The 115,343-nt window shown below is 65.0% G+C and carries 91 protein-coding genes, 2 tRNA genes and 10 pseudogenes (2 of these 103 cut by a window edge); 57 read left to right on the plus strand and 46 right to left on the minus strand.

What is annotated here, in order from left to right:
- Both CJ179_RS49045 and CJ179_RS49055 read left to right on the plus strand, forming a co-directional pair.
- On the plus strand, nt 1-668 hold the 3' portion of the coding sequence (locus CJ179_RS49045) for a glutamate ABC transporter substrate-binding protein (protein ID WP_095866340.1). It extends 364 nt beyond the left edge of the window; the window shows 668 of its 1,032 coding nt (coding positions 365-1,032); its start codon lies beyond the left edge, outside the window; the stop codon is at nt 666-668.
- A 200-nt stretch (nt 669-868) separates the two neighbouring features.
- Nucleotides 869-1,081 (plus strand): WhiB family transcriptional regulator, encoded by a 213-nt coding sequence (locus CJ179_RS49055; protein ID WP_095866341.1) that lies wholly within the window; start codon nt 869-871, stop codon nt 1,079-1,081.
- A 523-nt stretch (nt 1,082-1,604) separates the two neighbouring features.
- Here CJ179_RS49055 and CJ179_RS49065 read toward each other — a convergent pair.
- The 7 genes and pseudogenes from CJ179_RS49065 to CJ179_RS49090 all read right to left on the minus strand — a co-directional run bounded on the left by CJ179_RS49065 (nt 1,605) and on the right by CJ179_RS49090 (nt 7,027).
- Nucleotides 1,605-2,504: a hypothetical protein gene (locus CJ179_RS49065; RefSeq protein ID WP_143549082.1), complete on the minus strand. Its 900-nt coding sequence runs from the start codon at nt 2,502-2,504 to the stop codon at nt 1,605-1,607.
- Nucleotides 2,501-2,662, minus strand: coding sequence for a hypothetical protein (locus CJ179_RS52000; protein ID WP_179377975.1), 162 nt, complete (start codon nt 2,660-2,662; stop codon nt 2,501-2,503). Before CJ179_RS52000 ends, CJ179_RS49065 begins: the two co-directional genes overlap by 4 nt.
- 321 nt (nt 2,663-2,983) lie before the next feature.
- Nucleotides 2,984-3,500: pseudogene (locus CJ179_RS49070) on the minus strand (fatty acid desaturase); the annotation flags it as partial.
- A gap of 243 nt (nt 3,501-3,743) precedes the next feature.
- Nucleotides 3,744-4,067, minus strand: a complete 324-nt coding sequence (locus CJ179_RS49075; protein WP_095866343.1) for a BMC domain-containing protein — start codon at nt 4,065-4,067, stop codon at nt 3,744-3,746.
- A 172-nt stretch (nt 4,068-4,239) separates the two neighbouring features.
- Nucleotides 4,240-5,049, minus strand: coding sequence for a 5'/3'-nucleotidase SurE (gene surE, locus CJ179_RS49080; protein ID WP_179377976.1), 810 nt, complete (start codon nt 5,047-5,049; stop codon nt 4,240-4,242).
- Nucleotides 5,046-6,134, minus strand: a complete 1,089-nt coding sequence (locus tag CJ179_RS49085; protein WP_095866345.1) for an HAD family hydrolase — start codon at nt 6,132-6,134, stop codon at nt 5,046-5,048. Before CJ179_RS49085 ends, surE begins: the two co-directional genes overlap by 4 nt.
- Nucleotides 6,032-7,027, minus strand: coding sequence for a hypothetical protein (locus tag CJ179_RS49090; protein WP_095866346.1), 996 nt, complete (start codon nt 7,025-7,027; stop codon nt 6,032-6,034). Before CJ179_RS49090 ends, CJ179_RS49085 begins: the two co-directional genes overlap by 103 nt.
- Nucleotides 7,028-7,288: 261 nt before the next feature.
- On the opposite strand from CJ179_RS49090, the gene CJ179_RS49095 reads away from it, so the two are divergent.
- From CJ179_RS49095 to CJ179_RS49130, 8 genes are all read left to right on the plus strand, one after another.
- Nucleotides 7,289-7,579, plus strand: a complete 291-nt coding sequence (locus tag CJ179_RS49095) for a EutN/CcmL family microcompartment protein (protein WP_095866347.1) — start codon at nt 7,289-7,291, stop codon at nt 7,577-7,579.
- 71 nt (nt 7,580-7,650) lie between these two features.
- On the plus strand, nt 7,651-7,974 hold the full coding sequence (locus CJ179_RS49100) for a BMC domain-containing protein (protein ID WP_052032891.1): 324 nt from the start codon (nt 7,651-7,653) through the stop codon (nt 7,972-7,974).
- 71 nt (nt 7,975-8,045) lie between these two features.
- Complete coding sequence (locus CJ179_RS49105; RefSeq protein ID WP_095866348.1) at nt 8,046-9,422, plus strand: aldehyde dehydrogenase family protein; 1,377 nt, start codon at nt 8,046-8,048, stop codon at nt 9,420-9,422.
- A complete protein-coding gene (eutJ, locus tag CJ179_RS49110) occupies nt 9,422-10,231 on the plus strand; it encodes an ethanolamine utilization protein EutJ (protein WP_073366702.1) in 810 nt (269 codons plus the stop codon). The genes CJ179_RS49105 and eutJ overlap by 1 nt, the downstream gene beginning before the upstream one ends.
- Nucleotides 10,228-10,863, plus strand: a complete 636-nt coding sequence (locus tag CJ179_RS49115) for a hypothetical protein (protein WP_073366703.1) — start codon at nt 10,228-10,230, stop codon at nt 10,861-10,863. Before eutJ ends, CJ179_RS49115 begins: the two co-directional genes overlap by 4 nt.
- Nucleotides 10,860-12,170, plus strand: coding sequence for a malate dehydrogenase (locus CJ179_RS49120; RefSeq protein WP_095866349.1), 1,311 nt, complete (start codon nt 10,860-10,862; stop codon nt 12,168-12,170). The genes CJ179_RS49115 and CJ179_RS49120 overlap by 4 nt, the downstream gene beginning before the upstream one ends.
- A complete protein-coding gene (locus tag CJ179_RS49125) occupies nt 12,167-13,204 on the plus strand; it encodes an alcohol dehydrogenase catalytic domain-containing protein (RefSeq protein ID WP_095866350.1) in 1,038 nt (345 codons plus the stop codon). Before CJ179_RS49120 ends, CJ179_RS49125 begins: the two co-directional genes overlap by 4 nt.
- Nucleotides 13,205-13,227: 23 nt before the next feature.
- Nucleotides 13,228-15,462: a helix-turn-helix domain-containing protein gene (locus CJ179_RS49130; RefSeq protein ID WP_083400779.1), complete on the plus strand. Its 2,235-nt coding sequence runs from the start codon at nt 13,228-13,230 to the stop codon at nt 15,460-15,462.
- A gap of 197 nt (nt 15,463-15,659) precedes the next feature.
- Here CJ179_RS49130 and CJ179_RS49135 read toward each other — a convergent pair whose 3' ends face one another.
- The 7 genes from CJ179_RS49135 to CJ179_RS49165 form a co-directional block, all read right to left on the minus strand.
- A complete protein-coding gene (locus tag CJ179_RS49135) occupies nt 15,660-18,167 on the minus strand; it encodes a pyruvate, phosphate dikinase (protein WP_205415424.1) in 2,508 nt (835 codons plus the stop codon).
- A 14-nt stretch (nt 18,168-18,181) separates the two neighbouring features.
- The gene (locus tag CJ179_RS49140) at nt 18,182-18,802 is read right to left on the minus strand and encodes a hypothetical protein (RefSeq protein WP_073366707.1); all 621 of its coding nucleotides are present in this window, start codon (nt 18,800-18,802) and stop codon (nt 18,182-18,184) included.
- A 93-nt stretch (nt 18,803-18,895) separates the two neighbouring features.
- Nucleotides 18,896-20,332: a hypothetical protein gene (locus CJ179_RS49145; protein WP_095866351.1), complete on the minus strand. Its 1,437-nt coding sequence runs from the start codon at nt 20,330-20,332 to the stop codon at nt 18,896-18,898.
- A gap of 44 nt (nt 20,333-20,376) precedes the next feature.
- Entirely contained in the window at nt 20,377-20,793 is a 417-nt protein-coding gene (locus CJ179_RS49150) for a PEP-utilizing enzyme (protein WP_037227921.1), read from the minus strand.
- 128 nt (nt 20,794-20,921) lie between these two features.
- On the minus strand, nt 20,922-22,517 hold the full coding sequence (locus tag CJ179_RS49155; RefSeq protein WP_257016392.1) for a class I adenylate-forming enzyme family protein: 1,596 nt from the start codon (nt 22,515-22,517) through the stop codon (nt 20,922-20,924).
- A complete protein-coding gene (locus tag CJ179_RS49160) occupies nt 22,510-23,643 on the minus strand; it encodes an NAD(P)-dependent alcohol dehydrogenase (RefSeq protein ID WP_073366709.1) in 1,134 nt (377 codons plus the stop codon). Before CJ179_RS49160 ends, CJ179_RS49155 begins: the two co-directional genes overlap by 8 nt.
- Before the next feature lie 42 nt (nt 23,644-23,685).
- Nucleotides 23,686-25,146, minus strand: a complete 1,461-nt coding sequence (locus CJ179_RS49165) for an aldehyde dehydrogenase family protein (protein ID WP_073366710.1) — start codon at nt 25,144-25,146, stop codon at nt 23,686-23,688.
- Between the two features lie 454 nt (nt 25,147-25,600).
- Between CJ179_RS49165 and CJ179_RS49170 the strand changes: the two genes are divergently transcribed.
- Nucleotides 25,601-28,864 carry a protein kinase gene (locus tag CJ179_RS49170; RefSeq protein WP_306454282.1) on the plus strand — a complete coding sequence of 1,088 codons (3,264 nt, stop codon included), beginning with the start codon at nt 25,601-25,603 and terminating at the stop codon, nt 28,862-28,864.
- Nucleotides 28,865-29,621: 757 nt separating this feature from the next.
- A pseudogene (locus tag CJ179_RS49180) lies at nt 29,622-30,336 on the plus strand (IS6 family transposase).
- Nucleotides 30,337-30,596: 260 nt separating this feature from the next.
- On the opposite strand, the gene CJ179_RS49185 reads toward CJ179_RS49180, so the two are convergent.
- From CJ179_RS49185 to CJ179_RS49200, 4 genes are all read right to left on the minus strand, one after another.
- Complete coding sequence (locus tag CJ179_RS49185) at nt 30,597-31,019, minus strand: DUF4267 domain-containing protein (protein WP_095866355.1); 423 nt, start codon at nt 31,017-31,019, stop codon at nt 30,597-30,599.
- A 94-nt stretch (nt 31,020-31,113) separates the two neighbouring features.
- Nucleotides 31,114-31,464 (minus strand): antibiotic biosynthesis monooxygenase, encoded by a 351-nt coding sequence (locus CJ179_RS49190; RefSeq protein WP_095866356.1) that lies wholly within the window; start codon nt 31,462-31,464, stop codon nt 31,114-31,116.
- A gap of 58 nt (nt 31,465-31,522) precedes the next feature.
- On the minus strand, nt 31,523-31,795 hold the full coding sequence (locus tag CJ179_RS49195; protein ID WP_174695049.1) for a VOC family virulence protein: 273 nt from the start codon (nt 31,793-31,795) through the stop codon (nt 31,523-31,525).
- 54 nt (nt 31,796-31,849) lie between these two features.
- On the minus strand, nt 31,850-32,296 hold the full coding sequence (locus CJ179_RS49200) for a DUF1772 domain-containing protein (RefSeq protein ID WP_073366713.1): 447 nt from the start codon (nt 32,294-32,296) through the stop codon (nt 31,850-31,852).
- A gap of 90 nt (nt 32,297-32,386) precedes the next feature.
- Here CJ179_RS49200 and CJ179_RS49205 point away from each other — a divergent pair, with 90 nt between their 5' ends.
- Nucleotides 32,387-32,965, plus strand: coding sequence for a TetR/AcrR family transcriptional regulator (locus CJ179_RS49205; RefSeq protein WP_074873316.1), 579 nt, complete (start codon nt 32,387-32,389; stop codon nt 32,963-32,965).
- Nucleotides 32,966-33,602: 637 nt separating this feature from the next.
- A complete protein-coding gene (locus tag CJ179_RS49210; RefSeq protein ID WP_143049012.1) occupies nt 33,603-33,839 on the plus strand; it encodes a PQQ-dependent sugar dehydrogenase in 237 nt (78 codons plus the stop codon).
- Nucleotides 33,840-34,092: 253 nt separating this feature from the next.
- On the opposite strand, the gene CJ179_RS52010 is transcribed toward CJ179_RS49210, so the two are convergent.
- From CJ179_RS52010 to CJ179_RS49220, 3 genes are all read right to left on the minus strand, one after another.
- Nucleotides 34,093-34,263, minus strand: coding sequence for a hypothetical protein (locus tag CJ179_RS52010; protein ID WP_162850403.1), 171 nt, complete (start codon nt 34,261-34,263; stop codon nt 34,093-34,095).
- Nucleotides 34,264-34,655: 392 nt separating this feature from the next.
- A complete protein-coding gene (locus CJ179_RS49215) occupies nt 34,656-35,156 on the minus strand; it encodes a PIN domain-containing protein (protein ID WP_240320054.1) in 501 nt (166 codons plus the stop codon).
- Between the two features lie 30 nt (nt 35,157-35,186).
- A complete protein-coding gene (locus tag CJ179_RS49220; RefSeq protein ID WP_162850402.1) occupies nt 35,187-35,714 on the minus strand; it encodes a helix-turn-helix domain-containing protein in 528 nt (175 codons plus the stop codon).
- Between the two features lie 391 nt (nt 35,715-36,105).
- On the opposite strand from CJ179_RS49220, the gene CJ179_RS49225 reads away from it, so the two are divergent.
- Nucleotides 36,106-36,501: a hypothetical protein gene (locus tag CJ179_RS49225; RefSeq protein ID WP_073369073.1), complete on the plus strand. Its 396-nt coding sequence runs from the start codon at nt 36,106-36,108 to the stop codon at nt 36,499-36,501.
- Between the two features lie 165 nt (nt 36,502-36,666).
- On the opposite strand, the gene CJ179_RS54350 is transcribed toward CJ179_RS49225, so the two are convergent.
- The 3 genes from CJ179_RS54350 to CJ179_RS49240 form a co-directional block, all read right to left on the minus strand.
- On the minus strand, nt 36,667-37,014 hold the full coding sequence (locus CJ179_RS54350) for a hypothetical protein (RefSeq protein WP_373560202.1): 348 nt from the start codon (nt 37,012-37,014) through the stop codon (nt 36,667-36,669).
- A gap of 401 nt (nt 37,015-37,415) precedes the next feature.
- The gene (locus tag CJ179_RS53620) at nt 37,416-37,592 is read right to left on the minus strand and encodes a hypothetical protein (protein WP_240320053.1); all 177 of its coding nucleotides are present in this window, start codon (nt 37,590-37,592) and stop codon (nt 37,416-37,418) included.
- 317 nt (nt 37,593-37,909) lie between these two features.
- Entirely contained in the window at nt 37,910-38,287 is a 378-nt protein-coding gene (locus tag CJ179_RS49240) for a phage holin family protein (RefSeq protein ID WP_073369077.1), read from the minus strand.
- A 358-nt stretch (nt 38,288-38,645) separates the two neighbouring features.
- Between CJ179_RS49240 and CJ179_RS54355 the strand changes: the two are divergent.
- Nucleotides 38,646-38,735, plus strand: a pseudogene (locus tag CJ179_RS54355) (undecaprenyl-diphosphatase); the annotation flags it as partial.
- Here the strand turns inward: CJ179_RS54355 and CJ179_RS53625 are convergent.
- Nucleotides 38,728-38,832, minus strand: a pseudogene (locus CJ179_RS53625) (undecaprenyl-diphosphatase); the annotation flags it as partial. The pseudogenes CJ179_RS54355 and CJ179_RS53625 sit on opposite strands and share 8 nt — an antisense overlap.
- Nucleotides 38,833-39,541: 709 nt before the next feature.
- On the opposite strand from CJ179_RS53625, the gene CJ179_RS52020 reads away from it, so the two are divergent.
- From CJ179_RS52020 to CJ179_RS49275, 6 genes are all read left to right on the plus strand, one after another.
- A complete protein-coding gene (locus CJ179_RS52020; RefSeq protein ID WP_074873309.1) occupies nt 39,542-39,877 on the plus strand; it encodes a hypothetical protein in 336 nt (111 codons plus the stop codon).
- 653 nt (nt 39,878-40,530) lie between these two features.
- Complete coding sequence (locus CJ179_RS49255; RefSeq protein WP_073369081.1) at nt 40,531-43,275, plus strand: LuxR C-terminal-related transcriptional regulator; 2,745 nt, start codon at nt 40,531-40,533, stop codon at nt 43,273-43,275.
- A 521-nt stretch (nt 43,276-43,796) separates the two neighbouring features.
- Complete coding sequence (locus CJ179_RS49260; protein WP_073369083.1) at nt 43,797-45,071, plus strand: NAD(P)/FAD-dependent oxidoreductase; 1,275 nt, start codon at nt 43,797-43,799, stop codon at nt 45,069-45,071.
- Nucleotides 45,068-45,298 carry a ferredoxin gene (locus CJ179_RS54360; RefSeq protein WP_083400776.1) on the plus strand — a complete coding sequence of 77 codons (231 nt, stop codon included), beginning with the start codon at nt 45,068-45,070 and terminating at the stop codon, nt 45,296-45,298. Before CJ179_RS49260 ends, CJ179_RS54360 begins: the two co-directional genes overlap by 4 nt.
- Nucleotides 45,299-45,377: 79 nt before the next feature.
- The gene (locus CJ179_RS49270) at nt 45,378-46,493 is read left to right on the plus strand and encodes a Rieske 2Fe-2S domain-containing protein (protein WP_073369084.1); all 1,116 of its coding nucleotides are present in this window, start codon (nt 45,378-45,380) and stop codon (nt 46,491-46,493) included.
- A 565-nt stretch (nt 46,494-47,058) separates the two neighbouring features.
- Nucleotides 47,059-48,426, plus strand: a complete 1,368-nt coding sequence (locus CJ179_RS49275) for an MFS transporter (RefSeq protein ID WP_083400838.1) — start codon at nt 47,059-47,061, stop codon at nt 48,424-48,426.
- 1,037 nt (nt 48,427-49,463) lie between these two features.
- Here CJ179_RS49275 and CJ179_RS49280 read toward each other — a convergent pair.
- From CJ179_RS49280 to CJ179_RS49305, 7 genes are all read right to left on the minus strand, one after another.
- The gene (locus CJ179_RS49280; RefSeq protein ID WP_143549083.1) at nt 49,464-50,117 is read right to left on the minus strand and encodes a TetR/AcrR family transcriptional regulator; all 654 of its coding nucleotides are present in this window, start codon (nt 50,115-50,117) and stop codon (nt 49,464-49,466) included.
- Nucleotides 50,118-50,852: 735 nt separating this feature from the next.
- A complete protein-coding gene (locus CJ179_RS52025) occupies nt 50,853-50,990 on the minus strand; it encodes a hypothetical protein (RefSeq protein ID WP_179377978.1) in 138 nt (45 codons plus the stop codon).
- Nucleotides 50,991-51,073: 83 nt separating this feature from the next.
- Nucleotides 51,074-52,444 carry an MFS transporter gene (locus CJ179_RS49285; protein ID WP_095866359.1) on the minus strand — a complete coding sequence of 457 codons (1,371 nt, stop codon included), beginning with the start codon at nt 52,442-52,444 and terminating at the stop codon, nt 51,074-51,076.
- Between the two features lie 174 nt (nt 52,445-52,618).
- Nucleotides 52,619-53,791, minus strand: coding sequence for an acyl-CoA dehydrogenase family protein (locus CJ179_RS49290; RefSeq protein ID WP_095866360.1), 1,173 nt, complete (start codon nt 53,789-53,791; stop codon nt 52,619-52,621).
- A gap of 122 nt (nt 53,792-53,913) precedes the next feature.
- The gene (locus CJ179_RS49295; RefSeq protein WP_095866361.1) at nt 53,914-54,672 is read right to left on the minus strand and encodes an enoyl-CoA hydratase-related protein; all 759 of its coding nucleotides are present in this window, start codon (nt 54,670-54,672) and stop codon (nt 53,914-53,916) included.
- A 157-nt stretch (nt 54,673-54,829) separates the two neighbouring features.
- On the minus strand, nt 54,830-56,458 hold the full coding sequence (locus tag CJ179_RS49300; RefSeq protein ID WP_218834956.1) for a long-chain fatty acid--CoA ligase: 1,629 nt from the start codon (nt 56,456-56,458) through the stop codon (nt 54,830-54,832).
- A 29-nt stretch (nt 56,459-56,487) separates the two neighbouring features.
- Nucleotides 56,488-57,678 (minus strand): thiolase family protein, encoded by a 1,191-nt coding sequence (locus tag CJ179_RS49305; RefSeq protein ID WP_095866362.1) that lies wholly within the window; start codon nt 57,676-57,678, stop codon nt 56,488-56,490.
- A gap of 238 nt (nt 57,679-57,916) precedes the next feature.
- Between CJ179_RS49305 and CJ179_RS54365 the strand changes: the two genes are divergently transcribed.
- The 3 genes from CJ179_RS54365 to CJ179_RS49315 all read left to right on the plus strand — a co-directional run bounded on the left by CJ179_RS54365 (nt 57,917) and on the right by CJ179_RS49315 (nt 58,865).
- Nucleotides 57,917-58,348: a LysR substrate-binding domain-containing protein gene (locus tag CJ179_RS54365; protein ID WP_373560204.1), complete on the plus strand. Its 432-nt coding sequence runs from the start codon at nt 57,917-57,919 to the stop codon at nt 58,346-58,348.
- The gene (locus tag CJ179_RS52435; RefSeq protein ID WP_218834958.1) at nt 58,266-58,484 is read left to right on the plus strand and encodes a hypothetical protein; all 219 of its coding nucleotides are present in this window, start codon (nt 58,266-58,268) and stop codon (nt 58,482-58,484) included. Before CJ179_RS54365 ends, CJ179_RS52435 begins: the two co-directional genes overlap by 83 nt.
- 310 nt (nt 58,485-58,794) lie before the next feature.
- Nucleotides 58,795-58,865: transfer RNA gene (locus CJ179_RS49315), tRNA-Gly, on the plus strand.
- A 262-nt stretch (nt 58,866-59,127) separates the two neighbouring features.
- Here the strand turns inward: CJ179_RS49315 and CJ179_RS49320 are convergent.
- The 5 genes from CJ179_RS49320 to CJ179_RS49340 form a co-directional block, all read right to left on the minus strand.
- Nucleotides 59,128-60,156 (minus strand): hypothetical protein, encoded by a 1,029-nt coding sequence (locus CJ179_RS49320; RefSeq protein ID WP_179377980.1) that lies wholly within the window; start codon nt 60,154-60,156, stop codon nt 59,128-59,130.
- Between the two features lie 426 nt (nt 60,157-60,582).
- On the minus strand, nt 60,583-61,377 hold the full coding sequence (locus tag CJ179_RS49325) for an SDR family oxidoreductase (RefSeq protein ID WP_095866364.1): 795 nt from the start codon (nt 61,375-61,377) through the stop codon (nt 60,583-60,585).
- Between the two features lie 73 nt (nt 61,378-61,450).
- A complete protein-coding gene (locus CJ179_RS49330; protein ID WP_095866365.1) occupies nt 61,451-62,812 on the minus strand; it encodes an MFS transporter in 1,362 nt (453 codons plus the stop codon).
- 38 nt (nt 62,813-62,850) lie between these two features.
- A complete protein-coding gene (locus tag CJ179_RS49335; RefSeq protein ID WP_095866366.1) occupies nt 62,851-63,855 on the minus strand; it encodes an alcohol dehydrogenase catalytic domain-containing protein in 1,005 nt (334 codons plus the stop codon).
- Nucleotides 63,856-63,988: 133 nt separating this feature from the next.
- A complete protein-coding gene (locus CJ179_RS49340) occupies nt 63,989-64,525 on the minus strand; it encodes a 2,4'-dihydroxyacetophenone dioxygenase family protein (protein WP_037203928.1) in 537 nt (178 codons plus the stop codon).
- Between the two features lie 242 nt (nt 64,526-64,767).
- On the opposite strand from CJ179_RS49340, the gene CJ179_RS49345 reads away from it, so the two are divergent.
- A complete protein-coding gene (locus CJ179_RS49345) occupies nt 64,768-65,829 on the plus strand; it encodes a LacI family DNA-binding transcriptional regulator (RefSeq protein ID WP_095866367.1) in 1,062 nt (353 codons plus the stop codon).
- A 50-nt stretch (nt 65,830-65,879) separates the two neighbouring features.
- On the opposite strand, the gene CJ179_RS49350 is transcribed toward CJ179_RS49345, so the two are convergent.
- The gene (locus CJ179_RS49350) at nt 65,880-66,770 is read right to left on the minus strand and encodes an IS982 family transposase (RefSeq protein ID WP_095861532.1); all 891 of its coding nucleotides are present in this window, start codon (nt 66,768-66,770) and stop codon (nt 65,880-65,882) included.
- A gap of 499 nt (nt 66,771-67,269) precedes the next feature.
- Here CJ179_RS49350 and CJ179_RS49355 point away from each other — a divergent pair, with 499 nt between their 5' ends.
- From CJ179_RS49355 to CJ179_RS49440, 18 genes and pseudogenes are all read left to right on the plus strand, one after another.
- Complete coding sequence (locus CJ179_RS49355) at nt 67,270-68,337, plus strand: LacI family DNA-binding transcriptional regulator (protein WP_095866368.1); 1,068 nt, start codon at nt 67,270-67,272, stop codon at nt 68,335-68,337.
- A gap of 100 nt (nt 68,338-68,437) precedes the next feature.
- A complete protein-coding gene (locus CJ179_RS49360; RefSeq protein WP_257016408.1) occupies nt 68,438-69,739 on the plus strand; it encodes an MFS transporter in 1,302 nt (433 codons plus the stop codon).
- Nucleotides 69,740-69,808: 69 nt separating this feature from the next.
- Complete coding sequence (locus CJ179_RS49365) at nt 69,809-70,588, plus strand: SDR family oxidoreductase (protein ID WP_095866370.1); 780 nt, start codon at nt 69,809-69,811, stop codon at nt 70,586-70,588.
- Between the two features lie 29 nt (nt 70,589-70,617).
- The gene (locus tag CJ179_RS49370; RefSeq protein WP_005243334.1) at nt 70,618-71,550 is read left to right on the plus strand and encodes a 3-keto-5-aminohexanoate cleavage protein; all 933 of its coding nucleotides are present in this window, start codon (nt 70,618-70,620) and stop codon (nt 71,548-71,550) included.
- Between the two features lie 140 nt (nt 71,551-71,690).
- A complete protein-coding gene (gene larA, locus CJ179_RS49375; RefSeq protein ID WP_257016409.1) occupies nt 71,691-73,004 on the plus strand; it encodes a nickel-dependent lactate racemase in 1,314 nt (437 codons plus the stop codon).
- The gene (gene larE / locus CJ179_RS49380) at nt 72,997-73,812 is read left to right on the plus strand and encodes an ATP-dependent sacrificial sulfur transferase LarE (RefSeq protein WP_061043122.1); all 816 of its coding nucleotides are present in this window, start codon (nt 72,997-72,999) and stop codon (nt 73,810-73,812) included. The genes larA and larE overlap by 8 nt, the downstream gene beginning before the upstream one ends.
- On the plus strand, nt 73,809-74,504 hold the full coding sequence (gene larB / locus CJ179_RS49385) for a nickel pincer cofactor biosynthesis protein LarB (RefSeq protein ID WP_061043123.1): 696 nt from the start codon (nt 73,809-73,811) through the stop codon (nt 74,502-74,504). Before larE ends, larB begins: the two co-directional genes overlap by 4 nt.
- Nucleotides 74,501-75,739: a nickel pincer cofactor biosynthesis protein LarC gene (gene larC / locus CJ179_RS49390; protein WP_257016410.1), complete on the plus strand. Its 1,239-nt coding sequence runs from the start codon at nt 74,501-74,503 to the stop codon at nt 75,737-75,739. The genes larB and larC overlap by 4 nt, the downstream gene beginning before the upstream one ends.
- 13 nt (nt 75,740-75,752) lie before the next feature.
- Complete coding sequence (locus CJ179_RS49395) at nt 75,753-76,748, plus strand: 3-hydroxyacyl-CoA dehydrogenase family protein (RefSeq protein WP_095866372.1); 996 nt, start codon at nt 75,753-75,755, stop codon at nt 76,746-76,748.
- Nucleotides 76,749-76,963: 215 nt separating this feature from the next.
- A complete protein-coding gene (locus CJ179_RS49400; protein ID WP_061043126.1) occupies nt 76,964-78,574 on the plus strand; it encodes an ABC transporter substrate-binding protein in 1,611 nt (536 codons plus the stop codon).
- A gap of 92 nt (nt 78,575-78,666) precedes the next feature.
- Nucleotides 78,667-79,620 (plus strand): ABC transporter permease, encoded by a 954-nt coding sequence (locus CJ179_RS49405; RefSeq protein ID WP_095866396.1) that lies wholly within the window; start codon nt 78,667-78,669, stop codon nt 79,618-79,620.
- On the plus strand, nt 79,613-80,458 hold the full coding sequence (locus CJ179_RS49410) for an ABC transporter permease (RefSeq protein WP_005243360.1): 846 nt from the start codon (nt 79,613-79,615) through the stop codon (nt 80,456-80,458). The genes CJ179_RS49405 and CJ179_RS49410 overlap by 8 nt, the downstream gene beginning before the upstream one ends.
- On the plus strand, nt 80,455-81,387 hold the full coding sequence (locus CJ179_RS49415; RefSeq protein WP_061043127.1) for an ABC transporter ATP-binding protein: 933 nt from the start codon (nt 80,455-80,457) through the stop codon (nt 81,385-81,387). The genes CJ179_RS49410 and CJ179_RS49415 overlap by 4 nt, the downstream gene beginning before the upstream one ends.
- Nucleotides 81,384-82,112, plus strand: a complete 729-nt coding sequence (locus CJ179_RS49420) for an ABC transporter ATP-binding protein (protein ID WP_082764637.1) — start codon at nt 81,384-81,386, stop codon at nt 82,110-82,112. The genes CJ179_RS49415 and CJ179_RS49420 overlap by 4 nt, the downstream gene beginning before the upstream one ends.
- A gap of 696 nt (nt 82,113-82,808) precedes the next feature.
- Nucleotides 82,809-83,981: a glycerate kinase gene (locus tag CJ179_RS49425; RefSeq protein ID WP_231913881.1), complete on the plus strand. Its 1,173-nt coding sequence runs from the start codon at nt 82,809-82,811 to the stop codon at nt 83,979-83,981.
- Nucleotides 83,982-84,024: 43 nt separating this feature from the next.
- Nucleotides 84,025-85,571: pseudogene (gene pyk / locus CJ179_RS49430) on the plus strand (pyruvate kinase).
- On the plus strand, nt 85,568-86,095 hold the full coding sequence (locus CJ179_RS49435) for a gamma carbonic anhydrase family protein (RefSeq protein ID WP_257014949.1): 528 nt from the start codon (nt 85,568-85,570) through the stop codon (nt 86,093-86,095). Before pyk ends, CJ179_RS49435 begins: the two are co-directional and overlap by 4 nt.
- A 1,068-nt stretch (nt 86,096-87,163) precedes the next feature.
- Nucleotides 87,164-88,426, plus strand: a complete 1,263-nt coding sequence (locus CJ179_RS49440; RefSeq protein ID WP_095866373.1) for a hypothetical protein — start codon at nt 87,164-87,166, stop codon at nt 88,424-88,426.
- Between the two features lie 237 nt (nt 88,427-88,663).
- On the opposite strand, the gene CJ179_RS49445 is transcribed toward CJ179_RS49440, so the two are convergent.
- The 5 genes and pseudogenes from CJ179_RS49445 to CJ179_RS49465 all read right to left on the minus strand — a co-directional run bounded on the left by CJ179_RS49445 (nt 88,664) and on the right by CJ179_RS49465 (nt 91,815).
- Entirely contained in the window at nt 88,664-88,903 is a 240-nt protein-coding gene (locus CJ179_RS49445) for a hypothetical protein (RefSeq protein WP_257016412.1), read from the minus strand.
- A gap of 147 nt (nt 88,904-89,050) precedes the next feature.
- Nucleotides 89,051-89,124 (minus strand) — tRNA-Ile (locus tag CJ179_RS49450).
- An 80-nt stretch (nt 89,125-89,204) separates the two neighbouring features.
- On the minus strand, nt 89,205-89,573 hold the full coding sequence (locus CJ179_RS49455; RefSeq protein WP_095866374.1) for a hypothetical protein: 369 nt from the start codon (nt 89,571-89,573) through the stop codon (nt 89,205-89,207).
- A 305-nt stretch (nt 89,574-89,878) separates the two neighbouring features.
- Nucleotides 89,879-90,704: pseudogene (locus tag CJ179_RS49460) on the minus strand (lipase family protein); the annotation flags it as partial.
- A 103-nt stretch (nt 90,705-90,807) separates the two neighbouring features.
- Complete coding sequence (locus tag CJ179_RS49465; protein ID WP_095866375.1) at nt 90,808-91,815, minus strand: triacylglycerol lipase; 1,008 nt, start codon at nt 91,813-91,815, stop codon at nt 90,808-90,810.
- A gap of 88 nt (nt 91,816-91,903) precedes the next feature.
- Here CJ179_RS49465 and CJ179_RS49470 point away from each other — a divergent pair.
- The 6 genes and pseudogenes from CJ179_RS49470 to CJ179_RS49495 all read left to right on the plus strand — a co-directional run bounded on the left by CJ179_RS49470 (nt 91,904) and on the right by CJ179_RS49495 (nt 97,652).
- Nucleotides 91,904-92,262, plus strand: a pseudogene (locus CJ179_RS49470) (hypothetical protein).
- A 97-nt stretch (nt 92,263-92,359) separates the two neighbouring features.
- Nucleotides 92,360-92,578 carry a hypothetical protein gene (locus CJ179_RS49475; protein ID WP_373560203.1) on the plus strand — a complete coding sequence of 73 codons (219 nt, stop codon included), beginning with the start codon at nt 92,360-92,362 and terminating at the stop codon, nt 92,576-92,578.
- 575 nt (nt 92,579-93,153) lie between these two features.
- Complete coding sequence (locus tag CJ179_RS49480; RefSeq protein WP_095866377.1) at nt 93,154-93,795, plus strand: ScbR family autoregulator-binding transcription factor; 642 nt, start codon at nt 93,154-93,156, stop codon at nt 93,793-93,795.
- 277 nt (nt 93,796-94,072) lie between these two features.
- The gene (locus CJ179_RS49485; protein ID WP_095866378.1) at nt 94,073-94,570 is read left to right on the plus strand and encodes a hypothetical protein; all 498 of its coding nucleotides are present in this window, start codon (nt 94,073-94,075) and stop codon (nt 94,568-94,570) included.
- 708 nt (nt 94,571-95,278) lie between these two features.
- The gene (locus tag CJ179_RS49490) at nt 95,279-96,739 is read left to right on the plus strand and encodes a nitrate/nitrite transporter (RefSeq protein WP_373560205.1); all 1,461 of its coding nucleotides are present in this window, start codon (nt 95,279-95,281) and stop codon (nt 96,737-96,739) included.
- Between the two features lie 241 nt (nt 96,740-96,980).
- The gene (locus CJ179_RS49495; protein WP_095866380.1) at nt 96,981-97,652 is read left to right on the plus strand and encodes a hypothetical protein; all 672 of its coding nucleotides are present in this window, start codon (nt 96,981-96,983) and stop codon (nt 97,650-97,652) included.
- A 289-nt stretch (nt 97,653-97,941) separates the two neighbouring features.
- Here the strand turns inward: CJ179_RS49495 and CJ179_RS49500 are convergent.
- Nucleotides 97,942-98,639, minus strand: a pseudogene (locus tag CJ179_RS49500) (IS6 family transposase).
- Here CJ179_RS49500 and CJ179_RS49505 point away from each other — a divergent pair.
- Nucleotides 98,587-98,781, plus strand: a pseudogene (locus CJ179_RS49505) (transposase); the annotation flags it as partial. The pseudogenes CJ179_RS49500 and CJ179_RS49505 sit on opposite strands and share 53 nt — an antisense overlap.
- Nucleotides 98,782-99,116: 335 nt before the next feature.
- Nucleotides 99,117-100,274: an IS30 family transposase gene (locus tag CJ179_RS49510; RefSeq protein ID WP_257016415.1), complete on the plus strand. Its 1,158-nt coding sequence runs from the start codon at nt 99,117-99,119 to the stop codon at nt 100,272-100,274.
- Nucleotides 100,275-101,129: 855 nt separating this feature from the next.
- Here the strand turns inward: CJ179_RS49510 and CJ179_RS49520 are convergent.
- Nucleotides 101,130-101,837, minus strand: a complete 708-nt coding sequence (locus CJ179_RS49520; RefSeq protein ID WP_095866383.1) for a hypothetical protein — start codon at nt 101,835-101,837, stop codon at nt 101,130-101,132.
- Between the two features lie 845 nt (nt 101,838-102,682).
- Here CJ179_RS49520 and CJ179_RS49530 point away from each other — a divergent pair.
- Entirely contained in the window at nt 102,683-103,393 is a 711-nt protein-coding gene (locus CJ179_RS49530) for an LppX_LprAFG lipoprotein (RefSeq protein WP_073366329.1), read from the plus strand.
- Nucleotides 103,390-104,964, plus strand: a complete 1,575-nt coding sequence (locus CJ179_RS49535; protein WP_073366330.1) for an MFS transporter — start codon at nt 103,390-103,392, stop codon at nt 104,962-104,964. Before CJ179_RS49530 ends, CJ179_RS49535 begins: the two co-directional genes overlap by 4 nt.
- A gap of 137 nt (nt 104,965-105,101) precedes the next feature.
- On the opposite strand, the pseudogene CJ179_RS49540 reads toward CJ179_RS49535, so the two are convergent.
- Nucleotides 105,102-105,394, minus strand: a pseudogene (locus tag CJ179_RS49540) (hypothetical protein).
- A 190-nt stretch (nt 105,395-105,584) separates the two neighbouring features.
- Between CJ179_RS49540 and CJ179_RS49545 the strand changes: the two are divergent.
- From CJ179_RS49545 to CJ179_RS49555, 3 genes are all read left to right on the plus strand, one after another.
- Nucleotides 105,585-105,881 (plus strand): hypothetical protein, encoded by a 297-nt coding sequence (locus tag CJ179_RS49545; RefSeq protein WP_073366331.1) that lies wholly within the window; start codon nt 105,585-105,587, stop codon nt 105,879-105,881.
- Nucleotides 105,882-107,123: 1,242 nt separating this feature from the next.
- Nucleotides 107,124-110,009, plus strand: coding sequence for an aminodeoxychorismate synthase component I (gene pabB / locus CJ179_RS49550; RefSeq protein ID WP_095866384.1), 2,886 nt, complete (start codon nt 107,124-107,126; stop codon nt 110,007-110,009).
- Nucleotides 109,975-115,343, plus strand: part of the annotated coding region (locus CJ179_RS49555) for a non-ribosomal peptide synthetase (protein ID WP_143549086.1) (this coding region is incomplete at its 3' end). The annotated region continues 4,141 nt past the right edge of the window; 5,369 of its 9,510 annotated nt are in view. The genes pabB and CJ179_RS49555, both read left to right, overlap by 35 nt.

Here is a 115,343-nt window from a genome sequence, read left to right on the forward strand (position 1 = left end):
ACCCGACCACCGACACCCTGCAGGGCCTCGACATCGACATGGCGAGGGAAATCGCCCGGGACATCTTCGGCGATCCGACCAGGATCGAGTTCCGGCTGCTCACCTCCGCCGGCCGGTTCACCGCACTCGAGCACAACGACGTCGACGTCGTCGCCCATGGCTTCTCGATCAACTGCGAACGCGCTCAACGTGTCGGCTTCTCCACCGAGTACGTCCGCGCCTTCCAACGTATTCTGGTCCCGCTGGGTTCCGACATCACCGGACCGGCGGACCTGGCCGGAAAACGGGTCTGCACCTTCATCGACACCACCTCGCTCGGCACCGTCCAGCGGGTCGCGCCGGAGGCCACGATCATCGCCGTCCCCGAATGGGACGACTGCCTCGTCACCATGCAGAAACGGCAGGCCGACGCGACCAGCACCTCCGACTCACTCCTGGCCGGGCTCGCCACCCAGGACCCGAATTTTCAGATCGTGGGGCCACGACTCGAGGGAGAAGAGCACTGGGCAATCGGTGTCAACAAGTACAAGGACGACCTGGTGCGGTTCGTCAACGGCACCCTCGACCGCATCCGCGCGGACGGCACCTGGATGCGCATCTACGACCGGTGGCTGGCCGGACCGCTCGGACCCGTCGCGGGCCCACCCCCCGCAACCTATCGCGATTGAGCGGCAACGAATCTTCGCCCACCGAGACCGGGTCACCGCATCCCGTGCCCATCCTTCGGTGTCGAGTGGTGCCGAGCGCACCACCGTCAGAGCCGGTGCCGTTCGGCCGTCGATCAGCATGAGCGCGAGTTCGTTTCGTCCGTGTCGGCACTCGTATCGAAGCCCCTGCGCCGGGGCAGTTGCGAGCAGCGTGTCGCGGGATGAATTCCTCGATCTTCTTCCATCCCGATCGAGAACGCGGGCAAGCGAGGGAACGCCGCATCCGGGTGGCGAAGTTCATCTGCCAGCAATGCCCGGTCATCGACGCGTGCCGTGAGCACGCACTGACAGTGGTCGAACCCTACGGGATCTGGCGCGGAATGTCCGAAGCGGACCGCAGCACTCACCAAACAGCGGAACCCCAAACTAGTTGAGTGATACCAACTCCAGTCAACGGTGCTGGCGGCCACCGCAACGCTGACCTCGGTGGAAAACGTTACACGGAGCAGGTGCCGAGGGCGCCGACTCAACAACCTGATATGTACGCGGGTTAGCACGAAACACATAGTTCCCCAACTACTCGTCGAACCGCCCTCGCCGGGTGTCCTCCCAGAAGGCGACGAGGACGAGGTCCGGAACGCCGGCATCGCCGTGGGTCCTCGTCTCCTGCCTGTAGACATCCCCGGGCTCCAACCTCAGCCGCTGCGCGTGTTCGGCTGATATCTCGTGCCGGGGACGATCGCGAGATGCCGCCTGCTGCGTCATAGGCGGACGCCCCTGTCCCGGCCACGAAATCGGCCGGATATTTCAGATCAGGAACGACGCAACCATGGACAGCCAGCGCACGAAATGCCTCCGATAAAGGTGCGAGTCTCGCCGTTGGACCCTTCTATCGCGCACCCAGGTTCTCCTGCCGGCGACAGCGAACCTGGACTCAATGACTCGGACGCGGCGGACCTATGTCCGGTCGCTCTCGCGATGGATCGCGTCCAGATCCGCGTCCGCGGCCCGGATTCGGGCGTCCGCGGTGCGATCGGCGCGGTCCTTGCGCCGCGCCAGCTGCGCGCCGACGCGGTCACCGACACGCATCGTCTCCTCGACCGCCGTGTTCTCGGCCTCCGTCACCGCCGCGTCGGTCGCGTCCCGGACCGCCGCCGTGTGTCGGGCGGCCTCGTCGAGCCGGTCGGGGAGCTGCTCTGCGGCATCGACCCGGATGCGTTTCGCCCTGTCGCCGAGCACCGCCGCACGAGTCAGCATGTCGGCGTGCCGGCGATTCCGATGACCACGATCCATCAGCTCATGGTCACCGAGGAGCGCGCCGACGACACCATCGAGTCCGCCGAGCGCCCATTCGAAGGCGAGCCGCACCGGAGCCTGCGCGCCCCACCGCTGCACCACCCGCCGGTCGATCACCGCGAGCGGCAGCCGGACCACGGCGTACTGCACCCGCAGTACCGTTCGGGGCAGCGAGGACAGGTTCACCGCGCCACGTCCACGGTCGTTCTCGACCTCCGACCGCACCGCCTCGGCGGCATCGTCCAGCATTCGGGCCCTCTGCTGGGCGCGCGCGTCGTCGTCTCGAGCGTCGACGACGTCCCCGGCCGTACGCAGGTCCTCGCTACGGCGTTTCTTTTCGGCGTGGTGCACGCGCACACGCGCACGTTCCTCAGCTTCCAGACGGCCCTTCTCTGCTCCTCGCGTCGCCTCCTGCTCGGCCGCATCGTGTTCGCGCTGCCGATCACCCTGCGCCGCTGTTATTTTGGCGTCGGCTTCGTCCGCGGCTGCCCTCTCATCGCCCCGGACGGGGTCGAGAATGCGCTGTCGCGGCTCCCGCCGTGGTCCCTCTCCCGCAGTCAACGGATTTCTCCTGCGCCGGATTCGCGGGCGACACGGTCGCGCGGCGGGGAGGCGCGGTGCAGCCGCCGCGGCCCGCGACGCGAGGCGGCCCGAGCCGTACCGATGCCGATGCCGATGCCGAGATGGTTCGTGATGGTGCGAAGTTTGCTGTGCGTCATGTGTGACGCTCCCGCCTTGGCCGGGAACCGGCCAGGTACTTTCCAGTCGGCGACGACGCGACCCGACTGCCCGCGTACGAAGTATCTCCGACACTTCGACACTATACGGCGCGGTGGTCCCCGGATCCTCTGACCACCACGGTGCTCGACTTTCCGGCCGCGCCGAACTGTCTCGACGCCCGCGGCGAGCCGGCTCCGCCCAACTACCGACCGGTCGTGCCGCCCTCACGCGCCTATGCCCGGCGTGGTGGGCCTTGCCGCGCCGAGATTCTCGAACGGATCGGCGCGGGCGCCGGTGTTCGAATTACGCCCCTCGCGATGTCAAACTCCCGCACGAGCGCGAAGTGCTGTCAACAGCCCGCGGCGCGTGCCCGTGACCGGGTCGATCTGCGGCCTCGGATCGGTGAACCTACGTTCCGACGCCGTCTCGGGTGCGTCGTCGGCGGTCGCCCTGAGGAACTTGTTCGGCAGCGCCAGCTTGGCGATGGTGCGCCACGACTTCAGGTACTGAGCGGGCAGCGAACCGGTCGTGTAGGGCAGGGTCGTACTTCTCGCACAGCGCACGAACGCGCACGGAAATCTCGCGCAGCCGGTTGCTCGGCAAATCGGGGAACAGGTGATGCTCGATCTGGTAGCAGAGGTTCCCGCTCATGAATTCTATGACCGGCCCCGCCTCGAAATTCGCACTGCCGAGCATCTGGCGCAGGTACCACTGCCCCCGCGTTTCGTCCTCCACGTCGGCTTCGCTGAACTTCTCCGCGCCGTCGGGGAAATGCCCGCAGAAGATGACCATGTTGGTCCAGACATTGCGGATCATGTTCGCCGTCAGGTTCGCGGTGGGCGATTGGGCAGCACACGCATCACCGCAATGCCTGCCCACGGAGCCATCGTGGCCGACGACCTGATCAACCTCGACGATGACTGGTCAGTCGGTCGGGAAACGCTTCGTTTGCGAACCGACGTGCGACGCGCAGGTCGTCGCCGTCACCGGCCGGGTTTCACCACTGCGCCGAACACCACATTTCCGCTCTCACCGCGACGCGGTACACGACCTCATGCGGTGCCCCCGGGCTGACGGTGTTCATCGTCGCGGCGGCGAGGGCCACATCGGGGTTACCAGATTGTGGGGTATTGCTGCGGCAAGCACGTTCTCGGTTTCACCATGGGGACGCGCGATCACGTGTGATATCGCCAACTCACCGGTATTGCGTGCTGCCGCTACCCCCGCGTCGACCGCGGCCTGGACCGCCCCGACGTCGCCGCGAACCATTACCGTTACTTGCCCGTTGCGCAGGGTCCTGTATCCGACGAGGTCGACGTTGGCCGCTTTGACCATGGTGTCGGCGGCCTCGATGGCGCCGACCAAGCCGACCGTTTCGACTAATCCAACTGCACCGGGGCTCATTGTCTAACCTCCATATTCATCAGGTATGCCCTATGGAACGTTCCTGCCGACGGGACGCAGAAGCGACGGCTGCAACGCGATCCCGCAGGGATAGCGGCCGAGGCGGCGTCTGCACCCGAGTGTTCGGTGGCCGCGTCGACCCGCGACACCAGCAGCGCTGTTCGTGCTCGTGTCACGGGCTGACCTGACTGATCCACTCGATGGCCGAGTCCCCGTTCAGTTGCAGCAGCGACAGCGTGGGATGCCCTACGCGCACCCTTTCGATGTCGGACCCTTCGATGATGTCGATCGTGGCTTCGAGCAATTCCGCCACCGGAAGCGCATCGGCGTGCCGATCGAAGTCGGCGATGAACGGCAGCAGGGTCGGCGCGGTGCCAGCGAGCGTCCACGACGCGGCGACCAGAGGTCGTACCTCCTCGACAGGCAGATTTGGCACGTTGAGGTTGAACACAGATCCCGCATCCGCGGTCATGATGTTCGGCAAGATTTCGCCGATCACAGCCGCGGCGGTGTCCCAGTGGCGTGTAGCCCCGTCCGTCCGTGGTTCCTCGATTTCGAAGTCCAGGTGCAGCGATGCCGCCAGCGCGGTCACGCCGTGGGCGCCGGCGACCATCGCCGCGCCGGCGGTGCCCGAATGCAATACCGCGGCACCAAGGTTCGAACCCTCGTTGATGCCGGAGAGTATGAGGTCGGGCACCGGCCCGAAGCGACCGAGTACCGCGGCGAGTGTGATCATGCCCGGATGCGCGGCCACAGAGTACGCCTCGACTCCCGGCAGACCCGGAAGCCGCCGGTGGCTTACTTCGATGCGCTCGTCGACCAGGAACATCGTCAAACCACCGGCGCAGCCGCTGGCCTGCCGGTGAGGAGCGGCGACCGTGACGTCGTATCCCTGCTCACACGCAGTATGAGCGAGGGCAAGCAGCCCTGGCGCGCCGATCCCGTCGTCGTTGGTGACCAGCACGTGTGGCCGTTGCGTCATGGCATCGCCAATCGCACAGCGAGTAGCAACTCGCTGTCGGCCACGGATTCGGCGCCGTTCGCTACTGGCGCTCCTCCAGGTATCGGGACTGGCGCTCCTCCAGGTATCGGGGCCGCGGTGATGGCCTGGGGATTCTGCGGCGTTAGCGGCCGGTGGGGCGTGATCCGTGCCTGCAACGCCTTCGCTCCGGAAGCTCTGCGCTGCACCCGTGCCGATACCTCCGGCGACGGCGGCAATGCTACGGCCGGCGACGCCGGACATGCACATTCTGTCGTCTCGGTCGCGCCGGCGAACAAATGGGCCAAGATCTCCTGCGGCCAGATCGCTACGAACTCCGCGCCTGCGGCGAGCAACTGTTCCTCGGTATGCATACCCCAGGCGACCCCGACCGCGCGGATCCCGGACCTCATTGCAGCTTCGACATCCCCGACCGTGTCGGTGATGATGGCGGTCGACCCGGCCGGGACCGCACCGCCGGCCGCCGACTCGTCATAGAACGCCTGGCAGCGCCGACCGGAACCTTGCGCCGCATCGTCGAGGAACCGCTGGATTCCCTTGGCCTTGTCGGGCTCGACGTCGCCGCCGAACACGTGCCCGAAGCAGTATTCGAGCGTGTTCTTACGCAGAATCCGTCGGATGACTTCAGTGGCGTTCGACGAAAGAACGGCCAGTGTCGCATGCGGCACCAGCGATTTCACGACGTCCACCATGCCGGGAATCATCAGCGGGGCGTAGTCGGCGCCGAGGCTGCGCATGAAGTCCTCCTCGACGACCCGCGCGTGCTCGGCGTCGCGGCAGAGCCCGCGCAGGGAGACGAAGAAGTTGTTGGCGAACATCTCGTAGAACTGTTCAGCCGTTGTGATATCAAGATCATGTGCTGCACTGACCTTTTCGAAGACACGCCAGGATGCCTCTCGGGTCTGCACGAGGGTACCGTCGAGATCGAATATCACCGCCTGCGGCGGCTCGGGTCGGCACATGGTCAGCTGCTTGTCGCGTCGGACGCGCTGTAGATCTTGCACAACTGCTGGGGGCCGATGAAGTCCTGGATCTCGCCCCATCCGCGTTCTGTGCCCGAACGCCATTCGGCGAGCACGTTGTACCCGACCGTGCCCGGACCGGCCTGCCAGGGGAAACTTGTCCGTCCGAGGCCCTGGAGCTCGTATTCCCGCCCCTCGCTGTCGGTGAGCTCGAGTTCGACCGATTTCGCGAAGAACCCTTCCCGGATGGTGCGCCCGCGGCCAGCAGCCAACCCGTACAGCTCACCCTTGTCGACGACGTAGCCGTGTTCGAGGGTGAGTTCGGTGGCGGCGTCGGGTCCGCCGGTAGGATCGAAGTCGAAGATTCCGTGGATGGCGAAGTCCTTGGAAAAGTGGGCGTGCAGCCAGCTCATGGTGTGGCCCTGGTGCTCCGAGCGTAAGCCCCAGCTATGGTCCATCGTCGAAATACAGTCGACGGCGTACTTCTTGCCGCGCAGGTTCACCTCACCCTCGAAATGGCCGGACTGGTCGAAGTGGCCGGCGTAGGCCTCGCCCCACGCAAACACGCCGTCGTCGGCCTGCTTGGCGACGATCGGGTCCTGCTTGGGATCGTGGATGTCGAAGGCGTCGGCGATGGCGGTGTAGCGGAAGGCCAACGAGACGTCGTCGCCGTTGTCGAACTCGACGTCCCACACCCGGTTGGGTTCGCGGCAGACCACGTGTAGTCCGTTGTTCAACCGGTAGTCGCGCAGGTTGCGCGTCTCCGGGATGGGCAGGTGGTGCTGGGCGTCCCAGTACTCGGCCTGCCAGGGTGCCTGCACGAACTTCGAGTTCATGGCGATGGTGGAGATCGCGACGCCCACATTCGGGCGGAACAGCGCATAGACTCCGACGTTCAACGTGGCTTCCGGGATGTAGAAGCCGAAGAAATTCGTCTCCGTCCAGGTCGGATCGTCGCTGGTGGGGGTATGGAAATCGGCGTCGATGTCTTCGATCATCTGACTCTCCTAGGCTCTGGCGGTTGCCGCACGGTCTGACTATCCGGTGCGGTCCTCGTCACCGCACACATTGCCGAACCCGAGATGCGCCCGCCACATCCCTGCGCGATAACTACCCGGGCCAGAGCTGTCCCCGAGGGATAACGACCTGGTGGGGTGCTCCGCCGTAGCGTCCTCCTCGATGCACTCCCGGGTCACTTGGGGTGAGCGGGAGTGCATCGATCCCGTTCGCTCGACACCCGAAGAAGAGGCGGTCACCCGGTGAGACTCGCACGTGTTGTCGGCCAGGTCGTGGCCACCGCCAAAGTTCCCGAACTCGGAGGAACCACGATTCTGGTGGTCGAGGATATCGACACCGATCCCGGCGGCGAGAACGGGCGGTCGTACGCAGCCGTCGATCTCGTCGGCGCCGGCCAGGAAGAAGTCGTTCTCGTCGCGTCCGGGAGCGCAGCCAGGGTGGACCCGGCCACCGCCGGGGTCCCGGTCGACCAGGCGATCATCGCGATCGCCGACACGATCGTCACACACGGTGAGGTTACGTACTCGAAATGACGACACAAACTGGCGCAGTGCGCAATTCATCCGCCGACCTACCCAGCAAGACCACAAATGGAGGAAAGACCATGGCAACCACCCAGAACACCCTGCCCGCCCGGGGCGCCGGAGCACTCGGCCTGATCGAGACCAAGGGCCTCGTCGGCGCGATCGAGGCCGCCGATGCCATGGTCAAGGCGGCCAACGTGCAGCTCCTCGGCCACCGGGAGATCGGTGGCGGTCTGGTCACCGTGATGGTCCGCGGCGATGTCGGCGCGGTCAAGGCCGCCACCGACGCCGGCGCGGTCGCCGCCGGCAAGGCCGGCGAGGTTGTTTCCGTGCACGTCATCCCGCGCCCGCACGACGAGACCGAAGGTGTGCTGTCGAACCTGGCTCGCCCCAAGGGCGCGTGAGAGTCGACCGCGATCGGGGCGCAGCACGGACCTGTCTGCGCCCCAGACCGAGCCATGGAAGGTGAAAGACCGTGACAGCAACGCTCGATGCGGACCTGGCGGCGCTGGTTGACGTCCGCGCGCAGGTTTCCGCCACGAAGAAGGCCTTCGACGCGATCGAAGGTGCCGACCAGCAGTGGCTCGACACCATCGTTCGGGCCATGGCGAAGGCGGGTTACGCCGCCTCCGAGGAACTCGCCCGGATGGCGGTCGACGAGACCGGATACGGCGTATACGAAAACAAGATCATCAAGAACCGCTTCAACACCGGCTTCGTAGCCGACTGGATGCTCGAGCGGCGCGCGGTCGGTGTGCTGTGGGCCGACGAGGAGAACAAGGTCACGGCCGTGGGCTCCCCGATGGGCGTGATCGCTGCGATCATCCCGGTTACCAATCCAACGGCAACCGTACTGTTCAAGAGCTTGGCCGCGGTCAAGGCCGGAAACGCCGTGGTCCACGCCCCGCACCCCCGCGCTGCGCGCTGCTCGGCCCGGGCGGCGGAAATCATGGCGGAGGCGGCGGTGCGGGCCGGCGCCCCCGAGAACCTGGTCTCCTGCCTGCAGCAGCCCACCCTTGAGGCGACCCGGGAGCTGATGCGCCACAACAGCATCCGTCTGGTTCTCGCCACCGGCGGTCCCGCGATGGTCGCGGCCGCGTACTCGAGCGGCAAACCGACGATTGCGGTCGGTGCGGGCAATGTCCCCGCCTACGTCGACTCGACGGTTACCGATCTCGCCGAGACGGCGACGATGATCGTGACCTCGAAGTCCTTCGACAACGGCACCGCCTGCGTCGCCGAGCAATCGGTGGTGGTCGCCGAACCTGTCGCCGACCGATTCGTCGCCGAACTGTCCCGCGCCGGCGCCACCTGGCTGACCTCGGATCAGCAGGCCGCGTTGACGAGGACCCTGTTCGACGAGCGCGGTGGACTGCGCGCGAACGCGGTGGGCCAGTCCGCGATTCGACTGGCCGAGCTGTCCGGGTTCACCGTTCCGGCGTCGACGAAGGTCCTGGCCGCCGAGATGAACGAGGTCGGCGACCACGCACTGCTCTCGCGTGAGATCCTCGGACCGGTGCTGACCGTCTACCGGGAGGCGGACTACCTGGCGGGCTGGCGGCGGTGCCGGGAGATCCTGGCGCTGGGCGGCGAAGGCCACACCGTGGCCGTGCACAGTGCCGACCCGACGGTGGTGGCCAAGTTCGGAGAGCTGCCTGCCGGCCGCATCGTCGTCAACACTCCCGCCCTCTTCGGTGGGATGGGGTACTCGACGAACGTCGATCCCTCCTTTCAGATCGGTACGGGGACGTGGAGCGGGTCGATCTGCTCGGACAACGTCACCCCGCTACACCTGGTGAACATCAAGCGCATCGCTCACGAGGCCCGGCCGTGGCGTGGAGTGTTCGACTGATGTCCTTCGAGATGGTCGCGCAGACACTCGAGCAGGCACATCAGCGCATCCGTTCCGCCCGAACGAATCACGACGGTGATCTGCGCACCGGCATCGATCTCGGCACCGCCACCTGCGTGATCACTGTGGTCGATGCCGCCGGGGATCCGGTGTGGATCGACTTCGACCGCACCGGCGCCATCCGCGATGGGGTCGTCGTGGACTTCGCGGCCGCGGCCGCGGCCGTGCGGAAGCTGAAGGCGACCGCCGAGGACGAACTCGGCGTCGAGTTGGCGAACGCGGCCACCGCCTATCCCCCGTGCATCGGGGAGGCCGACAGTCGGGCCTGCCGGTTCGTCCTCGAAGGCGCGGGCTTCGACGAGGTCATCCTGGTCGACGAGGTCAGCGCCGCCAACAAGACCCTCGAGGTGACCGACGGGGTGGTCATCGACGTCGGTGGCGGGTCGACCGGGGTTGGGGTCTTCGAAGCCGGGAACCTGGCCGCCCTCGACGATCGCCCAGGCGGTGGGCACCACCTGGATCTGATCCTTGCCGGCGCCCTCGGGGTCACCGTAGCCGAGGCGGAGGAAAGCAAACGTGCTGGTAGCGGCGACTACCTCGCGATCCTGCGACCGGGAATCGAGCGGATCGGTGCCTCGATCCGGGATCTGACCCGAGGTGCCGAGCACCTCGAACTCCATCTCGCCGGCGGCGCCCTGATGCTTCCGGGCGCCGATACGACCATCAGCAAATACCTGGGCCGGCGTGTGCGGGCTTATCCGCACGCACTGCTCATCACTCCATTGGGAATCGCGAGGTACGCGTCATGACAGGCACAGCAACACTCCGGACGTACGCATTTATCGATCGAATGCAGCCGCAGTGTGCGGCGCACATCGCCGCCACCAGCCCCGGCGATCCGCCGTTGGCCGGCATGGCGGAACTGTTCGTCGAGATGGCCCCGGGTAACGAGGTGTTCCGTGCGGCGGACATTGCGCTGAAATCTTCAGGGGTACGTCCCGCCCTGCAGATCATCGAACGAGAATTCGGGCTACTCGAAATCCACTCCGAGCACCAGGCGGAAGTTCTCGCGGCCGGGGAGGCCCTGCTCGACGCGCTCGGGATGAAGGAAACCGACCGCATCAAGCCGGTCGTCGCATCGACCCAGTTCATCACCAACGTGCACGGATATCAGGCGCAGCTGCTCAACAAGTGGCGCAAGGGCACCCTGCTGATGCCCGGATCGAGCCTGTTCGTCATGGAAGTCGCCCCGGCGGCGTATGTGTCGCTAGCCGCGAACGAAGCGGAAAAGGCCGCCGACATCGACGTCATCGAGATCCGCGCCGTGGGACGGTTCGGTCGCCTGTTCCTAGCGGGCAGCGAAAGCGAGGTCGCCACCGCCCGCGATGCCGCGGTGGCCGCGCTCGAATCCCTCGAAGGGACCGAGGAGGCCCGGCGATGACCGTCTTCGGTGTCGACGCGGTCCAGTCCGCCGGGACCGGCGAGCTGGTTGTCGGCGCGAAGGACATCGTCACCCCGCTCGCACGGGAATTGGCTCGTGAACGCGGAGTGACGATCGTCGTTGCCAGCGCACATCCGCCCAGCAGTCCCGTCACCGCGAACCAGTCGCTGCCCCCGGCACCCGTTGCGGTGGCCCCGGTGTTTGCCCGCCCGTCCTCGAACGGGTCACAATCGCCTCCGGCTCCGCTCAAGCCGCCGGCCCCGGCACTGTATCGGCGCGGGGCGCCTCTGCATCCAGCGGTCGCACCTGCCGCCCTGCACGAGCCCCGCACACGGCGACCCGAGTTGCCGAGTGCTGCGAAATCGGTCGGCCGGGTGCTCGTCGTCGGCGCCGGGCACGTCGGGATGATCACCGCGATGAAGCTCGCCGAGGCGAACATCATCGAGGAAGTTGTCCTCGTCGATATCGCCGAGGGGCTCGCGGCGGGGATCGCGCTGGATCTGACACATTCGACGGCGCTGCTCGGATTCGACACCAAGGTCCGCGGTGTGACCAGCCTCGCCGAGGCCGGGGCCGCCGAGTTCGTGGTCATCACCGCGGGCCGTGCCCGCCAGCCCGGGATGAGCCGGACCGATCTCGTGGAGGTGAACGCTGGCATCGTCGGTGCCCTCGCCCGCGACGCGGCCGGGATCTCACCTCACACGGTGCTGCTGGTGGTCACCAATCCGCTCGATGAGATGACCCACCATGCCTGGCGCGCCTCCGGGCTGCCGGCCAACCGGGTCATCGGGATGGCCGGTGTACTCGACAGCTCCCGGTTCCAGGCGTTGACCGGGTTGGCCGTCGATTCCTCCCCGTCGAGTGTGCGTGCCTTGGCGCTGGGTAGTCACGGCGACGAGATGGTCATCCCGCTCTCCCAAGCGCGGGTGGGGGGCACGACGATCACCGACGCGATACCGCAGGCGGAGGTCACTGCACTGGTCGACCGGGCCCGCAACTCCGGCGCCGAGGTCGTCGGACTCCTCAAGTCTGGAAGCGCGTTCTTCGCTCCCGGTGCCTCCGCCGCGCGGATGGTCTTGGCCATGGCAACCAACTCCGACGAGATCATCGCCGCCACCGTGTGTGCCAACGGGCAGTACGGCATCGCCGACGGGTATGTCGGTCTGCCGGCCAGATTGGGCCGCACCGGGTTGCGTGAGATCGTCGAGCTGCCGTTGTCCGCGGACGAGCTGGCCTCAGTACGCACGGCCGCCGCCCGGATCGCCGAACGGGTGGCCGACCTCGAGCAAATGGCGGCCCCGGCATGAGAGCGGTGGTGTTCGCCGGCCTGGGCGCCGTCGAGGTCTCGAGCGTGTCCGATCCCGGCCTCGTCGAGCCGACGGACGCTCTCCTCAACGTGCATCGGGCGGCGATCTGCGGGACCGACCTGCACACGATCAGCCATCCCGACGGCCTGCACCGTGGTGCCGTTCTGGGGCACGAGTTCACCGGCACCGTCGTCTCGGTCGGGTCCGCGGTGCGCACCTTCACATCCGGAGACCGCGTCAGCGGCGCCGACTTCACCGCGTGCGGACACTGCTGGTGGTGCCGCCACGGCAATCACTGGGAGTGCGGCCAGCGCCAGTTCTTCGGCACCGGTGACGCTTTCGGTCCCGCACTGGCCGGCGCCCAAGCCGAGATCGTCCGGGTACCGCACGCCGACGTCGTCCTGCATCCCATCGCCGACGGAGTCTCGGACGATGCCGCACTGTTCTTCGGGGATGTGCTGGCAACCGGGTACGCGGCGGTACAGCGGTGCGACATCTCTCCGGGCGATACCGTCGCGGTCATCGGCGGTGGTCCGGTCGGTCAGCTGACCAGCCTCGCCGCGCAGGCCTGCGCGGCCGGGCCGGTCGTGTTGGTCGAGCCGGTCCCGGAGCGGCGAGCCACCGCCCACGCGCATGGCGCCCTGGTTGCGTCGCCGGAGGACGCTCGCCCCCTCATCGATGCCCTGACCGACGGGCGCGGTGCGGACGCCGTCATCGAGGCCGTGGGCGGCCCCCGCGGACTCGACGCCGCCTTCGGGCTGGTCCGCCGCCGCGGCACCGTCGTCTCGGTCGGGGTGCACCAGCAATCAACCTGGCCGCTGCCGGTGGCACGGGCGTTCGCCGACGAGCTGACTCTGCGCTTCGCAATCGGAAACGCGATCCGCGATCGCGACCAGCTGACGGGTTTGGTGGCCTCCGGGGCGATCGACCCGACCGTCATCATCGACCTACGAGTCGGCCTCGAAGACGCGCCCGCTGCGTACGACGCGATGACCGAGCGCCGTACGCTGAAGGCAGTCATCGAAGTGTCCTAGGCACACGTACCGACGAGGCGGAAATGGACGACCCGAAGAGCTCACACCGGTCACGAGAGGCCACCCCATTCAGCCCGATTCTGAACGGGGAGTTTCCCGTCGAGCAGCTTCGGGACCTACTGGCCACCCTCCCCGATACCGCCACCGATGCCGCTGAAGCCGTCGTGACCGCGTTCGGCAGCAGCATCCCGGTCACCGTCTTCCACCGACACGACCTCGACTGGTCCGCCCTCGCCGGTACCGAATCCCACGCCGACCAGACACAGTTGACCGCACTCGAATGCGCCGCCGGACCGCTCGTGCCACGCGCGGCCACGGTGGGCAACGTCGCCGTCGTCGTCGACCCGGCGGTACCGGACGACATGGTCGCGACTCACCGCACCCTTCTGGCCCAACTGTGCGTCTGGATCGACCTGACCGCCCAGGCGCACGCCTCCACCGAAGAGTTTGCAGCCCTCGACGACGAGGCCGAGGTCATGCGCACTGTGGCCCATCAGATCCTTAGCGCCCAGGACCTCGACCAGGTGCTTCTCAACCTCACCAACCAGACCTTGCGAATGTCCGAATCAGACATCTGTGGCGTGTTTCTCCGGGAGGGCGAGGAGCTGCGCATGCGCAGCTGCGCCGGGCATCGGGTGATCGACACCGCGCGGCTGCGGATGAAGAAAGGCCAAGGCGTGGCCGGCCTCGTCTTCGAAACCGGGAAGGTTGCCAGAATCGACAGCTACCTTCAGGACGCCACAATCAGCAAGGACTTCATGTCCCTCGCCGAACAGGAAGCCACTCGTTCGGCGCTGGCCGCGCCACTGGTTGTGCACGGCGACCTGATCGGTGTCCTCGAGGTATGGCGGCGCCGCTACTCGTCGTTCACCGACCGAGACGTCCGACGCCTGGTGGCCCTGGCCGACCTCGCCACCATCGCCATCGAGAACGGTCGGCTCTACGACGCCCAGCGCGCCACCGTCGAAGAACTCGACAACACCCGTATTTCCCTCGAACGACAACTGCGACTGCTCAACCGTTCCTCCACCCTGCAGCATTCGCTGATCGAGATCGTGCTCGCCAACTCCGCCGTCACCAGCTCCGTCGCCCGCACCGTCGGAACCGAACTGGGCTGCGAAGTCGCCATCATCTCCGCCACCGGCGAAGTCGAGGCCACATTTCCTCGCACCTTCGACACCGCCGATCTGCTCGACGACGTCGCCGGCCGCAACGGTGTCCTCCCGCAACGTGCGACCAAGCTCGTTGCACGCGACGGCCGCACAATCTGGGCTCACCCGGTCATCGCCGCCGAAAATCAGTACGGTGCAGTCTGTTTGGTTGGCGGCAACGAGGACACCGAAATCATGGAGGTCGCGTGCGGGCAGGCCGCGATGGTCTGTTCACTCACCCAACTCCAGCAGCGCGCGGCCAGCGCCGCCCGCGCCGAGGCGCTCGACCAGTTGCTCTGGGATCTGATGGAAGGAACAGCGGAACAACGGTCGGCCGCACGCAGCCGCACCCATCAGATGGGGATCCGGCTCCGGGGTTTTCACCGAGTCGTCTACGGGGTACTCGAGAACACCGACAACATTGCGGCCCAAGAGGGATGGACTACCTCCGCCGCGGACACCTTGCGGCGCAACGTTCTCAACGGTGCCCGCGGCTGCACCACCCCCGCACAGCTGACGTTGACCAGTGTGCGAGGAAACTGGATCGTGGCTCTCGCCCCGATCAAGGACCGCGAACGTGCCCGGACCCTGCTGGACGAATTGAACAAGATCGCAGCCCAGTGCCACCCGGACCTGCGCATCACCTGGGGGGTCAGTTCAGCACGCAGCGATCCGGCCGAGTATCCGGCGGCATTCGGCGAGGCGAAGACCGCGCACGCCGCCTCCCGTCGCCTGGGAACAGTGTCGTTGTACGACGAACTCGGGATCGTGCGGCTCCTGTTGGGGAGCAGCGACAATCCCGACCTACAGGGTTTCATCAAAGAGGTGACCGAGCCGCTGCTCCAATACGACCAGCAGTCCGACGGGTCCCTCCTCAAGACCCTCCGCACCTTCTTCGACGCCAACTGCTCACAGAAGGATGCCGCCGAACGGCTCTTCGTCCACCCCAAGACCCTCGCCTACCGGCTCGAACTGATCCGCAAACTCACCAATCTGGACCTGTCGCAACACTCAGATCGGATGCGCGCCGACCTGGCACTACGACTGTTGCAGGTGACCGAGGCGGTCAGCGATATCGATGGCCAATCGCACCCGCCATCCGGTTGAGAGTGGTGTGTGGTCCCCCGATCCGGGTTATCCCACACACCCCACCCGCCGCCAGTTCGATCTGTGGCCCGCCGCTTGTTCTCGACCCCGCGCAACTCCCCCACCGTCCCTGGGTGGTCCCAGGCGTGCAATCGTCCGAGGTGGCACACAATGACCTGCAATCGGTCACCGTGTACCACCCTCGGACGCCGGTCAGGCTAGTTTCGGCGGTCTCGCTTTCCCAGAGCCAGGATCGACGGCCGGACCTCGTCGCCGTCGACGCCGAAGCGGGTGAACCCGCGCTCCTGCAGTGATTGCACCAGTTCCGCCGAGACCGGTCCGCTCAACCGGATCCCCACCCGGCGTCCGGGATCCTGGGCAAGGACCGCAGCTACGGTGTCCACCAGCGCGCCGACCTGATCATCGATCTCGACGCGTGGATCAACCGTGATCAGACCCCGCCGCAGGTACGAGTCGAGCGGCTCATTGGTCAGCAGATGCCGCGCCGAGATACCGGCCACGGCCGCTTGCAGCACCCGCAGTTCGATCCACACGACATCACTGTGTTCGGTGATGTCGTCGATGGAGGCAATACCGCGTGGGCTGGTGAGGTAACCACCGATCTCGACCCGCTCGGCGTCGGGCAGACTATCCCGCAGCGCGACCAGCGCAGCGATCTCACCGCCGTCGGCGATCTTGCGAACAGTAAAGTGCACACGCAACTCTGTGCCCGCGCTCCGCACGGCCGTGGCGATGCCACGCAACTGTGCGGACAGGATCTCCTCGGACCCGATCGGCAACGCCAACTCCGGATGCGCGATGAACAACTCGGCCGTGCGCAGCAGTTCGCTGGATTCGTCGGCGTGGAAGTCGATCGCCCGCACCCCGAACTCTGACACCCTCGCATGGGCGAACAACGCCGAGAACTCGGTGGCCACAGCCGCCTCGAGGGCCGCGCTGGCATCGCTGATCTCGCCCTCGCGCAACGCGGAGATGATCCCGTCGAGGTGCCCGGTGGTGGCCAGGACATCGTCGATTCCCGCCACCAGCCCAGTCGCCCCACGTGCTAGCGCCCGATCCGCCTGATCGGGAGTCGTCGCCCGGGCGAACACCTGCGCGCCTGCGCGTTCGCGTGCGAGATCGAGCAACCCTGAGAGACGGTCGTCCTCGGCCGCCGGCTCACTAAGCTCGATGGCACCGGCAATCACCTCGCCCGACGAACCGTCGAGGGAGACGATTTCGCCGACGGCCAAGGTCTTGCCGGCCACCCGCATGGTGCCCGCGGCAGGATCGATATCCAACGCCCCACATCCCACGACGCACGTTGTCCCCAGTGCGCGCGCCACCACGGCGGCGTGGCTCGTCGAACCACCGGTCGCAGTGAGGATGCCGTCGGCGGCGATCATGCCGTGGAGGTCCGTCGGGCTGGTCACCGGTCGTGCGAGGATCACCGTCTTGCCTTCCTTGACCGCCTGCTGCGCGGAATCGGAATCGAAGTACAGCTCACCAACCACATGCCCCGGGGCGGCACCGACACCGGTGGCCAGCAGCCGCCCGTCCTCGCGGGCACGGGCGTGGGCATCCGGGTCGAATCCGGGACGCTGGACCTGGCGGATCTGCTCGAGCGTCAGCGTCGCGAGCGCACCGGACGTGGTCACGACCTGCTCGGCGAGCAGGTCCGCAGCAATGCGGATCGCCGCCTGCGCGGTGCGTTTGGCGCTGCGGACCTGGAGCATGTACAAGATGCCGCGCTCGACAGTGAACTCGATGTCGAGAACGTCACCGCGGCGGCGTTCGAGTTCGGCGCAGGTATTTTCCAGTTCGGTGTACACGTGTGGAAGCCTGTCGCGCAGCGCGGTCACCGGGTCCGGGGTGCGGATACCGGCGACGACGTCCTCGCCCTGGCTCGCGGCCAGGAACTCGCCGAACAGGCCCGGTTCACCGGTGACGGGGTTGCGGGTGAACACCACACCGGAGCCGGAGTCCTGGTCGAGGTTGCCGAAGACCATCGACTGCACGACGACCGCGGTTCCGAGGTCGTTCGGGATCTTGTGCACCTCACGATATTTCACGGCCCGCCGAGTGTTCCAGGATCGGAAGACGGCCTCCACGGCGCCGATGAGTTGGGCGCGGGGGTCGCTGGGGACTTCCTCGTCGAGTTCGTCGCGCAGCAATGCCTGGCAGTGCTCCCATACCCGGTCATAAACGGGTCCGGGCTGGCTGTCGGCCTGGACGCCGTCGATCAGCGCGGCGAGGTCGTCGCGGTCGGGGGTTTCGAGGGCTCCCATCACGGTTTCTGCGTACATCCCGTGGAACCGGAAGAGTACGTCCGCCATGAATCGGGTGTCGCCGGTGACGTCGGCCAGCGCGATTGCCGCGTCACGGCCGAGCCCGAGGTTGAGCACGGTGTCCATCATCCCCGGCATGGACACCGGGGCTCCCGAACGCACCGACAGCAGCAACGGGAAGGGACCGCCACCGAAGGTCTTGCCTGACGCCTGTTCGAGCTCGCTCAGGCGGCCGTGGATTTCCTCGATCAGGTCCGTCGTCATGGAACCGTGCTCGAGGTAGTCGTGACAGGCCGACGTGGAAATGACGTACCCGCCGGGCACGTTCAGGCCTTCCTGGGTCATTTCGACCAGACCGTAGCCCTTGCCGCCGAGCACATTCCGATCAATTTCGCCTGGTTCACAGAACGCGCGCGTCAGTCCAGTCGTAACAGTCACAGAGCTCACCTTGTTCACTCCTTACGCGCGCGACCGAGGGTGCGCAGCAAGTCTTCGTGGAATTCGAACCACACGTTGTGCACCGAGTCCTTGGTCGGGTCGGAGACGAACGCGATGTCGCCGGCGTCGACCTTCCCGAGGGAGCGTTCGAAGCGACCGATGTAGCTGCGGAAGCGCTCGTCCTTTTCGCCGAGGGCTTCGAGCAGCCCCTCGAGCCGGGACACCAGGCGCTCGATGGTGGAGATCACCTTTGCGTCGTAGGCGGAATCGCTGTGATCGTTGGCGAGTTTGCGACCGCCCACCTCAATCTGCTGCCAGGAGGACATGGTGCGCAGGAAGCGCGAATTGACGTCCTCGAATTTGTCGGCCACTTGCAGTACCGAGGGATCGTCGCGAAGGGGTCCGTAGATCGCGGCCGCGGAATCGACCAGCACCGGACCCGACGCGTCGGTGGGCAGAGCCGTCTCACCCATGAGTGCGACCAGGTCGCCCTCGGCGAGCTCGGCGAAGATCCCTCGCACCTCATCGGTACCGAGGTTGACGATCTCCGCAACAGCGGCCGCGGTCGCCATTTTCTTGAGGGCCACGGCATTGAGAACGTCGTAGAGACGTTTGTCGAGCAGGGTTTGAGTCATGTTGTTTCCCAACGATCGAACGGGGGCGGCGGGTCGCAGGTGCCTGCGCCGGCAGTGTTCGGTACCGCCGCCCCCGGGTCTGGTGAACGGGTTCTACAGCCAGCGATACTTCGACCGGCGCAGATCCGCGCCTTCCCCGAAGGGCAGGTAGCCCTGTCCGGAGAAGATCTTCTGCGGAACGACTTCCTGCGCGAATCCGCGCTTGCTGATGTCGTAGTAGTAGTTCGACACGCGCTGGTCAACTTCCCACAGCTGGTATTCGTCGCACGCCTTCTCGTACGTTCCGGCCTTACGCAGGTACGGCAGGATCATGTCGACGTAGTAGACGTATTGGCCGGCCCAGATCAGGTCCCGGCGGCACATCCGCGAGATCTTTCCGTACATCTTGAGCGTGGCGTCCTGGATCTTGGGCAGCTCGGCGCCCAGGTCGGCGATCGCGATGGTGCGCACATCCGACATCGGGGTGTCCCACTGCTCGCGGGCGAAGACGGCGCCTCCGACGATGGCGGGGATGTAGTTCTTCGGCCGGGTGAAGGTGGTGGAAATGTCGTTGACGCGAATTTCCTGCAGTCCCAGTATTTCCGGGTCGATTTCGAGCGCAACGGTGTAGGCGTGTGGGAGCTGCGCGTCGTCGCACACATCACTCCAGTGGAAGATCGGCTCGTTGACGAACAGGTCCCGGAGAATGAGGATGTTGCCGTTGGGCAACTCGTACGGTCCGGTGTCGCCGAGGCCGAGCCGGCAGTCCATGTGGTCGAGGAACGACAGCAGTTCGGCGGCCGCGTTGAAGCGGGTGAAGGATTCGTGCTTCGGGCTTCCCGGCTCGAGCGTTTCGAGCTGGTTGATAATGCCTTCGAGGAAGTCCGGCTCGTGGATCTGGCAGCGGTAGCGGTCCTGCGAGTTGAGGATGTACCCGTCCTGGCGCTTGCCGAACTCGATCCGCTGCATGAACTTGAGGAGCTCGTTGCTCTCCTCGATGTAGTCGTCGGGCCCGATCGCTTCGAGTGCAAGCAGACCGCAGCGGCCCATACCGAAGCCGACAGCCCCGATCGACCAGTCGTGCACCGCGTTGACCTTGGTGCCGATTTCCCGCCGCGCCGAGGCACCGATGTCCAAGATGCCCTGGGCCCCGACCTCGTCGGTGGTCATGCGCAGGATCTCCGGCCACCGGTAGAACTGGTGCATGAACGCGAGGATCTCGTATTCCTGGCGGGGGATCATGCCTGAGACACCTTCGGTGGCACGCATGACCAGCACGTCCCAGATGTTCCAGGCCAGGTAGTTGTTGAGGTCGTTGAGCTCGTCCAGGGTGAACTGGTCGACCAGGACGTCCTCTTTGCTGACCTTCTCGAGGACCTTGCTCTTGGCGCGCTGCTTCTGCACCTTGTCGCCGAGGATGCCGTCGCGCAGTGGCTCCTGGCCGACGAAGTTGCCCTCGAAGACCAGATCCTGGAACCGCAGACCGTCATCGTTCGGTTCATAGCGCTGCTTGTACGTCGAGCGGAGACCGGGTGTCATTTCGATGCTCATTGGGGGTTGTTCCTCTCTGCCCATGGTGTGTGGTCGGAAGGCGGTCAGCTGACGATGCTGATGCGCCCGACCTCCGCGTCGTCGCAGTGCAACTGGACGGTCTTCCCGATCAGGCTTTCGGCTATCTCCTCGAAGTGCGCATCGTCGGTGTTGCCGACGACGTAGCGCGAATCGCTGGAGGTCAGGTACGCGGTCATCACACAGGGAATCTGGAACTCACGAGAGAGTATGCCGAGGTGCGACTCGGGAGCGCCCGACATCGTGATGACGCCGAGAGCACCCATGCTCAATGCCGGAGTGAGGAAGGTCGTCGTGCCACCGCGAACGAGCAGGATGTAGTCCTGCAACTTCCCGGACCGCACGACCTCGATCACGTCCTTGGGCGAGCCCAGGAACTTGACCTCACCCTTCGGGCTCTTCTGCGTCTCGAAGGCGTTGAACCCTTCGGCTACAACCTGCATTGGTACTCCTTTGATCGAATCGAGGAAGGTGGCCTCGACCACATCCGTCTTGCTCTGTTGCGCTTGTCACAATGCCCTTTGATATGTGACCGCCGCATGGGCTCTGCGGATAGCGTTCCGTGTGACCATTATCTCGCGCGGACAACGCCTTGATCACTGTCGGCGCCCTCGAGATCTGCCAATTTGCGGCGCATGAGTTTGCCCGACGAAGTGGTCGGCAGAGCGTCGACAAACACCACCTCACGCGGCCGTTTGTAGGCGGCCAGATGGGCGCGGCAGTGCTCGATGATGTCCTGCGGGAGTAGCTGCGCGGCCGGGGCCGGAACCACGTATGCGACGGCGATCTCCCCTTTGACCGGATCCGGTCGGCCTCCGACGGCGACCAGCGCGACGTCGGGATGCGCGCCGATGACGCGTTCGATTTCGGCGGGGTACACGTTGTATCCGGCGGTGACGATCATGTCCTTGAGCCGGTCCACGATGAAGAAGTGACCGGTCTCGTCGACGTACGCAACATCTCCGGTGCGCAGCCACCCGTCGTCGGTGAGCGCCTCCGCGGTGGCGTCCGGGCGACCGTAGTAGCCAAGCATCACCAGTGGGCCGCGAACGAGCAGCTCACCGTGCTCACCCGCCGGGACGCCCCCGTCTGTGCCATCGATCGCGCCGATCTTGACTTCGAGGCCGGGTAGGGCCACTCCGATCGAGCCGGCTACCGGTGGGGCGTGGACTGCATGGGTTGTTCCCAGTCCGGACAGCTCGGTCATCCCCCACAGCTCAAGCACCGGCCCCGGTGCCCTGGTCTGCCAGCGATCGAGCAGTTCTGGGGAGAACGTCTGACCACCGATGGTGCTTGCGCGAAGGTTGGACAGGTCCGTGGTCTCGAACGTCGGGTGTGCCAGCATCATCGAATACATCGCCGGCACGCCCTCGAACAGGGTGGCGCGGTCTCCTTCGAGCAACGCCAGGGCTTCCCCGGCGTCGAACCGCTCCATCAGCACTACCGTGCCCCCGGCCAGGAAGGTGCTGTTGATAGCGACGTTGCCGTACACGTGCGCCGAGGGCAAAGCGGTGACCACGACGTCGTCGGAGTTGCGACCGTGCATCGTGGCCGTCAGAGCGCAATTGAGCAGCACCGATCGCTGCGACTGCATCGCACCCTTCGGGTGACCGGTCGTCCCGGAGGTGTAACCGATGCTGCACAGCTCCGCGGGCCCGGGCGCCGGGTTTGCGGCCGGAGCTGCGTCGACCGGCGCGGTGAGCAGGTCGGTGAAGGTCACCGCACCGATTCCGTCGCCGACCTCGCCGGCGAGCTGGCACACGAGCTCGAGCGAAGACATCTCGTCGAGGACCCTCGCGACTGTGCCGGTTTGGGAGGCCCCGAAGAAGAGGGCTTCAGCCTCGCAGTCGGAGAGGACGAAGGCCAACTCCGGGCCGGTGAGCATGACATTGACCGGATTGACAATCGCACCCGCTTTGAGGATGCCGTGATACGCGACGATCCATTCCCAGCAGTTCTGCGCGTAGAGCGAGCAGACGTCTCGGGCACCGATCCCGCGCGAGTGAAGTGCGGCCGCGACCGCATCCGACATTCGGTCGAGTTCCTGGTACGTCAAGCACGTATCACCGACGACGAGGGCGATCTTGTCCGGGTGGCGGGCCGCAGAAAAGGGGAGAATCTCTCCCGGCCCCACCGACGGCAGGACGCCACTAGCACGATTATTCACCCGTCACCCCGTTCACAGGGGTGGACTCGTCGAAGGTCAGAACCGCCTTGGTGACCTTCCCCTGGTGAACAGCCTCGATCGCCTCGTTGATCTGGCCGAACGCGAAGGTGTCGACCAGCTCGGTGAAGGGGAATTTGCCGGCCTGGTAGAGGTCGATCATGCGGGGGACGAATTCCTGTGGAATGGCGTCGCCCTCGATGACACCGATCAGACTGCGGCCGAACAGCAGATGACCTTGGTCGAAGGAGATTTCGTTCGGGATGCCCTGGAATCCGACGGTGGCACACACGCCCGGCGACTGCAGACATTCGAGCGCGCTGCGCACGACGTCCGCCAGCCCGATGCAGTCGACCGAATACTGTGCGCCGGCTCCGCCGGTGATCTCGCGGATCCGCTCGACAACGTTCTCCTCGGCGGAGTTGATGGTGTGGGTGGCGCCGAGGTCGGCGGCCTTCGCCAGGCGTGCGGGCTGGATGTCGACGGCGATGATGGTGCCGCAGCCGGCGACCACCGCCCCCAACAGGGCGGCGAGCCCAACCGAGCCCGTCCCGAAGATCGCGATCGACGACCCCGCCTCCGGATTGAGGGTGTTCAGCACCGCACCGGCACCGGTTTGGATGCCGCAACCGAGTGGGGCGAGCAGCGCGAGCGGCAGATTGCGGGCAACACGGACACAGTTCTGTTCGTTGGCCACGGCGTAGGTCGCCCACGAGGATTGCCCGAAGAAGTGTCCGCGTACCTGTTCGCCCCCGGAACGAAGGACACTCGAGCCGTCCAGGCGTGCACCGAGCAAATTGAGCGGGACGAAGTCCCGGCAGTGCATCGGGAGTGAGCGTGCGCAGTTGTCGCACTCGGCGCAGCAGTTGTAGGAGAGCACCACATGGTCGCCGGGCTCGATGCTATCGACATCCTGTCCGACCGTGGCCACGATTCCAGATCCCTCGTGACCGAGCACGATTGGAGCCGCGTCAGGTTCGGCGGTAGCGATCATTCCGAGGTCGGTGTGGCAGATCCCCGAACCGACGATGCGCACCAGGACCTCGTGGGGGCGCAATTCGTCGATGTCAAGTTCCTCGAGCGACAACGGCTCCTGCGCCGAGCGCAGGACGGCTGCTGTGGTCTTCATAGTTGCACTTCCTGTGTGAAAGTTGTTCAAGCTCGGGTGGTCTCACGAGACCGTGTCGGGGACCTTGTTCAGCGTGATGGTCTGGTGGTTGGTGTATTCGGCGAGCCCGTGCAGCGAGTTCTCGGCACCGATTCCGGACTGCTTGTGCCCACCGAAGACCTGATGCGGCGAATACTGATGCACCTCGTTGAGCCAGACAGTTCCGGCCTCGAGCTGGCGGCCGATCCGCTCGATCGCCTCGAGGTCTTCACCCCAGACGGTGGCGCCCAGCCCCCACACGGTGTCGTTTGCCCGTGCGATGACATCGCTTTCCTCCGACCAGCGCAGTAGCGGAAGGATGGGGCCGAACGGCTCCTCGGCGACCAGCCGCGAGTCCTCCGGCGGATTGTCGACGAGCGTGACCGGAACAAACCAGCCGGCGGCGTTCGGGTCGATCTGTCCGCCGAGCGCGAAGGTGTAGCCGTTGGCCGTGCAGTCGTCGAAGTACTCCCGCACCTTCTGCAGTTGAGGCAGGTTCTGGATCGGACCCAATTGGGTCTCGGCGTCGGCGCCGTCGCCGACCACGACTGTCCGTGCGTATGCGACCAACTCGTCCCGCACAGCCTCGTAGACGTCGTCGTGGATGTAGATGCGCTTGGCGGCGTTGCAGAACTGCGCGTTGTTCTGGAAGGCCGCCCAGAAGATCTGCGGGGCGACCTTCACGGGGTCGATGTCCGGGAGGACGATCGCCGGATCGTTTCCGCCGAGTTCGAGGGTGACCCGCTTGAGGGTGCCGGCCGCGGACCGCATCACGTGCTTGCCTGTTTCGGTACTGCCGGTGAACGCGATCTTCGCGATGCCCGGGTGCGCCGTCATCCACTTGCCGAGTTCGTCGTCACCGCTGACCGCGCTCAACACACCTGCCGGAAGCAGGTCCTGTGCAAGCTCGACGAGTTTGAGGTCGCACAGTGGAGTGAAAGGGGACGGTTTGACGATGATGGTGTTACCGGCCACCAGGGCGGGCGCGATCTTCCAGACCGCCAGCAGGATCGGGAAGTTCCATGGCACGATTGCACCGACAACCCCGAGCGGCGTGTGCCGGCTGATCACACGGCGCTCGGCAGTGTCCTCGAGAACCTCTTCGGGCAGGGACTGCTTGGCGATCTCCCGGAACCACGCGATCGAGCCGTAGACCTCCCATTCGGCCATCGCACGCGGCTTGCCCTGCTCGGCGGTCAGCAAAGCCAGGAATTCTTCGGCATGGGCTTCGAGCCGGTCACCGATCGCCGAGACGATCGCCTGACGTTCTGTGAGCGGTGTCGCCGACCACCCGGTAAACGCGGCCTGAGCGGCCTCGACGGCCTCGTCGAGTTGGTCAGAGGTCGCAACGGGAACTTCAGCGATCACTTCGGCGGTCGCCGGGTTGTACACCGGCGCCGTCCCCGGCGCGGTCACCGACCGCCCACCGATCGTCATACGGAACTCTGCGGGGAGGACGAGGGTAGGGGCTTCGGTAGACAACATTCATCTCCTTCAGGTGAGCAGCCCCACCGGTTGTGGGACTGCATCCACGAGGCGCCGCCCGAGCGGACACACACATCCCGCACCGGTCTCGAGCGGAACGAGGGGTTGGTATCTTCGCCAGCGAGGTGGGATGGCGGTTACAAGTTCTACTGTCCGAGCGTGATCGGGGCGTCATCTTCCAGGGAGTAAACCGTGCCAGCCTTCTATCTCTGAGAGAGTAGCCGCTCGCGGGGTACCGGAGCATTGTGGCTGGTGAACGCTCGATTCTTCGACGATCCCGCAGAAGCTGGTCAAGCCCATGACAACCTGCATTCGAGTCACACCAGGTGAACTCTCCCCCGCTACTTCTCATCGCCAGAAAAGCAACCACCACCCGCGCAGAACACCGCGGAACTCGGTCACCGCAACCGCAGCATGGAAATTCGCACCACTATCCGTTCGCGACGAACTGGCGATGGCCGGGTTCGACGACGCCGCAGAGGTCGGGCGTGGCGGCTTCGGAGCCGTCTACCGCTGCACCCAAGCAGCCCTGGAGCGAACTGTCGCCGTCAAAGTCATGACCTCGCATCTCGAATCGTCGAATCTCGGACGATTCTTGCGCGAACAACGAGCGATGGGCCGACTGTCCGGCCACCCGAACATCGTCAGCGTCTTCCAATGCGGAAGCACGACATCCGACTTGCCCTACATTGCAATGCAATTCCATCGCCGCGGGACACTCGAGAATCGGATTCATGATCAGGGCCCGCTCACCTGGAACGACGCGCTTCGCCTCGGGGTGCGCATCGCCGGCGCCCTCTCCGCCGCGCACAGCGCCGGCATCCTTCATCGCGACGTCAAGCCCGCGAACATACTGCTCACCGACTATGACGAACCGCAACTCGCCGACTTCGGTATCGCCCACATCGCTGGTGGTGTCGAGACCACCCGACACTCCATCACCGGCACACTCGCCTACACCGCACCGGAGGTACTGCAAGGTGCTAGTCCGACTCCCTCCGCGGATGTCTATGCGCTCGCATCGACGATGTTCTGCGCTCTGACCGGCCACGCCGCATACGAGCGACAGGCCGACGAACCGATCGTCGCTCAATTCCTCCGAGCGACTACTCAACCAATTCCCAACCTACGAAACCTCGGAGTTCCCGACAATGTCTGCGCCGAGATTGAACGAGCCATGTCAACCAAACCAAATGACCGTCCATCCACAGCCGCAGAGTTCGGAAGCCGACTTCGGCGAATACAACGTCTCAACGGTTGCCCAGTAGACGACATGGCTCTGATCACGAAGTGCGAGACTCCCTCAACCACCAAGCCAGCACGCCCGCCCTTGACGGACACCGCGGGCGAAAGCATCCACCCCAAACCGGCACCGACTCCCCCCGTCGCCCCGTCTATGACGGACCAAAGCCGGGGTACCTCCCCCCGCGTCCGAGGCAATCTGCCGGCAGACCTGACCACCTTCGTCGGACGCCGCCACGACGTCAAGACCACAAAGAAACTACTCACCGAATCGCGTCTCGTGACCCTGATTGGGACCGGAGGAGTCGGAAAGACCCGACTCGCGACAAAGGTGGCCGCCGAATCACATCGCGCATCCGCAGACGGTGTGTGGCTGATCGAACTCAGCAACCTGACTGACGGCGACTTCCTCGTCGACACTGTTGCCTTCACGCTCGGAATCCAAGAACAACCCGACCAACACCGACTTCACGGGCTCATCGAGCACCTCCGGTCGCGCCAATGCATGCTTGTCCTCGACAACTGCGAGCACCTCATCGAAGCCACCGCCGCCGTCGCTGAGACCCTCCTCAAGTCCTGTCCCGAGTTGCGAATCCTTGCTACCAGCCGCGAACCGCTGGGCCTCGGCGGTGAAACACTCCATCGGGTGCAACCGTTGGCCACCCCAGACTCACGACGAACGCGATCGATGCAGGCGATGAGCCAGTACGACGCGGTGACCTTGTTCCTCGCCCGCGCCACCACCGCACTCCCCGACTTTGAACTCACAGCAGAGAACTGGAAGCAGATCGCTCGCATCTGTCAACAGCTCGACGGACTACCACTCGCGATCGAGCTGGCCGCGGTCCGCCTACGCGCGATCTCCATAGATCAGATCTACGACAAACTCACCGACCGCTATAGACTGCTCTCACGAGGGTGCCGGGGCGCACCGGTCCGCCAGCAATCCCTCCGGTTGTGCATAGACTGGAGTCACGACCTCTGCACACCACAGGAGCGCACGCTCTGGTCACGTCTATCGGTTTTCGCCGGCAGTTTTGAATTGGATGCGGCCGAAGCAATCTGCGCCGATGGCCTGGCCCCGCACAATGTCCTGGATCTCGTCGCATCGTTGGTCGACAAGTCGATTCTGGTTCGCGAGGAGGACGGACTCTCGGTCCGCTATCGCATGCTCGAAACCTTGCGCGAGTACGGCCGGGAGAAACTGCATGACGCTGAAGGCATCATGCCGCAGAGGCGCCGCCACAGCGATTGGTACCGGCAGATGGCACGTGAGGCAGAAGCCGAATGGGTCAGTTCGCATCAGTTGACGTGGATCCTTCGATTGGATTCCGAGCAGCCGAACCTTCGGGATGCCCTCCAATTCCGCATTGCACAGCGGGTACCGGATTCGATTGACTTCGCCGCCGCTCTGTATCCCTTCTGGTTTTCTCGCGGGCTTCTCAGCGAGGGGCGGCGATGGCTCGATATCGCTTTGTCGAGCGATGACGGCTCACATCCGGTGGACACTGTGAGGGCACTGTGCGCTCAGAGCGTGCTCGCCGGTCGCCAAGGTGACCTCTCCGCTGGGGCGCAACTACTTTCCGCGGCCGGCACTGCGGCCCACCAGGTCGACGACATAGCGGCACAGGCGCATCTGCACCACGCCGAAGGGATGCACTCGCTGTACTCCGGCAGCCTACAAAAAGCTGCAACGTCTTTCACCACGGCTCTCGCCGTCCTCGATACCCACCCCCTCCCCTTCCTACGGATCTCCACGCTCCAGGGACTCGGACTCGCCAGCGGGCTCCTCGGCGACACCGAACAAGCGATCGCACGAAATGAGGAGGCCCTCGCCCTCAGCGCCGACCTTGGAGAATCGGTCTACCGGTCCCGATCCTTCTGGGTTCTCGGCCTGCAGGTCTGGCAACTCGGCAATCGTGACCGAGCGACAGGGCTTCTCAATCAGGGACTCCGAATGGCGCGGGTCGTCGACGATCCGCTCAGCGCCGCCTGGTGCCTGGAGGCACTGGCTTGGATTGCGGCTAAGAGCGGTCAAGCTGAGCACGCCGCGCAACTGATGGGCGCCGCAGAAGGTCTCTGGGAAAGCGTCGGCAGCGCACCGGTTCACATACCGGGCTTACATGTGTATCACGAAGAATGCGCATGCCAGGCGCGTAACACTCTGAGCAGCAGGTGTTTCGACGACGCCTATCAGGCGGGAAGGCAGATGACGTTGGAGCAGGCGGTGGCCATCGCCCTCGACGAAGGCACGCCGGCACCTCCGGCGCACGCCGGTACGAACCACTATCACCTGACCAAACGCGAGCACCAAGTCGCCGAGCTCGTAGCGGAGGGACTTACCAACAGAGCAATCGCAGACAGGCTGGTCATCGCCTGCCGAACGGCGCAGGGACATGTGGAGCACATCCTCACGAAACTGGGCTTCACCTCACGTGCCCAGATAGCAGCGTGGGTGGTCGCGGAAAAGCAGTGACTCCGCATGTGGCGCAGTCCTCATCCTATGAGGAGGAAAAGGCGCTGCCGGTCTATCCCCCAACGCAATGCGGTCAGATGTCCACGGGCCTATCGTCTGTTCCGGCGTGTCGGCCGGTAGAGACCGCCGTGATGAAACAGCACAGGACGTGGGCACTGCGGGTGTCGGAAGAGGGCAGAAATGACGATCAAGCCAGAAGAACTTCAAGCGAACACTCGTGAAGATGACTTCATGGTGCAATTCTTCCGACGTTGGTCCGCGTTCGGCGGAGGGCCCCCGGAAGACATCATGGTTAACTTCGGAATTTCCAAGCGCGAGTATGAAGATCGCCTCTATGACCTCGCTTGCAGCAGCCGGATTCGCAGGTATCCCCAGGAGGTGAAGGACCTCATCCTCACCTTCTGTTCGTCACGGCAGTTCCGACGGCATCGAGGCACCCAGTCACGATTGCTGGGCGTGTCCGCGTTTTCCGAGGCATCTCACGAAACGCACGCGCCACTACCGACATCGTAAGGAATTCCGACGTGCCAACCGTATTCCTTCATCCCATCATTGCGGCGCTCAGTCCCTTACGCCCGCGCTATGTACGCATCAATTCGTGTGGGGCGTCGAGGGAGCGGACCATCCGCCTTCGTGGCCGCCGTCTCTGCTCGACAGAATCGCGAATCCGGGCCGCGGAAGTGGCCTCCGCGCCTGGGCGGCGAGCTAAATACGGCATCGTCAAACTTGGCTGTGCGGGTAACCGCTGGGAGGATGGGTGACCGTGACCAGCGCAGATTCGTCGTACAAGGGCTTCCGCTACCCGAAGGAGATCATCAGCCACAGCGTGTGGCTGTATTACCGCTTCGCGTTGAGTCTGCGTGACGTTCAGGAACTGATGTTCGAACGCGGCGTCGTGGTCTCGCACGAGACGATCCGGCAGTAGTGCGCGAAGTTCGGCCAGTCCTATGCCAATGAACTGCGCCGCCGCCGGCCCCGCCCTGGCGACAAGTGGCACCTCGATGAAGTGTTCATCCCGATCAACGGCGAGCAGAGGTATTTGTGGCGTGCGGTCGTCCAGGACGGCGTGGTGCTCGACATTCTCGTCCAGTCGCGTCGAAACGCCAAGGCCGCCAAGCGGTTCTTCCGCAAGCTGCTCAAGGGTCTGCGATACGCGCCGAGGGTGCTCGTGACCGACAAGCTGGCCAGCTACCAAGTGGCGCACCGCGAGATGCTGGCCTCGGTCGAGCATCGCCGGTCGAAGTATCTGAATAATCGGGCCGAGAACTCACGTCAGTGCACGCGACAACAAGAGCGCCGGATGAAGCGATTCACCTCACCTGGGCAGGCACAACGGTTCCTATCCGCGTTCTCCGGCATCACAGGCACTTCCAGCTGCGGCGGCACATGTTGTCGGCGTCCGACTGGCGACGGAGATGACCGCCCGCTTCGCCGTGTGGAACGAAATCACCGCGACCGCCACCGCTGCCTGAACAACACAACCAGCCAACAATTTCCGGGTTAAGACGAACCCAAACCGACTGCACCACTGCGACTATCACTCAAGTTTACGGTGCCGTTATGTCAACTAGAACGGCGGTGTTGCATCGGATGGACAATACTGGTGCGCAATCATTTCAATGATCTCAGGCATGCGGTCACGCCTCGCCTTTCCCGGCGGGCGCTGACACGCGAATACCGGCACGCGCCAAGGTGGCTCAGCCGGGGCCTGGGCCACCTTGGACCGATGGGATCAGGCGGGCTGCGGGGCGGGTGTCGCCGGAGCGGCCGCGACATGGCGGTTCTCGCGCATTATCAGCAGGCCGTTGACCACCATCAGCGTCGCCGTCAGGCCGTGGACGCCGAGCGCGGTGGCCACGGAGCCGTGGTGGGCCAGCACGGTGGCCATGTCGCCGTACGCGGCGAGGGCCTCCACCAGCAGCACCCAGCCCAGCGCCCGGCGGTGGCCCGTCACCAGCAGGATGCCCAGGACTAAGGCCAAGACGACGTCGCGGATTCCCTTGACGATCAGGAAGCCGCCGCCGCCGGACGGCCAGCTCGGCAGGCCGAAGCCCGGCGCCGTCGTCTCCGGGCTCAGGATGAACTCCACCCCGAACCAGAGGATGAAGAGGATGAAGGTGGCGGCCAGGACGGTGTTGATCTTCTTCAGCGACATTGGTCTTCTCCTTGCGAGTCTTCGTGAGCTTGGTGAGCTTGGTGCGTCGTATGGGGCCTGGTCAGGCAGCGCGGACGCGGCTGCAGCTGCCGTGTCATACGTCGATCTGCTCGAAGATGTGCGGGTACGACACGATGTCGTCGGGGAACTCGGCCGCCATGCGCTGGAACTCTGGGCTGCCGAACGCCGTGGCGAGCGCCTCGGTCGACTCCCAGACCGCGACGTTCATCAGAAGCTGACTGTCCGCCGTTCCCGTGTGCATCTGCAGGGAGACGAATCCCGGCTGAGCCTTCATGAACTCGGTCTGCCTCCGAAAGAGGGCCAGGAACGCTTCAGTTTTTTCCTTCGGGACGAAGAAAGTGTTGGCCAGGACGATGGGCCCGGTCTTCTCCTTGAACTGCGCGAAAATCGGCGTGTGCGGGTCAAGACTCTGCAGCTTGGCCATTTTCGGTACTTCCTCTCGCCATCGGTCAGTGGGTGTCGCTGGGGCCCGCGTCCTGGGGTTACCAGCGGAGTTCGAGGGTGCTGGTGCCCGGGTCCTGGATGTAGATGGAGGTGGCGATGCCGCGGGCACCGAAGCGCTGGACAGGGCCCTCCAGGACGGTGAAGGTGCCCGACTTGATGACCGCGTCCCAGTCGACCGGATGCACGGTGAGGCAGAGGTGGTCGACGTTGGGCTGGCCGCGCGGGCCGGCGACCAGATCGATGATGGTCTCCGGGGTGATCCGCACCGACGGGAACGGGATCTTGCTGGCCCGCCACTCCGCTACGCGCATCGGCCTCCAGGCCGAGCGGTTGCGGCTGACGACCGGGCGGGTGAGCCCGCGGGCTCAGGTGACGGCGGCGACCAGCAGGGCGAAGGCGGCGATGATGACGGCGACGCGGACGTAGTGGAAGCGGTCCCAGCGGTTCATCTGCTGCTTCCAGTCGGCGGGCCGGTTGTCAGGGGTCCACGTCTTGCTCCGGTTGTTGATCGGAACGAGCAGCAGGATCGACATGATCACGCTGAGGATCAGCAGCGCGGCGGCGGTGACGACGAGGCCGGTGCCGTGGTGGTGCCATCCGGCGATGGCCCAGACCGCGGCGAGGATGAGAGAGCCGATGTACCAGACCGGCATCACGGCGCCGAGCATCCGGCCCCCGTGGGCGCGGCCGAGTTGGCCACTGTCATCGGGGAGTGCATTGAGGATCGGGTTGATGACGAAGGCGACGGAGAACTCCACCCCCACCATCACACCGACGACGACGGTGGTGACGACCTCGAGTGCGTTGAGCATGATGACCCTCCCGATATCTAGCGCCGCTAGCTGATGAGGCAACGCTAGTACTACTGCCGCTCACTTGTCTAGCGGTGCTAGGATCGGGTCATGTCGGTACAGGAACGCAAGGAGCGCGAACGGGCGGGCCGCGAGCGCCTCATCCTGGCCACGGCCCGCGAACTCGCCGAGCAGCAGGGCTGGGACGCGGTCACCACCCGCCGGCTCGCCGAGCGCATCGAATACAGCCAGCCCGTCCTCTACAGCCACTTCCGCGGCAAGCGCGAGATCATCGGCGCCGTCGCCCTCGAGGGTGCCGCCGAGATGGCCGCGGCGCTGCGGGCCGCGGCCCGCGCCGAGGACGGCCCGCGCGAGCGGGTCGCCGCCCTCGCCCGCGCCTACCTCGACTTCGCCGAACGCAACCCGGCGGTCTACGACGCCATGTTCCAGCTCGACGGCGGCCTGGCCTTCGCGAACGAGGACACCCCGGAACCTCTCAAGGACGCCTTCGCCGCCCTGCTGGAGAGCCTCGGCGAGGTCGCCGGGGACGGCGTCCACCCGGGGCTGTTCACCGAGACGTTCTGGGCGTGCCTGCACGGACTGGCCACCCTGACCCGGGCGGGACGGTTGCCGCCGGAGGACACCGAGCCGAGGGTGGAGCTGCTGGTGGACCGGCTCGCCATGGTCTGACACACCATCCCGGCGGGCACGCAGCCGGGCCCTCGGGCCCCGCCGCTGCCCGACGTAGCACACCGTGCATACCTGGAGCGGAACCCGAGCCGACTCTGATCCCCGCGCCGCTTGCCGACCAGCGCACGGTCGACGTCATCCCTGCAGTTCAAGCGCCCGGAAAGCATCCTCACCTGGATGCGCCACCCCACCACCGCCGACCTACTCGCCCGCAACGGCAGTCGCGAACTTCACCTGTCCCACCCCGCAGCGCCGAACACCTACGCGAAATGCTCGTCCACCACCACATCCTCCCCAGCCGCGGCGACCCCGCCTGGCCCGCTTCGAAACCTGGCTCGACCAACGACTCACCACTCTGCAACCAACGCCCGAGATTTACGCGCCCATAGAGCAATTCGCCCGCTGGCATCACCTACGCCGACTGCGCGTTCCCGATACCGGTCGCAACATGGACAACGCCACCCGCACCGCCAAACAATAGATCACCGAGGCCACCAAGTTTCTGACCTGGCTGCGCACCGAACACCACACCACCATCGCCCACCTGAGACAAGCACACCTCGACGCCTGCCTCAGCGAAGGCACCACCACCCGCCGCACCATCCGCAACTTCATTCAGTGGCGCCACCGCACCCGCATGGGCGAATGGGACACCGCCCTCGCCGTCGGCGTCCAAAAAGGACGCATGGTCCTGTTCCTGCGACTCGACCCCGACGGCACGCACGTCCTCACCGACACCAGGCCGCCCGAACTGGCCGACACCTACGGCCGCATCCGCACCGTCGCCGCGCAACCAGACGGATCACTACTCAACACCACCGACAACGGCCACGACGACAAGGTCCTCCGCGTGACCCCCACGACCGAACGATAGCGCCGAGTGCTGGAATAGTGCTTGCCCCAGCCATTCCCGCAGATCCCGGAAACACAGCGCGCTCATCCTGCTCGGCGGAATCGGACCTTTCACACCCCGGGTTGGAAATGCGATGCCCCCACAGCCGCGTCACGGAGCAAGCGCCGATCCGATGTGCGCCGGGCGCCTGGCAAACTACCGGTCGCTCGCGCCGCCCCGCCGGCAAGGCTCGCAGGACGTGCTCAGCACTACCTCGAGCTCTGCACGGGTGAAATCAGTTCGGATCCCACGGCGATCGTTCGAGACTGTTGAGCTCATCGAGAACCTGGTCGAGCGCGGTGGTCGGGATGCGGAAGTCTTTGCCCTCCGAAGCCCGGAGGCGGTCGCGTACGTAGGCGAGCATGGCGAGTTCACGCTCGAGGTCTGCTGCGGTCCGGTCGCTCACGATCCCATCCTGTCTGAGTGTGCGGTGATCGGAACTGTTCCGCTCAGCAGCGTCGAGAAGGAGTCTGGCAGTGCGACATTCACGGCCAAGACTTCCTTCAAGACCTGCCGTCACCATGGGTCAACGGCCCATTCTGCTGGTCCAGTCGGCGGCGGAACGAATCACCGTCGCCTGCCAGCTATGTATGGGCGCTACCGTCTGTGGCCATCGACGACATCTCAGCGGTCCCCACATCATTCTCCGCCCGTCGAAAGATCCTGTTGTGCACCGGCTAACACGATTGTCGGCGCACCCCGACGCATCCCCAAGGGCGCGCGGGCGATCACTGTCGATCACGCAGCAGTGCAACGGCTTCGTCCATCCGGTAACGCACCACCAACTGCTCGAGGACCTCATCGATGGTCGTCGGAGGGCGCACCATGCGCACCGACAGCATCTCCACCGCCCGGGCCGCGGCGGCCGGGGACACTGATACCGTGTCGGCCGCGAACTCTGCCGGCGAGATCACCTGGATGCCCGGGAACTCGGTCTCGTGGAACGTCTTTCCGGCTATCGGTGACGATCACCCCGGCCCCGCCAACCACCGCGGTCGCCACGACGTGCTCGTCATCGGGAACCGGCAGGGAGAACGTACCCTCAAGCGGCTCCCAACCGGTCACCAGCGCATCGTCGAAGTACTCGCGCATCGTCCCGACCAGCCGTGCACTGGCCGCCTGCGCGGCCGCCGGAAAGTGTCCGCGTCGTTCGAGCTTGGCGGCCTCGTGGAACTCGAGTTCGTCGAGAATCACCTCCGACCACAACGGCCGATACAAACCCTCGACCGCCATCGAGAGCAGGAAATCCCGCTGCAGGCTCGGCCAGAGAACACACGTGTCGAGAACTGCCGCGAACATCCGGGCAGTCTATCGACCAATTGGCCGAAGCTAGTGGTCGATGCGGCGGGCGCGTCGCCGCTCCGCGACCGCCTTCCGTGCGTTCTTCAACGGCTCCGCGACCACCGTAGGATCGTCCTCGTCGTCGATCCGCACAGCCGTCTGGGCGAGTGCCTCGTACTGGCGGGCCCGGCGCTGCTGCTGATACTCAAGCACATCCCGCAACAACAGCCGATGCCGAGCGCCGACCTTCTCCGCCGGCAACTCCACCGCATCGATCAACCGGCGCACCGTCGGCCGGCTCACCCCCAGCAAATCCGCGGCCTGCTGCGTCGTCAACATCATCGCCCGCGGTGCCACCGTCACCGCGCGACCGGCCTGCAGTGCGGCCACGACCTGCTTGAGCGCCGCATGCACCTCCGCCGGCAACTCCACCTGATCGTGCTCACCGGCACCGACCAACAGATACCGCGGCTCGTCCCGGTCGCCGCGGCGCCGCTCATGGGTGTCGAGGAAGCCGACCACCGCCGCCAACCCCGCACCCACCGCTGCTTGCGGCAGATACGTGTGCTGATCCAACGCCTGTGCACCCGTGATCGACCCTTTCGTTCGAAATAGTCGAATTACCTACCTTTCGAATCTTTCGAATAAGTCGAAGTGGATGCGAACCTCTGCAGCCGGGTTACACGGGAGCACCAATCCCTACGAGCGTCCCAGGTCGGCGGAGTGCTCACGACCATGCTTTGCGCCCTTCATCTGTGAGCACCACGCTCGACGGCCTGAGCGGCCTCTCCGCCTGACTAGCCGAAAATGGGTCGTGCGGTATCCGCGGGACCGCCACCCAGGGGTGCTTTCCCGCCCCCTACCGGGGCACCGATCACCCCCTCGGGGTGTTACCGAACGCCGGCTCCCGGCGAAAACTAGTGGTCGTCCGAGAACACGAAACCCCCGAAACTTCAGGAGCCACAGAATGTCCTCGATCACAACACGCACCGCAGCCGCAGCAGCCGTCGGCGTCGCCCTCGGCTTCGGTGCCGTGCTGGCCCAGGGTGCCACCGCCGCAGCAGCACCCGCGGACGGGACCGCCCCGCAGGTCCCGTACACCGTCCAGGTGCGGGACCGCATCGGGTGCGCCAACGCGTGGCCCATGGTCGCCTGCGATGCCCCGGACGAGGACGTGCCCGAGCAGGTCGAACTGTACGAGCCGGGCACCACGCTCACCGAGCCGGGCACCACCCTCACCGAGCAGGGAGGCGTCGACCTCTTCGGGTCCTCCAGTGCCCCGTACCACGCCGCGAACTATCCCCTCGAACCCGACGACGGCGTGATCTCCCACCCGCTCGACCCCGACATGCCCTGGATGTGAGCACCGCCGGCTCCGGCTCCGAGTCCCCTCGACGCCCGGAGCACATCGGTGACGCGGCGCCGAGAGTGTCCGCTTCGACGCCGGGCGCCCTCGACGCCATTTCCCGCACAGCGACGACCCGCACGGACATCGCACAGCGGTGCACCTGCGGGTCGCTGGTAGTGGTCAGCGCGTTTCGAGTTCCGCTTCGCGGGCGAGGACGGGTGCGCCGGAGGTGTGCCGATGCGCGAGGTGCAGCGCGAGGCCGGTGAACACCAGTCCGCCGACCATATCGCCGAGCACGGTGGGGATTTCGTTCCAGATCAGGTAATCGAGGAGTGTGAAGTCGCCGCCGAGCAGCAGACCTGAGGGGAACAGGAACATGTTGACCCCGGCCCGGACGATCCGCTTGGGCCAGAACCGGCGGGTGCCGAACATCTCATCCGCCAGATCCCGAACAGCATCGCTGACCGCCGACTCGATTGCCCAGGAGGCGATCAAACCCCGCGCGATCACCTCATCGAGCAACACCACCGCACGATCCCGCGCATCGAGTAACGAAGCGACACGGCCTTGTTCGGACACAGAGGATGCACGGACAACACCCAATCCTAGTCAGCACGGGTCTTTCCACCCGCCGCCGCGCGACATGAGGCGGCCTCCGCAACCGCAACATACGGATCTGCGCACTGTCCCCAGGCTGCCCTCGGCGTCCTCGGCGTCCTCGAACCCGCGAAGGTCGTCGAAGGCGGCCCGCTGCGCATCGCGTATTCGCTCTCGGTAAGCGATGACGTCACTGCTCTCGAGCCGGGTATGCGTGCCGACCTTGTGCGTGGGGATCACACCCGGCGCGGATGAACTTCATCAACGCGGGGCGGGAGAGATGTCGAGCATGTCGGCCGCGGCAGTCGTGGTCACCTCATGTGGCACCAATCCTATGGTGACGGAGCCACCGGCCGCACCACGGACACGACCTGCTCGAGGATCCGCGCCAGCTCCGGCGGTACCGCCGACTCGCGGCCTGCGGCGTCGATCGAACCAGCCTGCGAGACCTGGGGGGTGAGCGTGAGGGTGGTCCTTGCGACACCATGATCGGTCAATGCAGAGCCCATCACGAGCACCTCCTCTACACAGCTAGAACAGCTGTCTTTCACTCATAAAAGCAACCGAGGGTCTGACCGTTCCTGCCGGCGCCACCTCGGACCTGCGAACCGACCTACCGGTGCCGGCCCCTGCCCCGCCGGCCAATCGCGAGTCGCAATGTGTACCGGCCGACGGAGTCGAGGCCGCCCGAGAATGGGAACGAGCGGCGCTAACCACAATACGGCGGCAGGCCATCACCGCCCCAGGCCCGCACCGACGGTACCCGATGCCGCGGGGCACAAAGACCATGACAACCGGAATCTCTCATGCGCGCCCCGCGGCCCCCTTACGCGCCCGACTTCTTGTTACGCAACACCACCAACGGCAGTACCAGAGTGGCAACCGCGGTCACCAGCCACACCACCAGAGTCGCCAGAATCCACGTGCGCCACCCGTCGATACTCAGACCACCGACAAGCGATGCGATCGCCAACGCCACCAATGTCGACACGAGCCCGACACCTCCGAGAAACGCCGAAGCGTTCCTCGCCACCACCTTGCCAATGAACGGAGACAGCACACTTTGTGCCACCGCAAACACCACCACCGCGGTGACAAATCCCGACGCGGCAATTGAGACCCCGGGCAGGAGCCACTGCGCCACCAGCAGGCCGAGCGCTGCCGACCCCAAGAAGACCACGACCCGAAGCAGGAAACGAATCATTCGAGAAGTCCCCTCGCCCATGACAATCGGCACGAATCAGAGATCGCGACAACGTTCACACGGATCGACCACATGCCCATCTCGCCCTCCCCTGGAAGGCCCCGTACAAACCCTCGACATCACCGCAACCTCCAGTTGCGACGTTACGCCAACCGCACCACAATCGCCCTACTGGTACCGCCTGGTGACCGCCGCCTGACGTCACAAATGGTGCGCGCGAATAACCCCGCCTCGCCGGCACCGATCCGCACTCCACACCGCGAGCTGACGCCGCACTGATGAACACTGGCACGCCCACCACAGTGACCCCCTCCGGCGACTTTCCGACCACCAAGAAGAACACGTTCAGTCTCGCTCGGGCGACTCCGGTACCCCGTTCCTCGCCTTCATAGTCGCCCTGCACGTCGCGACCGCCGTCGCACTGCTGATCTTCTACGCCCGGGGATGGTGGCCACGATGATCTGCCAGGCCATCCACTCGGTGGAGGTCTCGATGCTGCGGGTGCGCACGGTGGTGACGAACGTGCCGATGATCGCCACCCAGTCGTTCGGGTGAGAGTCCCTCGAGTCCGGTCCAGGCCGCGTCGGCGGTGAACGGTCCGAATGTGCAACACGTCCCGTCGTGGCGGTCCACCTCGACCACCCAGTACTCGGTCACTTGTAGAGCTGCTGTGGCGTCGACGGCGGTGTTAGTCATCGGTGCTCCTTGAGTAGAGTGAAGCCTCGCGATTGTGTCAAGATCCAGTGTCTGCCGACGCGAGCGTGCAGGGCGAGGGACGTCGCCTTACAGCGATCGACCCCCTTTTCGCCGGGGCGTAGTCCAGCTGCTCCGAGGGTCGATCAGGTGTGTCCCAAGGGTTCATCCAAACGATCACCTCGCCTCCGCAATCGCGACAACTTCACCACCAATTCTATCGCCGGTCGCCCCGTCGAGTAGCAGAGCGAAAGCCGACCCCTGCGTAGGTTGAACGGAAGTGGGTTGTGGGCGAGGGAGTCGACCGCCGCGGTCATACCGTTATCGAAGTGCGCGAATCCCCGCGGGCCGCACGACAGCTCAATAGATATGATGGGAAGGGACTCGCAATCGGGCCGCCTTGGAGCACCACGCTGAGCGGGCATCCGGGGCAACCGAGGCGGTCACGCACAACAGCAGCGCGACACGGCACGATGCTGGCTCACGATCCACGCGCGAACAGCATCAGTCGCAGGGTGCCGTATCCGACGGCTTCAATTTCATGCCGAAGGAGCACCGACAATGAACACAACCACGAAGGCACGCACGAAGAGCCTTCTGGTCAGGCTGGTGGTGGCCGGATCGATCGTCACGTTACCGGCAGGCCTCGCCGCCGCACCAACGGTGGCCTCCATCGCCGTACCCGCGGTGGCGTCCGCCGCGGCACCGACCGCCCCACCGGGGCAGGACCCGTGCGATCCCAACAACAACTGGCTATTACCCCCGGACCAAATTCAGCAGCAGATGAACATGTGCGGCAACAACGGCGGCCAGATGCAACGGGATCGGAACCGCGAGCAAAATAACCCGCCGGCGCCCTTCAGGATGTCTCCGCCACCTGGCTTCGGCTCCTCCTGACGCGGACACCCTCCGCATGGGAATATCGACGGAGGTACTCGCGAATTCGCCGGCACGGATCAGTTCTCGTGTCAGAAGTGTGCGATACCAGCGCGAGCCGGCGACCGCATGACCGGGCTTACGCATGCGCCGCAAATAGAGCCTGAAGTCGTCGTCGAGGTAGAACCCGGCGCCGACCCAACTACCCGTCATCCTGATAAGGCGCCCCTACGGGTCACCGAGAAGAACGAGATCGTCGGTTGGCATGCTGGCCAGCCTTCAGCGTCACCGGTAAATCGTGATCGAGGCGTTCGCCCGGAACAAATACTGGCCGCGGGGCGTCGCCGTCCAAGGACAGCGCGTTCGGGCAGGAGAGCCAATAGAGTGGCATACTGCGATCGATGCAGGCCTCGGTGCGTGGGACTGCAGAGCATTGTCACGGAATGCGATGCCAGGTAACCCCGAAAACACTGCGTACTGTTCTGGTGTGAGGATATCGCCCACAGTGTGACGATTAGGTAGTGGAGCAATGGCAGTGACCCCCCAGCGGACAGAGCGTCGAACCGCCGTCGAACCTGCAGCTGACAGGTTCGACAACGCGTACCAAGTCGTGCACCCGAATGCCGTCTTGACCTCCGGCAACCGACCGGCGGACTAGAAGACGGATACGAACCATGGATGCGGCGGACCACTTCACCCGGCTCGAACACTCCATTCTATTTCCCGGCCGGATAGGCACTCCCTTCCTTCCTGATGACGTACTGACGCGACCTCGGCTGTTCGACCGGCTGACGAACGCAGTCAAGTACCCTGTGACCACTGTCACCTCCCCCGCAGGTTGGGGAAAGACGCAACTTCTCGCGTCGTGGGTGCGCTCGTCGTCCTGCGTGGTCGACGTGTGTTGGCTCACCGTGGATCGGCGCGATTCGGACCCGAACCGGTTCTGGCCAGCTATGTTGGCCGCGATCTCACCGATGTTGTCTCACTCAGTTGGAAATGAGTCCGACGACCCCGTTGTCCCACTGTTCGAAGGGCTCGCCACCCTTCGGTCTCCGATCCTGCTGATCCTCGACGACATCCATTGGCTTGATGACTCGGTCGTCGAAGCAGAACTGTCGTGGCTACTGATGCGGCTCCCGCCCCTAGTCCACGTAATACTTAGCGGCATCTACCTACCGCATCTGCCGATCAGTCGTCTCCGCGTCGAGGGCAAACTGCACACGCTGACAGCAAAAGACCTGTCGTTCAATACTGCCGAGGTTTCGGCAATGCTCGCCGAGTCAGGTGTCAACGTCTCGGCCGCCGCAGCCGAGAAACTACAGGTTCGCACCGAAGGATGGTCAGCGGGCCTCCGCCTGGCGGCGCTCGCACTTGCCGAAGCAGAATCCTCCGAGCAATTCCTACAGAACTTCACGGGCGATGACGCTGACGTTGCTGACTACCTGGTTTCCGAAGTTCTGGCTCGAATACCGGGCGACCTCCAGGACTTTCTCCTGCGAACCTCGGTCTGCGAGGTCGTGACTGCCGACCTAGCGGCGGCGCTGACTGGCCGGGCAGACAGTTACGAAGTGCTACGTTGGATGGCCAAACGCAACCTATTTGTCATCGCCGACACACCGCGCAAGGACTGGTTTCGCTATCACGGAATGTTCGCTGAACTACTTCGAAGCAGGCTGAAACTGCAGGTAGACCCATCAGCAGCCACACTTCATCACACCGCATCTAGGTGGTTCGCCGATCAAAACATGCCTGTCGCAGCCTTCCAGCACGCGTGCAATGCCGAGCGATGGCAGGACGCAGAAACGCTACTAGTCGGCAATTGGTTGCAGTTGTATCTCGACGGCCAGCTGGTGACAGTCCAAGGTCTCCTGAAGCAGCTCCCTGACACAGTGGTGTCTACCAACGGCGAACTCCGACTCGTACAGATAGCTGTCGCCCTCGCTCTTGGGGAGGGAGGGGTTGTGGACACCTCTGACGCAGCATTGGCCGGCGCGCCGCTCGAAACAGTCGGCGGACGGCGTACTCCGACGCAGCCCGAATCCGCGGCGCTGGACTCGGCCGATAGCCATCCCCTTTCCACCGATCTTCCGATCGACCCCGACGCAACAACGGCTAGCTTGGTAGTCGACCTCGAACGCGGCCGCCTTTCAGGCGACCTAAACGTAGTTGCGACCGCGGCGAACGGCATGGCAACACTCTCTCAACGGTACGAGAGCCACGGTACGACAGCCGCAAATGATCTCCGGGCACTGGCACTCCAGCAGCTCGGTACTACCGAATACTGGGTCGGCCGACGGGCTGACGGCGAGGGTCATCTGAGGGAGGCCCTATCCGCGTCGAGAGCGACCGACCGTGCATACCTCGAACTCGGTTGCCTAAGCCAACTCGTTGGTGTCCTCACAGCCCAAAATCGATTGACTGAAGCTCTGACCGTTGCCGACCAGGCCACTGAACTCGCCCGTCAGCGTGGATGGGAACTGACCGGCGCCGCGGCCGAACTATGGCACGCCCGTGGCTGGGCCGCGTACATGCGGGGAAACCTAGATGCCGCCGAACAACACCTCGCGGCCGCCGCAACGGCGGTCCGCCGTCAGGACGCTGCAGTAAGTGCAACCGTAATGCTCGTTCGTGGCCTCGTGATCAGCCTGCGGGGACGCAAACGGGAAGCGTTAACGGATCTCGAAGCGGCTGCACGGATCGTCGACCGGATGGCCGCCCGCTACGTCTTCGATGACTACCTCACCGCCGAGCGATCACGCGTCCGACTAGCGATAGGAGACGCGGCGGGAGCAGCTGCTGTCCTCGAATCCCTTCCACCACAATCGACTGGTCCGATAATGCTCACCGTTGCACACGCAGAACTCCTGGTCGGTGATGGCCAACCCGAGCGTGCTATCGGCCTGCTCGACGAAGCTATCGCCACAGGAAGTGGGCTAGTCGATGAGATGCTGCAGGCGATGATTCTGCTGGCTTTGTTAAACGTACAAAAGACACCGCAGTCGCCGCAGGCGGTTGATCAGATCGCGAAGGCAATCGAACTTGCAGCACCTGAGCAATACGTCCAGCCCTTTCTGCAATTCGGTAGCCCAGTCAACGCCTTGCTTCGTAGGGTGCGGCGCGCCGGCACCCGTCACCCCGAGTTCGTCGAGCTAGTGCAGGCTAAATTGGTTGAGACAGCTCCGACATTGCATGTCGGCTCGCTTGGTGCCACTCGTGGGGCTCTGGTTGAGCCGCTAACTAAACGGGAGATGCAGGTGCTGCGAGCGATCGAGGAGCCCGCTTCTCTGCCCGAGCTGAGCGCCCGACTGTTTGTCTCAGTCAACACTCTCAAGGCTCACTTGCGCAGTATCTATCGGAAGATGAATGTCAACGGCCGACGCGCAGCAGTTGTGAAAGCCCGGGCGCTGGGTCTGTTGTAACTGGTCACGCGTCATCCAGGTGCTGGCCAAAGCCGTCAGGGCGAGCATCCGCGCATTTGGAACCCTCGATCGAGGATGGTCCGACATAGCCGCGACGCTGGCGCGACGTCTCAGGGTTGAAGCACGCCGCAGAGATAGCGCCGCTGGCCCGCCGAAGTCTCCGCGTGTCGCCCGACATTCGAGGAAAGGGTCCGTACCGCACTCGGATCGCCATATCGAGCACCTCTGCGACCCACCAATCGCAAAGTTTTAGAAGCGCTCCGCGGGCCCGCCCCACACCCTGACGCACCTTGATCGAGTGCTTTAACCCTCATCGGGATGGCTTGCGATCTGCTCCTCACCCCATTGGGGTGAGGGGTTGGAGTACCGAGTCGGGACTAAGTCGCCCCGTTGGGGTGGCGATCGGATCGAGTGCTCTACACCACACTGGCCTTCATGACAGAGGCCTTCCACCAGCTGCTAAGCGGTCGATTCGAAGATATACCAGCAAAATGCGGGCTCGGACGCGAAAGGACGCAGGCATGAGTGGGGTGTTGAGCGGTCGCGTCCGTGGTTCCGCCGGACTGGTGGTGGTGGGCGCGGGCGTGGCCGGGTTGCGGACGGTGCAGGGTGTGCGGCGTGAAGGATACGACGGTCCAATCACGCTGATCGGCGCGGAGGCGCATCTGCCCTATGATCGACCGCCGCTGTCGAAGCAGGTTCTCACCGGCGAACTCGGATCCGCGCCCGTGGCCTACCACGACCGGGAATACTTCCAGGATCTGGGTGTGACGGTCTTGACCGGGACGCGGGTGGACTCGGTCGATGTCCAGGCGCGGACGCTGGCCGTGCAGTTCGAGGGATCGGATGTCAGGGAGCACATTCCCTTCGCGGCACTTGTAGTAGCTACCGGTGCCCGGCCACGCAGGTTGCCGTGCACGGTTCCACCGCAAGGCGTCCACGTCGTGCGTACCTGCGACGACGCAGCGGCGTTGTACGAAGAACTGCTCGCGACCCCGACGGTGATTGTGATCGGAGGCGGGTTCATCGGTGCCGAGGTCGCATCGAGTGCTCGCACGCTGGGTCTGGACGTGACTGTTCTGGAGGCAGGTCGGTTTCCGATGCGGCGGGCGCTCGGGCCGGTCATTGCTGAGTTGCTGAGCGGCTTACACGAACTGAATGGTGTGACATTACGTTGCGGTAGCAGCGTCAGCGGATTTCTCGGCGTTGATCGGGTCGAGGGCGTGCTGCTCGACGACGGGACCGCGATTGAAGCTGGCCTCGTCGTAGTCGGTATCGGAGTGGTGCCGGACGTCGATTGGCTTACCGGCAGTGGCCTTTCACTCGGTGACGGCTTGATCTGTGACGAGTTCCTTCGCGCCGGCTCGGAGACGGTGCTGGGTGTGGGAGATGCAGCGTCGTGCCCAAATATGGCGATAGGTGGTCGGCGGGTGCGTTCTCAGCAGTGGACTACCGCCGGGGATCAGGGGACGCACGCGGCACGGGTGCTGACCCACGGGACCGAGATTGCCGGTCCGTTCAGTCACGACATGTACTTCTGGTCGGACCAGTACGGGGTAAAGATCCAGGGGTCGGGCGACCTCTCCGGCGACGTCGAGGTTGTTGAGGCGCGCCCGGATCTGTCGCGTCTGGTCACTGCGTACCGGAACGGCGACCTGGTGCGTGGTGCGGTGACGGTGAATGCACCGAAGCAGTTTCGCCGTCTTCGAAAGATGATCGGCACTGAGGATCCGTGGAGAGGGGTAGTCGAGTTTACCTCTGCTCCAGCAGGTTACAGCGGAGGTGAGGTTCGGTGAGTCAGTTTCCTGAGATCGAGGTCGGTCTCGATCAGACCGATTGCTGTGGTTCGGGGATGTGCGCCAACTTGGCGCCGCACGCGTTCGAGATCGATCCGTCCGGGGTTGCGAAGGTGCTGCCGACGGCGCCGGGTTCGGATCGGAGCCAGCTATTGCGTGCGGCGAAGAGCTGCCCGACGGCTTGCATCACATTGGTGGAGAGAGGAGAAGAGATCGACCTCTTTTAATAGAGAGCCTCTTAGAAGGTTCTGCACGACGCCCGGCGCAAACACCCACGGACTCAGAAGCAACCAAGAAGGAACGGCCATGACAACCCAAACAGGCAACGAACCCGTCTACGACCTGAACACCAGCGCGGCAACATGGCGCCACTTTTGGCACCCAGTCGCTACCCTCGAAGAACTACGTGCGGCAAAGCCTGGTGGTCGCGGTCCCCTCCAGTCGAAGCTGCTGGGCGAGTTGATCGGGATCGCCGAGATCGGCGGCAAGCTGATCGCATTCGAGGACAGATGCTCGCACCGCGGGGTTGCCCTCACCCTCGGGTGGGCGGAAGAAGACGGTCTTCGATGCAAGTACCACGGTTGGTGCTACGGAAACGACGGCCATTGCAAGGAGGTCCCTTCGCTCACAGCCGATCAGCCCATCCCTGCCCGGGCTCGTCTCAATCAATATGACTGCGAGGAACGGTACGGACTAATCTGGGTACGCATGGATTCGTCGGTCGAGACCAAGATCCCGTCCTTCCATGGGTGGGATGAAGACACCCTGCACTGCATCATGGGTGAGTCCTACCAGTGGCCATGCTCCTCCGGCCGCCGCATGGAGAACTTTATGGACGTCACCCACTTCCCCTTCACGCACTGGGGCACGCTTGGCGCTCCCCCGAACACTGTCTTCCCTGTCTATCCGGTCGATCAGCGCAACGGAACGTTGAACTGGAAAACAGACACCTTCCTGGCACACAATCCCGGTCAGGACACCTACGGTCCCCCTGTCGATGAGGACGCAGTCATGCTGCCGCCGGCCGAGTACCTGATCGAGGTGCCGTTCAGTATCACCCTGAGATTCACCTGGTCCGATACCTTCTCCACACAGATCTTCATGCACGCCACACCCGTAGATGAGAACACCAGCCGCAGTTACTGGTTCACCTGTCACACTCATGACGAGTCTTCCGACCAGATCCACCTACAGTTGCAGGATATGGTGCTCGGAGAGGACTACCCCGTAGTTGCCTCGCACACGCCCGCCCGAATCGGCGATCCGCGGGACGAGGTGTCAGTGTTCCCCGACAAGCCGACCATCTTCTGGCGTCGGTGGATTCGCGAACTGGACGCGGGAGCAAAGCGCGGACCCGAGGCGCTGCGGGAAGCACTCGACCAGGTCGCGATCGAAACGGCCAGCTCACAGCCAGTGGGCTGAAGCGCAAGATCGCTTAACCACAGTTCCTGGCCACGGCGCCGACGGCTAGAGCAAGCATATCGCCTCCTGGTTCGCCATAGATGATGGAGTCCTGGCGTGGACAGCCAACGAACTTCGGTCGCGATGCCGGCGGTGGGGTGCGGTTTCGCGGTGTTGCCGAATTCCAGCTATTCGAAGTGGAAATGGCCGTACCATCCCATTCCTCATGCTCTTCTCGGTGCCTGCGCACCTCGGCGGACCGCCCCCACACGCACAGCGAGACCAGCGATGCGGGCAACAGGACCGCAGCCCGCCCCTGAGCCCTTTAATCCCGAAGCACCACCTGTGCGGCAAGAGCACGGCGACCAAGGCAACCTGATCGCCTCGCGATCTGCTGATCCAAATCACGTTCGACACAAGCAACGGCTTTGCCGCGCCTTCACCACACCAAGTACGTCATCGTCCCGGCATCCGTTGCAAGCATCAAGATATCTGAACCCAGACCCGGCTGCTGAATCATTCACCCCGTACGCACCGAAAAATCTGAACCAGTTCGTGTCCAATTGAGATGAAAGAGCGTGCCAAAATGGCAGTTTCCGTCAACAGGATACCTAATCAGGTCCGCGTCACCGAAAGAGATGTACGAAACGCTAAATGGATCTGCTTTCTCGCATGGACATTCGCAGTCTACGATTTCGTATTGTTTGGCAATCTACTTCCCAAACTTGCTGAAGAACATGGTTGGACGGAAGCGCGCTCGACCGGTATCAACACATGGGTCACGATCGGCACCGCGGTAGTCGCATTCGCCGTCGGACCCATGGTGGACAAACTGGGTCGCCGCAAGGGCATCATCGTGGCGGTGATTGGTGCAGCGTTAATGTCCGCTTTGACAGCTGCAGCCGGCTGGGTCGTGGGTGTGACAGCGGGTCTCGGCATCGTCCTGCTCATCGTTATCCGTTCAGTTGCTGGATTGGGGTACGCCGAGCAAGGGATCAACGCTACATACCTGAGCGAGATGTTCGCCACGGTATACACGGATCCGGCGCGCGTTCGACGGCGGGGGTTGAGTTACTCTGTCGTGCAGTCAGGCTTCTCTGTGGGGTCGGTTCTCGCTGCAGCCTCAATTTACGTGTTTTACCCCATTGGCGGCTGGGCACTGTGCTTTATCATCGGCGCATTTCCTGCCCTGTTCATGGTCTGGGCAGCAAGGTATTTGAAAGAAAGTCCCCAATTTTCCCTACGGAAGGAAGCTGAGAGCCTACGGCGCGTCGGCCTTGAGGATGATGCGAATGCACTTCTTGATTCCGCGGGACTTGCTCGGCGGACCGCCTCCACACCATTGATCGCTGCATTTAAGGGAGAATCACTTCGACCGACGCTTGTTCTTAGTGCAGCCTTCTTCTTGATTTGGTTTGGAGCTTTGGCGTTTATGATCCTCGGCACATCTGTCCTCAATTCGGCGGACGGAAAGAACATTGCGTTCGACAACGCTCTCGTCGTACTCATCGTGTCGAACCTCAGTGCCTGCATCGGATACCTCACGTTCGGCTGGGTCGGTGACCGACTCGGGCGCCGTTACAGCATTTCCATCGGATGGATACTCGCAGGTCTGTGTTTTGTTGGAATGATGTTGGTCCCGAACGACAACGCCATTCTCATTATCGTTCTTTACAGCCTGGGATTGCTCCTCCTGTCAGGACCGTTTGCGGCCCTACTTTTCTTCGGCGGTGAAAGCTTCCCCGCCCATACGCGGGCGACTGGGATCGCGATTGTTACCGCTGCTGGTCAGATAGGCGCCGTTGCAGCGGGCGCCGTGTTCACCTTCTGGCTTTCGAGTGGCCATTCTTGGGCTAGCACTGCCTTGCTCTGGGGCGCCCTGCCAATCATCGCGGCCGGGTTTGTCATTTTAGCTGCGCGGCACGTCCCGCCAGGCACCATCCGTATCGATTGATTGCGAATCAGGCATGATCGGTGATGACCGTGAGGTGCCACCGATTCGAGCGAGAGGTGCGTCGACGGCCCCGGGGCAACTGCGGCAGTGGTACCGGTGTCCGAGCCACGGCGAAGGCGGTTTCCCGTTTCCGGGAAACCGCCTTCGCCGATATCTGGTCCGGCTCGCCCGCCGCACGCCAGGGTGGCGGTCGGTCTTTGTGTCGATGCGCTGCCCGCAACACCTCCGGGTGCACGTTCAGCTGCTCGACCAGCCGTCGGATCACCGGTCTGGGCTCCGACTCCCGGTACAACCGCATCGCACGCTCCCGCAGCTCCGGCGGATACTTCCTCGTTTCCACAGTGACATCCCCATCCTTTACCCAGGATCAAGCCTGGCTCGGAAGTCTCCGGGAAAGCGAGGGATGCTCAGACCGGTACCCCCGCCCGTCAGTGCGTTCGGCGCAGTCTCTCAATCTGCAGTCCACGATGCCGTGACAGCCCGCGATGAGTGCGCCGCGAACGGACATGAACCCAGATCTGGAAGCAGACCCGAAATAGGACAGGTACCCCCATACGCCAAACGACCCATGCGCAAGCGCGCAGTTCAAGCCCACAATTGTGACCAATCCGATACGCCGAACCACAGCAAGAGGCCGCCGGACAAAGCTTCCGACGCACAACTTCACTCGCAGTCACGCAAGCAGCACACCCCGCGCAAACAGGCAACATGCGCCCCCTTATGAGGGACCAGTGCTGCACCCCAAGGGCGCACCGCCACTGGTGCGTGTCGGGGATCGCCCGCCCGTACGAAGGCACCGTCGTACGGGCGGGCAACTCCGTGTTAGGCGCATCGGCGAGCCCGAGGCCTTATGCGTAAAGGGCCGCGGAGCGAAAGCAAACACACCTGCGAGGACCTGCACTCGCGAGGAGCGGGTGGCCCACCGGACGCCGCGGGCACGTCATCGGCAGCGCGCTGCAGTGACCTGAGAAGTATTTCGGACTCGTTCTCACCTTGAAGTCAGGCGGCAGTCGCCACGAGTTTCCTTCCTGTGGCAATCAATCGGCAGGGGCATTGATGGCTTCGGTACCTGTGTTCGCGTAGATACTGCGGTACCAAATCAGGCTCACGGTCTCGGTCGCTTCTTCGAGGCTCGGCGCCTGGACACCGTGCTTTTCCGACTCGACATACCAGTGGTACGCAAGTTGCTCGACCATCGTGGCGAGAGCAACCGCGGCGTATTCCGGTTTCAATGGGCTCGACGGCAAATTCCGCTGTAGATAGCGTTCTTTACGTCGGAAGGTTTTCTGCTTGAGGTTCCACCACAGTTCCGCACACTCCGGAACGGCTGCGGACATCTCGATCAGGCCGGCAATGAGGTGACGATTCGAGTAGTACGTTGCGAGGTAGCGTCGCGATGACTCCCGCAGGGATTCGAACTCTTCTCCCTTTGTCCAGCTACCGCTTACTGCGGTGTAAAGCTCCTCGACCAACTCTTCCAGGATTTCCAGGAAGAGGACGTCCTTATTTTCGAAATAGCGATAGATTGCGCCGAGGGACAACGAACTTTTCTCCGCAATTTCGGCGACCGTGGCTCCGAAGTAGCCACGTTCGCTGAGTACATCACGGCCGGCGTCCATGATGCGGGCCCTGGTGAGCTGGCCTTTCTTGGTCGGAGCCGTTCGCGTTCTCGGCTTCGACTCGTCGGCCACGAATGCCACCACTTGTCATGCTCCCTCTTGGGACGACCATTATCCTCTCTAGTCTATCAGCGCCCGTCTGGCCGATGATGTGTCGACGCTTTCCCACCACTATTTTCGCGCTGAGTGAGGTGTGAATAAACAGTCCCGGGAATCGTGCCGTTCTTGGCTTCCTCTGTTTCCCTAACGATTCGATGGATACTGTTGACCGCTACGCATGGAAACCTACTGCGAACTCGTGTCAATTTCTGTGCATCTCTTGCTACGAATCCCCGAGATTGGTTTCACGCTGCGCGCGGTTCACTGGAGTTGCTCGCGATTGTGCGCTCTGCATTGTCGCGGTTCGGCTCGATCGCTATCTCGAAGCTCGGGGGGGTGTATAGGCTGCCCGTAATTTACGGATGATTTCGGGGTCGTAACCACCTTCGCTGATCGTCTGCCAGAGCTGGTTGACGAATCGCGGTAGCGACATTCCGTACTTCACGAGTAGTTCTTCCTCCGGGTGGGCCTCCGTACGGTGCCCAGGTGCACGCGAACCGGATCAGCTCCTCCGACTCGGTGGTACCTGCGCGGATCGCGTTGATCACCTTGTCTCGTCGGCTGCGTTGCTGTCGCCGGCTTCGGTAGGTGCATAGCTGAAGGTCGAGGACCGTCTCGAGCTCCGGACCGGGACGACGCCGGGCTTGTGGGGGTAGGTGCCGCTCGCCGGCCCGTGTTTCGTTGTCGATGCTGTGGTCCCTGTGTGAGTCAGACACCGGGAGGCCTTCCGGGAGGTAGTGGCGATCGCGTCGTGGCGATGGTGTGGGATACCTCGTCGAGCATGATGTAGCCTCCGAATGCGACGCCGGTGAGGGCGAGAAGAGCGGCGTACAGCTTGTCGAGCAAGCGATTCCTTCGGTCGACCGGGGGGGTAAGTACCAGTGCGTCAGACGCATTCGGCGACACGATTTTTCACGTCCGGTGAAAGGTTAGGGGGTTGCAGGCACAGAGTGTTGATCTGGGTCCGACGTTGCGGTGGGGCCGGTTGCCGGGGGCTGCTGACCGATGCGGAGAGTGAGCGCTGCGGCTACGGCGACGAGCATGAGTGTCCCGGCTGCGATGTACAGCTCGGTGGAGGTCCACCCCGCGTCGATCAAGCGTCCGACGATCAAGGGCGACAGGATGGCGCCGGCGCGTCCGATGCCGATGGCGCTGCCCACTCCGGTCGCTCGGGTGGCGGTCGGGTACACCAGTGCGGCAGTAGCGAGCAGGCCAGCGATGCAGCCGCTGATGCACAGACCCATCAGCAGCCCGGCGAGGAGGGCGACCCACATGGTCGACAGTGTTGCCGGGAAGACTGCGAGGAGGATCGCGGCGAAGAGTGTCGCGGCTGCGAGTACACGAGCGACCGAGAATCTAGCGGAGAGGAACCCGAATAGCAGGGTGCCGATGACACCGCCGATGTTGAGCAGCACGCCGCCGGTCAAGCCACTGTTCTGGGACATGCCGGCCTGGACGAGCAGCTTGGGGCTCCAGCTGGTGACGAAGTAGTAGGTGAAGAGCATGATCAGGAACAGGATCCAGAGGGTGAGGGTTGCGCGTCGGTAGGGCTGGGACAGCAAGGCCAGGAATCGGCCTCGCGTCGGCGCGTCGCTGACGGACTGGCGGGCAGGCAACGTGGCCAGGGGTTGCTGGCCCATCCGCCGGGCCAAGGCATTGATCCGGTCGAGTGCGCCGGCGCCGCCCTTGGTGATGAGAAATTCGATCGACTCGGGCAGACGCCAGATCACCAGGATCAAGGACAGCAGTGAGAGCGCGGCCCCGACGAAGAACACCGATCGCCACCCCCAGTTGTCGATCATGACAACGGCCGCCAGTCCGCCGATGGTGGCGCCGATCGTGAAGCCGGTTGTCTGCAGACTCACGGCCAGGCCACGCCAGCGGGGCGAAGCGTATTCGCTCGCGAGAACGTTGGTGCACGAGAGGAGTCCGCCGACTCCGAATCCGGTCAGAACGCGCACGAGGCCCAACTGGACCTCGTCTTGTGCGAACCCGGCGAGGATCATCCCGACGGTGGCGATGACGAGGCAGGAGATGACCAGTTTGCGCCGCCCGATCCGGTCACCCCAGGGCGCCAGGAGCAAGGCTCCGAGTGCCATGCCGAGCAGACCGGCGCTGAGCAGGAGGCCGAGCTGCGAGGCCGAGAGTTGCCACTCCGCGCTGACGGAGTTGGCGGTGAAGGCCATCACGAGAATGTCGAATCCATCGAGCATGTTCAGCACGACACAGATGCCGATGGCCGTCCAGTGGAACGACGACATGCGGTCGTCGGTGACTTCGAATTGGGGATTTTCGGACATGGCTGTCTCCAAGGAGGGAGGGTGTCTCGCCGGGTTCGCGGCGGTCTGTGAGAGGGGTGATGTGCGGTGTCGGAGAGAAGGTGGGTGTTGGCTAGTGGGCGCCCAGGGATATCGGGGGCTGACATGCCGGGGATGCGGTCAGTTCGCCGATCCCTGACCCGACGGTGTGGCGGGTCAGCGGAACGCCTGCTGTCCGGTCAGCGCCCTTCCGATCGTCAACTGGTGGATCTCGGCGGTTCCTTCGTACGTCAGCACCGATTCCAGGTTGTTCGCGTGCCGCAGCACGGGATAGTCGAGCGTGATTCCGTTCGCTCCGAGTATCGGTCGGCAATCACGGGCGATGTTCAACGCTTCGCGCACACTGTTGAGTTTGCCGAGGCTGATCTGTTCCGGCCGCAGTTGGCCTGCATCTTTGAGCCGACCCAGTTGGAGGGCCAGCATCATGGCGGTTCCCAGCTTCACGGTCATGTCGCTGAGCTTCAGTTGTGTTGCTTGGTATCCCGCGAGCGGTTTTCCGAAGATCTCGCGCTCGAGGGTGTAGGAGATTGTTGCTTCCAGGCTGTCCCGGGCAGCGCCGAGGGCACCGAAGACGATCCCGAACCGTGCCTCGTTCAGGCAGGCGAGAGGGCCGGCCAACCCCGCGGCTTCCGGTAGCATGGCGGATTCGGGTAGTCGGACGTCGTCGAGTACCAGTTCGCTGGTCACCGAGGCGCGTAACGACAGTTTGTTCGGGATCTGCCGCGCTGAGAATCCGGGGGTGTCGGTCGGTACCAGGAAGCCGCGGATCTTGTCGTCGGTGTGCGCCCATACGACGGCGACGTCCGCGACCGAACCGTTGGTGATCCACTTCTTTGTGCCAGTGAGGATCCAGACGCTCTGGTCGCGGCGTGCGTAGGTGCGCATTCCGGCAGGGTCCGAGCCGAAGTCCGGTTCGGTCAGGGCGAAACAGCCGATCGCTTCTCCTCGCGCCATTGCCGGCAGCCAGTGGTGTTTCTGTTCCTCTGAGCCCCAGCGGTGAATCGCGTACATTGCCAGCGATCCCTGGACCGACACGAGAGTGCGCAGGCCCGAATCCGCGGCTTCGAGTTCGAGGCATGCCAGACCGTAGGCGGTGGCACTGGTGCCTTCGCATCCGTAGCCGGTCAGGTGCATACCGAGGACGCCGAGCTTGCCGAATTCTCGGGCGAGCTCCCGTACGGGAACGTCGCCGCTCTCGTACCAGTCCGTCAGGTGCGGCCTCAGGTGGTCATCGGTGAAATCGCGGATGGTGTTTTGTATTTTCGCGTCGGTCGCATCGATCAGCCCGTCGATTCCGAAGAGTTCGAAGGGCGTCTGGGGGGTTGTCATGGTTTTTCCTTCTCGGGAACTCGCCGATTGATCGATCCGTGCTTCGGGCGGAGATGATCGGTGGACTGTCCTGCAATTTGCGGTGCGGAGTGCCCATCCGTGTCCGAGTGGGCTGTCGACGATCAGCGGCACCGCCATTGGGGTGTCCGCTTTTCGAGGAAGGCCCGGGCACCTTCCGCGAAGTCTTCGGTCTTCCGGATCTGGGTCATGCTGTCCTCGGCAACGGCCATCGCCTGGGTAGCATCCTGGGTCATCCCGTCGAGGAGGACTCGTCGGGTTTCGCGGACAGCGAGCGGTGCATTTGCGCCGACGCGATCGGCGAGGGCGAGTGCAGCGTTCATCAGGTCGCTCGGCTCGACTAGCTCGTTGACCAGGCCCAGCTCGTAGGCTCGCTGGGCCGTGATGCGGTCACCGGTCACCGCAAGCTCCATCGCGATGTTCCTCGGCAGAACCTGCGGCAGGTGGTAGAGGCCGCCGCCGGCCGCGACCATGGAGCGCTTGACCTCGGAGAGCCCGAAGGATGCTGCAGACGACGCGACCACGAGGTCGCAGGCGAGGACGATTTCGCAGCCGCCGGCGACTGCGGGACCGTTCACGGCAGCGATCATCGGTTTCGTGCGGCTCCGGGTGACCAGTCCGGCGAACCCACCCCGGGCGGTCTTGGCGGGGCTGCCACCAGCGGCGATCGCGGCGAGGTTGGCTCCGGAGCAGAAGACCGTGCCGGTGCCGGTGATGATCGACATCCAGACCGAGTCGTCCATCTCGATCGAGTCGATCAGTGCCTCGATACGCTCGGCGTCCGCGAGGTCGATCGCGTTGCGCACTTCGGGGCGATCAAGGGTGATGACAGCAATATGTTCGTGTTGTTCGAAGTGAACCATGTGTGTTGCCTTTGTCCAGAGGAATCAGATGTGAAATGTAGCGAAAGAGACTGCAAGGAACTCCATTTGGCGCGCGCTGGGCGCACACACCCGCGATCACTTCTTGTCGACTTTCCCCACACCGGTCGGATGAAGCGAAAGAGACTGCGAGGACGTCTTATTGGGGCGTGTCTGTCACAAACCGAACCCGCAGTTGCTTCTTGTCGATTTTCCCGACGCTGGTCAGCGGAAGCTCGGTGAGCACGTGGACCTGATCCGGGACCCAGAACTTCGCAACCTGCGGACGTAGCCAGTCCAACAGTTCACAGGGTTCGACCGTGCGGCCTTCGTAGACGGTGACACACGCGACGGGCCGTTCGTCCCATTGCTCGTCTGGTATGCCGATCACCGCGGCCGCTTCCACCGAGGGGTGTTTCTGAATCGTCGATTCGAGTTCGAGCGACGAAATCCACTCTCCGCCGGACTTGATGAGGTCTTTCAAGCGGTCCCGCAGCTGGATGTACCCGTCGGGGTCGATCGCGGCGGCGTCCCCTGTTCGGAACCACCCGTCCTCGGTGATGGTGTGATCGACATCGACGCCGTAGTACCCGGCCGTTACCCAGGGACCGCGGCACTGAAGTTCGCCGACCGCTTCACCATCCCACGGGAGTTCTCCGATCCCATCGTCACCGACGATGCGCACCTCGACGCCCGCAATGGCGATCCCTTGAGAGGACGCGATATGACGAGTCATTTCCGCGCCGCCGTGGCCGAGATGGGGGCGGATACGGGTCAGCGCGGCGAATGCGTTCGTTTCGGTCATGCCCCATACCTGAACTAGGGGATTCCCCGTCAGTTCGAGGCAGAGATCGGTCAGTCTGGACGGCACTGCGGACCCGCCGGAACAGAGCATGCGCACGGCCGACACATCGCGGTCACGGAGTTCGGGAAGTACGCGCGACCACAGGGTGGGCACGGCGGTGGAAAAGGTAACCCGCCGCTCTTCCATCAACTCGGCCACCGCGGGCCCGCTGAGGTCGGCTCCCGGAAGCACCAGGTCCGCACCCGCCATTGCTGCCGCGTAGCAGAGTCCCCACGCGCTCGCGTGAAATATCGGCACCAAGGGCAGGACCGTGTCCCGCTCGCAGATGCCGATGGTGTCGGCCTGCAGGAGAGACATCGTGTGCAGCCAGATCGTGCGATGGGAGTTGATGATGCCCTTCGGGTTTCCGGTGGTGCCGCTGGTATAGCAAATGGTCGCCGGTAGCGACTCGTCGTCCACCGTCAGCTCGACCGGGTCTGCCGACCTGATCAGTTGCTCGTAGTCGACGACGGGCAGTGGGGAGGTTATCGCGATGTCGCGGTCGCCGGGACCGGTGCCATCGTCGATGACGACGAGTTGGCGGACGCTGCTGAGGGTGTGAAGGATGGGTAGCAGGCGACCGAGCAGTGATCGATCGGCGAAGATGACCTCGTCTTCGGCGTGATTGATGATGTAGGCGAGTTGGTCACCGGGCAGTCGCACGTTGAGTGGGTGCAGGACCAGCCCGGAGCCGGGTACGGCGAAGGTCAGCTCCAGGTGACGGGTGGTGTTGGCGGCGAAGGTCGCCACCCGTGCACCGGCCGGCAACCCCATGGCTTCGAGTGCGCCGGCCAGCTTGCGGGTGCGCTGTGCCCACTGACCGTACGAGGTCACCTCGACGGTGCCGCGCTCTGCTGTGCTGATCGTCTTGTGTGCGAAGTACCGCTCGGCGCGTCGGAAGATCTGACCCACCGTGAGCGGTACGTCCTGCATGGTGTGCTTCATCGGATGTCCTACTGCTTTTAGTGATTGTGTCACTCTGTGGCCTCGATCAGTACCGCGTCGGTCTGCCCGAAGCCGCCGCAAATCGCTGCGACGGCCCAGCGGCCGCCGGCGCGCCGAAGTTGGCGGGCGGCGGTGAGGACCAACCGCGCGCCACTGGCACCGGTCGGGTGTCCGAGCGCGACCGCTCCGCCGTTGATGTTGGTGCGTGCGTGGAGTTCACGCTCCAGTCCGGAATCGCCGCCGGCCAGTACCTTGGTGCTGACCACCGCGGTTGCGGCGAATGCCTCGTTGATCTCGATGACGTCGATGTCGCTGGCGGTGAGGCCGGCTTCTTCGATCAGTCGGCCGATCGCGACACCGGGCAGGTACACCGACGATGTGGGCGTCGAGGCGGTCTGGAGGTACGAATGCACCTTGGCCAGCGGGGTGCCACCGTGTTGGGACAGCGCATCGGTTCCCGACAGGATCACCGCGACTGCGCCGTCATTGAGGCCGGGGGCGTTTCCGGCGGTGACTGTCGGTCCGCCGTAGACGGGTTTGAGTCGAGCCAACTTCTCCAAGCTGGTGTCCGGACGGGGCTGTTCGTCCACCTCGACGGGCCCGTTCGGTGTCGTCATCGCGCAAATCTCACCGTCGAAGAATCCGTCCGATAATGCCTTGAAGTACCGCTCGTGGCTTTGTACCGCCCACATGTCCTGCTGTTCGCGGTCCACCCCGCGTGCTTCCGCCTCCTGGCCAACCGATCGCGCAATGGACACTCCGCCCTCGAGTGGGTTGCGCAGCATCAAGAGATCTTCGACGGTCAGGTCCCCGCGCTTGGCACCCCAGCGTGTCTCGTGCAACAAGCGGGGCGTCTGGCTCATCGATTCCAGTCCCATGGTGAGAGCCGATCGTGCACCGCCACGAATTGCCCGAATGCCAAGTCCCACGGCCGCCATGCCCGAGCAGCACGCTCTGTCGATGGTGAGGGTGGGCAGCGTCTCCGGCAGGCTGGCAGCGAAGGCCAATTGCCGTGCGGGAACCATCAATCCGCCTTCGATCATGGCCATCCCGACGACAAGTTCGCTGATATCGTCGACCGGCCATCCCGTGCGATCGAGCAGGGACGTCACGGTTTGCTGTGCCAGGTCGATTACCGACAGGTCGCGAAGACCTCCACCGAACTTGCCGAACGGTGAACGAGCCCCATCGACAATCCATACCGGCGGGTTCTGGGTCATGCTCACTCCTAATAGTGAAAGTAACTTCACTTTTACAATATGGCTGGCTTAGGCCATAGTCAACCCCAACTTTTGCCGCGGGCCGGGCTCTCGAACCCGATGCTGCGTCCATGCGCAGATGCGCGACTCGACGACCGGGTGTCGATCCCCCATGCGCGACGACTCCGACCTGATTTCGCGCACTATTCCTCATGTCTGCAACAGCTTTGGAAGCCGGGACGCACCCGCGGACTACTCCATGCCCCTACGATCCTGGGCCAGTGGATGCGGCGCTGGTCGATCCTGCCCGGAAACTGCTCCAGGATGTGGCCACGCGGCATCCGTTGGCGAGCTCTCAGGTCTCCACGGCGGACACGACGATGTCGGCACCACAGCGGGCCAGTGCGAATCGCCGCTACCTGAACTGATCGGCGACCTGAGGCGGGCTTACGGCAAGGTGACCGTCCGGATCAGGGAGTATCGGTCCGAGCCCGACGTAGCGAGGGCGGTACGGGATGGAACCGTCGAGCTGGGATTCGGCTTCCTCGAAACGACCGACTCCAGAGAGCCCACCAACCGCGATCTCGACACCCATAACCTGGGCACCGATGAACTGTGCATCGCCCCTGGGGATCGCCGACGGTCTCCCCGACCCCCTGCCCTTCGAGCAGATCCCCCGATCTACCGGTAATCGCGGTACCGGCGGCGCACAAGGGCGGGTCGCGGTGGAGTCCGCGTTACGCCGGCAGCACGGCGGACAACGCTCGGTGTGGTCACAGCGCATCGCCAGGCGCGCGTACCGCTCGTTGCCGCCGGCGCCGGAATGACATGGGCCACTATGGTAGTCGTCGACTAATACCGGCAGGGCGGGCGTCGTTGCCCGCGCCATGGAACCGCCGCTGATCCTCCCAGGAGCGGTCATGCATCGGCTAGGGGCGCTCTCCCCCGCCGCCCGCACACTGCTCGCGGCGGCGGAACAACTAGCATCGGGAACCCCTAACACGGCTGCGGGCGAGTCGAGCGCCCCCGGCTGAACCGTTGATCTGCTGGATCATCTCCGTGATCCCTGCAAATCAGTGGGCATAATGTTTCGCCGCAGGGTGTTGGGACCGCCTACAGGCACCCAATATCGTGCGTGCCGATGTAGTTCAATGGCAGAACATCAGCTTCCCAAGCTGAATACGCGGGTTCGATTCCCGTCATCGGCTCCTCCTCCTCCCTCGACATCCGCCGGGGGGGGTGTTCACCCAATAGAGCCTGTTGGGTTCACCTATTAGGCCCGGGATCCGATTCGGACCATTATTTCTGCGCATTCGACGCTGCGCCGCCCGCTTCTTCGATCGGTGTGCAAGACGTTCGAGCTGTGAGAGCAGCAAATCTGGCGAACCCGTGCCTGACAATGGGTCATTTTCGGCGGGTGGTCGAGGTCGGCCACCGGGATCCGTGGATTCCGGTGCCGGGGCAGGGTAGCTATCTGCCGGGACGGGTGGCAGACAACGATTCCGTGTGGCCCTTGTTAGCTCGATTGCCGCGGCGCCCTCGAACCGGTGTGCGCTCGGATGCCGCTTCTCCGAGGTACCGAGCCCACGGATCGTGAATCCCGCGCCTGGCGAACCAGTCGTGCAGGCTGAGAATGTTGAATGCGGCGAGGGTGAACCCGGCGAGCAGTGTGTAACGGCGGATTCCGAAGCCACGGAAGAAGCCGCGATGCACACCGAGCCGGTTCTTCTTCAGGTCGGCGAACACACTCTCGATCCCGACCCTACGGTGATATGAGGCCTCCCAGGCGAGGGTGCCGTGCTGGAAAGGCATCCGCATGTCCGGGTAATCCGAGTCGTTCAATGTAATGGTGCGCCCGCAACCGCATGCCGTGCCCGTTGTGCAGGAGGTCGTCGGCACGCTCTGCGGTGCGCGCATCGAGACGGGATTGTTCGGGCAGCGAACCCGGGCAGGATGGACGGCAGGCCCACGGTAACGCCGGGGTCCGTCGGGGCGCCGGGCCCCGTGCGGGACGAAAGCGTAGGCCTGCCGTGCCTGGTGGCGTCGTTCGGTTCGGGCACGGACCTCGTCCTTCATGTCGACGTCGATCGGGTCGATCTCCTCGAGGCCCGCCGGCAGACTCGCCGAGTACAGGGTGCCGTCGATCCATATCGCGTGTGAGCCCACGGGTCCCGGGTGCGTACCGCGTTGTTTCGAGTGCAGGTCGTAGACGGTGGTGTAGCCGAGCCTCCAGACGGGCAGCGCGAACTTGTCGTCGGTGACGAAGTTGTAGGCGCGGTCGGTGATGAGATGGCGCGGCTTGCCGATGGCGTCGCCGAGTGCCTGGACTGCGGGCAGGCCGCTGATTCCCTTGTTCGACCCCGCCTGCGCGAGGTTCATCGCCCGCGCGACATGCACCACCGGGCCGCAGCCGGGACCGGACGGCACATCGGTGACGACGTGCAGGTCGAAGCCGCAGAAGTACATCGTTTCCTCGAACTCCGGGCTGCGCCACCCCATCCGGGCGTCAATGTCGATCGTGTAGATGCAGCGGCCGTCCGCCCCGACCGGGGCATCCGGGAGGTGATGACCGCGCCGGCGGGCATGCGGATGGTTCGGATCCGGGGGCGCGAGCGGATGATCCGGGGGCGGGAGCCCGTCCGGGTCGGCATCAACGAGCGGTTTGCGGTTGAAATCCAGCCGTAGCCGAGAGGCGCGGCGCGGAGTGAAAAATGTTCACATGTAATAGTTTGTGGATTGTCGAAAATGTCCGGTGTGTAAACGACTGCCCTGGAAACGCGTTACCCCAACGGTTTACGTGCATTGGGCAATGGGTAGTGGAGCTGGGAAACGACGACCACGCCGTTTCCAATCCACGGCCGGCCGAGCGGTGGAGCAACTGCCCCTAAGCGGTCCGTCGGAAGCCGCGAGTGGGTCGGCGTTGCTCTATCGGGACAGCCATCCACCGTCGACGGACAGGGCGGTGCCGGTGACGTAAGAGGATGCGGCCGAGGCGAGGAAGACGGCTGCGCCGGCGAGATCTTCCGGTCGGCCCCAGGTGCCGGCGGGAATGCGGCGCAGCATGTTTTCGGCCCGCGCGGGGTCGTGCCGGTGTGCGGCGGTGAATTCGGTTTCCATGTAGCCCGGCGCGATCGCGTTGACGCGGATGCGGTGGGCGGCCCATTCATTTGCCAGCGCCTTTGTCAGTCCGAGGATTCCGTGCTTGGAGGCGGCGTAGGACGGAACCTCCATCCCGCCTTGGAAGGAGTTGATCGAGGCGATGTTGATGATGCTGGCGGCGGCGTCGTCGTCGTCGTCGAGGACGGAATGTGCGAAGGCTTGGCTGAGCAGGAACGGGGTGGTGAGATTGAGGTCGAGCACTGCCGACCAGTCCGAGGGCGTGGTTTCGGTCGCGGGGCCGCGGCGGATGATGCCGGCGTTGTTGACCAAAATTGTCGGATGCGGGAACTCGTTTTTGGCCCAGGAGATCAGCTCGGCCGCGGTGTCGGGTGTCAGGTTGCTGAGGTCGGCGGTGCGGGTGGCGCATCGGACTCCGCGGGCGCGTACCTCCTTGGCGACCTGGTCGAGTTCGCCGATGTCGACGGCGAGGATGTCGGCTCCCGCCTCGGCGAGTGCGATGGCCAGTGCGCGGCCGAGGCCGCGGGAGGCACCGGTGACGAGGGCGGCGTTGCCGTCCAGGCGGAACAGGTCCATAACCGTGGTGTGGGCGGGTGTGTTCATGGGGGAGGCTCCTTCGAATGGTGGTGCCGGGCCGGTGTGCGGGGTGAGCACCGCACACCGGCCCGGCGGCTCATCAGTTGCGGGTGGCCTCGTCGAGGACCCGGTCGTGGACGAGGGAGGTGCGGGCAGTTTCCTTGGCGGCGATCACGGCGATGATGGTGATCACGGCGAGGACGGCGAGGTAGATGCTCACCGCGATGGTGTTCTTCTCCTCGACGGTGCCGAGCAGTGCGACCGCGATGACCGGCGCCAGACCGCCGGCAAACACCGAGGCGAGCTGGTAGCCGAGGGAGGCGCCGCTGTAGCGGACGCTGGTGCCGAACAGTTCGGAGAACATCGCCGCCTGCGGCGCGTACATCAGGGTGGTGAAGATCAGCCCGATGAAGATCGCCGCCGCGATGACGGTCTGGTTGCCGGTGTCGATGAGGGGGAAGAACACGAAGCCCCAGATGCCGGCACCGAGTGCGCCGGTGAAGTACAGCGGCCGCCTGCCGACCCGGTCGGACAGGGCACCGATGACCGGGGTGAGGAAGAACTGCGCGACGGAGGCGATCAGCACACCGGCGATGGCGGCGCTCTTGGGCATATCCAGGTAGGTGACCATGTAGGTCATCACCACGACCGTGAAGATGTAGTACGAGGTGTTCTCCACCAGCCGCAGGCCCATCGCGATGAGGACCTCGCGGGGGTATTTGCGCAGGACCTCGATGATCGGTGCGTGCTCGGCCTTGTGATTCTCGAGGGCTTTCTTGTTGGCGGCGAAGACCGGGGATTCTTCGATGCTCAGCCGGATCCACAACCCGATGAGGACGAGAACGGCGCTGAGCAGGAAGGGAATTCGCCAGCCCCAGGAATCGAAGGCTTCGTCGCTCTGGAACAGGGCCAGCACCCAGAGCACCACCGCGGAGAGCAGGTTTCCGAGGGGCACCCCGGCCTGGGTCCACGACGTCCAGAATCCGCGGCGGTCGTTGTCACCGTGTTCGGCGGCCATCAGGACCGCTCCGCCCCATTCGCCGCCGACGGCGAAGCCCTGCAGCAGTCGGCAGCCGATCAACAGCAGTGGTGCGGCCATGCCGATGCTCGCGAAGGTCGGCAGCAGGCCGATGGCGAAGGTCGCGGCGCCCATCATGAGCAGGCTGACGACCAGCATTTTCTTGCGACCGAGTTTGTCGCCGTAGTGGCCGAAGACGATGCCGCCGAGCGGGCGGGCGAAGAATCCGACCGCGAAGGTGGCGAAGGCGAGCAGGGTGGCGGTGGAAGGCTCGCTGTCGGGGAAGAACAGCGGCCCGAAGACGAGCGCGGCGGCCGAGCCGTAGAGGAAGAAGTCATACCATTCGACGGCTGTGCCGATCATGCTGGCGAAGGCGACCTTGACGATCGAGGTGCGCCCGGCCGCGTGGGTAGCGGGTTCGGCCGCGATGTCGGGTGTGGACATGGCGTGTCCTTTCGGGACAGGGGTGGGGTCCGGTGTGGTCATGGGACGAGCACGACCTTCATGTCGTGACCGGCCGCGGCGCGTTCGAGCGCCGAAGCCGCATCGGTGAGGGAAATTTCGGTCACCAGCTGCGGCCACGGTGCCGGGTCGGCGGCCATCGCGTCGGCAGCGGCCCGGTAGTCGACCTTCGTTGATCCGTAACTGCCCTGCAGACGAATCTCCTTGCGGGTGACGGCGTTGAAGTCGACCGGTCCGGTGCGGGCGAACAGTCCGACGACGGAGATGGGGCTGCCGGGCAGGACCGCGGCGATGGCGGCATCGAGGGCGGCGGTCGAACCGGAGGCGTCGACCCAGGCGGTGGGAGTGAAAGGCAGCTCGTCCCGGCCGGCGATCACGGTGCGCAGACCGAGCGCGCGGGCCAGCGGCAATCGCACGTTCTCGTCGTTGCCGACCCCGGAGAGCACGACGTCGTGGCCGCGTTGGGCGAGGACGAGGGCGGCCATCGTGCCGATCGGTCCGGGACCGGACACCACCACCCGGGTGGGGCCGACGGCGGCGTTCTCGATGTGCGCGACCGCGCGGCACGCGACCGACAGCGGTTCGGTCAGCGCCAGGGTCGACGCCGGCAGATGCCGGTCGACCTCGACCAGGCGGACCTCGAGGACGACGAACGATTCGGCGGCGGCGCCGTCGAAGGACAATCCGAGGACGGTGCGCCGGGGGCAGATCTGCCGGAAACCGCGCTCGCACAGATCGCACACGCCGCAGCCGTCGATCGCAACGGGGACAACGCGTTTGCCGAGCCAGGCCGGGTTGACGCCCTCGCCGATGGCTTCGACGTATCCGACCGCCTCGTGTCCGAGCACGACCGGGGGGCGGATCCATTCGTAGCCGGTGTCGTGATTCCAGGCGTGCACGTCGCTGCCGCACAACCCGCAGGCCTCGGTGCGTACCCGCACCTGCCCCGGGCCCGGTTCGGGCTTGGGCAGATCCTGCACCAGGACGTCGTGTGGAGTGGCACTTCTCTTGGTGAGAGCTCGCATGTGGGGAACCTGCTACTTTCGCCCGCGATCGGGCTCGTGGAAATAGAGGGTGAGACGCCGGCGGACACCGCCCCCGAGCGCGAAGGGAACTCGGTGTTATTACGCCATGTCGGGAGGTGTCCGCCGGGGCGTCTCAGCGGATGAAGCGGTCGACGTAGTCGGCGCCGAGCCCGATCTTCTCGTAGTGCGCGCGGGCCTTGTCGATCTTGCTGAAGACGTCTTCGATGCCGACGGTGTTGCCGTCGACGTCGACGTAGATGTACGCGCCGCTCACGTGGAAGAGGGTCGCCATCTCGGTCACGTCTTCAGGGACCTCGAGGGTGTGGATGTCTCCGGGCGGCTCGAACGCGTAGGTACCTTCTTCAGCCCACCAGTCGTACTCGAGGTAGTGCCAGCGGCCTCGCAGAGTGAACGCGTGCACCGCACCGGCGTGCCGGTGTCGGGACAGGATCCCCGAACGGCGCACCCGCAGGATGTTCACGAAGTAGCCCTGGCTCGCCGACAACACCAGCGGGCGGAACTCGACATCCTGCGATTGCGGAACCCACAGCCGCTCGTCACAGTCCAGATCCAGCGCACCCGGAACGATCAGATCGTCACTCATCCCGTACGGCTTCGGACCCGTGTAGGGCACAGCCTCTTCGTTCTTCATCTCAACAGTGGAACTCACGATGCTCTCCTTTCGCTTAATCGCATAAGCGACGGTACATCGTTGTGTTGCAGAGCACAAGAGCGGGACATTGCCGAGGTAAATCACGCCTTTAACTGGGTATATATGTCACGATGCAAGTCACTATCGGACGACCAGGTCCATATTTGCAGGGAATCTAGCCTGCTTAACCGAATCACCAGATCGTGCCGCCCATGGCACCTTGGCGCCGCCCCGGCACTTAACCGACTAAGCTTTCGGATATGACCGATGCCACTCAGCCCCCGAGCGGGGACCGTCGTGTCGGTGGCCGTCCTCGCCGCGTGACGATGAGCGATGTCGCTCGCAAAGCTGGGGTGTCGTCGGCGGCGGTCTCCTACGCGCTGAGCGGGGCTCCGGGGGTGAGCGAAGAGCGTCGCCAGCGAATCCTCGTCATCGCCGAAGAGATGGGATTTCGACCTAGTCGAATCGCCCGTGAGCTTCGCGCCGGCACGACGAAAGCGATCGGGCTTCTCCTCGCTGACATCGCGAACCCCTTCTACACCGAGGTCGCCGGGGGTGTGGTCGCTGCCGCCGCCGAAGAGGGCTACGAGGTGTTCGTCTCGCACGTCGGCGTGGATGGCTCGCGTCAGGCCGATGTCGCGCTGGCCCAGGTCGATCGGAACTGCAGCGGCCTGATCTTCACCTCGCTCGTCGCCGACGACAAGCCGCTGCTCGACAAGCTCCGTCACGAGAACATCCCGATTGTGCAGCTCTACCGCAAGATCGAAGACGAACCCTCCGACTGGGTCGGTATCGACGACTATTCCGCCTCGTTCGAGATGGCCTCGCATGTCGTCGCCACCGGCCGGCGCAACGTCGCCATCCTCGGCGGTCCCGGCACGTCCAGCGTGTCCGCCAACCGCATGAGCGGATACCGCGACGCCCTCGCCAAAGCGGGCGTGCAGGCGATCAACGAACCCGATCTGTGGGGCGAACTGACCCGCGCCTCCGGAGCACAGCGTGCACGAGCACTGTTCGCTGAACACCCCGAAACCGACGCGATCGTCTGCGGCAATGATCTGATCGCCCTCGGCGTTCTCGACGTCTGTCGAGAAATCGGCAAACGAGTGCCCGAAGATGTGGCGTTGACCGGATTCGACGACATGAGCTTCTCGAGCGCAGGTCCCTTGCAGTTGAGCACCGTGACCGTGCCACGGAACCTGATGGGACAACGAGCCGCCCGCATGATCCTCCAACGGATCGCCGGCGACGAGAATCCCCCACGCAACGAACTACTGCCCTACGGCATCCAGGTGCGGGACACGACCGCCCGACGCGGATAGCTGCGGGCCTGCGGTAGCCCCTTACCTAGATGATTGATTCCTTGAACGGATCAGTGGTCGTAGGCGATCAATGATCGCTTGGCAGTGGCGCCGATGTTCCAGTTGTGCCAGATGCCGGCGGCCATCGCCAGCACACGCTGGGCGACGCGGGCGAACACCCCGTGCGTGGTACGGCCACCGTGTTCCTCCAGGCCAAGCTGCCCTTTCAACGTGTGGTTGACCGATTCGATCCACTGCCGTACCCCGCCGAGATTGCCGTTCTTGTACGTTTCGTCCTTACGGTCCGGGCGTAGCAGCTGCAGGCCCATCGCGGCGGTGGTGGCGGCGAACTGTGCGCCGGAAAAGCCTTTGTCGGCGAGCAAGATCTGCCCCGACCGAATCAGGTGATGATCGCGTTCGAGCAGCGCGGTCACCACCTCACGCTCACCGAGCTTCGGATTCGCCAGGCACCACATGATCGGCATCCCGTCGCCCGCACAGACCAGATACAGCTTCAGCCCCCAGTAGAAGCGCGAATGGGAAGCGCAATAGCCGTAGCCGGCGTGTCCGGCCAGGTCCGACCGTTTCACCGTTTCACGAGACATCCCGCAGGGCACCGGGGTGGCGTCGGTGATCCACAAATCGTCGAACCAGGATGGTGAGATCCGCGCCAGCGTCTGAATTGCCTTGCACAGCAACCCTCGTGCCGCCCTGACACGTTTGTTGTAGTCCGACTGTCCGGGAATGTAGGGAAACAGGGCACGCAACTCGACGCTGTGGTGGGCGTGCCGGATCCACCGGCGTTCACAATCGAACCCGAGCAGCATCTGTGCCACGGCCAGGGTGAGCAGTTCGGCATCGCTGAGCACGGGCCGCCGACCCCGACCGGAGCGAGGTTCGACGACATGATCGTCGATGAGCACATACAGTTCGGTCAGGAGGGTTTCCAGTTCTTTGGTCACGCTTTGATCTTGGAAACCCTCCGCCTACTCCTCCTCCGCGACACGCTTCAAGGAATCAACCATCTAGAGGACCTCGGCCAGGCAGCCTGAGCCGCGAGATGGGACCGCCCCCCTTTTCTTCCCACGGCGTGGGTGCATCGTCTCGGGTCCCCGGCTCGCTTCGTTCGAACCAGCACAGCGAACCCCATCGCCAGCCTCCGCCGCATCGCGCACTCGACCTGGGAGAGACCGGGCGAGCGCACGGTGGCTGGCACTACATCTGACCGGTGTGGCGTCCGAGCGCGTGCCTCAGGGATGACAGGTTTCGCACTCTACCTGGGTCGATACAGCCAGAGATGTAAGCAGAACCAGCCCTCCATGACGCCTTGGCGAGCACATTCGACTCGCATCGAAAAACCCACTCGAACTTAACGTTGCTTAATGTTTGCGGTTGCGACTGTAATGGAGGTCACTTACGAAATGACTTAATCGTCCAATCACCCCGGCGGAGGGAGGCACAGTGAAGATCGAGACTGCCGATTCGGCAACGACCCCCCGGAAGGTCTCGGCGGCTGCCGTCGCGCGGGCCTGTGGCGTCTCGGCCGCCACTGTCAGCTACGTGATGAACGGGCGTGGCGGTGTTTCCGTCGAGACCCGCCGACGGATCATCAAGACGGCCGCCGAACTGGGATACCGCCCGGTCGGCGGGCCGCGCAGAGATCCGCTACTGACTCGCGTGGTGGGTCTGATTCTTCCCAACATCGTCAATCAGATGTACACGGGATGGGCTCAGCACATCATCTCCGCCACGCGGGAAGAGGGCATCGACGTCTTCGTCGCCACCACACAGGACGATCCCGACACCCTCGCTCAAGTGGCCGCCACTCTTGCTGCACGCAACGTCGACGGCGTCATCATCGCCGCCTCGCTCCGTGAGGATCTTCGCGCTCTGCGGGTGTTTCGCCAGAAGCGCATACCGTATGTCTGCCTGTCGCGCAGGGCCCATCATCATCAGAGCGATTTCGTTGGAATCAACTTCGATGCGTCGGCCAGTGATTTGATGAAACATGTTCTTGAGCATGGATATACCGAGATCGCGACCGTGATCGGACCCCGTTTCTCGACCGCCTCTCTCGAACGGGAGGTAGCGTTCGTACGGACGGCCGCGGAAGCCGGAGTCGACGTTTCGGGAATGCGCAAGATCAGCACCCGACTCGACAACGATGGCGGACGGATTGCCGCGGCGTCGCTGCTCGGTTCGTCGAACCCACCACGCGCGGTCGTGTGCGGCTCCGACGAGATCGCGATCGGATTCATGGAGCATGCGCTGTCGCTGGGCGTGCGGATACCCGAGGATGTGGCCGTAGTCGGCGGCGACGGACTTCCGCACAGCAGATCCGCGCTGATCTCCTTGACCACCGTGGTCCAGCCGATGAAAGAGATGGCCGAGCGGGCTTTCGAGCTTCTGCTCGATCAGATCACCCATCCTCGATCCACATACCGGGAAGTGATCTGCGAGCACCGCATGCATGTGGGCCGAACCTGTGGCTGCCAGCCGGCCAATCAGAGCATTACAGACGCGCACTAGAACGACAGGACTCATTCTCCCCCAGCGCCGACCTCACTCGCGCGCATTCACCCAAGCATCACACTGCAGAGGAAAACCTATGCCCGACATCCTGACGTCAATGACCAAGAGACCCCCCGAGGTCATCAGCAAGGTGATCTCCAGGCGACTGATGCCGTTGTTGATCGGCGCGTACGTTCTGGCGTTCATCGACCGATCCAATATCGGAATGGCCAAGGACCGAATGGAGATCGATCTCGGTATCTCAGCCACCGCATACGGGATCGGTGCGGGACTCTTCTTTCTTACCTATGCATGTTCGGAGATACCGTCGAACCTGATCATGCACAAGGTCGGGGCCCGGTTCTGGATCACGCGCATCATGGTCACCTGGGGCCTGTTGTCCGCCTCCATGGCGCTCGTCCAAGGTGAATGGTCCTTCTACATCTTGCGTATGCTGCTCGGCATCGCCGAGGCCGGCCTCTTCCCCGGCGTCATGTACTTTCTGACGCAGTGGTTCGTGGTGAAGGATCGAGCCAAGGCCATCGGCGTCTTCCTGTTGGGATGCGTAATCGCCAATGTCATCGGTGCACCGCTCGGCGGATTGCTTTTGACGCTGGACGGCCTCGGCGGCCTGCACGGCTGGCAGTGGATGTTCATCCTCGAAGGTCTGCCCGCATGCCTGCTTGCCATTGTCGTCTGGAAGAAGCTGCCCAACAAGCCGACTCAGGCAACGTTTCTCACTCGCGAGGAGGCCGAAGATCTGGAGGCACGTATCGCGGCCGAGGAGCAGGCGGGAGCTGAGGCGGCAGGTAACTCCCGGCTTCGCGACATCATCAAGGACCGCCAGATCCTCCTCGTGGTCGCGATCTACTTTACGCACCAGATCGCGGTGTACTCACTGAGCTTCTTCCTACCCTCCATCATCGGCACGTACGGAACTCTCACCAGCATCCAGATCGGGTTGCTGACCGCAGTTCCGTGGATCTTCTGCGGCATCGGCGCATTGACCGTGCCCAAACTGGCGACGACCGGCAGCCGGTCCCGCAAAATCGCCACGTGCACCATGGTGGGAATCGCAGCAGGGTTCACACTCGGCGCGGTGGGGGGCCCGATACTCGGACTCATCGGATTCTGCCTCGCAGCTTTCAATTTCTTTGCACTGCAGCCTATTCTGTTCACATACCCTGCTACCCGACTCAGCGGGAAGGCACTGGCGGCCGGACTGGCATTCGTCAACACCGTCGGCCTCACCGGAGGTTTCGTCGGTCCGTACGTCATGGGCTTCGTGGAAGAGGCGACCGGGAGCAAACTCAACGGCCTGTGGTTCGTCGCCGGAATGTGCACCGTCGGAGCGTTGCTGACACTGGGTCTCAAGATGGGAACCCAGGACCCAGGCAAGGTCGCAGTCGCTGCGCACTGAAGGCGCAAATCCATTCTTCACCAACCCAATCCCTCCGTCCTGGCGGGCAATCACAAAGGAGCTTTACCCATGACTTCATCAGCCCTGGACTTCTCCGGTCGACGAGTACTCGTTACCGCCGGCGCGGCAGGCATCGGACTCGCCATTGCCACGAGCTTCAAGAGTCTGGGAGCAGACGTCTTCGTCACCGACATCGACCCGGTGGCGGTCGACAACGCCAAGGCCGCCGGGTTCATCGCTGCGGTCAGTAACGTGTCGGACGAGGACCAGGTCCGTACCCTGATGACGTCCGTGGTCGACAACCTCGGCGGTCTGGATGTGCTGGTGAACAACGCCGGTGTCGCGGGACCGACGGGTCCTGTCGACTCACTCGACTCGGACGCGTGGAAGGCCACGTTCGATGTCAACGTCCATGGTCAGTTCTTCTGCGTCAAGCATGCCCTCCCCCTCCTGCGGAAATCATCCGAGGCATCGATCATCAACATGTCCTCGGCCGCGGGCCGACTCGGCATGGCCGGTCGCAGTCCGTATTCGGCATCGAAGTGGGCGGTCATCGGTTTCACCAAGTCTTTGGCGATCGAACTCGGCGCCGAGGGCTTGCGCGTCAATGCGATCTGCCCGGGCGCAGTCGACGGGCCACGTATTGACGCAGTGATCGCGGCGAAAGCCGACATGGTCGGCCGACCGGTGGACGAGGTAGCGGCCCTGTACCGCGGACAGTCCTCACTCGGACGCCTGATTGACGCTACCGACATCGCGAACATGGCCGTCTTCCTGTCGAGCGGCCTGGCCCGCAATGTCAACGGCCAGGCGATGGCTGTTGACGGAAACACCGACAAGCTCTTCTGACCACCTCAGAGATCAGAGAAGGAAACACCATGTCCAGCAAACGCAAAGTGATCATCACCAGCGCTGTCACCGGCGCGATCCACACCCCCAGCATGTCCCCGCACCTTCCCGTCACGGCCAACGAAATTGCCGAGGCGGCAATCGGAGCAGCGGAAGCCGGCGCGGCCATCGTTCACATGCACGCCCGTGATCCCGAAGACGGCAGGCCCTCACAGGACCCGACGCATTTCGAACCGATCCTGGCGAAGCTGAAGGCAAACACCGACGCCGTTATCAACATCACGACTGGCGGCTCGCCGCACATGAGCGTCGAGGAGCGGATGAAACCGGTGGCCACATTCTCGCCGGAGCTCGCCTCGTTGAACATGGGCTCGATGAACTTCGGCCTGTACCCCATGCTGGACCGGTTCTCGGACTTCAAGAACGATTGGGAACGCGACGCGCTGGAGAAGTCACGCGATCTCGTCTTCAAGAACACCTTCGCGGATATCGAGCGCATCCTCGAGATCGGTAACTCCAACGGCACTCGGTTCGAGTTCGAGTGCTACGACATCTCGCACCTCAACAACCTCGCCCACTTCCACGGCCGCGGCTTGGCGCGGGGACCGCTCTTCGTCCAGTCCGTGTTCGGGCTTCTCGGCGGAATCGGAGCACACCCCGAAGATCTCATGCACATGCGGCGAACCGCAGACCGGCTCCTAGGAGACAGCTACGAATGGTCGATCCTCGGTGCAGGTCGGAACCAGATGCCACTGGCGACCATCGGTGCCGCCATCGGATCCCATGTGCGTGTGGGATTGGAAGACTCACTGTGGATCGGACCCGGGCAGTTGGCCGCCTCCAATGCCGAGCAGGTCACCCGCATCCGAACGATTCTCGAGGCCCTGAACTTCGAGGTGGCAACACCGGACGAAGCCCGCGAAATGCTCGACCTCAAGGGCGCCGACAAAGTCGCATTCTGATCAGACGATGACACCCAACCCCTCGTTCACGACGAATTAATCACGGGCAGTGCCGCTCTCGTTTGGAGTCTCGAGAATCCAAACAGTCGAATGACATGCCGTTGTGCATCTGATCGTGGATCGCAACAAAGGAGAAACTGTTGACTACGACCCAACCGGGTGCGGTTCTGCCGGTGACCCTCGCGTACGGTTCCACGGGACTGACGGTAGATTTTCCGTCCGACCGCACCACCGTCGTCGCTCCCAAATTCCTGGAGGCGGCTCCCGACCCCGCCTCGACCCTGCGTGACGCGCTGGCAAAACCGGTCTCCGGCCGCCCGCTGCGGGACATCGTCACACCCGGGCAGCGTATCGCGGTCTCGCTCTGCGACCTCACCAGACCGCAACCGCGCGAACTCATGGTGAGAGCACTCCTCGCCGAACTCGACGGCATTGCATCCCGTGATGACTTCACATTGCTGGTAGCAACGGGGACCCACCGCGGCAACACCGACAGCGAACTGCGGCAGATGTTGGGCGACGAACTCGTCGACACCATGCGCATCGTCAATCACGATGCACGCGACACCGAGTCCCTGGCCTGGATGGGTACCTACGGCGACGGTGTTCCGGTGTGGCTCAACCGCCAATGGGTCGACGCAGACATCAGGATCACGACAGGGTTCGTCGAGCCGCACTTCTTCGCCGGGTTCAGCGGTGGCCCCAAGCTGGTCGCTCCGGGATTGGCCGGTCTCGAGACTGTACTGACACTGCACAACGCCGCGCGGATCGGCAGTGACCGTGCCACATGGGCGGTGTGCGAGGGCAACCCGGTACACGACGACATTCGCGCCATCGCCCACGGCACCGGCGTCGACTTCGCGTTCGATGTGGTACTCAACCGTGAGCAGAAGGTGATCGCCGCATTCGGCGGCGAACTGCTCGCCATGCATGCCGCTGCACGCGAGGTGGTCCACGAACTGTCCATGTGCCCCGTCCCCCAGCTCTACGACGTCGTGGTGACGACGAACGCGGGTTTCCCCCTAGACCAGAGCGTCTACCAGGCGGTCAAGGGGATGACCGCCGCCGCTACGGTGGTCAAACCAGGCGGACTGATCATCTGCGCGGCCGAATGCAGTGACGGGTTTCCCGATCACGGTTCTTTCCGAGAGGTCCTCGCGTCCGAGCCGACCCCGGCCGAGCTCTTGGCTGCGATCTCCGCTCGCACCGAAACGGTCCCCGATCAGTGGCAAGTGCAAGTACTTGCGCGCCTGCTCGCCACCGCCCGCGTCGGCATGCACACCACACATCTGTCGGACGAGGAATTGCGTACCGCACACCTGTTCCTGGTCGAGGACATCGCCGCGGCAGTCGAAGCGGAACTCGCCGCCGTCGGGCCCGATGCCCGGGTCTGCGTTCTCCCCGAGGGCCCGCAGACGATCCCCTACCTGATCGAGGCACAAACTCATGAGTGAACTACTCGCCCGACTCATGGCTCGCCTGAGTCAAGAAGACAAGCTACTGATCGCCTTCTCCGGAGGCGCCGACTCCGCATTGCTTGCCTCTGCGGCCCATCGCGCGCTCGGTGATCGGGCAGTGGCCGTCACGGCCGTCTCTGCGAGTCTTCCGGCATCGGAGAGGGTGGCCGCGAGGACCTTCGCGCGGGAGCAGAACATCCCACACGTCGAGGTCTGCACCGACGAGCTGGACAACCCCGATTACGTTGCGAACACCGGCAACCGTTGCTTCCACTGCAAGACCGCCCTGTTCGACGCGTTGATTCCACTCGCCTCGATGATGGGTGCGCGGATGGCATTGGGAACCAACCTCGATGACCTCGGCGATCATCGGCCAGGACAGTCTGCCGCGGTCGCACGGGGTGCGATCTTCCCGATGGTCGACGCGGAACTCACCAAATACGATGTGCGCTCGATCAGCCGAGAACTTGGGTTGGCAACCGCCGACAAGCCCGCCGCGGCATGCCTTTCTTCGCGCATCGCGTACGGCGACAACGTCACGCCGGAACTTCTTGGGCGCATCGAACGGGCAGAAGAGTCATTGCGCCAATTCGGCTTTAGCGAATTCCGGGTGCGCGCACACGCGGATGGCACACTGGCCCGCGTCGAGATCGCGGACACCGAATTGACCAGTGCATTCGAACGTCGCGGCGACATCCTGACGGCACTGCGCAGTGCCGGCTTCGTGTTCGGTTCCCTCGACCTCGGCGGTCTGCGCAGTGGCGGAATGAACGCATTGCTGTCCTTGACGCCGGTGTCGCGATGAGTGTCCCCGTAGCTGAGAACTTCACGGTCGACTTCGATCGCGAACGGCGACAAGGTTTGCCCGAAGTGGTCTACGGACCTGGCAAGACGGTCGTCGAAATCGTGAGAATCGTCCGGCTCCTGCTCGAGACCAATTCGGGTCCGGTACTGGTCACCCGGGTGCCGCCCGATGTCGCCGCCGAGGTGATGGCGGGTGTCGAGGACGGCGTCTACGACCACCTTGCACGGCTATTGGTGTGGCGCCCCGCCGGGCGGCGCAAAAGCTTCACCCTTGGTGTCGTGACCGCCGGGACGGCCGATGGGCCCGTCGCCGCGGAAGCGATCGCGGTCGCGGCAGCGATCGGACTGGCGGTCACCGATGTGCGGGACGTCGGAGTCGCAGGCCTGCATCGACTCATGGCGCGCATCGACGAAATCCGGCGTTTCGACGCCGTGGTCGTCGTGGCCGGCATGGAAGGAGCCCTCGCGAGTGTCCTCGGTGGGCTCGTTGCGGCACCGGTGATCTGCGTCCCCACCTCCACCGGATACGGCGCGGCGCTGGAGGGAATCACCGCGTTGATGGCGATGATGACCTCCTGCGCCGCCGGTATGACCGTGGTCAACATCGATTCCGGGTTCGGTGCCGCCATGGCGGCACACCGCCTGTCGATGCTGTGCTGTCGGCCCCGCGCCCACGAAAACGGACGATCATGATCCTGTGGCTCAACCCCATAGCCGGCATCTCCGGCGATATGTTGCTCGGTGCGCTACTCGATCTCGGCGCACCCATCGACAAGGTTCGTTTGGCGATCGACTCGACGGGAATCACCGGCTGGAATCTGACGACCGACTCCGTCGAGCGACAGGGTGTACGTGCCCTGCACGCCGTTGTCGACGTCGACGAGATCGTGACCGAACGACACGCTGCCGAGCTCCTGGCCATGGCCCGCAGAGCGCAACCCTCCGCGGCGGCGGACCTCGCTGTCACGGCAATTCACTCGGTGGCCCAGATCGAATCCACGATCCATGGTGCACCCGTCGAATCCATCCACCTTCACGAACTCGGCGGTGTCGACACCATCGTCGATACGGTCGGCGTCGCGGCGGCCCTGCACGCGCTCGGCATCGACGAAGTGTGGTCCGGTGCCGTGGGGCTCGGCATCGGTCAAACCAGGGCTGCGCACGGAATGCTTCCGGTGCCTGCACCCGCAACCCTCGGCCTGCTGCGGGGCGCCACCGTCATCGGCATCGATACACCCACCGAAACGGTGACACCCACCGGCGCCGCACTGCTCTCCGCAATGGGAGCACGCTACGGACCGGTTCCGGAAATGACCATCGACGCCGTCGGCTACGGTGCGGGTTCGCGCGATACCCCTGGTCGGCCGAATGTGCTCACCGCGGTGCTGGGTTCGAAGGTGGCACGCAATGCAGCCGTCGATTCGATGGTGATGCTGGAGACCACCGTCGACGACGTCACCGGCGAGGTCCTCGGACAACTCGTCGGTGAACTACTCGACTCGGGTGCGGCCGATGCCTGGATCGCACCGGTGGTAGGGAAGAAGAATCGGCCGGCACACGTGATTTCGGCCCTCTGCCGTCCGCCCTCCGTTGCCTCCGTCGAGGAATGTCTGCTCAGCAGGACTGGAACGCTGGGAGTTCGGCGCACGACAATTGATCGCCGAACGCTGCCCCGCACGTGGATCCATGTCGACGTCGACGGGATTCCGGTACGGGTGAAAGTCGGCCCGCACCGGGCCAAGCCCGAGCACGACGACCTGCACAAGGTAGCCGCCGCGACCGGCGTTCCGGTCCGCGTCGCGGCCGACCGAGTGCAGGTGCTCGTCGCCGAGCACCTGCACTCGCACCAACACCAGCTCGACGCCGACGCGGGGTCATCCGATCCCATGACAAATCAAATGGATGGTTCTTCCATCCGCACTCAGTGAGAGGTGACGGTCGATGACGACCACAGAATCAATTCGACACATTGCTGTCGTCGGAGCCGGGTACATGGGCGGCGGCATCGCCCAGATCTGCGCCGCCCACGGCTACCGTGTCAGCATCGCAGACGTCGATGCCGCCTCCGCTTCGGCGGCGCGGGACCGACTCCATGCCGAGGCGCTCGAATTCGAGTCCAAGGACCTGCTGCCACAGGGTTCGGCCGCAGCAATCCAGGCCAACCTGGGCGCGGCCGAATCCATGGAATCCGCAGTCACGGACGCCGACTTCGTCATCGAGGCGGTTCCCGAGATCCCGGCCGTCAAGCTCGATGTGCTGCGAAGGATCTCCGGCGCCAATGAGACCGCGGTGATCGGCACCAACACCTCCGCCATCTCGATCACGTCACTGGCAGAAGGAGTGACCAACCCCGAACGCTTCCTGGGAGTGCACTTCATGAACCCGGTGCCGTTCATCCCCTGCGTCGAGATCATTCCCCACCAGGCGACACGGCCCGAACTCGTCGCCCTGTCCTCCGATCTGATCCGAGCAGTGGGCAAGCACCCGTCCACCGTGTCCGACAGCCCCGGGTTCGTCGCCAACCGGCTTCAGTACGCCTTGTACAAGGAAGCGGCGAGGATGCTCGAGGAGAACGTGGCCACCGCGTCGGAGATCGATGCGATCGTGTCGAATTCGTTCGGCTTCAGGCTCTCGCTCTTCGGTCCATTCGCCATCGCAGACATGGCAGGCCTCGACGTCTACAAAGACACGTTCCGTACGCTCGAGAATGCCTACGGCGAGCGATTCGCCACACCGGAGGTGCTGACACAGTCCGTCGCCGAGGGCAACCTCGGCATCAAGTCCGGCCGTGGAATTCTCGACCTGGACTCCACGGCGCAGGAGGATCTGGTCGCCTACCGGAACACCGCGTATGTGCAGTTGGAACGAATGCGGGCCCGACTCGGGGACTCACCCGCCCTTCGCCGGTCCGTACCCGCTGCCGGCGGCCGTTCGTAGAAGCGCGCGAGTGCGGCACCGTCGCGGATCTCGAGATCCGCGACGGTGCCCTCCCTTGCAGGGCAGTACACCCCTGTGGGGACTCGAACACCCGCGGATGGGGTGGCCCGGGCCGCCGCCCTTCCGCCGAACCCGGCGCAAACACCTGAATATCTGAACAAATGTGCACATGTTGGGTGGCGGTGCCGCGCTCATGCGAAAAGGAGAGACTGACTGTGATCGGTCACCGACGTCGACCGCTGATCATCACCACGACGGTGGCCGCCGCCTTGGCTATCGGCGGCTGCTCAGTTCCCGGGGAATGGGTCCCGTCCGACTCGGATGCCCTGGTGTTGGCCGATGGTTACGAACTCGGGGGCTACAACCCCGCCAATGGGCACGGGGAGGCGGGAGAGTCGAAGATCTACGACGGCTTGCTTCGCCTCGTCGGAGGCGAGGGCATGCCGACTTTCGAACCGGCGCTTGCCGCGGACATGCCCACTGTCGGCGAGGACGGACTGCTCGTGACCGTCAAGATTCGTGAGGGCGTCCGTTTCACCGACGGCACCGGGCTCGACGCGTACGACGTCGCGGCGACGTACGACGCCATCTTGGATCCACGGTCCGCGTCACCGCTGCTGAGCAGCCTCGACATGATCGATGCGGTGACCGCCGTGGATCCGTCGACGGTACAGTTCCGCCTCGAGTACCCGTACGCGGCGTGGCCGACGAAGATGCTCCTGGGAATCGCTCCGGCCGAGCGACTGTCCGGCGGGCGGGCCGAAGAGTCCACCCTCAATACCGCCCCCGTCGGAACCGGCCCGTACAAGCTCATTTCCTCGAGGCCGGACCAGGCGGTGTACGAGGCCAACGCGGACTACTGGGACGGCGCACCGCAGGTGAAGAAGCTGACGGTGATCTACGCGCCGGACGACAACGCCCGGGCGCAGCGGATGGCGGCCGGGGAGCTCGACGGCACAAACGTCCCACCGTTGCTGGCCAACACCTTTCGGAACAATCCGGGATACCAGGTAAGGGTGAACGCGTCCGCTGACTGGCGCGGGGTCACACTACCTGCCGACAACCCTGTCACCGCAGACCCCGCCGTGCGAATGGCTCTGAACCTGGCGGTGGACCGGCAGGGCATGGTCGACCACATCCTCGGTGGGTATGGCCGGCCCGCCTCGACACCGATCCCCGAGGTGTACGGCGCCGCCTACGAACCGACCGCAACCTTCCCGTACGACCCGGCCCGCGCTGCCGCACTACTCGACGAGGCCGGCTGGGTGCGTGGCAGCGACGGTATCCGCGCGAAGAGCGGTGTGTGTGCGGAGTTCACGATCATGTACTTCCCCGAGGACACCCTGCGCCGGGACCTCGCTCAGGCGTTCGTCTCCGACGCGGAAAGGCTCGGTGTCCGGGTCGACGTCGAAGCCGTCGACCGTTCCGCCTTCCCGGATCAGCTGCCGAGCAAGGCTGGATTGCTCGGTGGTGGTGACCTGCCGTTCGACCCGGATCCGCAGGTGTACTCGACGCTGCACTCACGGTTCGCGGTGCCTGGTGCCGGATCCCCCTACGACAACGCCTCCGACTATGCGAACCCTGCTGTCGACCGTGCACTCGACGATGCCCGCCGGGCCCTGGACCCGCAGGCACGTGCCGCCGACTACCGGACTGCACAGACCGCATACGTCGCCGATCCGGGCTACGTGATGCTGGTGTTCCTCGACCACACCTACATCGAACGCGGAAACGTCTGGACCGGATCGACCCCCGTTCTGGAACCGCACAGTCATGGCGTGAACTGGGGGCCGTGGTGGAATCTGCGCGTCTGGACACGCCGGTGAGTGTCACCGTGAACGCCCGCACCGCGGCACCGCCCACCGGCAGCGGTGCGCCAGTTCCTGCGCCGATCAATCGGCGGGCGAAGGTCAGGCGAATGGTGCTGCGACGACTAGCCTTCGCTGTCCCGCTGCTCGGCATTGTGTCTGCCGTGCTGTTCGCGGTCGCGTCCCGGTCCCCGTTCGATCCATTGGCGAGCTACCTCGGCGACCGCTATCTGACGACCTCGAGCGCCGACCAGGCCCGGATCGCGGCCGAGCTGGGCATGAACGAACCGTGGTGGAAGGTGTACGGGCAGTGGCTGTCCGACCTGGTTACCGGTGATCTCGGTGTGTCGCGGAGCTTTTCCCAGCCGGTCGCTGGGGTGATCGGTGAACGACTGCCGTGGACACTGCTGCTTACCGGTGTCGGCCTGACCTCCGCGATCGGCGCGGCACTACTGCTCGGAGTGTGTGCTGGTGCCCGCCCTGGCGGGCTGGTCGACCGGTTGATCACGGGATCGGCGACCATGGTGCAGGCGGTGCCCCCGTTCGTGCTGTCCCTCACCGCTGTTGCCGTGTTCGCACTGACTCTGGGGTGGTTACCGGTGGCGGGGCTGACCGACGCCGGTGTCGCACCGACGGTGGGACAGGTTGTTCGTCATCTCGTTCTGCCCTCAGCGGTGTTGGCGCTCTCACAGATGCCGTGGCTGCTGTTGTCGGTGCGTGAGTCCGTGCGCGCTGCCGCCGCCTCCGATGCGGTGCTCGGCGCCCGGGCCCGTGGTCTGCCGAGTGCGGTGATTTTGTGGCGGCACATCGTTCCGGTGGCGCTCGCCCCGTTCGCCACCGTGATCGGCTTGCGCTTGCCGGAACTGATCGTCGGCGCCGTGATCATCGAGGAGGGTTTCTCCTGGCCTGGGCTGGCCGGAGCCGTCGTCACGTCCGCCCGTGAGCTGGATTTCCCGCTTCTGGCGGCACTGACGCTGGGAACGACACTGGTCGTACTGGTCGGGTCACTGCTCGCCGACATCGCGTACACCCTTTTGGATCCGAAGGTGAACCCTGATGCCTGATCGACCCTTCCTCCGATCAGGGGGACTGACACTGTGGCTGGGGGTGGCGTTCCTGGCGGTGATCGGCGGGTATGCGCTGCTGGTCCCATGGCTCGCCGGGGTGGACGACCGGCTCACCGACTTCTCCGCGGCCAGGCAGGCTCCGTCCTGGTCGCACCCGTTCGGCACCGACATCGCGGGCCGGGACCTCTTCGTCCGCGTCGCCGCCGGCCTGCGGATCTCGCTCCTGATCGCCGCTGTCTGCGCCCTTGCCTCCGCGGCACTCGGGGCTACGGTCGGGGTCGTGGCCGCCGCTGTGGGAGGGTGGGCGGATCGCCTCGCCATGCGTACGGTCGACGGGATCAACGCCATGCCGCACCTGCTCCTCGGAATCGTCATCGTCGCCCTATACCCCGGCAACCTGGCCGCGATCATCGCGTCGATCGCGCTCACCCACTGGACCCAGGTCGCCCGCATCGCTCGCGCCGAGGTCCTCACCGTTCGCGGCAGCGCCTTCGTCGACGCCGCGTACCTCGCCGGCGCCACCCGCGCGCAGGTCATGCGAGCCCACCTCATGCCGGCCGCCGCAGGTCAAACCGTGATCGCGGTGGTATTACTCCTGCCGCACGCGATCTGGCACGAGAGCACACTGTCGTTCCTCGGCCTCGGACTGTCAGCGGACCGCCCCTCACTCGGCACGCTGCTGCAGGAGGCCCGGTCCTCACTGCTCCTCGGCGGCTGGTGGACCCTCACCTTCCCGGCTCTGCTTCTCATCCTCACCACCCTCGCCGTAGCCGGGATCGGGGCCGCGGTGCGCGACCGTGTCAACCCACCCATCATGGAAAGGAGTCCACGATGACGACCGCGCTTGTCGAGGCACGCGGGCTGACCGTACGGATCCCCACCCGCGCCGGAACTGTTCACGCTGTCAGCGATATCGACCTCCGCCTCGATGCCGGACAGGTACACGCCCTGGTGGGCGAATCCGGATGCGGCAAGTCGATCATCGCTGCGACGCTGTGCGGCTTGCTCCCGGCCACCGCAACGACCACCGGAACCGTCACCCTCTCCAGCGGCGACGCGGCACCCACCGAACTCGTCGGTACCCGGGAGAAGCAGTGGCGTCGCCTACGCGGCCGCCGCATCGCGCTGGTCCCGCAATCGGCCGCAACATTTCTCACTCCGGTGCGCACAGTCGGCGATCAACTCACCGAAACCCTCCATCACCTCCACTCCCGACACACCGTGACATCGCTGCTGATCCGGGTGGGCCTACCCGACGCCGTGGCGGCGTTGTACCCGCACCAGCTGTCCGGGGGGATGGCCCAACGCGCCGCGATCGCCTTCGCGCTCGCCGGTGACCCAGCGGTCATCGTCGCCGACGAGCCCACCTCGAACCTCGACCCCCAACTGACCTCACACGTCCTCGACCTACTCGACGACTGCGCACACACCGGAGCCGCTGTCCTGCTCATCACCCACGACCTAGCGGCGCTGCCCACGCACGCCGACCGCCTGTCGGTGATGCACTCCGGCCGGATCGTCGAAACCGGCTCCACCACAGCAGTGCTCGACGATCCCGGGCACCCCTACACCCGCGCCCTGCTCGCCGCGTTGCCCGAGCACGGACTCACACCGCCACCCGAGATGCCGCCACAACTCACGAATCTCCCGCACTACCGTGTCACTCACCCGCACTACCCGGTTCCGGGATTGCCCGGTAGACCGACCTCCCTCGATTACCGCGGCCCCCATGCGATCCGCCGCCTGATCGGAGCCCCCCGGTGAGCCTGCGCGCCCACAACATCACCGTCGGCCACACCCCGGGATATTCCCTGCTGACCGACATCGACCTGACGATCCCGGCCGGCAGCGTTGTCGGCCTGACTGGACCATCCGGGTCCGGCAAAACGACACTCGCCCGTGTCCTCGCAGGCCTTCATCTGCCCTCTGCAGGGGCAGTCACCGTCGACGGAGAGCCCCTTACCCCACCCAGTCGACTGCGGGGCAGGCGCCAGAGGAGCATCGCGATGCTGTTCCCATCACCTCGGCAGGCAACCTCACCGCGGTGGACACTCGAACGCATCATCGCAGAACCGCTTGCTGTCACCGGCACCCCGGCAGATCAGCGGGCACGCACGGTTCATACCACGGCGCTGCGGGTTGGTCTCACGGCCGATCTACTGCAACGCCAACCCCATCAGGTCTCCGACGGACAACTGCAGCGAGCCTGCCTCGCCCGTGCCCTCATCCAACGACCCCGATACCTGATCTGCGACGAGATGACCGCCATGCTCGACCCCGCTACCACCGCCGCGCTAGTGCACGTCCTGATAGAGGAAGCTGATGCGGCTCTCGGGATCCTCGCCGTCAGCCACGACCACCAACTCCTTCACGCCTGGGCCGACACCGTCATAGACCTCCCTGAACTGGTACCGCGGGCAGACAGCCGTAGTCGTTGCGAACATCCCGCGTCCCCGGCTCTACCGGCCCAGTCGACGCATTGGCGGTAACGGCATAACTCCCAGACGGGAGGATGATCTCGCGATCGTAAGCGTCGACGACCGGCACGAATGGTGAACTTAACGTTGCTTAATGATCTGGCTCACACCTACCGTCGATGTATCAGATCGACGCTCGAGGAGGTGCACGGTGAGGACGGCCATCGCGCGGCGGTGGCAGTGGGTACGAGCGGGCAACGCCGCGCGGACGGGTCGGTGCCTGGTCGGCTTCGCCTCCCACGTAGCGCCGGGGGGCTGCGATGCGCGTCGCCGGCAGATCTCGAATCCTCGAGGATTGACTAGCTGTTCGGGTGCCCCTTCCACGCAGCCGCAAGCGGCATCCATCCGGATCGCCGCGGTCAATAGTCGTTGGGCCGCTGGGGAACTTCTCGTCGTCAGATCTGCTCCGCGAACCTGATGCCATCACCGAGGTGGAGGCCGCAACGGTGGATAGTTCTCGACCCCGCAGCCGCCCGCATTCCGAGCCCGACGAAGCCCGCACCACCGCACACGTGGGATGACCGTGATCACGACGCCGCATACCCGGGCCGCGATGGCGCCATCCAGGTCCTGCCTGCCAGCACACCCACCAGACCGAGTCCCATCAAGGAGTAAAGACCATGAACGACAAAGCCATCATCGCCGTGCAGTCAGTGGCGTTCTGAGGCAACGATGACCCAGGCACAATCGAACACCGAAGGTCGACTCGTGATTAGTCCGCCAGTACACAACAGCACCGGCCACATGGTGATCGCCCCGGACAAGTTCAAGGGGTCGGCATCTGCGTCGGATGCTGCGGCCGCCCTCGCACGCGGTGTGCGTTCCGCTGCACCGAATCTGAAGGTGATCGAGTTCCCGGTCGCCGACGGTGGGGAGGGGACGGTCGAGATGATGATTCGACAAGGCTATGCACCGGTCACCTGCTCGGTCACCGGCCCACTGCAGCAGACGGTGACCGCTACCTACGCGCTGCGTGGCAACACCGCAGTCATCGAGATGGCCTCTGCCGCAGGGCTGGCCAACCTCGGCTCCGGCGGCCCGACGCGCACCACAGCGCGCACAGCATCCACCCGGGGGGTCGGGCAGTTGATGGTGGACGCCCTCGACCGCGGCGCACATCGGATTGTGCTCGGAGTCGGAGGCAGTGCCACCACCGATGGTGGTGCCGGTGCGTTGGCCGCGCTCGGGGCGCGCATCTTCAACGCCGACGGGGACCCCATCTACCCCTGCGCCCAGGACCTGTCCGAGGCGCACGTCCTGTGCGTCGACGCACTCGATCCTCGTCTACGCGATGTCGAGTTGATCGTTGCGTGCGATGTCGACAATCCGCTCACCGGGCGGCACGGCGCGGCGTTTGTGTATGCTCCGCAGAAGGGTGCCAGTCCCCACACGGTGGCCCACCTCGATCACGCCCTCAGTCGCTGGGCGGACGTGGTCGCTACGGCAGTCGGGCGGGACATACGAGACTCACCCGGTGTCGGTGCGGCGGGCGGTTTGGCCTTCGGAATGGCCGCGGTACTCGGGGCGCGGCTGACCTCGGGCATCGAACTACTCCTCGAACTCACCTCCTTCTCGGACGTCGTGCAAGCCGCGGCACTGGTCGTCGTCGGTGAGGGCTCCCTCGACGAGCAGAGTCTGCGGGGTAAGGGGCCAGTCGGCGTCGCTCGGGCCGCTCGGCGGGTCGGGGTACCCACCGTTGCCGTGGCAGGTCGCTCCCTCGTGACCGCCGACGACGCGCACGCGGTAGGCCTCGGCGCCGTCTACACCCTCACCGATCTCGAACCCGATGAACGCAACAGCATGGCCAACGCGGAAAGCCTCCTCGAACAGATCGGTTCAGGCATTGCCCGTGACTACCTCTCGGTCCACGCACACCGCTGACTCGACAACGTGGCTGGATGCAGTGCGATTTACAAGGAGCCCAATGGACACCACCCTCGACCCGACCATCGCGAAAGAGAACTCCGCGACCGACCTTGATGCGCCGGCCTCGACAGCCCTTCGCCGCGCGAAGATTGTCTGCACACTCGGGCCCGCGACCGCAACCGATGACCGCATCCGAGAGCTCGTCGACAGCGGGATGGATGTCGCCCGCCTCAATTTCAGTCACGGGGACCACTCCGATCACGAGGCGAACTACCGTCGAGTGCGGTCGGCATCCGGGGACTCCGGCAAGGCAGTAGGGATTCTCGCGGACCTGCAGGGCCCGAAGATTCGGCTCGGCCGCTTCGCCGACGGCGCGACAATATGGGCGCCGGGCGAAGAGGTCCGTATCACCGTCGAAGAGTGCGTGGGCTCCCGTGACCGGGTATCGACGACCTACACGCAACTCGCCCAAGACGCACGCCCCGGAGATCGACTCCTCGTCGATGACGGCAAAGTGTCGCTGACCGTCACCGCCGTCGACCGCAATGACGTGGTGTGCCGAGTCGTCGAGGGCGGCCCGGTCTCGAACAACAAGGGCGTGTCCTTGCCCGGGATGAACGTGTCAGTCCCCGCCCTGTCGGACAAGGACATCGACGACCTCGAGTTCGCACTTCGATTGGGGGTGGACATGATCGCACTCTCGTTCGTGCGATCGCCCGCCGACATCGACCGGGTCCACGAGGTGATGGACCGCGTCGGACGCCGGGTTCCGGTCATCGCGAAGATCGAAAAGCCGGAAGCCGTAGACGCTCTCGAAGAGATTGTGATCGCATTCGACGCGATTATGGTCGCCCGAGGAGATCTCGGGGTCGAACTTCCCCTCGAACAAGTACCGCTCGTACAAAAGCGTGCCGTGCAGATCGCTCGGGAGAATGCCCGACCGGTCATCGTCGCCACGCAGATGCTCGAATCGATGATCGACAATGCCCGACCGACCCGAGCGGAAGCCTCGGATGTCGCGAACGCCGTGCTCGACGGTGCTGACGCGGTGATGCTCTCCGGAGAAACCTCAGTGGGCAGACATGCGATCGAGACGGTCCGCACGATGGCCCGGATACTCGATGCCGTCGAACGGCAGTCCACCCACGTCCCACCCTGACCCACGTCCCCCGAACCCACGGCGGAGTGATCTCCTTCGCCGCCCGAGACATCGGCGAACGATTGCACGCGAAAGCGCTCGTCGCATTCACACAGTCCGGCGACACCGTTCGGCGGCTGGCCCGCCTCCACACACACCTACCGTTGCTGGCGTTTACTCCTACGCCGCGGGTCCGCAATCAGTTGGCGCTGACATGGGGCACCGAAACCTTCGTCGTCGACCCAGTCGACTCCACCGACGAAATGGTCCGCCAAGTCGACCGCGCACTCCTCGCCTTGGATCGGTACCAACCAGGCGACCTCGTCGTCATCGTCGCCGGATCACCGCCCCATACCGTCGGTTCCACCAATCTCGTCCACGTTCACCGGATCGGTGAGGACGACTTCACCACAGCCCGCCGGCCCACCGACAGACACCGGCTCGAGCCAGTAAGGACAACACCGTGAGAATTTCTCTGACCGCAGGCGATCAAAACATCGCGAAAGATGTGTGGATCGCACCGAATGCCACCGTCGTCGGGACTGTGCGCATCAGACCACAAGTGAGCATCTGGTATGGCGCAGTGGTCCGCGGCGATGCGGAAAGCATCGAGATCGGGGAGCGGACAAACATCCAAGACGGTTGCGTTCTTCACGCCGATCCTGGATTTCCGCTTGTCATCGGTACAGGGGTATCCGTGGGCCACAACGCGATCCTGCACGGCTGCACAGTCGGAAATGACGTTCTGGTCGGAATGGGCGCCACCGTTATGAACGGGGCACGCGTGGGGGCCGGAAGCTTGATCGCAGCCAATGCCCTGATCCCCGAAGGTGCGGACATCCCACCCGGATCGCTTGTCGCCGGCATACCCGGAAAAGTCCGCCGCACTCTTACCGCCCACGAGGAGACCGCAATCCGCACGAACGCGGACATCTACGACCACGCTCGTGTGCGGCACGCGGCAGCCACAGAAGTTACAGACCTGGTTTGATCGGGACACCGCGAGACCACGGTCAGGTCGGTGCGGGGCAGTCGGGTCAGCAGCACGATCCGGTAGACGGTGCCGTCGTCGCCAAGCTTGCCAGTGCGCCGAGGGCATCGGTGACCGGCGCCCAGGCCGCGTCGACGGTCTGGGAGTGTGCCTGCGCCGACTGCTGCCCACTCCAGGACACGGCGGTAGCCCGGGAAGGAGCTGTAGGTTCCAACGTCCGGTGTCAGTCGTTCATGTCGGCGACCTGCTTTCCACCCATTTAGTCGGAACGGGCATCCCGGAATTTCGTCGGATTCCTCGGCGCCTGGGCAATAGCAGATCGGTCAGCCATCTCGTGACCTGTGGAAACGTGTCTTGTTAGGGCTTCCTACCGACACGAAACTTGGACAACCGACACGCCACCGACACGAAATCTGGAAACCGACACCGAAACGTGTGGAACCAACAGCAGGCTCTCCTTACCGCTGTTTCTGCGCCGCCCCGTGTCACTCATGGTTTGCGCGCACTGGGCCGCGATAATTTCAGTTATACGCAGTTATCCCCCGAAACTGCGTCGTCAGCGCGTTTTTGCTCTGCAACGTGTCGGTACGGCCAGTTACCCTGCGCCGACGACCCTCGAACAGGTGATCGTCCTCCGGCGTAACAGCCGATCTCGACAACCTGGCCGGCGCGCCCTCGCAGCTCGGAGAACGTGGCATCTCAGATCGCCGCGACGGTGCAGCGGTCCCGCGGACTAACGTCGCGCCTATTCCATCCCCAAAGTCCGCGCCTGGACCCGCGACCGCAGCGTCGACGCCCACACCCGCGGATGCTGCGCTTCTGAATCTGCGCGGAGTTGTCAGCGAGTCGCACCGACCTACTCCCGGCACGTACTGCCCGCGCACGTACTTGCCCTCGCGGGTCGGTGACGCTGCCCCTACGCTCCCCTGTCGCTTCACCCCCGGAGGGTGCTTCAGTGGTGCCTTTTCAAGGTGGTTCGGCCCTGCGTCGTCGCTGTCACCGGATCAGGTGATGCCGGTACCATCACGGCCGTGATGCGGATGATGATACGAACCAGGACCGGCGTTCATGGCTGACCTGCATGAGGCGCAGCCGGGTGCTGAGGCCCCGCCGGAGACGACGCTTGCCGAGTTGATCGCCCGCAGCGGAGCTTTGAAGAGTGAGTTGGTGGACTTCGTCCAGCACGCCCGTTTCGACCGGCAGTTGACTGCTCTGCTCCGGGACGCGGCCGGCACCGGCCCGCTCGACGAGGCCGTCCTCGTCCGCACCATCGATCACTTCGCCCTCGAGTACCGCCTTCGAGACGGCGGCACCGTGGTGGAACAGTTCGTAGCACTCCGCCGCCCACCCCTGACCGACGACGAGCGCGCGATGCTGCTGGGGTGGCGTGAGGTCGTCGAGGGCTACTTCGAGGTGCACCCGGCAGCCGACGACGACCTCGGCACCGTCGTCCTCCACAACCTCGTCGACGACCTGTACTACCCGGTGCACTCCAACACCGGCCCGGACGTGATCGCCGCACTGCAGCCCGGGATGTTCGTCTACTGCCGCATCGTGCCCGTCCACCCCGCCACCGGACACTGGCTGATCAGCGGCCACCTGCTCCCCTTCCCCTCTTCCTCCGGCCCGGTCCTCGCGCAGGCCGCGCAGGAAGTGCTCACCGCCGATCCGAGTCTGCTGCGCCGCAACCGCGACCTGTACCAGCGGGCCTGGCAGCTGCAGGCCGACGCCCGTGCCTCATTCCTCGACTTCTTCGGAACCGATCTGGTGATCCTGCCGCCCGCCGCGGCCCAGGCGCGGCTGATCGAGTACTACCGGCACCACCTCGCCCGGGCCGATGCCGCCACAACAGCCCACGACCCACCCAGCAGCCCGGCGGCGCCGCACGCGCTGACCGCCGAGCAGATGGGCCGACTGCCCGAGGACTACCTCGCCGCGGACAGCGTCGGTTTGATCTACGACGAGACCGAGGGCCTCAACTATTACCAGGATTTCGGCCGTCTGGACGCGATGTTCGCTGATCCCGCGCTGGCCGGCGACCACACCCACATCGCCCTTCTGCGCGCCTACCTCGACGACGACACGGTCTCCGCCCTGCCGCTCCGCAGACTGGCGCAACGCCATCCCGACGGCGTCGACCTCGTTTTCCGGACCCTGCTGCGAAGGCCCCGCTTCTGTTGGCACCGCGACGGTGAAGACCTCCTGCGCACCCGCAAGAAGGAATTCTTCCAACGAGAGACAGCGCCCAGCTTCACCGTCACCGGTCGACGCCTCGCCGAACTTCTCTACCCCCACGGCAATGAGGACGGCATCGTCATCCCTGGGTGTTGACGGCGAAGGCCCGCCGGATCTCGTGCCCGGCTTGCGGAGCGCTCACGCTTCACCGCCTGTTCGCCACTGACGGGAAGTAACCCATCCGCGACTACCGGATCCGGACGAATCCAGGACCGCCGGAGCGACCCTGGGCGAGACGTTCCGGCGCAATCTTTGAGTGCGCCAAATCTCGACGAGCCGCGCGTAGTGAAAACGGTGAACCACCAACTTAAAACACGTGCCGCCCGTGGCTGATCAGGTGCCCAGCCAGAGTCGTCGAAGAGCGACCGTGGTCATTCGCTGCGCCGGCGCCGGCCGCAGCGGTGCCGGCGCAGCGACGTCGAGATACGCGACCAGTGTCCGGAAGAACGCCGCGGTGTCCATCCCGAAATCCGCCCTGATGACCGCGGCCGGGCCGCCGCCGTGGGCGCACCACCGCAATGCGAAGGCCACCATCCGGCTCAGCTCGGTCACCTCCGTGGTGTCCGCGGTCACCGCCGTCCCTCGTGGTTCTGTGCACAGGCTGCCGCACAACAGGTCCGGACCCCGGGCTGGCGCGAACTCGGTTGCCCGGTGCCATCGTCACCATCGGCATCATCGGCACCGTCGGTGACGGCCACCGGGTCGAGGTGGGCCCTCCGGTGGGGCGGGCGGGGCTCGAACCCGCGACCAATGGATTATGAGTCCACGGCTCTAACCGACTGAGCTACCGCCCCTCACCGCACCACCGCCATCGCGGACGTGGCGATGTTACCGCCCACTCCGCTGACCGCCCCGCTCACGCCTCGGACAGTCGTCATACGCGGCCGAAGAGCTGCCGCACCCCACCGTCCTCATCGACCGCATACAGTGCCATCCCCAACAGATCGAGAATCCGTTGCGGTGCCCGCACCGCAGCGTCCACCGATCGCGGCTCGTCCCGCACGACCAGCGCGAACGACACCGACTGATCCGGTTCGCTCGGCATCCGCCGCACGAGCTGCCCGATGGCGGTATCGACGTCCAAACCCGGCGCGGCGGTCGCAGCCTTGACCTCGGCGTAGAGCCGGCGTCCGTCCTTCTCGGCAACAATGTCGACGACATCCTCATCGGTACGCACCGTCCAGCCCTGAGACGACAACCACCCCGCGAAGTCCCGGGCAACGCGCGCCTCCTCACCTCTCATACCGCCACGGTAAGCCCGAAAAACGTCAGTTCAAACCCCTTTTGTCGAGCGACACGGACCCCACGGTGCGCGATACGGCCGACGCGGGACACGTCACGACTCGAACCCGCCCCGAAGGGCGCCGTGCGGTGAGACCGACGTTCACGAGGCTCCCTCCCGGACCCAATCCGTGTCGATCACGTAATCACCTGGCTGCTAAAGCAATCCGTGTGCCGAACGCTTGACACTTCCCGCGGAGCCGACTGTGCAGGCGGAAGGCCGGGGACCGGGCCGTCCTGCACCTTTTCGGTTCGCTGGGTCGGCGGTCAGCACCGTGTCGGGGCGGGCTCACCCCGGAACCGTGCCGCGATGAACTCGTACGCATCCGGAAAACCCACCACCGCAGTGGTCATGTGCTCGGAGATCTCATAGGGCACGAACGTCAGCTTCGCACCGCCCGAGCAGTACCGGCGCGCCACCTCCGCCACCGAATCGAACGGAGTGAGCCCATCGAGCGTGCCGTGCCACATGTACACCGGCGCCCGTGGGCACCCTCTCGAAATATCGGATCTCCCGCAGCACCTGCAGCGCCGCCGAACTCGCCATCAGACTGGTCGATGCCGCCAGCTGCCCGGCGTTGCGGAACGCACCGTGGAACAGCAGGAACCGCCGGCACTCGTTGCTCATCCCTTCCCGCAACCACAGACCGGTCTCATTGAGCTGCGAGGACACCGGCAACCGATCCGGGTACTCCCGCTCGAGACCGATCGCCGCCGCGAAGGCGAGTCCGAAACCCGGATGCGGGTTGAAGCCCAGCCCCTCGGCCATCTGTTCGAGATCCGCCGGCACGCCGCCCCGCACCGCCGCCAGCTTCAGCTCCGGGGCATAGGTCGGCGCGAGCGCCGCTGCCCACGCGCTGGCCATTCCCCCACCCGAGTAGCCCGCCAAAGCGACGGGACTGTTCGCCAGGCCCAGTTCGGCTACCCGCTGCACCGCGCGGACACTGCCCAAGGTGATCATGCCGCCGAGCTTGGCCTCACCGTATGCACCGGTCGGGCCGAGGTGATCGGACACCGAGACCGCCCACCCCCGCTGCAGACCCAAGTACATCCCGGGTGATTCCTGCATCTCCAGGTTGAACATCGCCCGCGACGTGCAGGTTCCGAATCCCTCCCTACCGGCGCTCACCAGCCACGCCGCCGCGCCCGCCCTGGTGCCGTGGTGCCGCGACCCGCAGCCCCCGACACCGCAGCCATCAGAACTTCTCGGTGAGGATCATCTCCAGTACCCCTGTGCCCGCCGGGACCACGGTGCAGGGCGGCGGTGTCGCCGCCGGTGCGGGATCGAGCACACCCATCAACAGTTGCAGGGTGTACTCGTCGTATGGCATCCGGAAATGCCCGGACTGATTGGACGGGCAAAGGTCCCCGATCATCAGGTTCGTCGCCGACCCGTCGCGCAACGCGATATTGGTCGCCGGCTGAATGACCTCGTCGAGCCACGAACCGATCGTCGTGTACCGGGTTCCCCCGGCGGTGTCTCCCCCGCTGTTGAGGTCGTCGAGGAACGGCGAGCCCTGGGCCTGCTGCTCCAATGCGGGCGACACCAATTCCGGGGGGATTGCCCTGCGCGCCCACTGCATGCCGCCGGGCGTCTGCTCGAGGACCGGAACGAGACCGAACAGGGTGCCCCCGTAGGTTGGTGAGGCGAGACCGACCCACTGATCGACCATGGCTGCACCACCGAGCCGGTTGACGTAATAGCGGGCCACCGTCGCCCCTTGCGAGTAGCCGACGATATCGACCTCGGCAGCCGCGGTCGCGGCGCGGACCTCGGCCACGAACTGCGCCAGCTGACCGGCGCTGACCGTCATGTCCTCGGTCCCGTAGTTGTCGCCCCCGGGCGCACCCCCGTAATTCAGCGCGAACACGCAATACCCCGCCCCGGCCAGTCGCGGACCGAGCGCCGCCCAGTCCGAGTACGCATTCGAGTCCGTGCCATGCACCAACACCACCGGCCTCGGATGCACGGCGGTCGGGGTGCAGGTGAAATCGTTGACTCCAGGCGGAACCGATCCCGGGTGCTGCCGCGCATACCGTGCGGCATCGGGATGCGCGCTCTGGGCGGGACCGACCCGGTCCGGGACCTGCCACACCGAGCTCGCCCCGGGTAGATCCGGAACCTCCTCCTCCGCCGCCGCGACCGGTGCCCAAAGAATCCCTGCGGCCAGCCCGACGCCCACTGCCGCGGCCGCCCACCTCATCTGTCGATGTGCCCGCTAAGGCTTCCCCCACAAATCGACACACAGAGTGAGTCGGGAACCCTCGCCCACTCGAGGAGGTGCGGTCGCCATGACCACAGAACAGCTGGTCCGCAACCCCGTCGTCGCGGGCCGGGTCGCCGCCGATATCGCCAGCCAGTCGCCCCGAGACGTTGTCGCGGCAATGTTCTCGTTCGACCTCGACGACGGGAAGGTCGACCTCGACGCAGTCGAACGGATCCGAGAGCGCGATTTCGACGACTGGATTTCCGCCGCCGCCCGGTCCGGCCTCTTCTCCCGCGCGAGATCGAGGCCCTCGCCAGGTCATGGCACGCCGACCCCCGGTCGCTGTTCGAGGCGCTCATCACCGACGCCGACGACATGACCCGCAAGCGCTACGAGATCGCCTGGGACTCGCTCGACGAGGCCGACGCAATCGAATACGCCTGACGGTGCCCACCAACGGCGAAGCCACGACAGCCAACACACCCACCCACAATGAGCAACGAAAAACGTTGAGGTGAACAGCAAGGGAGGACGGCACCCGATGACGAACTCGACCGTTCCGGAGAAGTTGCTGCACGCCGTGCAGGACCGCACCACCGAGATGCGCCGATGGCTGGACTCCGGCAACAGCGAAACGCTGATGGCGCACCTCCACGACGAACCGGTCGACGCAGTGTGGCTGCGCACCTATCAGCGCCTGGGACGCGACCTCATGTCGGCCGTCGGAAACGCACAGGAGCAGTTGCCGCGACGACGATGAACGCCGAACAGGACAGTGCGCTCGAACGAGTACGGGCCACGCGCGCGGTCCTTCGAACCGTCACGCCCGCCGAGCACACAGCGGTTTTCGGCCTTGGGTCGACCTGACACCTGCCCCTTGGCAACGGCCAAGACCGGAAGTCCCGTTCGTCGATCCTTCGGGTGCGGCGACCACTGCTCGATCTCCGCCAGGGCGAGGGTGCCATGATCGTCGTAGTCGGCGAGCAGTGTGACGAAGTCCCGCTCCCGGCCCTCGCGGGGCGGGTCATCGGTGGGACCTCCGATGTCGGGGCGCCGACACCTTGCGCCTGATTTCCCACGTTCCTGAGGTGCCGGCCGCCGCCCTGAACGTCGTCGCCCGTCCGGCTCACCCCTGGGGCAGTCCTTGTCGACGAAGACCAGAAGCGGGCGGCAGGTCATCTTCTGCGAGACCGAAGGCCTCACAGGGGCCACGCCGAACACCATGCGACGAACCTCCACATCGGGTATGCATGTGCAGTGCGTCGTTCAATCCCATTCAGGACGGTTCACGACAGCCGTCCGGCCAGATGATCTCGGTACTCGAAGGGCAGGTGAATGGCCACCCAGAAGCGAGCGGAAATCACTCGTCGCGCATTGCTCCATGCCGCGGCCGAGGTGTTCACCCGCCGCGGCTACGCAGACACGAAGCTGAGCGAGATCCTCACCCAGGCCCTGGCCACCAAGGGGGCGCTGTACTTTCACTACGCCTCCAAGGAAGAACTCGCCCGCGCCGTCATCGAGGAGGGCACACACCGATTCACTCTCGTGTGCACCCCATATCTCGACTCCCCCACGCCGGCATTCGAGGCCATGATCGGCATCTCATTCGTCACGGTCGACGCCGCCCTCAACGACGCGGTGATGGGGGCAACATTCCGCCTCATCACCGAAATGGGCGACTACCGCAGTTCCGAGACGGACACCTTCGCGACCTGGATATCCACCTACCAACTCCTGGCCCGCCGAGCTATCGACGAGGGTGACCTGCGCGAGGACACCGATCCGGACGCAGTCGGTCAGCTCCTGGTGGAACTCTTCGCCGGAGCACGCCTCCTGGCCACCGACAACCCTGTCGCCCTGCCCACGCGTACCGCGAAGGCGTGGGACCTGCTCCTCCCGGTGCTGGTGACCACCCCGAAGGTCGACTACTTCCGACAATTCGTCACCCGGAGGCTGCCCACGGTGGGTCTGCCGTGAAGGTTGCCATGTCAGGAAGCTCCGTCTGTAGCTCGGCCGGACCGACACCGAACGCAGCCACGGACACCGCCGACCGGAGTTCTCACGCGGGGTCCGCACCACCGACGCGGGGGTTGGCGGCCGCGTTCGCGCCGAACCCGACTTCCTCACCACCACGGTCACCCGGATATTCCTGTGGCACAACACCGTCTATCAACCCAGCGCCGACGAGGAACAGGCGCAGGCGGCCCACACGGGCGTGCACCCCTCCGCCGCGGGGCCTGCTGCGATACACGAAATGGATTGGATGCGCCCCGACCAACCCGGTGACCGACCGCAGCGGCGTGACGTGTTCCCCAAGGTGACCGACGACAAGGAGTGGACCTTTCCCGCCCGCCGTCGTGGACTCCGACGCCATCCCCATACCCCAGCGCTGTCGCTCATCTCCTGCGCACCCGAATCGACCTGCACCCACTCGGTGCGGGACACCGAGAAGATTCTCGCCGACCGCGGACAGCCCAACCTGCGGCAGGGCACCGACCACAAATCGTCTCCCCCAGCCTGCGTGCTGCCCTGCGACTGGGAAACCTGTGACACCGGTGGCTCACTCGCAGTCAGACCAGACCCCAGCGGCGGGCCGGCACCGTCGACGCAGTCCCGCCCCCAGGGCTGTCGGTTCTGCATTCCGCCGAATCGATCCTGGAACCCGCACGATGTCAATGACATTCATCCAGAATTCCGGGCGTTGACCACGACGGCGCACTCCGGCCGGCACGTGGCCAACCGCTCGCTGTGATCCTGCACAACTTCCTCAATCACCGCACCCAGTAGGTCGAGGCGAATTGCGTCGCCGCGGTTTGTGACGACTCTTCCTCGGCAGCACAGTCGACTTCGATGTCTATTCGGTGCGCGTTAATCCACGTCCTATCTTCCGTGTCTGTCTCGGCCTCGGCCTCCGGACCGATGTCGTGTCACACACCGACGGTGCTGCTGTGGGGCACGGTCGAGAAGGTCTGGTCGACCGCGGGAATGTGGAGCGCTGCCGATCCGTTCCTGCGGGCCCTTGACCGCGCATGATCGGAAACATCGTGCCCGACCTTGCCATTGGCACTCGCCCTTCGGTGGGGCATGCCTGGTCGAGATCCCACCACTCCGGGCCATCCTGAAGCCTACGGGCAGGACGCCTTCGGTCCCGCCCTGCCCCCATGACCACCACCCGGGCCCGCCGCCGACACCCACAACACGATCACGACGATCGACACCGCCCACACTGCGGCCAGGAACACCGCCTGGCCCGTGGCCGGAAAACACGCGCCAACCAGAGCATATGGATATATAGAGCGTGTTGCCCAACGGTCACGGTGTTGTTTCGGCGTGCTGTCGTCGGCGCAGTTTCCGGGGTGAGCGAAGTGTAAGCGTCCCGACATCGCACGCCATCGAGCGGACATATTCCGTCTCTATGGTTCTGCGAATCTTCAACCTCAGGAGCTAAGCCGTGACAACGATATCTCAGCGACCCTCGAACTCATCCCATTCCCCCGTATCGGTCGGGCATCGGATCGACAAGTGGGACCCCGAGGACGAGGCCGCCTGGGAGGCGGGCGGGAAGAACATTGCCCGCCGCAACCTCCTCGGCTCCATTCTCGCCGAGCACATCGGGTTCTCGGTGTGGTCGGTGTGGTCGGTGATGGTGCTGTTCATGCCCACGGCGGTCTACCACATCGATGCAGCCGGAAAGTTCTTCCTCGTCGCCATACCCACCCTGGTCGGCGCCATACTTCGCCTGCCCTACACCTTCGCCACCACCACCTTCGGTGGCCGCAACTGGACCATCATCAGCGCACTGGCCCTGGCGGTGCCGATGACCCTGACCCTGTACTTCATCTCACGGCCCGAGACCTCCTACACCACGTTCATGATCGTCGCCGCATTCGCCGGACTCGGCGGCGGGAACTTCGCATCCTCGATGACCAACATCAACGCGTTCTACCCGCAACGACTCAAAGGCTGGGCCCTGGGCTTGAACGCGGGCGGCGGCAACATCGGCGTCCCGGCCATCCAGCTGATCGGCCTGCTCGTGATCGCCACCTGGGGCAACCGCAGCCCACAGATCGTCTGCGCGGTGTACCTGGTACTCATCGGCATCGCCGCCGTCATCGCCGCCCTCTACATGGACAACCTCACCGACCAGAAAACCGACGCACGATCCCTCATCGATGTACTCAAATTCCGCGACTCCTGGATCATCTCGTTCCTCTACATCGGCACATTCGGATCATTCATCGGATTCAGCTTCGCCTTCGGCCAGATCCTGCAACTGAACTTCCTCGCCGGACTCACCAACGGCGCTCCGGCGACCCCCGCCATGCAAGCCACCGCCGCCCTGCACGCCGCCCAGATCGCCTTCATCGGACCGCTCCTCGGGTCGCTGTCCCGCCCACTCGGCGGACGCCTCGCAGACAAGATCGGAGGAGGGCGGATCACCCTCTACAGCTTCGTGGCGATGATGGCAGCCGCCGGCATCCTCGTCGTCGCCGGCACCGTCGACGACGCCACCCCCGGGGCCGCGAACACCACCATCATGACCGCCTACGTAGTCGGATTCATCCTGCTGTTCGTCATCTCCGGAATCGGCAACGGATCCGTCTACAAAATGATCCCGGCCATCTTCGCGGCGAAAGCCGCAGCACGACACCCCCACGACGCACCCACCGCCGCTGTCTGGTCACGCACCATGTCCGGCGCACTGATCGGCATCGCCGGCGCCGTCGGCGCCCTCGGCGGAGTCGCCATCAACCTCGTCCTGCGCGCCTCCTACCTCGGGACACACAAGTCCGCCACCACAGCATTCTGGGTGTTCGCCGCGTTCTACATCCTCTGCGCCGCGATCACCTGGACCGTGTACCTCCGGCGACCGGCAGCCTCGACACCCACTCCGGCCGACACTCTCACGCCCGCTCTCTGAACAACAACGAACGGGAACGAACGGGAACGCACGGGAACGTCGACTCATCCACGGAACCCTCTTCAGCAGAACACCATCCCGGCCTTGGCTGTTGCACAGCCAGCCTGCGGGTCAAACACCCTCACGACGGCGATTCAGCGCCTTCGGCCGCGTCGACCGACGCTGCCGTCGCCCGCGGGACTCGTCCAGCACAGCAGGGACCGTTCGGTCCCTGGAACACACGAGAAGGAAATCCACGAGCATGAGAATGTCCAAACTGATGGCGGTCGCCGCCATGACCATCGCGTCGATGGGAATCGTCGCCGGCACCGCCCACGCGGAACCCGCACCGGCCCCTGCCCCGGCCGCCGGGGTCGGGTGGAACCTCACCCGCAACGGTGACCAGATCATCGTCGAGACGTCGGCCGGGTCACTGAGCAACGAGAACAACCACCTGATCGTCCGCGACGCCTCTGGAGCAACAGTCGAGTCGGTGCCACTGTCGCTCGCCGTCGACGGCTTCGCACACCCCGTCGCCGCACAGATCAACGGCCGCACCGCAACCCTGACCACCGACACCAACCCGGCCGCCGCAACACCGGTCACCCTGCCATTGCGGCAGGTCGACCTGCCCGCCGCAACCGCCGGAGTCAAGGACAACATCACCCTCACCGCAGCCGTCGGCGGCTTCCTCGGCGCGGCAACCGGTTTGGTCGGCGGCTGCCTCCTCGGAGCAGTGGCCGGGGCCGTGATCTCCGCACCCGCAGCACTACTGTTCGGCGCGGGCCCGTTGGCAGGATGCATCGGCGGCGCACTACTCGTCGGCGCGGGCGCCTCCCTCGCCGGCACCGCGATCGGCGGCCTCGGCGCCATGGCCGCCAACGCGGATCCGTTCATCACACTGCTGAACCAGCCGCCCGCCCCCAAGAAGTAACACCACTCCGACCCGCACCATGTGCGGCCCGCCCATCGTGGGCGGGCCGCACTCCCCCCTCTCCGAGGCTCCAGTGCAGCCACCGCGGCTCGGCCTCGGCACCGAACGCCTCATGGCCGTCCGACCGCCCACGCCAAATTCGCCGACTCCCCCCGCCGGCAGAAACGCAACCGCCTCCCGGAACTTCATCGCCCACCACGCCGGAGGGCACTGTCACGTTGATTGAAATATGTAGCAGTGCAGTTGGTTTCGGAGCTGATGTTATGGAACGCTGTCGGATTGTTCTCCTTCAGGCGGCAACGTCGGTCGCGGTGACCTCCCGCCAGACCGCGAAGCGGTCGGCCATCTCGGTACGCCATTCGGGCGCCGAGAGCCGGTGCCGGCCCGGCCGAAAATGCGGTGAGATTCCGCTGAACGCGGACAGGAACCGCTGCGCGTGCCCGGGTGATGTGAACCGTTTCATCGCCCGCTCGCGCTGCCGGGTCGGTTGGTGCGAGTTCTCTGATCGATTGTTCACATACTTCGAGCGGCGATGCTCGACCGAGCCCAGCAGCTCGCGGTGCGCCACCTGATAGCTGCCCAGCTTGTCGGTGACGATTACCCGCGGCACGTGCCGCAGGCCCTTGAGCAGATTGCGGAAAAACTTCCTGTCCGCCAACGCGTTTCGGCGCGACTGGACCAGCACATCGAGCACGTTGCCGTCCTGGTCGACCGCCCGCCATAGGTAGTGCTGAGTACCGTTGATACGGAGGAAGACCTCGTGAGGTGCCACTTGTCACCGGGCCGCGCCCGCCGTCGGCGCAGCTGATTGGCGTACGCCTGCCCGAACTTGGCGCACCACCGCCGGATCGTCTCATAACTGACCACGACACCGCGTTCGAGCATCATCTCCTCGACCTCACGGAAACTGAGCGGGAACCGGAAGTACAACCACACGCAGAACGGCCTGTTGCGCCAGTACTTCCCGAAGGGCACCGATCTGTCCAGGTGGTCCGCCGAGGACCTCGAAGCCGTCGTCCTGGCGATCAATAACCGGCCCCGCAAGATCCACGACTGGCGAACCCCCGCCGAGGTCTTCGCCGACCAGCTACGCTCACTGCAACAGCCAGGTGTTGCGACGACCGATTGAATCCGCCTTGCACGCCTCGCCGTCAGAAGCGCGTTCAGCGCCTGCGCCTCGGTGCGCGGGAACGCCCGCGCCGCTTTAGGGTCGCGAGGGTGGTCAGCAGCCGCAATGTCATACCCCGCACCCTCTCACCGCTCAGGCGCCGGCGGCCGGGAACCGAGCCGGGGTGGTCGCTACGCGCCGGATCCGGAATCGGAACCGATGTCGGTGTCGGCTGGGTGCCCGACCGTCGGCTGTCTCGGGCAGAAGCGTGCGCGCCTTCCATGAGACATGGTCCCGGATCGGGATCCTTGGGTTCGTGCGGTGATCGCAACACCACTGATCAAAGGGTGTTGTGCATGGCGAAATATTCTCATCGGATGGTTCCGGAGATCTTTCAAACGTTCTGGGCAGGGATGGCTGCGGGTGAGTTCATCACGGACGCGGCCGAGGCGGCCGGCTCGTATCGCAAACAGGGCGCTCGGTGGCTTGCGGCCTGCGGTGGGGTGCGTCCCCGGCGTGGCCGCAACCTCAAGGGCCGGTGTTTGACGTTCGCCGAACGGGAAGAGATCGCCATCGGCATCGCCGCAGGTCACACCCTTCGTGACATCGCGAAAGCCCTGAACCGGAGTCCCTCGACGATCTCGCGCGAGATTGCCCGCAACCGTGAAACCTCCGGGCGGTACCGAGCCAGATCGGCGCACGCAGCCGCCTACCACCGGGCGTCCCGGCCCAAACCGTCCAAGCTCGCAACCCATCCGCAGCTGCGCGAGACAGTGGAGAAATCCCTGACCGAGCGCCATTCACCCGAACAGATCGCGGGCCGCCTCCGACTCGATTTCCCCGACGATCCACAGATGCGGGTGAGCACCGAGACCATCTACCAATCGCTCTACCAACCCTCCCGCGGCGGACTCGAACACACCCTCACCCGATCGCTGCGGACCGGACGTGGACTGCGCCGACCCAGCCGCAAGGCCGGCCAGCGCAAGAACCGGATCCCCGACATGGCCAACATCGCCGACCGCCCCAAAGACGTGAAAGACCGTGCAGTACCGGGACATTGGGAGGGTGATCTCATTATAGGAAAACGGAATCTGAGCGCAATCGGCACACTCGTCGAACGTTCCACCGGCACCGTGATGCTCGTTCATCTGCCCGACGGATACAAGCCCGAGCACACCGCACCCGCGTTGACCGAACAGCTCGAGACGCTGCCCACGAACCTGCGCCGAACCTTGACGTGGGACCAGGGTTCGGAGATGCGGGACTGGAAGAGCGTCAGCGCGGCCACCGGGATCGACATCTACTTCTGTGATCCCCACGCGCCCTGGCAGCGCGGGACCAACGAGAACACGAACGGCGTACTCCGTCAGTACTTTCCCAAAGGCTCGGACCTGAGTGTGCACTCGAAAGCAGACCTGGAGTGGGTCTCACGGCAACTCAATGAGCGCCCCCGGAAACGGCTAGACTTTCGCACACCCATCGAAGAGATGGAACGACTGCTGTTGCGATGACCGCCAGAATCCGCCAATCCGCTTACGGGATTGAGCTGAGCGGCGCGGGTTCTCGCGTAAATGCCCGATCAGCGTTCCTGTTGTGCCCGAACCACTCCTGACTGGGTGTCAGGGAGTCCTGATCGTCCGTCGCGGCAAGGCATCGGCCAAAGTGGCGAACCGCAGCTCACGGCGAGGGCCAACCGCCAGATCGCTTGAGAACCGACAGCCGGTGCTGAATCGACGGGTATGGGGGCGGCCCGGGCGCCTGTCCTGTGACAGTTGATCTTCCTTTTTGTCAGTGAATCTTGCCCGAGCTGCTCGTTCTGCCACTACGGTTTGATCGTTCTGATTCGGCTGGATGGTGGCGCGTGGCCGATGCTAGGACGTAGGTCCGGTGCGTGCCGGCGAAGCAGCCACCGGTAGAGGTGATCGATCATGCCGATTACAGAGGCCCGCCGGACCAACCGAAATCGGGTCTCGGCATGCACTTTCGGCACCGCCACACTCGAAATGTGGGTGCCGGCGGTCGAGAGCGCACATGTAGGACCGGGTCGAGTCGAGTGGGCCGGACAGGATGCACCGACCGGCCCGGGGCCGCGTGCCGGGCCAGCCGAACGGATCCGCGGTGACACCGTCGAATGCGTCGTCGTCCGACACGTCCTCGAAACACCCGTAGGGGACACCGCCCGCGGTGAAGCCGCAGGCGAACATCCGCCGCTCGCCCCCCATGATCCCATCGAACACCGATGCCGGTCGATCTGTGGTGTCCGGCTGGTCGCGGCGCTTCCCGTTCGCGTGCCGGCATTTGCTGGTGCTCGGCTCACCGCCCACGGAGTCGGGCGTTCCCCTCGACGGCGGGTTTGTTCGTGACAATCACATCGGTCCCGCGGCCACCGAGAAGTGGAAGTTCCCCGCACCCACGGACCGTTCGAGGGTCCGAATGACAGCAGCCGAATTGTCGTAGGGCCCGTTGAGGTAGAACGGCTGACCGTCCCTACCGAACTCGATCCGCCCCGGCCCGTCCCACTCACCCAGGAACGCGGCGGCATCACCATCGAACGCGTCCGCGGGCTCGAAACCGAGCCCGCGCGCATACGCCGCCGCCCCCCGGATCAGTTCACGGCCGAGTTCGATCGGAATCTCCACCGCAGGACGGTCGAACGCCGCGTAGTACCTGCGGACGGCGGTGGGGATCCTGCCCGCGTCCATGGTTTCGGGGTCACGGGCGTTCTTCACCCCCAGACAGTGCACGTCGGCCAGGTAGCCCCGCAGCGTCGCCCGACCACGCCGTCCCTCTCGTGCCACCAACACCTGCGCGAAGCCTTCGGCCTCACCGGCGGGAGCGTCCAGTTCCGCCCACTCCGGATGACCCTCGAGGCCCAGCCCGACACTCCAGCCGCAATTGACCCAGCACCCCAGCACCCGCCCCAATCCTCGGGACGCTGCGGCCTCGGCAGCGATTCGTCGCACCAACGGCGCCACCACCGACGGCCGCACGCCCAGAGCACGCGCGATCACCTTCGGCGGGACACCCTGCTCCCAACGCCGCCGCACCTGCTCGACCAACTCCACGTCATCCATGGCATCCCATTCTGCTTCACCGATCGGGAAGCTTCCGCGTCTGCACAATTCCGCACATGTTGGGCCAGGTGAAACGGCCGTGATGCCGATCGTCGGCGCCGGGCACGTCGGTCGCGGCGCACCACCACCGAACGGTCACCCGTCTCGCCCCGGGAATCCTCCGCCACGGATACTCACGCGAAATCAAGCAAGATCCAATGGCGAAGTCGACCAGACCCCCGGCCCCGCAGCAGCTTCAACGAAGTCCGGTTCGCCACTCAAGATTCCTCACCGCAGGTCAAGGGGTCCAGCGCAAGGACGATTCGCTGACAGAGGACACGGGCGCCCGAGGGGGTTCGAGAGCGGTGTACGACACTGGGAGCGCCGGCGCCGCGCCCGCACGGTGCGGCCCCGGCCCCGCAACGACGCGTCCTGCCGGTGGTGGGAGTTCTCGATCCCGCGATGGGCTAGTCACATGGTTGCGACGCGGTATCGAAAAAACTGCCGACCCCCTGGATTTGAAACTCGAGAACCATCGTTCTCACCGAACACGCTTCCTGTCCCGTCACGATCTGGCAGGGACAACCCGGAGCGCCGTCCGATCACCGGGCCCGTCGTCGTCGGCGTCGACGACCCCGAGCTCAGTGCAGGAGCGGTCGCGTTCGAGTACGCCCACCTGGTCGATGCACCGGTGGTCGCCGGCCACGCCTGGTCGGCGTTTCACCACACCGGAGGCGGTCGACGAGCTGGTTCGGCCGGTGAAAGTCGTTCGTGCCCGGTGACCCCGGGGCCGGGCGTTCCCGCAACGACACCGGTACTGGCCGCAAGCCCGGGCATTGTCGGAGCCGGCGTCCTACGATGCGGGCATGCTCTCCCGCCGTATCTTCCTCGGGACCCTCGCGTTCAGCGCGGCGGTCATCACCGGCTGCACCAACGACAGTTCGGGAGGGAGCGCGAACCTGCCGGACGCGGACAGGCTGCTCGCCGAGTCCGCGGCCGCCCTCCGCGACATCACGAGCGCACACTTCACGATGACCGTCACCGGCTCGATTCCGGGCATCAGCGTGCAGACCGCCGAGGGCGACCTGACCAGGGAGGGCGGCCCGGCCGGTGGCGCGAAGGGCACGGTGAAGCTGACCCTGGCCGGGCAGTTGATCGAAGGTGAATTCGTGCTGGTCGACGACTCGCTGTACCTGAGGGGCCCGACCGGCACGTTTCAGCGGTATCCGTCCTCGCTCACCTCCGAGTACTACGACCCGACCGCCATCCTCGACCCGGACCGGGGCTTCGCGAAGGTGCTGACCGGCATCACGGATGCGAAGACCGAGGCGAGGGAGAAGGTTGACGGGACACCGGCGTACAAGATCACCGGACGGGCGGACAAGGACGCGGTGGGCAACATCGTTCCCGGGGTCGAGTCCGAGGTGGACATCACGGTCTGGCTCGAGGAGGACGGCATGCACCTCCCGATCAGAGCGCTGGTTACGTTCCCGAAGCCGGACGGCGCAGACGCCCCGACCGTCGACGTGGTGGTGTCCGAGCTGGACAAGCCCGTGACAGTGACTCCCCCGCCGTGAGTGTCGAGCTGATCCCGCGGCGGCGCAGGACCGTCGCCGTCGGCGCCGCGGCGCTCGCCGTGCTGCTCGGCGCGCTGGACACCTACGTCGTGGTGAGCATGTTCCGGCAGATCATGGACGACCTGCTGATCCCGGTGAACCGACTGGAGCGGGTGACCCCGATCGTCACCGGGTACCTGCTCGGCTACATCGCCGCGATGCCGCTGCTCGGCCAGGCATCGGACCGGTTCGGCCGCAAGCTGGTGCTGCAGAGCTGCCTCGCCGGGTTCCTGGTCGGCTCGGTGATCACCGCGTTCGCCGGCGACCTGCCCATGCTCGTTGCCGGGCGGGTCGTCCAGGGTGTCGCCAGTGGGGCGTTGCTGCCGGTGACCATGGCGCTTGCCGCCGACCTGTGGGCAACCCACCGGCGGTCGAACGTGCTCGGCGCGGTGGGTGCCGCGCAGGAGCTGGGCAGTGTCCTGGGTCCGCTGTACGGGGTGGCGATCGCAGGCCTTGAATTGTGGTCCAGCGCGTTCGGCATCGCCGGCTGGCGCGGCGTGTTCTGGATGAATGTACCGCTCGGCGTGCTCGCGATGATCGCGGTGCAGGTTTCGGTGCCGCGCCGCGATCCGGCGCACCAGCCCGTCCGTGTGGACGTGGCCGGGGGGCTGCTGCTCGCGGTCGCCCTCGGGCTGGCCGTCGTCGGCCTGTACAACCCGGACCCGCGCACCGCCGTGCTGCCACCGTGGGGCGGGCCGATGCTGGTCGGGGTCGGTGTCGCTACCGTCGCCTTCGTCGGCTGGGAGCTGCGCGCTAAGACCCGGCTGATCGACCCGGTCGACGTGCAGATGGGCGCATTCCTTGCCGCGCTCGGGGTTTCCGGAGCGGCAGGCATCGCGCTGATGGTGACCCTGGTGGACGTCGACCTGTTCGCCCAGTCGCTGCTCGACCGGGACGATCGGGGAGCGGTCATACTGCTGCTGAGGTTCCTGGCCGCGCTCCCCGTCGGCGCGCTGCTCGGCGGCCTGCTGGCAGCACGGCTGGGCGACCGGGTGGTCACGGCGGCCGGCATGCTGCTGGCCGCGGCGGGCTACTTCCGGATGGCCAGGTGGCCGATGGACGTGCTGTCCGCGCCGTACCAGGTCGGGCCGATTGGGGTGCCCCGGCTGGACATCGACCTGGCCATCGCCGGGCTCGGTCTCGGCCTGGTGATCGCGCCGCTTTCCGTTGCGGTGCTCCGCGCCGTGCCGCCGACCCAGCACGGGATCGCCTCGGCCGCCGTGGTGGTCGCGCGGATGACCGGGATGCTCGTCGGGATTGCCGCGTTATCCGCGTGGGGTCTGCACCGCTTCCACGGCCTGACCGCGAACCTGCAGGTGCCGTTCCCCATGGGCAAACCTCCCGAGCAGGCAGCACGGGAGCTGGCCGAGTACACCGGGGGAGTCGACCGGGCTCTGCTCACCGAGTACACCGGGATATTTCTGGTCACGTCGTTGGTGTGCGCGGCGGGAGCGATGCTGGCACTGTTCCTCGGCCGCCACCCAGCCAACGCTTCGGTCTCCGCCGACAACAGCATCACCAAGCGGACATGACCCGTCGAACGGTGACCTGACCGAGTACGAGCACACCGGGCGAGGCGATCTCTTCCGGCACCGTCGTGCATTGCCGCGCCCTTCGCCGACCTCCGCCGTGAGTGCCGGGCACCCGGGACGTGGGCACGCCGCTCACCTCACGGGTGAAGCCCGCCCGCGCGACCGCGGGGAACCAGTTCGAACCACGCGCTCGTTCCGCCACGTAGATGCGGATCCGGATAGCACAACCGAGGCCTTGCGCATCGAACGCGGTGAACCGCTCCTGCCAGGAAATGTGCACGAGCTCGCCGGTGCGGACCCCGGAAAAATCGATATGCAGAGCGCCTGCGGTGTCGGTGTGCGCCGCCGATCGTGCCGGCGCGCCGCGATGCGCCTGAATCCACCCGCGGATCTCGTCATGATCGATGGTGACGTGCCGGTGTGAGGTCATCGGATTTGTCCTGCTTCGGAGCAGCCGTACGCGGGTGTCGCCTCGGATGGGGTTTTCGGGTTACCCGCGACAGCGCGACTCGAATCCCACCCCGGGAACGGCTGCGAGCCGAAGCCGGACCCCCTGTTTTCCGCATCAACAATCCCCAGGCTGTCCCACACGACATATCGATCAAGTTACGATCCGCGGTGTGACGCTCGGCGGCCTCACGATGGCCCTCCTCCGGTTCCCCTACCGGCTGCTGCGCGTGCCCCTGCAGCTGGTCGAGGTGATCACGCAAACCCACCTCGACGAGCAGGCACCCACCCGGCTCGCCTTCGAGCGGTTCCTCATCGACTGCGACCGCGCCGCCGCGTACCTGCTGGGCGACGAGAACGCGGCCCGCCGCGCCGACACCCTGACCCGACACACCGCCGCCGTCCACCTGCTGATCGCCCGCGAGCATCACCGGGTCCGACACCGGGGCCTGATCCTGCTCGACGAGTAGCGGGACCGCTTCTACGCGCGACGACACCACCGGCCGAACCGAATCGATGTCGTTCCGTCGACACTGCCGCTAGCCTGGGCACCGGTCACTGCCGTCCACGAAGGGGAGCTGACCGCCCGGGTGGTGCGTAGCGCAGTTTCAGGGACGTGTCGGCGGCGCTGGCCGCTTGGCCCCACGGCTTGTGCGGCGCGCGGGTGCGCAGGCGGTGCGCTGGGCGCCGAGACGGGGACTTCGCATCAGACGTCGTCGTGCCTCGCCCGTCCGAGACGGTTGGTCCTCGGGGAGCGTGGCGATGAAACCAGGTGGCATAGCGGTCGGCCAACGGGCTGCACTGGGCCCGTGGGCGAGAACCGAGAGTGCGAACGTGATGGGGCGATGGTCAGGAGCAGATCCACGTGGAGCAGCTCGCCGGGTTCTTCGCGGATGAGGATGACGAAGACGATGCGGCAAGCCGGCCGCCCGACACATCAAGAAACGCAATCACATTCGTGGGCCGAGGCTCTGAGTTACACCGTCCCCCTCCACCCCGGCAGCCTGATCCGAACCACCACCGATCCGAACCTCGGGAGACCACCTCACACCGACAACACAGCGCGTGTCCCGACGCACGCACCTCACCCCATTTTCGGATGAGAGCCCGAGGGTGGGGATTTCGGGAAAGGATTTACTGGTGAATAGAACCGACCATTTACTCTGCCAATCACAACCGGAGTGGCGACCTTGTATCCACAGACTTTTGTGACTTAAGGTGAGGTGCGCGCATCGCGCGGGTTGTCGGGGTCTGGGCGAGTTGCGTTGATAGACATGCTAATTAGCCCTTCAAAGGATCAGACCATGTCGACCAGACCCACGGGACCGACGCTACGAGTACTCCGATTCTCCTCTTTCGGCTCGTCACTGAAAATGCACGAGCGGGCATCACCTGCAGTCAGGCGCATCTAGTCAGTTTCTTCAGGGTCGGCGGCGCCTCCCGCCCGCGCCGACGGGTCGCGAGGTCTTGGTGGCAATCATCCGCACCATCGCCGGTGCGGCCGGACTTCACGGCGTGGCGCCTCATCCCACAACGTCGGCCGTTTCGCCTCCAGTCGGTGAATCACACGAGCTTTCCCGCGCTGGAGGAGGGCGCTCGGGGGGCGCGCTCAGACGAAAGCTCCTGCACTAAGTCGAGGGACCTCATCAAGTCGTTGCACCGGCGAGAGACAACGTAGTGTCGCATCCCTCACGCTGAAACTGGGCACAGCGATGTTCACAAAGACGTTGTTGATCGACAACTACGACTCCTTCACATACAACCTCTATAGCTTTCTCAGCGACGTCAACGGGTGCCCGCCGACGGTGGTGCGCAACGACGTGGACTGGTGTGCGCTGGAACTGACCGAGTTCGATAATATCGTCATCTCTCCGGGGCCTGGTCATCCAGCGAGCGAACGTGACTTCGGCATCAGCTCGCGGGCAATTCTGCAGGGCGGGCTTCCGACATTAGGAGTGTGTCTCGGCCATCAGGGGTTGTGCCAACTGTTCGGTGCGCATGTCGTCTTGGCACCGGAGCCGAGGCACGGTCGCAACTCAGAGGTATTTCACAACGGTAGAGAACTGTTCGCGGGTCTCCCCTCGCCTCTGTCGGTCGTCCGCTATCACTCTCTCGCCGTCGAAGACCTCCCTGATGAGCTGGAGGCGACGGCGTGGACCTCCGACGGGGTCCTCATGGGGGTAAAGCATCGTTTGCGCCCGCTGTGGGGGTTGCAATTTCATCCGGAATCGGTCTGCACCGATCACGGACATGAGCTCCTGGCCAACTTCCGTGACCTCACCCCGACCCGCCGGAAGGGATCCGCACCGAGGCCTCGACGTAGGCCGCGGACCTTATCGCCGTATGTGGTGGAAACCCAGCGGATAGAACGGCGAGTCGATTCACAGACGGTGTATGAGCGCCTTTTCGCGCACGGCCCCAACAGTTTTTGGCTCGATGGCAGCTCCACGGTGGAGTCGGAGGCGCGCTTCACCATCATGGGCGACGCATCTGGCCCGCGTGCCGAGTACGTCACGTACAGCGTTGCGGACGGCACGGTCCTGGTGCATCGTTCGGGCGTTCCGGACGAGAAACGACGCGTACCATTCTTCGACTACCTCGACGAACAGTTGCGGGTTCGTGCTGTGCCGCGATCCCAGGACCTGCCGTTCCCGTTCGATCTGGGCTACGTCGGCTATCTGGGCTACGAGTTGAAGGCTGAAGCCGACGGCAATGCGCAACACTCCGCGGACACACCAGACGCGGCCCTGGTGTTCGCCGACCGCGCAGTCGTGATCGACCACGCCGACGGCAGCTGCTACTTATTGGCCCTCAGCGAGCAGGCACACGACCCCGACAATCGTGACTGGATGCGCCGTACGGCGAGGGTGATCTACCGGATGCCCGTCACGACCGACGAGGCTCATCCCGCGCGGCCGCTCATCAGGTCGGCGGCGGACCCGCGCATGACGCTGCGCCACAACCGCGAAACCTACCTCAGCAAGATCCGTACCTGTTTGGAGAACATTCGGGTTGGAGAAACGTACGAAGTGTGCTTGACGAACCATGCCCAGATCGATGTCGAGATAGACCCCGTCCAAACCTTCGCCTACCTCCGATCCCTCACTCCGGTGCCTTATGCAGCACTCCTGAGGTTCGATGCGGCGGACATTCTCAGTGCCTCACCCGAGAGGTTTCTGCGCGTGGGCACCGACCGGGTCGTTGAGTCCAAGCCGATCAAGGGCACCCGGCCTCGGGGTGCAACCGCTGCGGCGGATGATGCGCTTCGCCAGGACCTGCTGACGAGCGAAAAGGACCGTGCCGAGAATCTCATGATCGTCGACCTCGTGCGCAACGATCTCTCACGGGTCTGCACGCCCGGTTCGGTGCACGTACCGCGATTGTTCGACGTCGAGACCTACGCACCGGTACATCAACTCGTGTCGACGGTACGGGGGACGCTGCGCAGTGACGCGACTGCGGTCGGGTGTGTGCGCGCCTGCTTCCCAGGTGGCTCGATGACCGGGGCGCCGAAGATCCGGACCATGGAAATCATCGATCGGTTGGAAGAGGGGCCGCGCGGTGTGTACTCAGGCGCCCTCGGCTGGTTGTCGATCAACGGAACCGCCGACCTCAGCATCGTCATCCGAACCATGGTGTCCCGGCACGGGACCGTGAGTTTCGGGATCGGGGGCGCCATCGTCGCATTGTCCGATCCCGACGAGGAGTTCACCGAGACCCTGGTCAAGGCGGCCGCCATGCGCAGAGCCCTCACGATCAGCACCGGCAGATCGCCCGCCCGCGCCCACAGCGTTAGTCCGCAGACCGAGAGTGCCACCATCGATCGAGCTGGGCGACGACTCTCGCGGGCTGAATTGGGCGGTGTCGAGGTGTGGGTCTGCCCCGGTGTGCCAGAGCCCATGGCCAACGCCGAACTCGTCCTTGCCGAGGCTCTCGCCGATATTTCACATGTCACGACACCAGTGGTCGTGGACCTGTGCACCGGTTCGGGAGCGATCGCCCTCGCAATCGCACATGCCCGAGCCGATGCCGGTGTGCACGCCGTAGACGTGGATCCGACCGCCCTGACCGTGGCGCGACGCAACATCGAACGTCAGATCCGGCTCGGCGAGAGCCCGATCGTGCTTCACGAAACCGCCGTCACCGCGCCCAATCTGCTGCCGGGCCTCAACGGTACGGCTGATCTGGTCCTCGCCCGTCCACCGTGTATCCCCGAGGACGAAGACCTTCCCACACAGTGCGGCGAGTACCACCGACGGCCCGTCGTCGGTGGTGCAGAGGGGCTGAAGCTTGCCCGGCAAACCATTGTTGCGGCGGCACGGCTCCTGCACGCGGGCGGCAGCCTCGTCGTCGAGCACCGTCCCGGCCGCTTCACGACAGCGCTCGCATTACTCGCCGAGAACAAGTTCTTTGCCAACGCGACAACACATTTCGACAACGCTGGAGAACCTACCCATACCACGTGCGCGCGGACATCCGTGCAGTACGTGCCTGCCGATGTCGGGCCTGAACCCGACCCTTGCGCGCCCGTAAGGGCCGGGATCGCTCGGAACGGAGAAAGTCGTGGACACCGCCCCACCATTGATCGCAGGAAATGAGATGGGTTCGCGGGCCAGCCTTCCCCCTGAAGCGTGTCGTTTGTCTGCCGCGCAGCAGGGAATCTGGTTCGCTCAACAACTGGCCGGCGAGTTGCCGATCACGATCGCGCAGTATGTCGAGGTCTTCGGCGAGTTGGATATCGATTTGCTCGAAGCAGCAAGTCGCACAGCGGCCAGGGAATTCGGTTCCGGGTTCTTACGCCTGGTAGATCACGACGGTGAATTGTATCAACTGGTCGACGATTCTTCCGACGGCGGGATCTTGCGAATCGACTTTCGCGCGGAGGACGACCCGAGGGTCACCGCGCAACAGTGGATGCGCCGCGAGTTCAGCACCCCGATAGACCTCCTCCACGATGCGCTCGCACTCTCGTCGGTACTCCGAGTCGGCGACCGGCACTGCTACTGGTACTCACGCATCCACCACATCGCCCTCGACGGCTACGGCGCCATGACTCTGATGCAACGTATCGCCGAGTTGTATTCGGCCTCAGTTGCCGGTGTCGACGCTCCGCCGCTCCGCGTTCTGGATCCCGCGCAGATCGTCGAAATCGATTCTGCCTACCGGAACTCCGATCGCTTCGAAGCGGATCGAAGGTACTGGGCGGAACGGACCTCGGGACTGCCGGAGCCTACGAGGCTGGCCGGGCGGTCAGCGCCCATCGATGCGCACCCGCGAGTTGCCAGCGCGGCCTTGGCACACGACGTAGCCGCAATGCTCGATTCGGTCGTCGCAAAGCACAACTCGAGTGCGGCACCTGTCGTGGTCGCTGCTCTTGCCGCCTTCCTGTCCCGGATGACAGGCAGATCGGACATCGTCCTCAGTCTTCCGGTTTCGGCCCGAACGACCGCACCGCTGCGGCGCTCGGGAGGGATGGTGGCCAATGTCGTGCCCGTCCAACTCGAGGTGGGCGCGGACGTGACGATCGGAGCACTGCTCAAGTCCGCACAACTCGAATTGACCGGGGCGCTGCGGCGGCAACGGTACCGGCGCGAGGACATCTGCCGCGATCTCGGCAGGGACAGCAGTCGAAATCGCTCGTTCGGTCCGACTCTCAACATCATGCCGGCCGGCAGAGAGATCCGGCTGGGCCCGCACCCCGGCCGACTGCACGTCTTGACCTCCGGTCTCGTCGACGACCTGTTTGTCAACATCTACCCGAGCGTTAGCGGCACCACGACACACATCGACTTCCAGGCCAACCCGAATCTTTACGACGAAGACGACCTCGATCGCCATCACCACCGCTTCTTGTCCTTCCTCGACCGCTTCCTGTCCGCCGATGCGGGGAGTCGGGTCGGTGACCTCGACATCCTCGACACCGACGAACGACGGCAACTGCTCGACCGCACCGGCGGCCCCGCACAACCGGCAACGACACTGCCACAACTGCTGGCCACCGCCGCAGCACACGACCGCACCACACCGGCGGTGACAGACGGAGACCACCACCTGTCCTACGAACAACTCGACACCACCTCCTCCCAACTCGCACGAATCCTCATCACCGAAGGCATCGGCCCCGAAGACACCGTCGCCATCGCACTCCCCCGCTCCCCCGAAGCAGTCCTCGCGATCTGGGCGACCACCAAAACCGGCGCCGCATTCCTCCCGATCGACCCGAACCACCCGAACGACCGCATCACCCACATGCTCTCGGACTCCCGAGCCGCACTCGGGCTGACCACCACCCGGCACGCCACCACCCTGCCCGCACCACTGCCGTGGCTCGTCATCGACACCCCCGACTTCGAAACCCGCTGCAACACCATGGATTCGAGACCCATCACCGACACCGACCGAATCCGACCCCTGCACACCACCAACACCGCCTACCTGCTCTACACCTCCGGCTCCACCGGCACCCCCAAAGGCGTCGCCGTCGCCCACCAGGGCCTGGCCAACCTCGCCGCCGAACAACGCGAACGATTCACCACCACTCCCGACTCCCGAACCCTGGCCGTGGCATCACCGAGCTTCGACGCCTCGGTGTTCGAACTGCTCCTCGCCGCCGGAGCCGGCGCCACCATGGTCATCGCCCCACCCACCGTCTTCGGCGGCGACGAACTCACCCAACTCCTCCACCGCAACCACGTCACCCACGCCGTGATCACACCGGCCGCCCTGGCCACCATGGACCCCACCCACCTCCACACCCTGCACACCGTCCTGTCGGCCGGCGAGGCCTGCACCCCCGACCTGCTCACCCGCTGGGCCACAACCCCCGACGCACCACACCCACGCCGCCTCTTCAACGGCTACGGCCCCACCGAGACCACCGTGATGAGCAACTGCAGCGGCCCGCTACCACCCAGCGGCCCCATCACCATCGGCGGCCCGATCCGCGGCACCCACACCTACGTCCTCGACGACCGACTCCGCCCCGTCCCCACCGGCGTGACCGCAGAACTCTACGTAGCCGGAATCCAACTCGCCCGCGGATACCACAACCGACCCGCACTGACCGCCCACCACTTCGTCGCCAACCCCTACGGCCCACCGGGGGAACGCATGTACCGCACCGGCGACCTCACCCGCTGGCACCCCGACGGCAACCTCGAATTCCTCGGCCGCCGCGACCACCAAATCAAACTCCGCGGCCACCGCATCGAACTCGGCGAAATCGAAACCACACTCACCACCCACCCCGACATCACCCAAACTGCGGTGGTGGTGCGCGAGGGCACAGTCACCGCGCAACTGGTGGCCTACGTTGTGCCGGCCCCGGGCGCCCACGTCGACTCCGAAACCCTCGCCGCGACTGTCGGTGCGCGCCTACCCGACTTTATGGTGCCGTCGGTGTTCGTGATCCTCGACCGGATGCCAATGAGCGTGAACGGCAAAATCGACCGACGAGCACTGCCCGCCCCGGCGCCGTTGAAGCGGCAGTTCCGGGCGCCGGTCACCCCGATCGAAAAAACTATCGCCGACGTCTTCGCCGACGTTCTCAGCCTCGGCCGGGTCGGAGTGGACGAATCGTTCTTCGAGCTAGGCGGCGACAGCATCGTCGCTATTCAGTTGGTGTCGCGTGCGAAAGCCCGGGGCGTGCTGTTCTCCTCACGTGATGTATTCGAACGCAGGACTGTCGGCAGCTTGGCTGAAGTCGCGCAGCTTCCCGAAGACTCCGGACAGCCGGTGGTACTCGAGGAGTTGCCGGGTCGCGGTGTCGGGTGGATGCCGCTGACCCCGGTCGCGCGGGCGCTGATTGAGCGGGGTGGTCGCTTCGGTCGATTCTCGCAACACATGCGTGTGGAGTTGCCGCCCGGAATCAAACGCGCGGGGTTGGTGGCGACGGTCGCCGCCCTGCTCGACCACCACGACATCTTCCGCTCGAGACTGGTTGGCGACGACGAGCGCGGGTGGGGCCTCGAAGTCGCCGGGTCGGACACCGTCGATGTGGACAGCCTTGTTCGCCGGATCGAGGTCACCGCCGATCTCGACGAGGACGCCGCGGCGGCGTTGGCATCGGCGCAATTGGACGCGGCATTGGGGCGGTTGGCACCGACCACGGGCGTGATGGTGCAGTTCGTGTGGCTCGATTTCCGGTCCGGATCCAACGCTACGAAGCGGCCCGGCTGGTTGCTGATCGTCACGCACCACCTAGTGATCGACGGGGTGTCGTGGCGGATCATCCTGCCGGACCTGGCCTCCGCGTGGGCCGCGGTGTCCGCTGGGCATGCTCCGGTGTTAGATCCCGTCGGGACGTCGATGCGTCGGTGGGCGCACGCGTTGGTGGAGGAAGCGTCGGCCCCGGCGCGGGCGGCAGAGTTGCCGATGTGGCGGGCACTGCTGCAGGCGTCCGACCCGGTATTGGGCCTCCGCCCGTTCAACGCGGCTGTCGATCGGGGATCCACAGTCGAGCGGATCGAGGTGAGCGCACCGGCGCCGGTGACGGCGTCATTGCTGACGACCTTGCCGACACTGTTCCAGAGCGGCGTCGAGGACGGTTTGCTGGCGGCGTTGGCACTGGCCGTCTGCCGGTGGCGGCGCGCGCGAAAGGTCTTCGAATCCTCGACGCTGATCCAACTCGAGGGACACGGCCGTCAGGAGCAGATTGCCGCGGGAGCGGATTTGTCTCGAACGGTGGGATGGTTCACCAGTGCGTTCCCGGTGCGTCTGAATATCGGGGCCGCCGATCTCGACGAGGCCTTCGCCGGTGGCACCGCGGCCGGCGTGGCGGTCAAGTCCATCAAGGAGCAGCTGAGGGCTTTACCGGACAGGGGAATCGGCTACGGGCTGCTGCGCTACCTGAATCGGGAAACTGCCGAGCAGTTGCGGTCGCTGCCGGTCGGCCAGATCAGCTTCAACTACCTGGGCCGGGTGTCTGGCGGTGGTGTTCCGAACGAAGCGCAGGCGGCCGACTGGTCACCGTGCGGCGATCTCGGCGACATCGCCGCCCCGGGAGATGCCGACATGCCGGCGAACGGCGTTGTCGACATCAATGCGATCGTCACCGACAGCAGCGAGGGTCCGGTGCTGGGCGCCGCGTTCACGTTCCCGACGGGTGCAATCGGGCGGTCCGATGTGCAGGACTTGGCGCAGGAATGGTGTGTTGCGCTCGCCGCGCTCGCCGCGCATGCGCAGACCCCTGGCGCGGGCGGGTTGACACCGTCGGATCTGCCGTTGATCACCGCACGGCAATCGGACATCGACCGTTGGGAGGCATCGTATCCGGCGATCACGGACGTGTGGCCCTTGACGCCGCTGCAGTCGGGTCTGTTGTTCCACGCGCTGTTGGCCGCGTCGTCGGTCGACGTGTACTCGATGCAGGTCGTGTTCACACTCACCGGCCGAGTGGACGCCCCGCGGCTGCATGCGGCGGCACAGGCGGTGCTGGATCGGCACCCGAACTTGCGGGCGGCGTTCGTCGAGGCAGCCGATGGCGTACCCGTGCAGCTGGTGCTCGATAAGGTGCCGGTGCCATGGTGCGAAGTCGATCTACGCGGAGTCGACGACACCGCTCGCCCGGACGCGTTGACGCGACTGCTGGCCAAGGACCAGGCCACGCACTTCGACATGACCGCACCGCCGTTGATCCGGTTCACACTGGTCACGGTAGCCGAGGACCGGTCCGAGCTGGTCGTCGCCAATCACCACATCGTGCTCGACGGGTGGTCCATGCCGCTGCTGATGACGGAAATGCTCGCGCACTATGCCGCCGGAGACAAGGCGTCTGCGTTGCCTCCCGCCCGTCCGTATCGCAATTATCTGGAATGGCGCGCCGACCAGGACGAGGTGGCGTCGCGGCAGGCCTGGGCGGCGGCGCTCGAGGGTGTTGAGGGCCCGACTCTGCTTGCACCGGCGGACCCGGGCCGAGAGATCTCCTCGCGGGC

This window comes from Rhodococcus sp. ACS1, from assembly GCF_002300155.1.
Classification (GTDB): domain Bacteria; phylum Actinomycetota; class Actinomycetes; order Mycobacteriales; family Mycobacteriaceae; genus Rhodococcus_F; species Rhodococcus_F koreensis.

Bases quoted from the DNA above. Each gene is read 5' to 3' on its own strand.
- CJ179_RS49170 (WP_306454282.1), top strand. From the start codon at position 25,601: ATGGCCGGGTTCGACGACGCCGCAGAGGTCGGGCGTGGCGGCTTCGGA.
- CJ179_RS49205 (WP_074873316.1), top strand. From the start codon at position 32,387: ATGTCGGTACAGGAACGCAAGGAGCGCGAACGGGCGGGCCGCGAGCGC.
- CJ179_RS49100 (WP_052032891.1), top strand. From the start codon at position 7,651: ATGGCAACCACCCAGAACACCCTGCCCGCCCGGGGCGCCGGAGCACTC.
- CJ179_RS49290 (WP_095866360.1), bottom strand. From the start codon at position 53,791: ATGACAACCCCCCAGACGCCCTTCGAACTCTTCGGAATCGACGGGCTG.
- CJ179_RS49260 (WP_073369083.1), top strand. From the start codon at position 43,797: ATGAGTGGGGTGTTGAGCGGTCGCGTCCGTGGTTCCGCCGGACTGGTG.
- CJ179_RS49440 (WP_095866373.1), top strand. From the start codon at position 87,164: ATGGCTGACCTGCATGAGGCGCAGCCGGGTGCTGAGGCCCCGCCGGAG.
- CJ179_RS49225 (WP_073369073.1), top strand. From the start codon at position 36,106: ATGTCCTCGATCACAACACGCACCGCAGCCGCAGCAGCCGTCGGCGTC.
- CJ179_RS49510 (WP_257016415.1), top strand. From the start codon at position 99,117: ATGGCGAAATATTCTCATCGGATGGTTCCGGAGATCTTTCAAACGTTC.
- CJ179_RS49185 (WP_095866355.1), bottom strand. From the start codon at position 31,019: ATGTCGCTGAAGAAGATCAACACCGTCCTGGCCGCCACCTTCATCCTC.
- CJ179_RS49200 (WP_073366713.1), bottom strand. From the start codon at position 32,296: ATGCTCAACGCACTCGAGGTCGTCACCACCGTCGTCGTCGGTGTGATG.
- CJ179_RS49145 (WP_095866351.1), bottom strand. From the start codon at position 20,332: ATGAGCATCGAAATGACACCCGGTCTCCGCTCGACGTACAAGCAGCGC.
- CJ179_RS49295 (WP_095866361.1), bottom strand. From the start codon at position 54,672: ATGGTTCACTTCGAACAACACGAACATATTGCTGTCATCACCCTTGAT.
- CJ179_RS49240 (WP_073369077.1), bottom strand. From the start codon at position 38,287: ATGATTCGTTTCCTGCTTCGGGTCGTGGTCTTCTTGGGGTCGGCAGCG.
- CJ179_RS54365 (WP_373560204.1), top strand. From the start codon at position 57,917: ATGCCCCTACGATCCTGGGCCAGTGGATGCGGCGCTGGTCGATCCTGC.
- CJ179_RS49215 (WP_240320054.1), bottom strand. From the start codon at position 35,156: ATGTTCGCGGCAGTTCTCGACACGTGTGTTCTCTGGCCGAGCCTGCAG.
- CJ179_RS52020 (WP_074873309.1), top strand. From the start codon at position 39,542: ATGAACACAACCACGAAGGCACGCACGAAGAGCCTTCTGGTCAGGCTG.
- CJ179_RS49395 (WP_095866372.1), top strand. From the start codon at position 75,753: ATGACGACCACAGAATCAATTCGACACATTGCTGTCGTCGGAGCCGGG.
- CJ179_RS49300 (WP_218834956.1), bottom strand. From the start codon at position 56,458: ATGAAGCACACCATGCAGGACGTACCGCTCACGGTGGGTCAGATCTTC.
- eutJ (WP_073366702.1), top strand. From the start codon at position 9,422: ATGTCCTTCGAGATGGTCGCGCAGACACTCGAGCAGGCACATCAGCGC.
- surE (WP_179377976.1), bottom strand. From the start codon at position 5,049: ATGACGCAACGGCCACACGTGCTGGTCACCAACGACGACGGGATCGGC.
- CJ179_RS49190 (WP_095866356.1), bottom strand. From the start codon at position 31,464: ATGGCCAAGCTGCAGAGTCTTGACCCGCACACGCCGATTTTCGCGCAG.
- CJ179_RS49495 (WP_095866380.1), top strand. From the start codon at position 96,981: ATGAGAATGTCCAAACTGATGGCGGTCGCCGCCATGACCATCGCGTCG.
- CJ179_RS49125 (WP_095866350.1), top strand. From the start codon at position 12,167: ATGAGAGCGGTGGTGTTCGCCGGCCTGGGCGCCGTCGAGGTCTCGAGC.
- larE (WP_061043122.1), top strand. From the start codon at position 72,997: ATGAGTGAACTACTCGCCCGACTCATGGCTCGCCTGAGTCAAGAAGAC.
- CJ179_RS49405 (WP_095866396.1), top strand. From the start codon at position 78,667: ATGGTGCTGCGACGACTAGCCTTCGCTGTCCCGCTGCTCGGCATTGTG.
- CJ179_RS52435 (WP_218834958.1), top strand. From the start codon at position 58,266: ATGAACTGTGCATCGCCCCTGGGGATCGCCGACGGTCTCCCCGACCCC.
- CJ179_RS49120 (WP_095866349.1), top strand. From the start codon at position 10,860: ATGACCGTCTTCGGTGTCGACGCGGTCCAGTCCGCCGGGACCGGCGAG.
- CJ179_RS49465 (WP_095866375.1), bottom strand. From the start codon at position 91,815: ATGAGGTGGGCGGCCGCGGCAGTGGGCGTCGGGCTGGCCGCAGGGATT.
- CJ179_RS49165 (WP_073366710.1), bottom strand. From the start codon at position 25,146: ATGTTGTCTACCGAAGCCCCTACCCTCGTCCTCCCCGCAGAGTTCCGT.
- CJ179_RS49320 (WP_179377980.1), bottom strand. From the start codon at position 60,156: ATGGGGTGGCGCAGCCCGGAGTTCGAGGAAACGATGTACTTCTGCGGC.
- CJ179_RS49415 (WP_061043127.1), top strand. From the start codon at position 80,455: ATGACGACCGCGCTTGTCGAGGCACGCGGGCTGACCGTACGGATCCCC.
- CJ179_RS49285 (WP_095866359.1), bottom strand. From the start codon at position 52,444: ATGTCCGAAAATCCCCAATTCGAAGTCACCGACGACCGCATGTCGTCG.
- CJ179_RS49115 (WP_073366703.1), top strand. From the start codon at position 10,228: ATGACAGGCACAGCAACACTCCGGACGTACGCATTTATCGATCGAATG.
- larC (WP_257016410.1), top strand. From the start codon at position 74,501: ATGATCCTGTGGCTCAACCCCATAGCCGGCATCTCCGGCGATATGTTG.
- CJ179_RS49090 (WP_095866346.1), bottom strand. From the start codon at position 7,027: ATGATCGAAGACATCGACGCCGATTTCCATACCCCCACCAGCGACGAT.
- CJ179_RS53620 (WP_240320053.1), bottom strand. From the start codon at position 37,592: ATGGGCTCTGCATTGACCGATCATGGTGTCGCAAGGACCACCCTCACG.
- CJ179_RS49485 (WP_095866378.1), top strand. From the start codon at position 94,073: ATGGATTGGATGCGCCCCGACCAACCCGGTGACCGACCGCAGCGGCGT.
- CJ179_RS49345 (WP_095866367.1), top strand. From the start codon at position 64,768: ATGACCGATGCCACTCAGCCCCCGAGCGGGGACCGTCGTGTCGGTGGC.
- CJ179_RS49475 (WP_373560203.1), top strand. From the start codon at position 92,360: ATGACGAACTCGACCGTTCCGGAGAAGTTGCTGCACGCCGTGCAGGAC.
- CJ179_RS49255 (WP_073369081.1), top strand. From the start codon at position 40,531: ATGGATGCGGCGGACCACTTCACCCGGCTCGAACACTCCATTCTATTT.
- CJ179_RS49520 (WP_095866383.1), bottom strand. From the start codon at position 101,837: ATGGATGACGTGGAGTTGGTCGAGCAGGTGCGGCGGCGTTGGGAGCAG.
- CJ179_RS49195 (WP_174695049.1), bottom strand. From the start codon at position 31,795: ATGCGCGTAGCGGAGTGGCGGGCCAGCAAGATCCCGTTCCCGTCGGTG.
- CJ179_RS49360 (WP_257016408.1), top strand. From the start codon at position 68,438: ATGACCAAGAGACCCCCCGAGGTCATCAGCAAGGTGATCTCCAGGCGA.
- CJ179_RS49085 (WP_095866345.1), bottom strand. From the start codon at position 6,134: ATGGCGTTCGGGCACAGAACGCGGATGGGGCGAGATCCAGGACTTCAT.
- CJ179_RS49480 (WP_095866377.1), top strand. From the start codon at position 93,154: ATGGCCACCCAGAAGCGAGCGGAAATCACTCGTCGCGCATTGCTCCAT.
- larB (WP_061043123.1), top strand. From the start codon at position 73,809: ATGAGTGTCCCCGTAGCTGAGAACTTCACGGTCGACTTCGATCGCGAA.
- CJ179_RS49275 (WP_083400838.1), top strand. From the start codon at position 47,059: ATGGCAGTTTCCGTCAACAGGATACCTAATCAGGTCCGCGTCACCGAA.
- CJ179_RS49140 (WP_073366707.1), bottom strand. From the start codon at position 18,802: ATGACTCAAACCCTGCTCGACAAACGTCTCTACGACGTTCTCAATGCC.
- CJ179_RS49370 (WP_005243334.1), top strand. From the start codon at position 70,618: ATGTCCAGCAAACGCAAAGTGATCATCACCAGCGCTGTCACCGGCGCG.
- CJ179_RS49305 (WP_095866362.1), bottom strand. From the start codon at position 57,678: ATGACCCAGAACCCGCCGGTATGGATTGTCGATGGGGCTCGTTCACCG.
- CJ179_RS49055 (WP_095866341.1), top strand. From the start codon at position 869: ATGAATTCCTCGATCTTCTTCCATCCCGATCGAGAACGCGGGCAAGCG.
- CJ179_RS49335 (WP_095866366.1), bottom strand. From the start codon at position 63,855: ATGCGAGCTCTCACCAAGAGAAGTGCCACTCCACACGACGTCCTGGTG.
- pabB (WP_095866384.1), top strand. From the start codon at position 107,124: ATGTTCACAAAGACGTTGTTGATCGACAACTACGACTCCTTCACATAC.
- CJ179_RS49075 (WP_095866343.1), bottom strand. From the start codon at position 4,067: ATGAGCCCCGGTGCAGTTGGATTAGTCGAAACGGTCGGCTTGGTCGGC.
- CJ179_RS49455 (WP_095866374.1), bottom strand. From the start codon at position 89,573: ATGAGAGGTGAGGAGGCGCGCGTTGCCCGGGACTTCGCGGGGTGGTTG.
- CJ179_RS49530 (WP_073366329.1), top strand. From the start codon at position 102,683: ATGCTCTCCCGCCGTATCTTCCTCGGGACCCTCGCGTTCAGCGCGGCG.
- CJ179_RS49330 (WP_095866365.1), bottom strand. From the start codon at position 62,812: ATGTCCACACCCGACATCGCGGCCGAACCCGCTACCCACGCGGCCGGG.
- CJ179_RS49410 (WP_005243360.1), top strand. From the start codon at position 79,613: ATGCCTGATCGACCCTTCCTCCGATCAGGGGGACTGACACTGTGGCTG.
- CJ179_RS49325 (WP_095866364.1), bottom strand. From the start codon at position 61,377: ATGAACACACCCGCCCACACCACGGTTATGGACCTGTTCCGCCTGGAC.
- CJ179_RS49150 (WP_037227921.1), bottom strand. From the start codon at position 20,793: ATGCAGGTTGTAGCCGAAGGGTTCAACGCCTTCGAGACGCAGAAGAGC.
- CJ179_RS49270 (WP_073369084.1), top strand. From the start codon at position 45,378: ATGACAACCCAAACAGGCAACGAACCCGTCTACGACCTGAACACCAGC.
- CJ179_RS49365 (WP_095866370.1), top strand. From the start codon at position 69,809: ATGACTTCATCAGCCCTGGACTTCTCCGGTCGACGAGTACTCGTTACC.
- CJ179_RS49160 (WP_073366709.1), bottom strand. From the start codon at position 23,643: ATGAAGACCACAGCAGCCGTCCTGCGCTCGGCGCAGGAGCCGTTGTCG.
- CJ179_RS52000 (WP_179377975.1), bottom strand. From the start codon at position 2,662: ATGACGCACAGCAAACTTCGCACCATCACGAACCATCTCGGCATCGGC.
- CJ179_RS49210 (WP_143049012.1), top strand. From the start codon at position 33,603: ATGGGCGAATGGGACACCGCCCTCGCCGTCGGCGTCCAAAAAGGACGC.
- CJ179_RS49130 (WP_083400779.1), top strand. From the start codon at position 13,228: ATGGACGACCCGAAGAGCTCACACCGGTCACGAGAGGCCACCCCATTC.